Annotated in this window: 118 protein-coding genes, 9 tRNA genes, 1 pseudogene, 1 riboswitch and 1 other annotated feature (2 of these 130 running past the window's edge); of the genes and pseudogenes, 108 read left to right on the top strand and 20 right to left on the bottom strand. The window is 33.4% G+C overall.

The window, feature by feature from the left end; genetic code table 11:
• Positions 1–222, top strand: partial view of a hypothetical protein gene (locus tag WR164_RS02695; RefSeq protein WP_286136031.1) — the final stretch only. The gene continues 354 nt to the left of window position 1, outside the view; the window shows 222 of its 576 coding nt (coding positions 355–576); its start codon lies beyond the left edge, outside the window; the stop codon is at positions 220–222.
• A gap of 49 nt (positions 223–271) precedes the next feature.
• Here WR164_RS02695 and WR164_RS02700 read toward each other — a convergent pair whose 3' ends face one another.
• The 3 genes from WR164_RS02700 to WR164_RS02710 all read right to left on the bottom strand — a co-directional run bounded on the left by WR164_RS02700 (position 272) and on the right by WR164_RS02710 (position 3,081).
• Positions 272–799, bottom strand: a complete 528-nt coding sequence (locus WR164_RS02700; protein ID WP_286136032.1) for a hypothetical protein — start codon at positions 797–799, stop codon at positions 272–274.
• 116 nt (positions 800–915) lie between these two features.
• A complete protein-coding gene (locus tag WR164_RS02705; RefSeq protein ID WP_286136891.1) occupies positions 916–2,511 on the bottom strand; it encodes an APC family permease in 1,596 nt (531 codons plus the stop codon).
• 189 nt (positions 2,512–2,700) lie between these two features.
• Complete coding sequence (locus WR164_RS02710) at positions 2,701–3,081, bottom strand: VOC family protein (protein ID WP_286136033.1); 381 nt, start codon at positions 3,079–3,081, stop codon at positions 2,701–2,703.
• A gap of 122 nt (positions 3,082–3,203) precedes the next feature.
• Here WR164_RS02710 and WR164_RS02715 point away from each other — a divergent pair, with 122 nt between their 5' ends.
• Entirely contained in the window at positions 3,204–4,781 is a 1,578-nt protein-coding gene (locus WR164_RS02715) for an ABC-F family ATP-binding cassette domain-containing protein (protein ID WP_507763358.1), read from the top strand.
• Positions 4,782–4,842: 61 nt separating this feature from the next.
• Here the strand turns inward: WR164_RS02715 and WR164_RS02720 are convergent, their stop codons facing one another.
• On the bottom strand, positions 4,843–5,754 hold the full coding sequence (locus WR164_RS02720) for a proline iminopeptidase-family hydrolase (RefSeq protein WP_286136034.1): 912 nt from the start codon (positions 5,752–5,754) through the stop codon (positions 4,843–4,845).
• A 45-nt stretch (positions 5,755–5,799) separates the two neighbouring features.
• Positions 5,800–8,226 carry a Xaa-Pro dipeptidyl-peptidase gene (locus tag WR164_RS02725; protein WP_286136035.1) on the bottom strand — a complete coding sequence of 809 codons (2,427 nt, stop codon included), beginning with the start codon at positions 8,224–8,226 and terminating at the stop codon, positions 5,800–5,802.
• Between the two features lie 115 nt (positions 8,227–8,341).
• Between WR164_RS02725 and WR164_RS02730 the strand changes: the two genes are divergently transcribed.
• From WR164_RS02730 to WR164_RS02740, 3 genes are all read left to right on the top strand, one after another.
• A complete protein-coding gene (locus tag WR164_RS02730; protein ID WP_286136036.1) occupies positions 8,342–8,893 on the top strand; it encodes an AAA family ATPase in 552 nt (183 codons plus the stop codon).
• Positions 8,894–8,978: 85 nt separating this feature from the next.
• A complete protein-coding gene (locus WR164_RS02735; protein WP_286136037.1) occupies positions 8,979–9,596 on the top strand; it encodes a hypothetical protein in 618 nt (205 codons plus the stop codon).
• Positions 9,597–9,608: 12 nt separating this feature from the next.
• Positions 9,609–10,427 (top strand): DUF6681 family protein, encoded by an 819-nt coding sequence (locus WR164_RS02740; protein ID WP_286136038.1) that lies wholly within the window; start codon positions 9,609–9,611, stop codon positions 10,425–10,427.
• Positions 10,428–10,483: 56 nt separating this feature from the next.
• On the opposite strand, the gene hflX is transcribed toward WR164_RS02740, so the two are convergent.
• Together hflX and WR164_RS02750 are read right to left on the bottom strand one after the other, a co-directional pair.
• Positions 10,484–11,767, bottom strand: coding sequence for a GTPase HflX (gene hflX, locus WR164_RS02745; protein WP_286136039.1), 1,284 nt, complete (start codon positions 11,765–11,767; stop codon positions 10,484–10,486).
• A 118-nt stretch (positions 11,768–11,885) separates the two neighbouring features.
• Positions 11,886–12,545: a histidine phosphatase family protein gene (locus tag WR164_RS02750; RefSeq protein WP_286136040.1), complete on the bottom strand. Its 660-nt coding sequence runs from the start codon at positions 12,543–12,545 to the stop codon at positions 11,886–11,888.
• Positions 12,546–12,695: 150 nt separating this feature from the next.
• Between WR164_RS02750 and helD the strand changes: the two genes are divergently transcribed.
• The 3 genes from helD to guaA all read left to right on the top strand — a co-directional run bounded on the left by helD (position 12,696) and on the right by guaA (position 17,595).
• Entirely contained in the window at positions 12,696–14,993 is a 2,298-nt protein-coding gene (gene helD, locus WR164_RS02755; protein ID WP_286136041.1) for an RNA polymerase recycling motor HelD, read from the top strand.
• A gap of 54 nt (positions 14,994–15,047) precedes the next feature.
• Positions 15,048–15,974, top strand: a complete 927-nt coding sequence (gene coaA / locus WR164_RS02760) for a type I pantothenate kinase (RefSeq protein ID WP_286136042.1) — start codon at positions 15,048–15,050, stop codon at positions 15,972–15,974.
• Positions 15,975–16,041: 67 nt separating this feature from the next.
• Positions 16,042–17,595 (top strand): glutamine-hydrolyzing GMP synthase, encoded by a 1,554-nt coding sequence (guaA, locus tag WR164_RS02765; RefSeq protein ID WP_286136043.1) that lies wholly within the window; start codon positions 16,042–16,044, stop codon positions 17,593–17,595.
• A gap of 67 nt (positions 17,596–17,662) precedes the next feature.
• Here the strand turns inward: guaA and WR164_RS02770 are convergent, their stop codons facing one another.
• Complete coding sequence (locus WR164_RS02770) at positions 17,663–17,962, bottom strand: hypothetical protein (protein ID WP_286136044.1); 300 nt, start codon at positions 17,960–17,962, stop codon at positions 17,663–17,665.
• A gap of 167 nt (positions 17,963–18,129) precedes the next feature.
• Here WR164_RS02770 and WR164_RS02775 point away from each other — a divergent pair, with 167 nt between their 5' ends.
• From WR164_RS02775 to WR164_RS02785, 3 genes are all read left to right on the top strand, one after another.
• Positions 18,130–18,912 (top strand): DUF1003 domain-containing protein, encoded by a 783-nt coding sequence (locus WR164_RS02775; protein ID WP_286136045.1) that lies wholly within the window; start codon positions 18,130–18,132, stop codon positions 18,910–18,912.
• Positions 18,902–19,297 (top strand): hypothetical protein, encoded by a 396-nt coding sequence (locus WR164_RS02780; RefSeq protein ID WP_286136046.1) that lies wholly within the window; start codon positions 18,902–18,904, stop codon positions 19,295–19,297. The genes WR164_RS02775 and WR164_RS02780 overlap by 11 nt, the downstream gene beginning before the upstream one ends.
• A 119-nt stretch (positions 19,298–19,416) precedes the next feature.
• The gene (locus tag WR164_RS02785; RefSeq protein ID WP_286136047.1) at positions 19,417–20,316 is read left to right on the top strand and encodes a cation diffusion facilitator family transporter; all 900 of its coding nucleotides are present in this window, start codon (positions 19,417–19,419) and stop codon (positions 20,314–20,316) included.
• A gap of 73 nt (positions 20,317–20,389) precedes the next feature.
• Here the strand turns inward: WR164_RS02785 and WR164_RS02790 are convergent, their stop codons facing one another.
• On the bottom strand, positions 20,390–20,731 hold the full coding sequence (locus WR164_RS02790; protein ID WP_286136048.1) for a hypothetical protein: 342 nt from the start codon (positions 20,729–20,731) through the stop codon (positions 20,390–20,392).
• Positions 20,732–20,887: 156 nt separating this feature from the next.
• Here WR164_RS02790 and WR164_RS02795 point away from each other — a divergent pair, with 156 nt between their 5' ends.
• The 3 genes from WR164_RS02795 to WR164_RS02805 all read left to right on the top strand — a co-directional run bounded on the left by WR164_RS02795 (position 20,888) and on the right by WR164_RS02805 (position 22,849).
• Positions 20,888–21,544: a metal-dependent transcriptional regulator gene (locus tag WR164_RS02795; protein ID WP_286136049.1), complete on the top strand. Its 657-nt coding sequence runs from the start codon at positions 20,888–20,890 to the stop codon at positions 21,542–21,544.
• Positions 21,545–21,619: 75 nt separating this feature from the next.
• The gene (locus WR164_RS02800; RefSeq protein WP_286136050.1) at positions 21,620–22,375 is read left to right on the top strand and encodes a threonine/serine exporter family protein; all 756 of its coding nucleotides are present in this window, start codon (positions 21,620–21,622) and stop codon (positions 22,373–22,375) included.
• Positions 22,376–22,390: 15 nt separating this feature from the next.
• Positions 22,391–22,849 carry a threonine/serine exporter family protein gene (locus WR164_RS02805; RefSeq protein ID WP_286136051.1) on the top strand — a complete coding sequence of 153 codons (459 nt, stop codon included), beginning with the start codon at positions 22,391–22,393 and terminating at the stop codon, positions 22,847–22,849.
• A gap of 50 nt (positions 22,850–22,899) precedes the next feature.
• Here WR164_RS02805 and WR164_RS02810 read toward each other — a convergent pair whose 3' ends face one another.
• Positions 22,900–23,271 carry a DUF1634 domain-containing protein gene (locus tag WR164_RS02810; protein WP_286136052.1) on the bottom strand — a complete coding sequence of 124 codons (372 nt, stop codon included), beginning with the start codon at positions 23,269–23,271 and terminating at the stop codon, positions 22,900–22,902.
• Complete coding sequence (locus tag WR164_RS02815; RefSeq protein ID WP_286136053.1) at positions 23,272–24,117, bottom strand: sulfite exporter TauE/SafE family protein; 846 nt, start codon at positions 24,115–24,117, stop codon at positions 23,272–23,274. It lies immediately after the preceding gene.
• A 116-nt stretch (positions 24,118–24,233) separates the two neighbouring features.
• On the opposite strand from WR164_RS02815, the gene WR164_RS02820 reads away from it, so the two are divergent.
• The gene (locus WR164_RS02820; protein WP_286136054.1) at positions 24,234–24,899 is read left to right on the top strand and encodes a phosphatase PAP2 family protein; all 666 of its coding nucleotides are present in this window, start codon (positions 24,234–24,236) and stop codon (positions 24,897–24,899) included.
• 38 nt (positions 24,900–24,937) lie between these two features.
• Here the strand turns inward: WR164_RS02820 and WR164_RS02825 are convergent, their stop codons facing one another.
• The gene (locus WR164_RS02825) at positions 24,938–25,735 is read right to left on the bottom strand and encodes a lp_1002 family arylesterase (RefSeq protein WP_286136055.1); all 798 of its coding nucleotides are present in this window, start codon (positions 25,733–25,735) and stop codon (positions 24,938–24,940) included.
• Positions 25,736–25,803: 68 nt separating this feature from the next.
• On the opposite strand from WR164_RS02825, the gene WR164_RS02830 reads away from it, so the two are divergent.
• From WR164_RS02830 to rpoC, 17 genes are all read left to right on the top strand, one after another.
• Positions 25,804–26,337 (top strand): GNAT family N-acetyltransferase, encoded by a 534-nt coding sequence (locus tag WR164_RS02830; protein WP_286136056.1) that lies wholly within the window; start codon positions 25,804–25,806, stop codon positions 26,335–26,337.
• A 41-nt stretch (positions 26,338–26,378) separates the two neighbouring features.
• Positions 26,379–26,551, top strand: a riboswitch (Lysine riboswitch).
• A gap of 97 nt (positions 26,552–26,648) precedes the next feature.
• Positions 26,649–28,100 (top strand): amino acid permease, encoded by a 1,452-nt coding sequence (locus tag WR164_RS02835; protein WP_286136057.1) that lies wholly within the window; start codon positions 26,649–26,651, stop codon positions 28,098–28,100.
• A gap of 88 nt (positions 28,101–28,188) precedes the next feature.
• Positions 28,189–28,824 carry a deoxynucleoside kinase gene (locus tag WR164_RS02840; protein ID WP_286136058.1) on the top strand — a complete coding sequence of 212 codons (636 nt, stop codon included), beginning with the start codon at positions 28,189–28,191 and terminating at the stop codon, positions 28,822–28,824.
• A gap of 302 nt (positions 28,825–29,126) precedes the next feature.
• Entirely contained in the window at positions 29,127–30,425 is a 1,299-nt protein-coding gene (gene serS, locus WR164_RS02845) for a serine--tRNA ligase (RefSeq protein WP_286136059.1), read from the top strand.
• Between the two features lie 148 nt (positions 30,426–30,573).
• Positions 30,574–30,646: transfer RNA gene (locus WR164_RS02850), tRNA-Val, on the top strand.
• Between the two features lie 8 nt (positions 30,647–30,654).
• Positions 30,655–30,727 (top strand) — tRNA-Lys (locus WR164_RS02855).
• Positions 30,728–30,757: 30 nt separating this feature from the next.
• Positions 30,758–30,841, top strand: a tRNA-Leu gene (locus tag WR164_RS02860).
• Positions 30,842–30,858: 17 nt separating this feature from the next.
• Positions 30,859–30,932: transfer RNA gene (locus WR164_RS02865), tRNA-Thr, on the top strand.
• Positions 30,933–30,936: 4 nt separating this feature from the next.
• Positions 30,937–31,008, top strand: a tRNA-Gly gene (locus WR164_RS02870).
• A gap of 23 nt (positions 31,009–31,031) precedes the next feature.
• Positions 31,032–31,117 (top strand) — tRNA-Leu (locus WR164_RS02875).
• A 12-nt stretch (positions 31,118–31,129) separates the two neighbouring features.
• Positions 31,130–31,203: transfer RNA gene (locus WR164_RS02880), tRNA-Arg, on the top strand.
• A gap of 14 nt (positions 31,204–31,217) precedes the next feature.
• Positions 31,218–31,291 (top strand) — tRNA-Pro (locus WR164_RS02885).
• Positions 31,292–31,346: 55 nt separating this feature from the next.
• Positions 31,347–31,420 (top strand) — tRNA-Pro (locus tag WR164_RS02890).
• Positions 31,421–31,542: 122 nt separating this feature from the next.
• Positions 31,543–32,013: a CtsR family transcriptional regulator gene (locus WR164_RS02895; protein ID WP_286136060.1), complete on the top strand. Its 471-nt coding sequence runs from the start codon at positions 31,543–31,545 to the stop codon at positions 32,011–32,013.
• Between the two features lie 21 nt (positions 32,014–32,034).
• Positions 32,035–34,548 carry an ATP-dependent Clp protease ATP-binding subunit gene (locus tag WR164_RS02900; protein ID WP_286136061.1) on the top strand — a complete coding sequence of 838 codons (2,514 nt, stop codon included), beginning with the start codon at positions 32,035–32,037 and terminating at the stop codon, positions 34,546–34,548.
• A 249-nt stretch (positions 34,549–34,797) separates the two neighbouring features.
• A complete protein-coding gene (rpoB, locus tag WR164_RS02905; RefSeq protein ID WP_286136062.1) occupies positions 34,798–38,427 on the top strand; it encodes a DNA-directed RNA polymerase subunit beta in 3,630 nt (1,209 codons plus the stop codon).
• Between the two features lie 14 nt (positions 38,428–38,441).
• On the top strand, positions 38,442–42,089 hold the full coding sequence (gene rpoC / locus WR164_RS02910) for a DNA-directed RNA polymerase subunit beta' (RefSeq protein WP_286136063.1): 3,648 nt from the start codon (positions 38,442–38,444) through the stop codon (positions 42,087–42,089).
• A 73-nt stretch (positions 42,090–42,162) separates the two neighbouring features.
• Here rpoC and WR164_RS02915 read toward each other — a convergent pair whose 3' ends face one another.
• Positions 42,163–42,846 (bottom strand): prepilin peptidase, encoded by a 684-nt coding sequence (locus tag WR164_RS02915; protein WP_286136064.1) that lies wholly within the window; start codon positions 42,844–42,846, stop codon positions 42,163–42,165.
• A 204-nt stretch (positions 42,847–43,050) separates the two neighbouring features.
• On the opposite strand from WR164_RS02915, the gene rpsL reads away from it, so the two are divergent.
• From rpsL to rpsI, 39 genes and pseudogenes are all read left to right on the top strand, one after another.
• The gene (gene rpsL, locus WR164_RS02920; RefSeq protein WP_286136065.1) at positions 43,051–43,464 is read left to right on the top strand and encodes a 30S ribosomal protein S12; all 414 of its coding nucleotides are present in this window, start codon (positions 43,051–43,053) and stop codon (positions 43,462–43,464) included.
• A 37-nt stretch (positions 43,465–43,501) separates the two neighbouring features.
• On the top strand, positions 43,502–43,972 hold the full coding sequence (gene rpsG / locus WR164_RS02925; RefSeq protein ID WP_286136066.1) for a 30S ribosomal protein S7: 471 nt from the start codon (positions 43,502–43,504) through the stop codon (positions 43,970–43,972).
• 179 nt (positions 43,973–44,151) lie between these two features.
• Positions 44,152–46,251, top strand: a complete 2,100-nt coding sequence (gene fusA / locus WR164_RS02930) for an elongation factor G (protein ID WP_286136067.1) — start codon at positions 44,152–44,154, stop codon at positions 46,249–46,251.
• 294 nt (positions 46,252–46,545) lie between these two features.
• Entirely contained in the window at positions 46,546–46,854 is a 309-nt protein-coding gene (gene rpsJ, locus WR164_RS02935; RefSeq protein WP_286136068.1) for a 30S ribosomal protein S10, read from the top strand.
• Positions 46,855–46,886: 32 nt separating this feature from the next.
• Entirely contained in the window at positions 46,887–47,561 is a 675-nt protein-coding gene (rplC, locus tag WR164_RS02940) for a 50S ribosomal protein L3 (RefSeq protein ID WP_286136069.1), read from the top strand.
• A 17-nt stretch (positions 47,562–47,578) separates the two neighbouring features.
• Positions 47,579–48,205 carry a 50S ribosomal protein L4 gene (rplD, locus tag WR164_RS02945; RefSeq protein WP_286136070.1) on the top strand — a complete coding sequence of 209 codons (627 nt, stop codon included), beginning with the start codon at positions 47,579–47,581 and terminating at the stop codon, positions 48,203–48,205.
• Positions 48,205–48,513, top strand: a complete 309-nt coding sequence (gene rplW, locus WR164_RS02950) for a 50S ribosomal protein L23 (RefSeq protein WP_286136071.1) — start codon at positions 48,205–48,207, stop codon at positions 48,511–48,513. Before rplD ends, rplW begins: the two co-directional genes overlap by 1 nt.
• A 26-nt stretch (positions 48,514–48,539) precedes the next feature.
• Positions 48,540–49,379, top strand: coding sequence for a 50S ribosomal protein L2 (gene rplB / locus WR164_RS02955; RefSeq protein ID WP_286136072.1), 840 nt, complete (start codon positions 48,540–48,542; stop codon positions 49,377–49,379).
• Positions 49,380–49,466: 87 nt separating this feature from the next.
• Positions 49,467–49,745, top strand: coding sequence for a 30S ribosomal protein S19 (gene rpsS / locus WR164_RS02960; RefSeq protein ID WP_286136073.1), 279 nt, complete (start codon positions 49,467–49,469; stop codon positions 49,743–49,745).
• Positions 49,746–49,761: 16 nt separating this feature from the next.
• The gene (rplV, locus tag WR164_RS02965; protein WP_286136074.1) at positions 49,762–50,115 is read left to right on the top strand and encodes a 50S ribosomal protein L22; all 354 of its coding nucleotides are present in this window, start codon (positions 49,762–49,764) and stop codon (positions 50,113–50,115) included.
• 12 nt (positions 50,116–50,127) lie between these two features.
• A complete protein-coding gene (rpsC, locus tag WR164_RS02970) occupies positions 50,128–50,799 on the top strand; it encodes a 30S ribosomal protein S3 (RefSeq protein ID WP_286136075.1) in 672 nt (223 codons plus the stop codon).
• A gap of 2 nt (positions 50,800–50,801) precedes the next feature.
• Entirely contained in the window at positions 50,802–51,224 is a 423-nt protein-coding gene (gene rplP, locus WR164_RS02975) for a 50S ribosomal protein L16 (protein WP_286136076.1), read from the top strand.
• A 1-nt stretch (position 51,225) separates the two neighbouring features.
• On the top strand, positions 51,226–51,426 hold the full coding sequence (gene rpmC, locus WR164_RS02980) for a 50S ribosomal protein L29 (protein ID WP_286136077.1): 201 nt from the start codon (positions 51,226–51,228) through the stop codon (positions 51,424–51,426).
• Positions 51,427–51,451: 25 nt separating this feature from the next.
• Complete coding sequence (rpsQ, locus tag WR164_RS02985; protein ID WP_286136078.1) at positions 51,452–51,721, top strand: 30S ribosomal protein S17; 270 nt, start codon at positions 51,452–51,454, stop codon at positions 51,719–51,721.
• A 50-nt stretch (positions 51,722–51,771) separates the two neighbouring features.
• Positions 51,772–52,140 carry a 50S ribosomal protein L14 gene (gene rplN, locus WR164_RS02990; RefSeq protein WP_286136079.1) on the top strand — a complete coding sequence of 123 codons (369 nt, stop codon included), beginning with the start codon at positions 51,772–51,774 and terminating at the stop codon, positions 52,138–52,140.
• A gap of 35 nt (positions 52,141–52,175) precedes the next feature.
• Complete coding sequence (gene rplX / locus WR164_RS02995; RefSeq protein WP_286136080.1) at positions 52,176–52,484, top strand: 50S ribosomal protein L24; 309 nt, start codon at positions 52,176–52,178, stop codon at positions 52,482–52,484.
• A gap of 32 nt (positions 52,485–52,516) precedes the next feature.
• Complete coding sequence (gene rplE, locus WR164_RS03000) at positions 52,517–53,062, top strand: 50S ribosomal protein L5 (protein WP_286136081.1); 546 nt, start codon at positions 52,517–52,519, stop codon at positions 53,060–53,062.
• Positions 53,063–53,082: 20 nt separating this feature from the next.
• Positions 53,083–53,268 carry a type Z 30S ribosomal protein S14 gene (locus tag WR164_RS03005; RefSeq protein WP_286136082.1) on the top strand — a complete coding sequence of 62 codons (186 nt, stop codon included), beginning with the start codon at positions 53,083–53,085 and terminating at the stop codon, positions 53,266–53,268.
• A gap of 38 nt (positions 53,269–53,306) precedes the next feature.
• Positions 53,307–53,699 (top strand): 30S ribosomal protein S8, encoded by a 393-nt coding sequence (rpsH, locus tag WR164_RS03010; RefSeq protein ID WP_286136083.1) that lies wholly within the window; start codon positions 53,307–53,309, stop codon positions 53,697–53,699.
• A gap of 30 nt (positions 53,700–53,729) precedes the next feature.
• On the top strand, positions 53,730–54,269 hold the full coding sequence (gene rplF, locus WR164_RS03015) for a 50S ribosomal protein L6 (protein WP_286136084.1): 540 nt from the start codon (positions 53,730–53,732) through the stop codon (positions 54,267–54,269).
• Positions 54,270–54,314: 45 nt separating this feature from the next.
• Entirely contained in the window at positions 54,315–54,671 is a 357-nt protein-coding gene (gene rplR / locus WR164_RS03020) for a 50S ribosomal protein L18 (RefSeq protein ID WP_286136085.1), read from the top strand.
• Positions 54,672–54,692: 21 nt separating this feature from the next.
• Positions 54,693–55,196 carry a 30S ribosomal protein S5 gene (gene rpsE, locus WR164_RS03025; protein WP_286136086.1) on the top strand — a complete coding sequence of 168 codons (504 nt, stop codon included), beginning with the start codon at positions 54,693–54,695 and terminating at the stop codon, positions 55,194–55,196.
• 14 nt (positions 55,197–55,210) lie between these two features.
• Entirely contained in the window at positions 55,211–55,393 is a 183-nt protein-coding gene (gene rpmD / locus WR164_RS03030) for a 50S ribosomal protein L30 (RefSeq protein WP_286136087.1), read from the top strand.
• A 28-nt stretch (positions 55,394–55,421) separates the two neighbouring features.
• Entirely contained in the window at positions 55,422–55,853 is a 432-nt protein-coding gene (gene rplO, locus WR164_RS03035) for a 50S ribosomal protein L15 (protein WP_286136088.1), read from the top strand.
• Positions 55,853–57,169, top strand: a complete 1,317-nt coding sequence (secY, locus tag WR164_RS03040; protein ID WP_286136089.1) for a preprotein translocase subunit SecY — start codon at positions 55,853–55,855, stop codon at positions 57,167–57,169. The genes rplO and secY overlap by 1 nt, the downstream gene beginning before the upstream one ends.
• Positions 57,170–57,194: 25 nt before the next feature.
• Complete coding sequence (locus WR164_RS03045; protein WP_286136090.1) at positions 57,195–57,869, top strand: adenylate kinase; 675 nt, start codon at positions 57,195–57,197, stop codon at positions 57,867–57,869.
• A gap of 103 nt (positions 57,870–57,972) precedes the next feature.
• On the top strand, positions 57,973–58,191 hold the full coding sequence (infA, locus tag WR164_RS03050) for a translation initiation factor IF-1 (RefSeq protein ID WP_286136091.1): 219 nt from the start codon (positions 57,973–57,975) through the stop codon (positions 58,189–58,191).
• 30 nt (positions 58,192–58,221) lie between these two features.
• Positions 58,222–58,338, top strand: coding sequence for a 50S ribosomal protein L36 (gene rpmJ, locus WR164_RS03055; RefSeq protein WP_286136092.1), 117 nt, complete (start codon positions 58,222–58,224; stop codon positions 58,336–58,338).
• 21 nt (positions 58,339–58,359) lie between these two features.
• Entirely contained in the window at positions 58,360–58,734 is a 375-nt protein-coding gene (gene rpsM, locus WR164_RS03060; protein WP_286136093.1) for a 30S ribosomal protein S13, read from the top strand.
• Between the two features lie 30 nt (positions 58,735–58,764).
• Complete coding sequence (gene rpsK, locus WR164_RS03065; protein WP_286136094.1) at positions 58,765–59,136, top strand: 30S ribosomal protein S11; 372 nt, start codon at positions 58,765–58,767, stop codon at positions 59,134–59,136.
• 80 nt (positions 59,137–59,216) lie between these two features.
• Positions 59,217–60,167, top strand: coding sequence for a DNA-directed RNA polymerase subunit alpha (locus WR164_RS03070; protein ID WP_286136095.1), 951 nt, complete (start codon positions 59,217–59,219; stop codon positions 60,165–60,167).
• A 22-nt stretch (positions 60,168–60,189) separates the two neighbouring features.
• Positions 60,190–60,564, top strand: coding sequence for a 50S ribosomal protein L17 (gene rplQ, locus WR164_RS03075; protein ID WP_286136096.1), 375 nt, complete (start codon positions 60,190–60,192; stop codon positions 60,562–60,564).
• A 179-nt stretch (positions 60,565–60,743) separates the two neighbouring features.
• Positions 60,744–61,496, top strand: a pseudogene (locus WR164_RS03080) (energy-coupling factor transporter ATPase); the annotation flags it as partial.
• On the top strand, positions 61,491–61,580 hold the full coding sequence (locus WR164_RS08435) for a hypothetical protein (RefSeq protein ID WP_507763363.1): 90 nt from the start codon (positions 61,491–61,493) through the stop codon (positions 61,578–61,580). The pseudogene WR164_RS03080 and the gene WR164_RS08435, both read left to right, overlap by 6 nt.
• Positions 61,550–62,407, top strand: a complete 858-nt coding sequence (locus WR164_RS03085; RefSeq protein ID WP_286136098.1) for an energy-coupling factor transporter ATPase — start codon at positions 61,550–61,552, stop codon at positions 62,405–62,407. The genes WR164_RS08435 and WR164_RS03085 overlap by 31 nt, the downstream gene beginning before the upstream one ends.
• A gap of 4 nt (positions 62,408–62,411) precedes the next feature.
• Positions 62,412–63,215: an energy-coupling factor transporter transmembrane component T family protein gene (locus WR164_RS03090; RefSeq protein WP_286136099.1), complete on the top strand. Its 804-nt coding sequence runs from the start codon at positions 62,412–62,414 to the stop codon at positions 63,213–63,215.
• Positions 63,216–63,220: 5 nt separating this feature from the next.
• Complete coding sequence (gene truA / locus WR164_RS03095; RefSeq protein WP_286136895.1) at positions 63,221–64,018, top strand: tRNA pseudouridine(38-40) synthase TruA; 798 nt, start codon at positions 63,221–63,223, stop codon at positions 64,016–64,018.
• 140 nt (positions 64,019–64,158) lie between these two features.
• Entirely contained in the window at positions 64,159–64,602 is a 444-nt protein-coding gene (rplM, locus tag WR164_RS03100; protein WP_286136100.1) for a 50S ribosomal protein L13, read from the top strand.
• 13 nt (positions 64,603–64,615) lie between these two features.
• Positions 64,616–65,008 (top strand): 30S ribosomal protein S9, encoded by a 393-nt coding sequence (gene rpsI / locus WR164_RS03105; protein ID WP_286136101.1) that lies wholly within the window; start codon positions 64,616–64,618, stop codon positions 65,006–65,008.
• Positions 65,009–65,109: 101 nt separating this feature from the next.
• Here the strand turns inward: rpsI and WR164_RS03110 are convergent, their stop codons facing one another.
• Positions 65,110–65,376, bottom strand: coding sequence for a DUF2187 domain-containing protein (locus WR164_RS03110; RefSeq protein ID WP_286136102.1), 267 nt, complete (start codon positions 65,374–65,376; stop codon positions 65,110–65,112).
• Between the two features lie 127 nt (positions 65,377–65,503).
• Here WR164_RS03110 and WR164_RS03115 point away from each other — a divergent pair, with 127 nt between their 5' ends.
• The 11 genes from WR164_RS03115 to WR164_RS03165 all read left to right on the top strand — a co-directional run bounded on the left by WR164_RS03115 (position 65,504) and on the right by WR164_RS03165 (position 80,237).
• Positions 65,504–66,082, top strand: a complete 579-nt coding sequence (locus WR164_RS03115; RefSeq protein WP_286136103.1) for a xanthine phosphoribosyltransferase — start codon at positions 65,504–65,506, stop codon at positions 66,080–66,082.
• A gap of 33 nt (positions 66,083–66,115) precedes the next feature.
• A complete protein-coding gene (locus tag WR164_RS03120; protein WP_286136104.1) occupies positions 66,116–67,240 on the top strand; it encodes an ATP-grasp domain-containing protein in 1,125 nt (374 codons plus the stop codon).
• Between the two features lie 81 nt (positions 67,241–67,321).
• The gene (gene pcrA, locus WR164_RS03125; protein WP_286136105.1) at positions 67,322–69,580 is read left to right on the top strand and encodes a DNA helicase PcrA; all 2,259 of its coding nucleotides are present in this window, start codon (positions 67,322–67,324) and stop codon (positions 69,578–69,580) included.
• 17 nt (positions 69,581–69,597) lie between these two features.
• Entirely contained in the window at positions 69,598–71,628 is a 2,031-nt protein-coding gene (gene ligA, locus WR164_RS03130; RefSeq protein ID WP_507763359.1) for an NAD-dependent DNA ligase LigA, read from the top strand.
• Positions 71,629–71,644: 16 nt separating this feature from the next.
• The gene (locus WR164_RS03135) at positions 71,645–72,760 is read left to right on the top strand and encodes a CamS family sex pheromone protein (protein WP_286136106.1); all 1,116 of its coding nucleotides are present in this window, start codon (positions 71,645–71,647) and stop codon (positions 72,758–72,760) included.
• Positions 72,761–72,800: 40 nt separating this feature from the next.
• Complete coding sequence (gatC, locus tag WR164_RS03140) at positions 72,801–73,130, top strand: Asp-tRNA(Asn)/Glu-tRNA(Gln) amidotransferase subunit GatC (protein ID WP_286136107.1); 330 nt, start codon at positions 72,801–72,803, stop codon at positions 73,128–73,130.
• Between the two features lie 3 nt (positions 73,131–73,133).
• A complete protein-coding gene (gatA, locus tag WR164_RS03145) occupies positions 73,134–74,597 on the top strand; it encodes an Asp-tRNA(Asn)/Glu-tRNA(Gln) amidotransferase subunit GatA (RefSeq protein ID WP_286136108.1) in 1,464 nt (487 codons plus the stop codon).
• A complete protein-coding gene (gatB, locus tag WR164_RS03150) occupies positions 74,598–76,019 on the top strand; it encodes an Asp-tRNA(Asn)/Glu-tRNA(Gln) amidotransferase subunit GatB (protein ID WP_286136109.1) in 1,422 nt (473 codons plus the stop codon). It begins immediately after the preceding gene.
• Between the two features lie 16 nt (positions 76,020–76,035).
• A complete protein-coding gene (locus tag WR164_RS03155; RefSeq protein WP_286136110.1) occupies positions 76,036–77,016 on the top strand; it encodes a diacylglycerol kinase in 981 nt (326 codons plus the stop codon).
• A gap of 69 nt (positions 77,017–77,085) precedes the next feature.
• On the top strand, positions 77,086–78,450 hold the full coding sequence (gene rlmD / locus WR164_RS03160) for a 23S rRNA (uracil(1939)-C(5))-methyltransferase RlmD (protein ID WP_286136111.1): 1,365 nt from the start codon (positions 77,086–77,088) through the stop codon (positions 78,448–78,450).
• Between the two features lie 446 nt (positions 78,451–78,896).
• The gene (locus WR164_RS03165) at positions 78,897–80,237 is read left to right on the top strand and encodes an APC family permease (protein WP_286136112.1); all 1,341 of its coding nucleotides are present in this window, start codon (positions 78,897–78,899) and stop codon (positions 80,235–80,237) included.
• A 61-nt stretch (positions 80,238–80,298) separates the two neighbouring features.
• On the opposite strand, the gene WR164_RS03170 is transcribed toward WR164_RS03165, so the two are convergent.
• The 6 genes from WR164_RS03170 to msrC all read right to left on the bottom strand — a co-directional run bounded on the left by WR164_RS03170 (position 80,299) and on the right by msrC (position 84,271).
• The gene (locus WR164_RS03170) at positions 80,299–80,739 is read right to left on the bottom strand and encodes a universal stress protein (protein ID WP_286136113.1); all 441 of its coding nucleotides are present in this window, start codon (positions 80,737–80,739) and stop codon (positions 80,299–80,301) included.
• Between the two features lie 60 nt (positions 80,740–80,799).
• Positions 80,800–81,090: a hypothetical protein gene (locus tag WR164_RS03175; protein ID WP_286136114.1), complete on the bottom strand. Its 291-nt coding sequence runs from the start codon at positions 81,088–81,090 to the stop codon at positions 80,800–80,802.
• A 10-nt stretch (positions 81,091–81,100) separates the two neighbouring features.
• The gene (locus WR164_RS03180; RefSeq protein ID WP_286136115.1) at positions 81,101–82,375 is read right to left on the bottom strand and encodes a replication-associated recombination protein A; all 1,275 of its coding nucleotides are present in this window, start codon (positions 82,373–82,375) and stop codon (positions 81,101–81,103) included.
• A gap of 21 nt (positions 82,376–82,396) precedes the next feature.
• A complete protein-coding gene (locus WR164_RS03185; RefSeq protein WP_286136116.1) occupies positions 82,397–82,885 on the bottom strand; it encodes a YueI family protein in 489 nt (162 codons plus the stop codon).
• Positions 82,886–82,995: 110 nt separating this feature from the next.
• Complete coding sequence (rpsD, locus tag WR164_RS03190) at positions 82,996–83,607, bottom strand: 30S ribosomal protein S4 (RefSeq protein WP_286136117.1); 612 nt, start codon at positions 83,605–83,607, stop codon at positions 82,996–82,998.
• Positions 83,608–83,803: 196 nt separating this feature from the next.
• Positions 83,804–84,271, bottom strand: a complete 468-nt coding sequence (msrC, locus tag WR164_RS03195) for a free L-methionine (R)-S-oxide reductase MsrC (protein WP_373876894.1) — start codon at positions 84,269–84,271, stop codon at positions 83,804–83,806.
• 150 nt (positions 84,272–84,421) lie between these two features.
• Between msrC and WR164_RS03200 the strand changes: the two genes are divergently transcribed.
• The 26 genes from WR164_RS03200 to alaS all read left to right on the top strand — a co-directional run.
• A complete protein-coding gene (locus WR164_RS03200) occupies positions 84,422–86,143 on the top strand; it encodes a septation ring formation regulator EzrA (RefSeq protein ID WP_286136119.1) in 1,722 nt (573 codons plus the stop codon).
• A 21-nt stretch (positions 86,144–86,164) separates the two neighbouring features.
• Positions 86,165–87,310: a cysteine desulfurase family protein gene (locus WR164_RS03205; RefSeq protein ID WP_286136120.1), complete on the top strand. Its 1,146-nt coding sequence runs from the start codon at positions 86,165–86,167 to the stop codon at positions 87,308–87,310.
• A gap of 18 nt (positions 87,311–87,328) precedes the next feature.
• On the top strand, positions 87,329–88,546 hold the full coding sequence (gene thiI / locus WR164_RS03210) for a tRNA uracil 4-sulfurtransferase ThiI (protein ID WP_286136121.1): 1,218 nt from the start codon (positions 87,329–87,331) through the stop codon (positions 88,544–88,546).
• 61 nt (positions 88,547–88,607) lie between these two features.
• Positions 88,608–88,827: a binding site (T-box leader), on the top strand.
• A 44-nt stretch (positions 88,828–88,871) separates the two neighbouring features.
• Positions 88,872–91,532: a valine--tRNA ligase gene (locus tag WR164_RS03215; protein ID WP_286136122.1), complete on the top strand. Its 2,661-nt coding sequence runs from the start codon at positions 88,872–88,874 to the stop codon at positions 91,530–91,532.
• A 19-nt stretch (positions 91,533–91,551) separates the two neighbouring features.
• Positions 91,552–92,904, top strand: coding sequence for a bifunctional folylpolyglutamate synthase/dihydrofolate synthase (locus WR164_RS03220; protein WP_286136123.1), 1,353 nt, complete (start codon positions 91,552–91,554; stop codon positions 92,902–92,904).
• Positions 92,905–93,019: 115 nt separating this feature from the next.
• Positions 93,020–94,024 carry a rod shape-determining protein gene (locus tag WR164_RS03225; protein ID WP_286136124.1) on the top strand — a complete coding sequence of 335 codons (1,005 nt, stop codon included), beginning with the start codon at positions 93,020–93,022 and terminating at the stop codon, positions 94,022–94,024.
• Between the two features lie 41 nt (positions 94,025–94,065).
• A complete protein-coding gene (gene mreC, locus WR164_RS03230) occupies positions 94,066–94,917 on the top strand; it encodes a rod shape-determining protein MreC (protein ID WP_286136125.1) in 852 nt (283 codons plus the stop codon).
• Between the two features lie 14 nt (positions 94,918–94,931).
• A complete protein-coding gene (mreD, locus tag WR164_RS03235; RefSeq protein WP_286136126.1) occupies positions 94,932–95,465 on the top strand; it encodes a rod shape-determining protein MreD in 534 nt (177 codons plus the stop codon).
• A 15-nt stretch (positions 95,466–95,480) separates the two neighbouring features.
• Positions 95,481–96,152 carry a septum site-determining protein MinC gene (locus WR164_RS03240; RefSeq protein WP_286136127.1) on the top strand — a complete coding sequence of 224 codons (672 nt, stop codon included), beginning with the start codon at positions 95,481–95,483 and terminating at the stop codon, positions 96,150–96,152.
• Entirely contained in the window at positions 96,152–96,973 is an 822-nt protein-coding gene (minD, locus tag WR164_RS03245) for a septum site-determining protein MinD (RefSeq protein WP_286136128.1), read from the top strand. Before WR164_RS03240 ends, minD begins: the two co-directional genes overlap by 1 nt.
• A gap of 76 nt (positions 96,974–97,049) precedes the next feature.
• The gene (gene yfmF, locus WR164_RS03250) at positions 97,050–98,312 is read left to right on the top strand and encodes an EF-P 5-aminopentanol modification-associated protein YfmF (RefSeq protein ID WP_286136129.1); all 1,263 of its coding nucleotides are present in this window, start codon (positions 97,050–97,052) and stop codon (positions 98,310–98,312) included.
• 3 nt (positions 98,313–98,315) lie between these two features.
• Positions 98,316–99,590 (top strand): EF-P 5-aminopentanol modification-associated protein YfmH, encoded by a 1,275-nt coding sequence (gene yfmH, locus WR164_RS03255; protein WP_286136130.1) that lies wholly within the window; start codon positions 98,316–98,318, stop codon positions 99,588–99,590.
• 84 nt (positions 99,591–99,674) lie between these two features.
• A complete protein-coding gene (locus WR164_RS03260; RefSeq protein WP_286136131.1) occupies positions 99,675–100,571 on the top strand; it encodes a helix-turn-helix domain-containing protein in 897 nt (298 codons plus the stop codon).
• 19 nt (positions 100,572–100,590) lie between these two features.
• Positions 100,591–101,142, top strand: a complete 552-nt coding sequence (gene pgsA, locus WR164_RS03265) for a CDP-diacylglycerol--glycerol-3-phosphate 3-phosphatidyltransferase (RefSeq protein ID WP_286136132.1) — start codon at positions 100,591–100,593, stop codon at positions 101,140–101,142.
• Positions 101,143–101,221: 79 nt separating this feature from the next.
• Positions 101,222–101,704, top strand: a complete 483-nt coding sequence (locus WR164_RS03270) for a CinA family protein (protein WP_286136897.1) — start codon at positions 101,222–101,224, stop codon at positions 101,702–101,704.
• 96 nt (positions 101,705–101,800) lie between these two features.
• Positions 101,801–102,898 carry a recombinase RecA gene (recA, locus tag WR164_RS03275; RefSeq protein ID WP_286136133.1) on the top strand — a complete coding sequence of 366 codons (1,098 nt, stop codon included), beginning with the start codon at positions 101,801–101,803 and terminating at the stop codon, positions 102,896–102,898.
• Between the two features lie 178 nt (positions 102,899–103,076).
• Positions 103,077–104,645, top strand: coding sequence for a ribonuclease Y (gene rny / locus WR164_RS03280; protein ID WP_286136134.1), 1,569 nt, complete (start codon positions 103,077–103,079; stop codon positions 104,643–104,645).
• Positions 104,646–104,739: 94 nt separating this feature from the next.
• Complete coding sequence (locus WR164_RS03285) at positions 104,740–105,540, top strand: TIGR00282 family metallophosphoesterase (protein ID WP_286136135.1); 801 nt, start codon at positions 104,740–104,742, stop codon at positions 105,538–105,540.
• A 20-nt stretch (positions 105,541–105,560) separates the two neighbouring features.
• A complete protein-coding gene (mutS, locus tag WR164_RS03290) occupies positions 105,561–108,218 on the top strand; it encodes a DNA mismatch repair protein MutS (protein WP_286136136.1) in 2,658 nt (885 codons plus the stop codon).
• Positions 108,219–108,232: 14 nt separating this feature from the next.
• Positions 108,233–110,203, top strand: a complete 1,971-nt coding sequence (mutL, locus tag WR164_RS03295) for a DNA mismatch repair endonuclease MutL (protein ID WP_286136137.1) — start codon at positions 108,233–108,235, stop codon at positions 110,201–110,203.
• A gap of 51 nt (positions 110,204–110,254) precedes the next feature.
• Entirely contained in the window at positions 110,255–110,869 is a 615-nt protein-coding gene (gene ruvA, locus WR164_RS03300) for a Holliday junction branch migration protein RuvA (protein WP_286136138.1), read from the top strand.
• A gap of 21 nt (positions 110,870–110,890) precedes the next feature.
• On the top strand, positions 110,891–111,904 hold the full coding sequence (gene ruvB / locus WR164_RS03305; protein WP_286136139.1) for a Holliday junction branch migration DNA helicase RuvB: 1,014 nt from the start codon (positions 110,891–110,893) through the stop codon (positions 111,902–111,904).
• 73 nt (positions 111,905–111,977) lie between these two features.
• Positions 111,978–112,349, top strand: a complete 372-nt coding sequence (gene yajC / locus WR164_RS03310; protein WP_286136140.1) for a preprotein translocase subunit YajC — start codon at positions 111,978–111,980, stop codon at positions 112,347–112,349.
• Between the two features lie 110 nt (positions 112,350–112,459).
• A complete protein-coding gene (locus WR164_RS03315; RefSeq protein ID WP_286136141.1) occupies positions 112,460–113,416 on the top strand; it encodes a DHH family phosphoesterase in 957 nt (318 codons plus the stop codon).
• Complete coding sequence (locus WR164_RS03320; RefSeq protein WP_286136142.1) at positions 113,416–114,768, top strand: DEAD/DEAH box helicase; 1,353 nt, start codon at positions 113,416–113,418, stop codon at positions 114,766–114,768. The genes WR164_RS03315 and WR164_RS03320 overlap by 1 nt, the downstream gene beginning before the upstream one ends.
• A gap of 272 nt (positions 114,769–115,040) precedes the next feature.
• Positions 115,041–115,343, top strand: the start of a protein-coding gene (gene alaS / locus WR164_RS03325; protein WP_286136143.1) for an alanine--tRNA ligase. Its footprint extends 2,343 nt past the window's final position; 303 of the gene's 2,646 nt are visible here — the first part of the coding sequence; it begins with the start codon at positions 115,041–115,043; the stop codon falls past the right edge of the window.

Here is a 115,343-nt window from a genome sequence, read left to right on the forward strand (position 1 = left end):
GCATCTATTTATGGCGAAATTAATCAAGGAAATTTAACTAACTGGAAATCAATGGTTTCTAGGTTAAAGGACAAAACGAAGTTGCTAAATCAATACCATCAAAAAGAATTGAATACGCCGGATTATTCACATGTGATTGTCGTCAATCCTAGTAATCCTAAGACAATGTTTTTATACGTTGTCAATGGACAAGTTAAATTTAATGCTATCAAGAAACAATAAAAAAGAAACACCAGATTGAATCTGATGTTTCTTTTTAAATTTGGATTAATTATTTTGTAAATCTCAATACGTAATCATTTTGACCGTCAGAAGTAATTTTAAAATTAGTGTATCCGGCTTGAAGCCATTCTCTTTGTGAAGCCTTTGCCCAATTTAAAGCATCTTGCACTGAATCAAAAGTGTGCGGCGTGCTAAAAATTTCATTTGGTGGTTCACGGTTTGATGGTTCTTCATTGTTATATTGAGCAGTAGCTTGTTGTGAATCATGATTAGATGTTTGATTATTATTGCGATTACGATCTAATGACTGACTGAATTGTTGATTACGTTTACCTTGAGATTGTTTATGAAAATGTCGTTCATAATTAACTGCCGTTTTGTTAGACTGGGAATAACGATTCGTATGAACGGTTGATTTATTAAATAATTTAATTCCACCAACGATAAGGATTGCAATAAATACCAATCCGATAATCCACGGCCAGGTTTTAAACTGGGGATTATGTCTATTTGCATCATATCTGCTACGATTAAATCGATACTTTTTAACGCGGTGTAAATCATCATGATTATCCAAATAAACACCTCCGTTTGTAAAAGAGAGCTACCTAATCACTTATATATTATAACATATTTGTCGGCTAAACCCATTTACAAAAAAAGACACCAAATTAATGGTGTCTTTTTTAATTCCTATTTAATTTTATTATTTAATTCTGCTGCCTTATGGAAGTCTTCCGTTAAAGTATAACTTGATACACCCCAATGGTAGAAGGCTAATGAAACGATAATAATAACAACAAAATCAAGTGGATATGGAATTAAATTAATTCCGCCAAAACTAGAGCTACCAATATATGAAAGAATGGAAATAAAGATTAAGTAACCAATCATCCATAAACTACCTTTGAATTGGGTAGCGGTGTTTTTCCAACCTTTACGCCATTCAAAGAAGAAGTAGAATGGTAATCCAAGTAAAATCACGATGATAACTTTAATGGTTGTTGGCCACATTGCCCAGTAGGTTGCTAAACTAGCAAGAACAAAGGCAGTTGGTGCCATAATCTTAAGCATTCTTAACTTAATTGGACGCTTGAAATTAGGAGCAATATTTCTAAGTGTACTTACAGTAACTGGACCAGTTAAATATGCGATTAAAGTTGAAGTTGAAATTACACTTGCTAATGTTCCCCAACTTCTAAATAAAGCTACTAATAAGACACTAATAATTAGGTTAATTACCATTGCAACTCTTGGAACATTCCACCGTTTATTAATTTTACCAATAAATTTAGGCATATGTTCGTTTCCAACCATGGCAGCTAAAGTACGACTAGTCTGGGCAACAAATGAAACCCCAGTACCGAATGGTGATACAAATGCATCAACATATAAAAGAACGTATAACCAGTATGCACCCAACAATTTAGCAAGATCAGCAAATGGAGATTGAAAATCAATCCCATGCCAACCATACTGAGCTAATTGACCTGTTGGAACGACTCCAATAAATGTAAATTGAAGTAAAATATAAATAATAATACTAATAATTAGAGAAATTGCAATTCCTCTTGAAATATTCTTCTTCGGATTTTGAATTTCTTGTCCCATGTTAATAACCACTTGGAAGGCATTATATGAAAAAATAATTCCTGATGAAGTGGTGGCCGCAAAAATAGCAGCACTTCCGTAAGGCATGAAGCCTTGACTAGTATAATTACCGGCATGAAAGCCAGATAACAATAATGTAACGATTGTTAATAATGGAATTACTAATTTGAATACTGAAATAACACTAGTAAATCTAGCTAGTAAATTAACTGACCAATAGTTTAGTAAAGTGAATACTAAAATAAATAGGAAAACTACGAATAAACCTAAATTTGAAATTTGATCATTTTGCATGAAACCGTGGGTCCAAGTAGCCCAAGACCATGGCCATGAACTCATATATTGAACGGCCGCAACGGCTTCAATTGGAATCAAAGTAACTAACGATACCCAATTGGCCCATGCTGCAATGAACCCTAGTAATGAACCATGGGTATATTGAGCATACTTACTCATTCCACCAGATTCAGGGAACATTGTTCCTAATTCAATGTAGTTAAATGCGATTGCTCCAATGACAAGTGCTCCAATAATCCAAGATAGGATTGCGGCTGGACCTGCAATTCTTGAAGCTTCCCATGATCCAAATAACCATCCTGAACCAATGATGGAACTCAAACCTAACATTACAATCTGAAATAAACCAATTTTTCTATTCTTTGTTTTTGTTTTCGTAATTTACAAACTCCTTTCATGGCCCAATATTTATTTTATCAAAGAAAGAAATTAATGTAAATTAATAAAGAACTACTATGGCGGGATTTATGCGCTTTCAATGGCTTAACAATCGCAAAAAGCAGCAATTCAATTATAAAAAAGAATTACTGCTTCTAAATATTTTATATATTTATGTAAGTTCAATGAATTTTATTTTGATTCACAAATTTCAATCAAATTTTGATCCGGATCATGAATATAAATGGCATTCATCATGCCATTAGCACCACGAATTTTAAGTGGTCCAGCTAAAATGTCAACTCCATAGTTAGCAAAGTGATTGGTTAAGTATTCTAATGGATCTTTAGAAATTAAACTAAAACTTCCACCGCCGGCAATATTTTTACCAGGTTTGGCAGGCATTTCAGCATTGATATTTAAGATAATTAATTTCTGCTTGCCTAATTGTAGCTCTAGTCTGTCATTTTGAAATTTAACAACTGGTAAATCGAGTGCTTCATGATAAAATCGCATTGATTTTTCTAAATCATCTGAAAATAATGTCACGTGATCAATATCTTTAACTTTCATATTTAAATCCTTCTTTCAAAACATTATAATTATAACATACGATTGTAAATAGCTTTTGAAACTATATTATGGTAAGTTATTAGTTGGATAATATTTCGGAAAATATAAAGGGAGGCTTATTTTTGCCACTTTTAAAAGTTAAAAATTTAAGTATGAGTTTTGCTGAAAAAGATCTCTATAAAAATGCCAGCTTTACTTTGAATCCTGGTGAACATATGGGAATTGTCGGCCAAAATGGGGTTGGTAAATCAACTTTGATTAAAATTATTACTGACAAGGAATTACCATTAAAAGGATCGATTAAATGGCAAAATCATACTAGTGTTGGCTATCTAGATCAATATGTCAGTATTCCCAAGGGAATGACATTGATTAAATTTTTGCATACCGCTTATTCACATTTATACAAATTGAATGAACGAATGACAAAATTATATGAAGATTATGCGAATGATATGAATAATAAAACGCTTGAAAAAGCAGGGCGGATTCAAGAAACCTTAGAATCACATGGTTTTTATGAAATTGAAACTAAAATTGAAGAGGTTATTAGTGGTTTAGGTTTAGATGATTTAAAACGGGATCAACAGATTTCTAAAATGTCCGGTGGGCAACGTTCAAAAATCATTTTAGCTAAGTTAATTTTAGAAGATCCAGATGTAATCTTACTTGATGAACCAACTAACTATTTGGATACTGCTCATATCCAATGGTTAATTGATTATTTAAACAATTTCAGGGGATCCTTCATGGTCATTTCACATGATTACGGTTTCTTAGAACAGGTTACTAACTGTATTTTGAACATTGCATTCGGTAAAATTAATAAGTACCGTGGTGATTTCAAGCAGGCAATGCGCCAAAAGACTGAACATGAAAAGACCCAGAAGCGTGAATTTAATAAACAGCAAGTTAAAATTCAGAAAGCTAAAAACTTTATTCGTAAAAATAAAGCCGGTTCTAAATCAACACAGGCCAAGTCACGTGAAAAGATGCTTTCACATATGACAAAGGTTGATCCACCATCTTCCAATATTCATGCATCATTTGAATTCCCTTATTTAGATACTGGCTCTCAAAATGCATTGGTGATTGATAAATTATCCGTTGGATATAATCACAAGCCGTTGTTATCACCAGTTACCTTTTCAGTCACAACGGATCAAAAGGTCGGCTTGAAAGGATTTAATGGTGTTGGTAAATCAACCTTAATTAAAAGTATTTTAGGGATTATTCCAAAACTTGGTGGGGACGTTTCATTCTCGCCATCGGCTAAGGTTAATTACTTTAATCAAGATTTAGTTTGGGATGATTATCAAAATACACCTTTAAATTACATTCAGACGAAGTATCCAAAATTAACCCAGGGTGAAATTAGAAGAAAGTTATCCCAGTGTGGTTTGGATGCCGCAAATGCGATGAAACCAATTGGTGAACTTTCTGGTGGTGAACAAGTGAAGGTTAAGTTGGCTTTAATGGAATTTAAGCGAAGCAACTTCTTAATCATGGATGAACCAACTAACCATTTAGATGCAGAAACTAAGGAATCCTTGAAGCAAGCCATTAAGAATTTTCCTGGAAATGCAATCGTTGTATCACATGAAACTAGTTTTTATAACGGTTTAACTGATAAGACGATTGACGTTGAAAAGTTAAGTTTGCATAAAGCGGACGAGGTTAATCAAAAAGAAGATAAATAGACTGTAATATCAAAAAAGCATCTGCCAATTTCGGCAGATGCTTTTAATTTGCTTAAAATAACTATTTATTAAATGTACCGGCTTCATTTTGTCTGATGAAATCAGCCAAGTGCTTGTAATATACGGGAGCATTATCAATCATGTGATGGTGTCCGGCGTGAGGGGATGAAACAAACTTAGCGTTTGGAATTCGTTCAGCCATCTTTTTACCTTCTTCGACAGGCATTGATTCGTGTTCACCAAAGGTAACTAAAGTTGGCACTTGATCATTCTTTAATTGATCAGTAACATTCCATTCTTTTAGCTTACCAGTAACAACGAATTCATTATCACCCTGGAATGCGTGGTAAATATCGTTATTGGTAGTATCAACTAAATGTGAAATAGCAGGTGGTTGGGTTCTATCAATATAACCAGTGTTCAATTTATTAACTAACTTTTGATAGCGTGGATCTGAAAAGTCATTTTTAGCTTCGCAGCTCTTCATAAATTTAACTTGATCAGTAGTAAATTCATTATCTCTGATTTGATTTAAGTGTTTAGTGTAACTATCAATGTTATCAACCATTGAAGAAATGATGGCACCCTTTAGGTGTTGACCATATCTTAATGAGTATAGTTGAACTAATAAACCACCCCATGATTGGCCAATCAGGTAGAAATTATCCAATCCTAAAATTTGTCTAACTTCATCAACTTCATTGACAAAGTAATCGTAGCTTAAAACCTTCTTAGCAATCTTAGGATCGCTTAAGTCTGGAGTATCAGAATACCATGACCCTAATTGGTCATACATGGTAACTTGAACATCTAATCCTTGTTTTTTTAATTGTTGAGCGGTGTTTTCCCAATATTCATGATTACCACCGGGGCCACCGTGTAAGCATAGTAAATGAATATGACCGGTTCCAGTAGTATGGGTCCAAAGGTGATAGCCATTATGTAAGGTAATAATTTTAGTACCTTGTTTCATAATTAATTCCTCCTAAATGTATAATTAATCATATTTTAACACTTTTCATTTCCAAAGCGGGATATGAATTATTGTCTTTGTTGGATCGATAGAATATTGAATCTTTTGATTGCCCCGAATTGTCATTGCCATGTCTGAAGCGTAGACAATTAAGCCTAATTGTCGGCCCGCTGGTAAATGATAAAAGGTCGGTTGTAAATCTAATTCAACGTTATAAAATTGGTGGGGTTTTAATTCGTCAACCTGATAACTATTATGGCGATTTTGCATATTGATGTGCCCCTCTGTAATTTTCTTGAAGGGGGTAGGATGTTTTTGTAATTTAAATTCTTTTAAATCATCTCGTTTCCATAAGTATCCTGCTTCAATCGCGTTTCTAGATAGTAATTGTGGAGTGTGAGTTAGACGGGTTGCTTCTCCATAATCAACGAGCATAAAACTAAGGAGGCCAACGTTTTGACTCGATGCCGCGTTAATTTTGATATGAACTTTACCATCAATATAGTGATCGTGTTTTAGTGGATTGGTTTTGAAAACAAGGCGATTGTTGCTCATTGGTGAATCATTGTTACCCATTAAATCCTTGTACCATTTATTATAATGTTTAGTATATTTATTAAAGATATCTGGCACTAAGTAATCATTAAATTGCATTGGTTTGATTCCGTTTTGGTGATCAGATAATTTAAACTGATTATCAATTTGAAGTGAAAGGGCATTTTTGGCATTTGACCAATCTTGATAGGTGTGCCATGTCTGTGGTTTAACATTATCCTGAATTGTAACGTCTGGGATTAATTGATTAGCGTCGTTATCAACATCCAATAATTTATTGGTTAACCATAAATTCATCATGTCGGTGAAATCCAATGATTGAAAATTATTGATGTAAATGTGCGGTCCCTGATGCAAGAATAATTTCTTTTGAACTGGAACATTGCGTAAAGCATTCCATAAATGTTCAACATTTCTTGGCTTGACGTTCCAATCGTTTAGGCCATGAACCATCACAATGTCAGCTTTAATGTGTGAAACATCCTTTAGATAGTTTCTAGCATCCCAAAATTGATTATAGTTACCGGTTAATCGATCCTGATGCTTCGTGATTGAATCCAATTGCTTTTTCCATTGATCCTTAACATGTTGGTAATCACCAGCTTTTTGAAACCGGCTGAATGTCTCATCAGCCAAGACATCGCAATCTTCACCCTGGAAACCGCCAGGGGCAACAACAAGTCCATTGTCGCGGTAATAGTCATACCAACTTGAAATGGCTGCTTCTGAAAGACACGTCTTTAAACCATCGACGCCGGTTGTGGCAACTGCCGTTTGAAGGGTTCCTAGGTATGAACGGCCAGTCATTGCAATGTGTTGATTTGACCACCATGCTTTAACTTGGATGTGATCAGTTTTGTTAGTGAAAGCAATGCGTCGATTATCAAGCCATTCTATGATTGATTTAGCAGAAATGGTCTCTAAATCATCGCCGGTGGTTCTTAATCCTTCAGAATCCTTAGTCCCAATTCCGGCAGCATAAACAATCGCAAAACCGCGTGATAAAAAGTAATTATTTAACGTATAACCCATTTCACGGCTAAAAGATTGGGTTGGATATTTGGATTCACCCTTAATTTTTCTAGGCTTTGGAATGTTTTTGCTTTGATTACCATGTGATTCAATATCTTGATATTGATAGTGATTCGGCGTTTTGTGTTTTAATTTGACGTTCACTTGGTGCGTTAATTGATCACTTAGTTGATCATTAACACCCTGGTTATAGGGACTAGCTGTGTATAAAACGGGGACTTTGATTTGATTTGATTCTTTTGGTCTCACAATGTCAGCTTTTAGGAGGTCCCGTTTACCATCATGATCGGTATCCAATGGTGCTTCAATGTAAACAACCTCTCGAATTAACTGATTAGTATCAAATACCGGTTGGGTTTTACCATTAAAAATCAATGGCTTTTTAAGGTCATTAAATTGTTGATAATAGCCATGGGCGGCGATTGTATCTATGTATGTTTGACCAAATTTAGTATGGGTGTTTAATAATAAGTACCATGCCTTAATGACATCTTGATTGGATAAGATGTCACTTGAAGTGTTAACAATTGGCAATCTGCTTTTTTTCATAAAAGTTTGTGATTGGTTAATTTTAAAATCAAAGGTTAATTTAAATCTTAAAAGCTGCAGTGCAATGTTATAAAAAATAATTTTATTAAGGGGACGATTGGATTTAGATAAATATTCCAAAGCGTTTGTATCTTCGGTTGCTAATAGGCTAGCAATATTTTCTTTAATATTACTAGCTGCGTTTTGATGTTCTAAAAATGCACGACTTATTAACTTCAACATTAGTTTTCTGGGTTGCTGGTTTAAATCGTTTGGTTCCAAAAAATGAATCATTTTTAATTCATTAATTTCATCTTTAATGCTTGTTGGTTTAATTGCAAATTGGTGATTTTTCATCATTAAAACCTCCTAATAAATGAATGTGAAATCGTTATTTGTTTTCATAAAATGATATAATAAAAATTACATTGCTCTAAGTGTAACACTACATTCTAAAGTGAAGGTGATTAAAGTGGATAAAAAGATTTTTATAATTACTGGTGCTGCAGGGACAGGCAAGACTACCGTTTGTAATTACCTTTGTGACCATTTTAAAATGGCCCGGGTAATTACCCATACAACCAGGCCACCGCGTAAATATGAAGTTAATGGACGCGATTATTACTTTGAAACTGCCAAAAGCTTTGCTCATCATCATTTCTTAGAATCAGTTCAATACGATCATCACCGTTATGGATCTTCTTATGAAGGATTGGATGCAGCCTTTAGAAAATCTCCCCGGATTTGCATTGTCTTAGATACCAAGGGTGCACTTACATATTTAAATCAAATTCATGATTTAGTCACTATTATCTATTTAACAGCTAGTAAACATAGTTTAGAAAATAGAATGATTGAACGTGGTGACGACATTGATAAAATCAAGAATCGTTTGTGTAGTCACGAAAATCAGCGGGACCAAACTTTACCTAATTCTCTAATTGGAAAAGCTACCAGCATTGATAATGATAATTGGGCTAGAACAAGAAAAGTTTTGAACCGTTTAATGCAGGTAAAATTATAATTTTGATAAAAAATCAACCATGGTTACTAAAATGTGCTAATATTAATTGTCATCATTTTAGAAAAAATTCATTGGAGATGATATTTTGAATCGAATGCCACCATTTATAACACCATTTGCAATTTTATCAATTGCACTAGCATTGAGTGCTACGAACGTTGTTTATAATAAAGTCACTAATACGAATGAAGGTGCTCCTGTTTCTTCTAGACAGGAAAAACCAGTTAGCAGTGACAATAAAAAGCCATCTAAATCAAATCAAAATAATAAAAAGAATAACGATGATAATAATAAAAAAGACAGTAAAAACAAGAACAAGAAAAATTCATCAAATCAAAAGGATGATAATAGTTCTTCAAAAGCTAAATCATCAAAGTCTGACAATGATGTTAATCAGAGTAGTAACGATAATAATGACAATTCTAATAACGATAATGATACTTCAAATGATAATTCTGATACATCTAGTGCCAATAGAGTAAGTAGCAACAACAGCTCTTCTGATTCTGGTACTACCGATGATCAAAATAGTCAAAGTAGTCAGAGCAGTAGTAGCCAGAGTAGCAATAATGATTCAAATGCTAATAGTAATAGTGGCGGATCATCAAAGAGTCGGGATGCAAGCCCAACTTATAGTTATTCTGCTTCTTCTGGTGTTGATTCCAATCAATCTTCAAGTGCCGGAAGTAATTCTAATCAATAAGGGGGGATTTAGATGTTTTCATTTTTAGATTTTATCAATCGAATTCTTAACTATATTGATATTGATACCAAAATTAAAAGCCGGATTTATATTATTGTTGGGTTTTTAGCCAACATTTATTTGTTTTATGTATCGTTTAAATTTATTCACAATGGATTTATGACCCGCGGAATTGTATTTTTCTTAGTGGCACTTTTTCTACTTTATTTTGTATATTTGAATTATTTTTATTACTTTACAGAAAAACAAGCCCCATTTGACCTCTCATCTAAAATAATGCATAAATTAGGGATTAAACCACGTGAACCTAAAAATACATCTCTCCGTGGTCGTCAATCTGGCATTCAAAATGTCCGTGGTGCCATTTCAAACGGTTATTTTAAAGAAAATCGGATGATGCCGGCCATTTTATCTTCTAATCCTTCTGAGGTTGAGCGGATTAATCAAGTTGCTGATGATTTAATTAATGATCATTTAATGACTGCTAATTATTTTGGATCAAGCGATGTTAGAATTAACCGGGCATTAAAAGAAAATGGTGATAAACCGATCTATGCAATTGGAAAGGGATGTTACGTTCCATATTTCCTATTAAAATTTGAATCTGGAAAATACAATGTCTACATTGGAATTAATCAAGCTAATCGACTATTAGTGGGTCATTTAACCCAAATTGGAATGCAAAAAATTAATCAAATTGATCATAATCGTGTTGATATTTTCTTGGCTTCCGTTTTATTAGTTGGTGGTCCATTTAAGACTGAAGGGCGTTTAAATCCCGTTGAACATCATCAAAATTATCAACTTAAATTAAAAATTGCTTTTAATTAATTGAATTTGAAAAAATAAAGCACGTTTGAAATAATTAAATTTCAAACATGCTTCTTTTATTTAATGTCGAATTTTTGAAAACGGCCCATTTCTTCTTTCGGGGCTTCAACTTTAATTTTAGTTCCATTAGCTAAGTAATTCGTTTGGATAACGTTGGCATGCTCATTTAAGTACGCAACCACGCTGCTTTGGTTAAACGGAACTAACAATGTTTTGGTGATGTAATTTTTGAAAATTTTTCGTCTGATTAAATCAACTAATGTATCAATCGAATGACTATCGTTTGCTGACATGATTAAACTATTGCTATCCTCAAATGATGGGTAGCGTTCGGATGTTAAATCGGCTTTATTAAACACATTGATCATTGGAATATTTGTAATACCAATTTCTTCCAGAACTTTTTTAGTGGTATCCATCATTAACTGTCGATGGGGATCAGAAAAATCAACAACCTGGATTAATAGATCAGCGTTTGCTGCTTCATGGAGGGTTGATTTAAAGGCTTGGATTAATTGATGCGGTAATTTACTAACAAAACCAATGGTATCACTTAAAAGCATGGCTTTATTATCACTGAATTGTAGGTGTCTGACCTTAGTATCTAAGGTTGCAAAAAGCATGTTTTTAACCATGACTTGTTTTTCATGTTCACCGAAACGTTGAACAAGTTGATTCATAATCGTCGATTTACCCGCATTGGTGTAACCAACTAATGCAACGTTTGGTAAATTGGTTTCATTTCGACGGGCCCGTTTAGTTTGATCAGACTTAGCGACTGTTTTTAAATCGTGTCTGATATTATTGATCTTTCGGCCAATCGTTCTGCGGTCTAATTCTAATTGAGTTTCACCAGCGCCACGGTTGGTAAAACCGCCGCCACTGCTCGTCCCTGTTTGTTGATCTAAACGCTGGCTTGCACTGGTATGAAGCCTTGGCAATTGATACTGCAACTTAGCCAGTTGAATTTGTAATTTGGCTTCGCGGGTTCTGGCACGGTTAGCAAAAATCTCTAAAATTAACGCCGTTCGATCAATGACGTTGGCTCCAGTAGCTTTGCTTAGATTTCTGATTTGACTAGGGCTTAATTCATCGTTAGCAACAATCGTATTAATTTGATATGCGTGTGCTAATTGACCTAATTCAGTGACTTTACCCTTTCCAAAGTATGTTCCAGCATCTGGGTGGTCTAACTTTTGAACCAGGGTTCTAACAACCTCCATGTTGTTAGCAGTTACTAAATTAGTTAGTTCTTCCATTGAGTAATTAAAACGTGGATTATTTTTTAAATTAAGGCCAATGACAATCACTTGTTGTTTGGTATTTGATTCGATTTCCATATATCATCCTCCTTTGGTTAATTAACGTTATTATACTATGGCTTAATTATAATGGTATCAATAATGAATATGAAAAAAGGGCTGTTTAAATCACAGCCCTCTCATTTTGATTAATTAATTAAAGTTTATCACTGACACGATTATAATATTGAACTTTCGGTTTGCCATCAATAACAGATACTTTAGTAACGCTACCGTTTTTAGGACCTTCGGTAATATCCATTTGCGGGTCAAAATGTTGTGTTAACCAACGAATTATCGTCCCGTGGGCAGCAACTAAGACGTTATCACCATCTTGAGCATTTTTAACGACCCGATTAAAGCCAGGCATAAAACGTTCTAGGATTTCCTGGTTACTTTCAGCATGATGGTATGGATCAAAGTCATGAATCATATCCATGATTTTTCCCATTGAATATTTTTTCAACATTTCATTATAAGTGTCAGCACCGAGTGGGCTACCAATCATGTGCCATAATCCTTCATCATCGTTACCTTCAAAATAACCAAAATTTTCTTCTCTGAAAGCTTTGTCAACTGTTGGTTTAGATAATTCAGATGGGTTTGCAGCTAAAATATATTTAGCGGTTGTAATTGCTCTTGGAGCATCGCTAGAATAAGCTTGATCAAAATGAATTGATTTCAAACGGTTTCCAGCGTCGATTGCATCTTGGATTCCTTTTTTGGTAAGTGGAGCATTCGCAATTCCTTGGATTCGATGGTACAAATTTAAATATGTTTGGCCATGCCTAACAAAATAAATATTAATTTTAGACATTTTGCTCACTTCTTTCGAAAGATTATATTTCAATGTTATTTTAGCATATTTAACCATTCTAATGAAAAATAGACGATATAACTTTATTTTTAATTTTTTGGTAGTTAAAATTATGAATAGGATTTGGTTTAAAAGAATAGGAGGTCAATGATGGCCGATAAAGTAAAACGTGATGAACAAAATCATCTTGACTATATTGAAAATAAAATTAAAGAAGCGGCAAAAAGGGCTGAAGAAGAAGCTCAAAATGCTAGAAAAAATCTAAAAATTATTCAAAAAGATTATTATAATGATGTTCGTTTGAGGGAGACGACCTATAGTGGTTTAATGACAACGTCAGTTGAAATTAGGCAAAAGCAACAGATGATGCAGCAACGCGAACAAACATTGTTCTTTGCCAAAGAATTAAGTCGGCTTCTGAAAGCACTTGCTAAACGTCCTTATTTTGCAAGGGTTGATTTTAAGGATAGTGATGGTGAAAACCATTCAATTTACATTGGTTTAGCATCGTTTACTGATATTAACGATACCGATCATTACTTGATTTACGATTGGCGGGCACCAATTGCCAGTATTTATTATGCTAATAAAATGGGCAAAGTAAGTTATCATGCTCCGGATGGGAATGAAAGCGTTGAAATTGTTTTAAAACGTCAATTTTATATTCAAAATGGCAAAATTCAAACCGTTTTTGATACTGATCAAGTAGTGGGTGATCAAATGTTAATTCAGAATTTAGCCGCCCATTCAACTTCGAAAATGAAAAGTATTGTTACGACCATTCAAAATGAACAAAATAAAGTTATTCGGGATGTTAAGAATGATTTATTATTTGTTCAAGGAGCAGCTGGATCTGGTAAGACTTCGGCTGCACTACAACGGGTTGCCTACTTGCTTTATCATTACCGTAATCAAATTAATTCCAAACAAATTATTTTGTTTTCGCCGAACCAATTGTTTAATGATTACATTAGTAATGTTTTGCCAGAATTAGGTGAACATAACATGGTTCAAATGACTTATGATCAATACAGTAATCACCGGGTTCCACATTTAAGGGTAAATAATTTATCCCAACGGTTTGCTATTGATAATTCTGATCAAGTTCATCCAATCGTTAATTTAAAAAATCAGCTTCAATTCTTCAAAATGGTGACTAATTATGCTGAAAGCTTAAATCACCATGGGATGGCATTTCGAAATTTAATTTTTGCTGGCAAGATTTTTATTAGTAAACAAAAGATTCATGATATCTATTATGGATTTAATGATAACTATAATCTTGAAAATCGTTTAGCAGCCACTAAGCAGGCCCTTATGAAAATCCTTGATCAACGGATTAAAGCGGAAATGAAGAAGGAATGGGTTCAACGGGCCATTAACGATTTGAGCAAACAGCAGTTAGATATGTTGCAAGCTACCCACCCAAGCGAATTTGCTAATCCAGATCATGAATTTAAATTTCTGGCTAAGCATATTGTTGCAGGGGGCTTCCGCGGAATTAAACGCGAAATTGAACACGAATTGTTTTTGAGTATTAATATTCAATATATTCGAATGCTAAAAGCAATCAAACAGCGCGAAAATCTTCATTCGTTTGGTATTTCTGATCATGAATGGGATAAAAATATTCAAAAATTAATGGATCGGATCCAAAATGGTCAAATTCCAATGTGCGATGTTTCACCATACCTATACCTATTTGACAAAATGGTTGGTAAACGCGGGCATAATGATATTAAATACATTTTTATTGATGAAGTCCAGGATTATACCAGTTTTCAAATTGCTTTTCTTAAATTTGAATTTCCAAAGGCTAAGTTCACAATGTTAGGTGACCTTAATCAAGCCATTTTTACCCATCAACACAGCAATCATTTGTTTGACGATGTTAAAACCCTTTTTGATCCTGAAAAAGTCAGAATGATTAGTTTAAACAAAACGTACCGTTCGACCAAGCAAATTTCTGATTTTAGTAAGTATTTATTATCTAAAGATAGCAAAATTGAATCATTTGCTAGAAATGGGCATTTACCGTTAATCCAATCAACTAATTCTGAACATGCAGTTGGTTTATTGAAAAATTGGCTGGATAACGATCAAAATGATCATGAAACTACTGCTATTATTGGAAAAGATTTACCAACGTGCCGAAAAATATATCATGATATGAAACAAAGCAAAATGAATGTAACGTTAATTCAAACTGAAAATCAACGGTTAGTCAGCGGAACTTTAATTGTTCCGGCATACTTTGCCAAGGGATTAGAATTTGATTCTGTCATCATGTGGGATGCTAGCGATAAGAACTACCATAAGGCCTCTGATCGTCAATTAGTATATACAATTTGTACCCGCGCAATGCACAGGCTTAGGGTGTTATCAATTGGCAAAATATCACGATTATTTGATGGTATTCCCAAACAACTTTATGAATTAAAACGCTAAACTAATTTTTTTGTAGTATCGTGGAAAATAAATTCTTTAATGAAGGTGTTTTTAATGGCAGATTTGATTAACTATTATTCGTTTACGAAGGATGAGTGGCGCAATTTTTATCAAAAACATCAATCTGTTCCATTAACACAAGCAAGTTTAAAACAGATTAAAGCGTTTAACGATGAGATTTCATTGCAGGATGTTCGAGATATTTACATTCCACTAGTTCATTTATTGAAATTAAGATTAAAAAATTTTAATCACTGGCAGGATACGAAAGCTAAATTTCTACACAAGCCATCCAGAAGAATTCCTTTCATTATTGGAATTTCTGGTAGTGTTGCCGTTGGTAAATCAACGACAGCACGGTTATTAAAGGTCTTACTTTCGCACTTTATTAAAGATAAAAAGACGCAATTGATTACGACTGATGGGTTTTTATACCCAAATGCAGAATTACATCGCCGTGGAATTGAGCAGTTAAAGGGGTTTCCAGAAAGCTATGATATGAAGTCATTGATTAACTTCTTGAACGCCGTTAAAAATGGTGAACAGGAGGTGAAAGCCCCCGTCTATTCCCACCAAGTTTATGATGTAATTCCTAATCGTTACGACATCGTTAAACAACCGGATATTTTGATTATTGAAGGAATTAATACCCTTCAGTTGCCCAGTAATCAAAGAATTTACATTAGTGATTTTACTGATTTTTCCATTTACATCGATGCGAAAGCACCATTAATCGAGAATTGGTACTTGGACCGTTTTAAAAAATTAATGCAGACTGCTTTCCAAGATCCTTCTAATTTTTATTACAAGTACGCAATTGGTAATCAAGAAAAGGCGATTCAAATGGCGAAAGATGTTTGGCAAGATAATGATTTACCTAATTTATACCGTAATATTTTACCAACCAAAACGAGGGCGGACATGATTATTCACAAAACAAATGGGCACCGGATCAATCAAATTTTGCTTCGGAAATACTAATTTGATTTGAACTCTGGATTAATTATCGGTATGATAGTAACAATAAAACATTTAAGGAGTGGACGATTTGGCAAACATTGATTTATCATCTTTTGATAAAATTCTTGTGCTTGACTTTGGTAGCCAATATAACCAATTAATCACCCGTCGAATTCGTGATATTGGTGTGTATTCTGAATTGAAACCGCACACAATGACTGCTGAAGAAATTAAAGCATGGCACCCCAAGGGAATTATTTTTTCCGGTGGGCCTAATAGTGTCTATGATGCAAATGCTTATAAAGTGGATCCCAAAGTATTTGAATTAGGGATTCCCATTTTAGGAATATGTTATGGAATGCAATTAATGGCTTATACGCTTGGTGGTGGTAAGGTTTCTGGTATCAAAGAACCACAATATGGTCATGCTAAGATTGATGCAGATACCCAATCACCTTTGTTTAAAGACCTACCCAAAAAAGAACCAGTTTGGATGAGTCATGGTGATTTAGTAACAAAAGTACCAACTGGTTTTAAATCAGTGGCAACTAGTCCGGATTGTCCAATTTCTGCAATGCAGGATACAGCAAAGAATTTTTATGGCATTCAATTTCATGCTGAAGTTAGAAACACTAAGTATGGGAATGATGTTTTAAAGCACTTTGCATTTGATATCTGTCATGCTGAAAATAACTGGAAAATGGAAGACTTTATTGATTTACAAATTCAAAATATCAGAAATAAAGTGGGAAATAACAAAGTCATCCTAGCACTTTCTGGCGGTGTTGATTCAAGCGTTGTTGCTGCTTTGCTTCATAAAGCAATTGGTCATCAATTAACTAGTATTTTTGTTGACCACGGGTTGCTTAGAAAGGGCGAAGCTGACCAAGTCATGAAGAGTTTACATGACGATCTTGGCTTGAATATCATTAAAGTCGATGCTAAAAAACGTTTCTTGGATGCTTTAAAGGGTGTTTCTGATCCAGAACAGAAGCGTAAAATTATTGGACATAACTTTATCGACGTCTTTAATTCTGAAGCCAAGAAGATTAAAGATGTGAAATTCTTGGCACAGGGAACCATCTATCCTGATTTAATTGAGAGTGGTGTTGGCGCTGCTCAAAAGATCAAGTCCCATCATAATGTGGGCGGACTCCCGAAAGATATGCACCTTGGCTTAATTGAACCGTTACGCTCATTGTTTAAAGATGAAACAAGGGCATTGGGAACGAAATTAGGTATCCCTGATGAACTTGTTTGGCGTCAACCATTTCCAGGTCCAGGTTTAGGAATTCGTGTGATTGGAGAAGTTACAGAGGAAAAATTACGAATCGTTAGGGATTCTGATTACATCCTCCGCAATGAATTTAAAAAGGCCGGCTTAAATAAGACGGTTTGGCAATACTTTACCGTCTTACCTGGATTTAAGAGCGTTGGTGTCATGGGTGATCAAAGAACTTATGATTACACCATTGCCATTCGTGCCATTAGATCAATTGATGGGATGACTGCTGACTTTGCTAGAATTCCTTGGGATCTTTTATCCAAGATCTCAACCAAAATTTGTAACGAAGTAAACGGAATTAACCGGGTTGTCTATGATGTTACCAGTAAGCCACCGGCAACGATTGAATGGGAATAATTGAATTATTAAAACAAAAAAGGCGGTAGGAGTTAACTCCTACCGTCTTTTATTGTGTTGACTTATTTTATAAAACTTTAGCATCGTAATCGGATGTTAACTTCTTTTTGGCATCTTCAACTTGTTGATTATCCTTTTTAAGATCATTTTCTTCTAAGTAAAATAGAAATGGCTTAATTTTTTCAGTTCCAACTTCTGTTAAATCTTCTTTTAAATCATCAGCGTTAGCTGGACGATAAATCATATAATCTTTCACTGCAAAGGGTGTTGCAGTGCTTAAATAGTGCTCATTATTATTATCTAAAATGATGACACTTTGGCGGTTGCTACCATTTAAAAATGCTTTAATACTTTCTGCTTTAGTCATAATTAAGACCTTCCTCATTATATAAAATTTGCCATTTCAATATAGCTCTTAGAAATGTCATCATTAGTATACGTCAACTGATATAAAATTGTTAATATTTTGTTCGATTAATTGAAGGTTTCTTTTTTTCTGATACAATGAAATTAACTTAATGGGGAGATGGAATCATGGTAAGACATAAAATTGTTCATTGCTTAGTTGACGGGAAAGAGTACCCATGTGATGAAGGAGAATTTGTAAAAGACTTAGATTCGACAATCAAAAATAATATTAAACGTGATCATAAAAATGCTAAAGCAAGTGATTTTATTTGTGAGCAGCATTTACTGGGCTATCATATTGAACGGGTGGACGAATTGATCCAATCGGATTTTAAAGGCAACATGAAAATTGAAAGACGATTGACCAGGGCTTTAAAAAATAATGATTATATTATTACGGATGTTAATAAACAGATGAACCAAAACGAAACATTTGGTGAGAAAGTATCCGATGGTGTCGCTAAATTTGGTGGTAGTTGGAGCTTTATTGGTATCTTTGTTTTTGTTCTATTGGCTTGGATGATTATTAATAGTCTAAGCTTATTTGGATTACATTTTGATAAATATCCTTTTATTCTATTGAATTTATTTTTGAGTTGTGTATCCGCGGTCCAGGCTCCGATTATCATGATGAGTCAAAATCGATCTGCTGATCACGATCGAATGTCAGCTGAAAACGATTACCATGTTAATCAGAAAACGGAACATGAATTAAGAATTTTGCATTCTAAAATTGATCACTTAACGCAAGCTCAAATGCCACATGATTTAGAAATTGAAAAATTAGAATTGGAAATTATGGGCGAGCTAAGACGTGAAATGGTAGAATTAAATCGTCAAAATCGTGAATTAATTGAAAGAAAAATTAATATTGATCAAGTAGAGGGAGATAAGAATAATGGAAGATAATATTAAATTAGGAACGGCGCCGTTTGGTAAAATGATTTTTACTTTAAAACGACCGATTACGAAAAAAAACCATCGGGATTATCGTTTTATGAATGGAATCATGCGTGAAATTGCCGATGATATCTGGGCAATGCCTGCTTATATGAAGGAACATGAAGACTTTAGTATGTTCTTTATTTTTACTAAAATTGATTCTGGAGAAACTGTGATTGCTTTTTCGGAGGGACATTTAGACGGTGATAAATTTAAATTAAGCATGCCAATGACTTCTGGTGAGGGATTGAATCATCTTTATCAACATAATGATAAACGTGCTAAAAGCGTTTTACATTTTATTAATCAGATCTCTAAAGCTAACGAAGGAGATTGGCGAATGGTTGAGTAGTTCTTTTAAAGATTTGTTTAATGCCTAAGATTAATTTACAATTGTGAATTAATCTTTTTTAGGTATGGCAAAAAATATCAATTCATGTCATAATGAAGAAGCGGAAACGGAGTGATTAAATGCATAATAATGAATTAACCGGTCAAAGGTTCTTTTTAGTTACGTTACTTAATGTTCTGATTACAGTTGCAGAATTTTTAGGTGGAGCTTTATCCGGAAGTTTATCACTGGTTTCAGATGCTTTTCATAACTTAGGGGACTCATTTTCGGTGGTTTTAAGTTATTGGACCCATCGGATTAGTTCTAAACCACAGACGGAACATAATACGTTTGGTTTTCGTCGTTCGCAGATTTTATCTGCATTTTTGAATTCAATTTTCTTAGTGGTAGTTTCAATTATTTTATTAGTTGGCGCAATCAAGAAATTATTTCACCCTGAACATATCAATGGTAATTTAATGCTGATTGTTGCCATTATTGGAACCATTGCTAACTTAATTTCGGCATTAATGTTAAATGCCGGCTCAAAGCATAATTTAAATATTAGGGCTACATACTTACACCTCTTGAGTGACACACTTTCTTCAATGGGAATCATTGCTGGCGGGATTTTAATTGATCTTTATAATTGGGTGATTGTTGATCCAATTGTGACACTACTGGTTGCTTTTTATATTATTTATGAAACAATTCCGATTATTAAAAAAACCATTGCAATCTTAATGCAAGGAGCACCAACTAATATTGATTATGCAGATGTTCAAAAGGATCTGCTGAATATTAATGGAATCACTAATGTCCACCACGTCCATGTCTGGATGATTGATGAAAACACGGTTGTTTTTTCTGCACATATTAATATGAAAAATATGATGATTAGTGATGCTGAAAAATTTTATCATCCAATTTATGAGTTATTACACAAAAAATATGGAATTACCCATGTTACAGTCCAAGTCGAGGTTGAACGGGGAATTAAACAAGACTTGTTTTATGATACAGGAAAAGATATCAAATAGTGTTTGATAAAAATAAAAATGGGATGATTATTTTAATCATCCCATTTCTTATTAAAAATATGATTGATATTAATTAGCCTCTACCAAGTTTAACGAATTTTTCGTTGTACCAATCATTCCATGGCTTTTCGGAATTCCCGTTTGCATAGAATTTTTGATCAATTTGGTTAATCAATTCACTAAATTGTGCAAAGCAATCTTTAATTGAAGCCTTGACGATTTCCTTTTGGTCTTCGTTTTGGTGCATTAATAAATAATTGTTGATGTCATTCATTACTTCTTTTTGGTCGAACGATGTGATCAGTTCCAATCCATTTTGTGAATATAAATTAAAATAGAAAGAAGCAAAGTCAGATACGGCTGTATTTTTAGCTTCATCGCTTAATTTTGCAAAATCTAATAATTCTTCGCTCATCTATAAAACCTCCAATTTATCTTACTATGATTGATTACTAATACTATTATTATATATGCTTTAATGCTCTTCGTAAAACAAACTACTTGTATCAACTACAAAAAAGCTGTATAAATAAAGGCAAAAACATTTTTTATAAGGACTGATTAATAAAATATGACTCCAATGAAAGAGGATTATTTAAAAATTATTTTCGAACTGGGTGGAACTAAAGAAAAAGTTTCTAACAAAAGAATTGCTTTAAGTCTTAATATTGCTGCTGGTTCTGTTACTGAAATGATAAATAAACTCCTCTCAGAGGGACTGGTTGAGCATGAACCCTATGCCGGTGTTTCATTAACAGCTGCTGGAATAAAAAAAGCAGAAATTTTGATCCAAAAGCATCGAATTTGGGAAGTCTTCCTAGTTAAAGAATTAAATTATAGCATTGCAGATGTTAATGATGAAGCCGAACTATTGGAACACGTGACTAGTGATCGACTTTTAGATGCTCTGGATAAAAAATTGGGGCATCCATCAAGGTGTCCTCATGGTGGCGTGATTCCAAGAGCTAATGGCAACTATAAAGAAGATAGTCATACACTATTAAGTGATGTTAGCGATGGGGATACCGTTGTTGTTGACCGATTTATTGATAACCATGAACTTTTGACATACTTAGGAGATATTCAACTGGATATTGGTGATAAATTAAAAATCATCAAGCATGCTCCGTTTGAAGGACCAGTCATGGTTAAAAATATAACTGATAAACAAAACATAACCGTTAGCTATAAGGCTTCTCACTATGTTTTTATTAAATATGTAAAATAATTATGATTGGATTTTCTATCCAATCTTTTTTAGATTAATGTTATAATATTTTTATATTTGATAAGGGGGTTGCTGATGAAAGATATAAGTGAAAGGGACCAGCTAGTAATTGAAACTTGTTTATTGGCAGGTAAAATTATGATTGAAAACGGTTCTGAAATGAGTCGTGTCACAGATACAATCGACCGGATTTCAAAAAATGCCCACGTTGAGCAGGCTAGATCTTACGTTACCTTAACCGGAATTATTATGTCAGCAGGCCCTAAAGTTGGTTCGCAGGTCATTGCAATTGAGCGACGGGGCTTTGATTTAGAAAAAATATCAGTTGTGAACGATTATTCTAGAAAGTATGGAGCAGGCTTAATTACACTCCATCAATTTTACAACCGACTAAAACACATTAATGAGCATGTTAAGACGTTTCCTTTTTGGATGCAGGTATTTGGTGCTGCTCTGGTTAGTGGTCCATTAGAAATTGTTTTTAGAGGTAATTTGATTGATTTTTGGATCACATGCTTGATTGGAATTGTTGGATACATTGCATACTATGCCATTGATAAATATTTAAATGTTCAATTTATTAGCGAATTTATTGCAGCCCTTTTAATTGGTATTTTTTCAATTTTATCTGTTTGGTTTAATTTAGGAACCAATATTGATGATATTATTATTGGAAGTATCATGCCGTTAGTTCCCGGGGTGCCGATCACTAATGCTGTTCGGGATGTATTGTCAGGTAATCTTGTTAGTGGCCCTGCAAGGGGAATTGAAGCGTTAATGAGTGCCTGTGCGTTAGGAATTGGTGTCGCGGTTGCAATTAAATTGCTTTAAGGTGGATTTAACCTAATGATGAAATTAATTTTAAATTTAATTTGTGTTTATTTAGGAACCATTGGTTTCGGGATTATTGTGAATGTTCCTAAAAGATCGTTAAATGCTAGTGGAATTGTTGGCTCATTAGCATGGCTAGTTTATTACTTATATTTTATTTCTTTTGGTGGATATGTTGGTGGAAGCTTATTAGGTACTTTTACAATTGGTGTTTTGGGGATGGTCGCTGCCCATAGAGAAAAAATGCCGGTGATTATTTTTAATACTCCAGCGTTAGTTCCATTAGTCCCTGGGGGTCAAGCATACCAAGTTATGCGGAATTTAGCACAGGGAAATAATGAAATGGCTAAATTTTATTTACTTCAAGTTGTTTTTATTGCAGGGGCTATTGCCGCTGGATTCTTAATTGCAGAATTGTTTAATCAATTACTGTATAAATTTATTAAACGAATGGGAAAAATAAAGTCAAATTAAAAGCAGTGAGGATCATAATCCTCACTGCTTTTTTTATAAATTGAATGATTTTATAAAAAGAAACTAAAAATTAAAACAATTAGAACAAATGATGTTATATATACATATAAATAATCGTGTTCTTTGTAAAATGAATAAATCGAAACTACAACTCTTAAAACCGGGGTTAAAATCAAACAAAAAATACCTAACATCATAATTGCATATGGTTTCATTTGTGCAATTCCACTAAAAATTTCACTGAATGAAGTTGGATGATAATTATTAGCATAACCCGATTTTCCAGTAATAATTAATAGTAAGAATCCAATAATCATGATAATTGCTGAAATAATGACACCAATTCTTAAAATTTTACCGATGATTAATTCAATGTCATCCATTTCCTTAGCAACTTTTGGATTTTGTTCTTCTGGTTTCATCTATAATTTCACCCCAAATCCTTGTAAAGCCATATTGATTCCTAAGTATAAGATAATCGGGATAAAGACGATGCGAATCCATTTAGCAGGCAATCTTTGCATAATTCTTGATCCTAAAACAGCACCAACTAAAATCCCAAGTGCTAGTGGAACGGCAATTTGTGGCAAAATTGAACCGTTAAAGAAATAAACCGTTGCACTAGCAGCAGCAGTAACACCCATCATTAAATTACTGGTAGCACTTGATGGTTTTAATGGCATCTTCATGAAAGTATCCATTGCAATCACCTTAAATGCACCGGAACCAATTCCTAATAGTCCACTGGCAAGGCCAGCGCCAAACATAACGGCTAATCCCCCAGGGACATTTTCAACCTGATAATTGACCGTTTTTTTAGATGCTTTATCATAATAAGAACTATTTAATTCTAATTTTTCTGCCATCTTATCGGGATGAACCTTTTGAACGGCTCCCTGATGGTTCCTTAATTTTTTAATCATGTTAAAGCCAGAAAAAATTAATAATAGTCCAAATAAAACATACAAAAATTTAGGATTTAAAATCCCAGTTAATAGTGCTCCCGATACGGCACCAATGGTAGTTGCAATTTCTAAGAACATTGCAACCCGTAAGTTTAATACTTCATCTTTTAAATAGGCAATGGTCGAACCAGAACTCGTTGCGATTACAACGATAATACTAGCTCCAATTGCATACTTAATATTTAAGCCGAATGCAAGGGTTAAAATTGGTGTGACAATTACACCACCGCCAAGTCCTAAGATTGCACCTGCAATTCCAGCAAAAACGCCAATTCCAATCATGATTAACGCAGTCATTAACAAGAATGGAAACCTCCCTTTTTATTTATATTCATATAGTATAACAAAAATAATCAAATTGTATCAGTCACGGTATGTTATAATTAATATTAAATGATTGATTAGGAGGAAATCGGTGAATGCTGATTTATAAAGAGTGGGATTCTAGATTAAGATTCTGGATTGCCTTGATTTTTTCAGTTGCTTTAACAGTTTTTGTAATGTTTAATTCCGGATATTTACAGTTCTTGGATTCAATGTTCACGGCTGACGTACAAAAAAATGAATCTGGATTGAAAGAAGGATTCTATAACCTAATTACGATGATTGCCAATCCGAAGATGGATATTCTTTGGATATTAATTATTGCTTTTATCTTATGGGGTTTTAAATATAAGGTTTACGCGTTGTGGTCGGTATGCACAATCATTGGATCCGATGTATTTGGTGCGATTATTAAAATGATTGTTAGAAGACCAAGACCGCTGCTTCATTTAGCAAAGGATAAAGGATTTAGTTTTCCAAGTATGCACGTTTTTGGGATGATGATTGTCATTTCAGTTATTTGGATTTTAGTTGTTCCATTTATTAAACGGCAGTGGCTACAGTGGGTGGTTAAAATTGCTGGAATCATTATGGTTCTTTTAGTAATGATGTCTAGGATTTATTTAAATGCTCATTTTCCAACCGATACATTAGGTGGAGTTTTACTTGGATATTTATGGCTTCAAATTTGTGAATTTTTATACATTAAATTTGCCCCAAAGATAAATTATTTGTCGGTTTTTAGTCATAATATTATGTAAAAAAGTGGTTTGAATCAATTATTCAAACCACTTTTTAATTAAAATTGTTCAAGCCATTCACAAACAAGCTTAAACCAACTAGCAACGTGCTGGTTATTATGTTCATCATCCTTAGCAGTAATTGAATTAGCGAGTGCTAATCCATGGGGACCATGGTGAAAAATATGAAGTTCATATTGAACCTGACTTTGAAATAATGATTCCGCATATACTAAGCTGTTAATACTTGGAACAAATGGATCGTCAGCAGTTCCCCAAATAAAGGTTGGGGCGTTTTGCTTGTTCACGTGTTGTTCGGCTGCAATTTCTTTTTTGTTATCGACCCATTGCTTGATGGTTGTTTCATTTTTAGGAAAGCCAAGGGTTAGATTGATAACGGGATAACCTAAAATTACGGCAGTGGGTTTTAGATCATTTTCATTGGTATCTGCTGAAATTAATTTTTGAAACCATTTTTGACTATAAAAATCATTGTATAAAGCTGCAACATGTCCGCCAATTGAGAATCCGGCAATTATAATGTGGTTCTTATCAATATGCCATTTGTGAGCGTTTGCTTTGATCGCTTTAATGGTTCTGCTAAGCTCAATTAATGGTGCCGGATAGAGCGGCTGTTTTTCATCTGTGAAGCTATACCGAAGATAAAAACTTTGGTATCCCTTGGATAGGAAATTAATTGCAAAGCTCTCGGCTTGCTGAGGAGGGATGTGCGTAAATGATCCGCCAGGAAGAATGACAATTGCCGGAAATTTATTCCGGTGGGTTTCATGATTGGCATCCCTTAAATATCCCCTAAAAAAAGCATTTTGATTGATATTTTGTTTAATAATTTGCATTTAGATTCCTTCTTCATAATTATTTTAAATTCATTATACTTCATTTTATTTTAAAATCTAAACGGGCGGTGGGAGTTATTTTTTTTAATCAATTAAAAATTAATGATGTTACTCTGAGACATTTAAGACGAAGTGATTTTAAACCCTATTACAGATTAATATCTGATCCTGATATTCAGAAATTAGCTGGGTTGCCAAATATAAATGAATTAAATTTGGCCAAAAAGTTATTTGATGATGCTTTGAAAATGGAATCAACCTATGCAATTTTAGAAAATAATTTTAATAGCTTTATTGGTATTTTTTCGTTTTATGAATGGATCGATAGTGGAATGAACATTCCAAACCCAAATAGCCGTGAATTAGGCTTTGCCCTAACACCTGAAACACAACACCATGGTTATATGACGGAAATTTTGAACGGGGTTTGCGATTTTATGAAACACCATTCAAAAATTAAAAGCTTGTGGTGTGGAATGTTCTTAAATAACGTTGGATGCAGAAAATTGATGGAAAAGGTTCATTTTAATTTTAAATTTCGTTTTAAATCTGACTTACTAGATAAGGAAGAATTATTTTATCAGCGTGTATTAAAAATATAATAGCTGTGATATAATTACAAATAGATTTAATGATTTTTAATATCTAAAGAAGGGGCGCAAAATTCAAAAGTAAGTTTTGTGAATTAAAAAGTAATGTTGATCAGAACTGAAAGGGAATTTTGCCGAAACGAAAGGATGCTTCTTCATCCTTTTTGTTGGGGTCTAGTTAAATAAATTAGACACTGTCGCAGTGATGCGGAGTACTTTTAAGGTGATCTATGATTATATTTTAATTAAAGGTATTGCCGCTTCTATCGATTTAGAAGAGGCTTTTATTTTGCCCTTCTCTAAAAATGTAGGAGGAAATTTTTATGGAGAATAAAGAACAGACACCTGATCATTCATTACGACGTGGCTTGAAACAAAGGTACGTTTCAATGATTGCTCTTGGCGGAAGTATTGGAACTGGATTATTTGTTACCAGTGGAAGTTCGATTAGTCAAGCTGGCCCGGGTGGTGCCATTGTTGCCTACATTATTATGGGCATCATGGTTTACTTCCTAATGACTAGTCTGGGTGAGATGGCAACCAATATGCCAGTAACGGGGTCTTTTGCAACCTATGCTGGTAAATACGTCGATCCGGCATTAGGATTTGCAATGGGCTGGAATTATTGGTTTGATTATGCCATTAACAATGCAGTCGAAATTAGTACGGCTGCCATTATTATGAAATTCTGGTTGCCAGGAGTGCCAGGATGGATTTGGAGCTTAACCGTTTTACTTCTGGTATTTATTTTGAACATCCTAGCAGTTGGTAATTTTGGTGCCGCTGAATTCTGGATTTCAGCAATTAAAGTTGTTACAATTTTAATCTTTCTGGTTGTTGGTGTTTTAGTTATTTTTGGAATTTTAGGTGGTCATGCCACCGGATTAAGTAACTTTACCTATAAGAAAGCACCGTTTGTGGGTGGAATTCCTTCAATTATTGGTGTTTTTGTTGTTGCCGGTTTCTCATTCCAAGGAACTGAAATGATTGGGGTTACTGCTGGTGAATCACAGAATCCGGGTAAGAGTATTCCAAAGGCAATCCATCAAACGTTTTGGCGCATCCTTTTATTCTATATTTTATCAATTGCTGTGATTGCAGCAATTTTGCCATATACCAGCAAGTATTTATTAGGATCAAGTATTACAATTAGTCCGTTTACATTGATTTTTAAACGTGCTGGGCTAGCCTTAGCAGCAAGTGTTATGAACGCTGTAATTTTAACTGCCGTTATTTCTGCTACTAATTCTGGGATGTATTCATCAACCAGAATGTTATATTCAATGGCTAATAATGGTTATGCGCCTAAATTCTTTGGTCGTGTTATTAAAAATGGAATTCCAGTCTATTCTTTAATTGCAACCACTGTAATTGGATTATTGGCATTCTTAACTAGTTTCGTGGGTCCTAAAATTTATATGTGGTTAGTTGATTGTTCCAGTTTAACTGGTTTTATTGCTTGGTGGGGGATTGCTATTTCTCACTACCGGTTTAGAAGGGCATTCGTTAAACAGGGGCATCGCCTTAGTGAATTAAAATATCATGCTGAATTATTTCCACTTGGTCCCATTTTGAGTTTGGTTTTGTGTACGATTGTAATTATTGCCCAAAATCCAAGTGCGTTTACATCATGGAACTGGTATGAAATTGGTATTACCTATATCAGTGTTCCACTAGTCATCATTCTTTATATCGTTTATAAAATTGTTAAACATACTAAATTGATCCCACTTGATAAAGTTGATGTTAAACCAAGTACCAAGGATCATGAATAGTGATTTATAATAATTTGAAAAGGTTCCACAATTGGAGCCTTTTTTGATACAATGAGAGATGATTTAAATTGAGATGGGAAGGTTTTAAATGATCGTATTAGCTGGAACAATTGGTGCTGGAAAAACTTCGTTAACTAGAATATTAGCTGATCATCTTCATACGCCTGCTTACTATGAATCCGTTAAAAAGAATCCGATTCTACCTTTATTTTATCGTGATCCACATAAATATTCTTTTTTACTTCAAATTTATTTTTTAAATCAGCGCTTGGATGAAATTAAACAAGCTCAAAAAAATGATAAAAGTGTTTTGGATCGTTCAATCTATGAAGATTCATTGCTATTTCATCTTAATGCTGATTTAGGCCGTGCCACACAGACAGAAGTTAATACTTATGATTCACTGCTTAAAAATATGATGCAAGAATTACCGGAAGAAAAGTATCATAAGCACCCTGATTTACTAATCCATATTAAGATTTCTTTTAAAACGATGCTTGAAAGAATTAAAATGAGAAATCGACCCTATGAGCAGGTTGATAGTGATCCAAGTTTGTACCAATATTATTTACAACTGAACCAACGGTATGCAAAATGGTATCAAAAATATGATCAATCACCAAAAATGGAAATTGATGGTGATCAGTATGACTTTGTAAAAGATAATGATGCTAAAGAGGATGTCTTAAAACAGATCGATCAAAAATTAGGAATCATTTTTTGATTAAAGATAGTTGTTTATTTGATGCATTTGTAATATAGTTTATGTGTAAACAAAGAAGATATAAATAAAAATTGCGTGTTTTTAAGTAAATCTATAGAGAGGCAGTGGATGGTGAAAACTGCTGATTGAAATTTCCGGCATGCTAATATAGGCAGGTAATGCTGCACGGTTTCATACCCGTTATCATATTATCGAGTGTTCAGTGTTTATCACTGAGAACTTGGGTGGTACCGCGAATCAAAAAGGCTTTCGTCCCAAAGACGATAGCCTTTTTTGTTTTATTTATATAGGAGGTATTTTATATGTTAGATATGAAATTATTTCGTAAACGTCCTGATTTCATCAAAGATAAATTAGGTAAACGTGGGATTCCTGCCAAACAAGTTGATGAACTATTGGATCTTGATAAGGAGCGTCGTGATTTACTGGCTAAGGGTGAATCACTAAAAGCTGAACGTAATACTGTTTCTGGTAAAATTGCTGAAATGAAACGCAACAAGCAAGATGCTTCCGATCCAATTAATCGAATGAAGAAAGTATCCCAAGAAATTAAGTCAATTGATCCAAGGGTTGATCAAATTAAAGCAAAAGAACATGATTTAGCAGCACACTTACCTAATTTACCTGCTGATGGGGTTCCCGTTAATTTAAATCATGATGATGAAGGATCAGTCGAATTAAGAAAAGTTGGTCAAATTCCTCATTTTGATTTCAAACCCAGACATCACTGGGACATTGGTTCTAAATTAGGCATTTTAAATTGGGAACGTGCAAGTAAGGTATCTGGAAGCCGTTTTGTATATGACATTGGTCAGGGTGCATTACTAGAACGTGCAATTTATAATTTCTTCTTGGATCAAAATACAAAACATGGTTATACAGAAGTTTTGCCACCATACATGGTTAATTCAGCCTCTATGTATGGAACTGGTCAATTTCCTAAGTTTTTAGAAAAGAAGGCTGGTTATGAAACTGGTGAAAATAATGAATATACTATGATTCCAACCGCTGAAGTTCCTTTAGTTAACTATTACCGTGGTGAGGAAATTCCAGCAGAAAAATTACCAGTTAAATTTACAGCATTAACACCTGCTTTCCGTTCAGAAGCTGGAAGTGCAGGTCGTGATACCCGTGGCTTAATTAGAATGCATCAATTTAATAAAGTTGAAATGGTTCAATTTACTAAGCCAGAGGATTCATGGGATGCCTTAGAAGAGATTACCCATCAGGGTGAATCACTATTGAAGTTATTAAAGATTCCATACCATGTAATTACGTTATCAACAACCGGGATGAGTTTTACTGCTGCAATGACACATGATATTGAAGTTTGGATGCCAGCACAAAATCGTTATCGAGAAATTTCAAGCTGTTCCAATACAACTGATTTTCAAGCTAGAAGATCCCATATTCAATATCGTGATAAAAATGGGAAATTACGATATGTTCATACTTTAAATGGATCTGGATTAGCTGTTGGTAGAACGATGGCTGCTATTATTGAAAATTACCAAAATGAAGATGGGACTGTTGATATCCCCGAAGTTTTACAACCATACATGCACGGTTTAAAGAAATTAACAAAGCAAGATACTTTTTAAATTAAAATCATAATTGAATGAATAAATCAGGATAACTAATTAGTTATCCTGATTTTTAATTATTTTTTAAAAATATGTTGACAGAATTATTTTATAATGATATTATTAATATCGTTGTCTGATAGGGACGACATGTTATATTATTTATGGAGGATTAGCTCAGCTGGGAGAGCATCTGCCTTACAAGCAGGAGGTCACAGGTTCGAGCCCTGTATCCTCCATTTAAATTGAGCCGTTAGCTCAGTTGGTAGAGCATCTGACTTTTAATCAGAGGGTCGGCGGTTCGAACCCGCCACGGCTCATTGCCAGTTTAAATGGAAAAATAAAATGTTGCGGGCGTGGCGGAACTGGCAGACGCGCTAGATTTAGGTTCTAGTGTCTTTATTGACGTGGGGGTTCGAATCCCTTCGCCCGCATCTATGATTTTTATTTTGCCGACTTAGCTCAGTTGGCTAGAGCGCATCACTAGTAATGATGAGGTCGGAAGTTCGAGTCTTCTAGTCGGCATTATGCGGAAGTAGTTCAGTGGTAGAACATCACCTTGCCATGGTGGGGGTCGCGAGTTCGAATCTCGTCTTCCGCTTTTTTCAATTAAACATTTATTTTGCCGGGGTGGCGGAATTGGCAGACGCACGGGACTTAAAATCCCGCGGTTAGTGATAACCGTATCGGTTCGAGCCCGATCCTCGGCATATTAATTTTTTGCACCCATAGCGCAACTGGATAGAGTGTCTGACTACGAATCAGAAGGTTGTAGGTTCGAGCCCTACTGGGTGCATTTTTATTAAATATCGGGAAGTAGCTCAGCTTGGTAGAGCGCCTGGTTTGGGACCAGGAGGTCGCAGGTTCGAATCCTGTCTTCCCGATTTAATTATATTGTGTTATATTGAAATTACATATTTTATACGTTATCAAATATATCGGGAAATAGCTCAGCTTGGTAGAGCGCTGCGTTCGGGACGCAGAGGTCGCAAGTTCGAATCTTGTTTTCCCGATTTTTTTGTGCATATTTTTAATAATTACCATTAAATTTGAACAAATTCTTTGCTTTTATTTGATATTCTTTTATAATAATAGTCAATATTGGTCAAAGTTGAGATGATTGAGATGAAAATTAATGCATGAAAAAAATATTTCTGATATTATTGAAAAATACTTGAAGCAAATTCTATCAAATGATGAACATATTGAAATTAGACGTTCAGAAATTGCTAATCATTTTCATGTCGTCCCATCCCAAATTAACTATGTTATTAAAACTAGGTTTACAATTCCGAATGGATACTTAGTTGAAAGTAAACGTGGTGGTGGTGGCTACATTAAAATTGCTAAAGTCAAATTACTTGATAATATTGATATATTAGATACACTAATTGAGGCAGTGGGAAATCACATCTCTAATAAAGATGGCAAGACAATTGTTCAGACACTGTTTAATAATCATCTAGTTAACCGTAAAGAAGCTAACATTATTTTGTCCGCAATTGATAAAAGAAGCTTATGTATTATGAATAATAAACAACTTGAAGATCAATGTCGGTCAAGAATATTAATCTCGATTTTGAATCATCTTAGATTTGCAGATTAACATCAGGAAGTGAGGCACGTTATGAATAATTTATTTACTCCAAGCGCAAGAAATGTATTAGTAATCGCACAAAATCAAGCTAAAAAATTTAAGCGCCAAGCTGTTGGCACCGAACATTTACTTTTAGCTTTAGCAATTGAACCGAATGGGATTGCATATCAAACATTAACCCAGTCCTCTTTAAGTGCTGCTGATATTCGTGGCGAGATTGAACATTTTACTGGCTATGGTACATTAGGCTCAGTTGATAATATGACCTATTTGCCTTACTCTCCAAAATTAAAAGAAGTTTTAGCAACTGCTGGAAAATTTTCAAAAGAGTATGGAGCAGTTAAGGTTGGCACCGAACACTTACTACTAGCTCTAGTTAATGATCCTGCAATCTTATCATCCCGAATTGTACTTTCTTTAGGAGTTAATCCAAATAAACTAAAACAAATTCTCTTAAGAAAAATGGGTGTTAGTGAAGCATCTGCTAGAAGAATAAACTACCGTAACCACCGGAATCATAATACTGGTAAGAGTACAACACCAACTTTAGATTCTCTAGCCAGAGACCTCACTCAATCTGCTCGTGATGGAAAATTAGATCCAGTTATTGGTAGGGACAAAGAAGTTAGACGGGTAATCCAAATTTTAAGCCGTCGAACTAAGAATAATCCAGTCTTGATTGGTAACCCTGGTGTTGGTAAAACAGCAATTGCAGAAGGCCTAGCTGAAAAAATCGTTAATGATGAAGTTCCTTCTGACATGGCTGATAAACGTTTAATGATGCTTGATATGGGTTCACTTGTTGCTGGAACAAAATATCGTGGTGAATTTGAAAACCGTCTTAAAAATATCATTAAAGAAATTTACCAAGATGGAAAAGTAATTCTATTTATTGATGAATTGCATACATTAGTTGGTGCTGGTGGTGCTGAAGGCGCAATTGATGCTTCTAATATTTTAAAACCATCACTAGCTCGTGGTGAACTACAATTAATTGGTGCAACTACGTTAGATGAGTATCAAAAACACATTGAATCTGATTCAGCTTTAGAACGCCGTTTTGCAACCGTTCAAGTTGGAGAACCCACCGTTAATCAATCAATTGCAATTCTAGAAGGATTAAAGCCAAAATATGAAGAACATCATCATGTTGAAATAACTGATGAAGCAGTTAAAAAGGCAGTCACATTGTCTAAAAGGTACATTACAGAACGTTTCTTGCCGGATAAAGCCATTGATCTAATGGATGAAGCTGCTTCTAAAGTTAGAATTGATGATATGGATAAACCAACAAAATTATCTAAAGAAAAGAATCGTTTAAATCAATTAGAACATAATAAAGAAGCTGCCATTGATAACCAAAATTTTGAAAAAGCTGCTTTAATTAGAAAAGAAGAACAACAAATTCAACATGTGGTTGATCATTTGAAATCTGTTAAGGATCAAAAAATTCAAGCAATGAAGGCCAGTCATCATTATAATAAGAAAGAAACTGCTGAAGATGTTACCCAGGTAGTTTCTGAGTGGACTGGCATTCCTTTAACTCAATTGAACAAGACTACTTCAGAGCGACTCCTTAATCTTGAAAGTTTGCTTCATAAACACATTATTGGTCAAGATGAAGCTGTTTCTGCAGTTGCAAGGGCAATTCGTCGTGCTCGAAGTGGAATTAAGGATCCTAATCGACCAATTGGATCATTTATGTTCTTAGGGCCTACTGGTGTTGGTAAGACTGAATTAGCTAAGGATCTTGCTCAATCAATGTTTGGCTCTAAGAATGATATGATTAGAATTGATATGGGTGAATACATGGAAAAGTATTCCACTAGTCGTTTAATTGGATCAGCCCCTGGCTATGTTGGATATAGTGAAGGTGGCCAATTAACTGAAAAGGTAAGACAGCATCCATATTCGGTTGTATTGTTTGATGAAGTTGAAAAAGCTAATCCAGATGTTTTCAATGTTTTGCTCCAACTTCTTGATGATGGTTATTTAACTGATTCAAAGGGGCGAAAAGTTGACTTTAGAAATACAGTCATTATCATGACTTCTAATATTGGTGCCACTGCACTTCGTGATAATAAGACCGTTGGCTTTGGTGCTGAAAAACAGGGCGACAATAGCTATGAAAAAATTTCTAATACAATGAAGAGTGAATTGAAACGTCATTTCAAACCAGAATTTATTAATCGAATTGATGATATCGTTGTCTTTAGATCATTGAACCGTGCCCAGTTACGTGAAATTGTTAAATTAATGGCTCAATCATTATTGAAACGGGTTCAAAATAAGGGCATTCATATTAAAATGACACCTGCAGCCGTCGACATTATTGCAAAGGATGGTTATAATCCTGAATATGGTGCTAGACCAATTAGAAGGGCATTACAGAACAAGGTTGAAGATCAATTAAGTGATGTTTTGCTAGCTAATAAAGCAGCAGCAGGTGATACCATTGATGTGGGTGCAAGCCACGGTAAGATTAAATTAAGTGTTAAGAAAAAGCATGGTAAAAAATTAATTACAGTTAGTAATGAAAACTAGAAAAAAGAGGAAATTTTTCCTCTTTTTTATTGTATAATGGTTGACTTACTATCCTTTTAATATTATTATATTAATTGTGTAACTATGAATTGAAATGTTCGTTTGCAATCTATTGTCTGTAAACGTACTTATATTACCAAAAGTAAGATTGTAATGATCTTATTTTTGGCTTTTTTTATCTAAAAGCATCTTTATATATGCGATTGTAATCAAACTGTAACATTTCAATTAATAGAATTTTTAAGAGAGGTGAACAACTTGGCAGGACATTTAGTTAAGTATGGAAAACACCGTATTCGAAGAAGTTATGCTAATATCAAGGAAGTTCTTGATTTACCTAACTTAATTGAAATTCAAACCAACTCATATAAGTGGTTCTTGAATGAGGGTTTACGGGAAACATTTGATGACATTATGCCAATCAAGGATTTTCAGGGTAAGTTATCCTTGGAATTCGTTGATTATAAATTGTTAGAACCTAAATATACGGTTAGTGAAGCTAGAGCTCATGAAGCTAATTACTCTGCTCCACTTCATATCACACTTAGATTAGTAAACCATGAAACTGGTGAAATTAAGACCCAAGATGTCTTCTTTGGTGATTTTCCATTGATGACTAAACAAGGTACCTTCATCATTAATGGTGCTGAGCGTGTTATCGTATCACAGTTAGTTCGTTCTCCTGGTATCTTCTACCATAAGACTCAGGATAAAAATGGAAGAATTAACTATGGAACGACTGTAATTCCTAATCGTGGAGCTTGGATGGAATTCTTGACTGATGCTAAGAATTTGTCATACGTTCGAATTGATCGAACTAGAAAGCTTCCAATTACAGAATTAATTCGTGCTTTAGGTTTCGGATCTGATAAAGAAATTACTGACATTTTTGGCAGCAATGATAGTTTATCATTGACTTTAGAAAAAGATGTTCATAAGAATAGTGATGATTCAAGAGTTGAAGAATCATTAAAGGATATTTATGAAAGATTACGTCCGGGTGAACCTAAGACAGCTGACTCAGCACGTAACTTACTAACATCTAGATTCTTTGATCCTAAGCGTTATAACACAGCTCCTGTAGGTCGTTATAAGATCAACCAGAAGTTAGATATGGCTACTCGTTTACAAGGAATGACCCTAGCTGAAACATTAGCTGATCCAGATACTGGAGAAATTATTGCTAAAAAGGGCACTGTTCTTGATAAACATGTTATGCAGACTTTGAAGCCTTACTTGAAAAAGAAAGACTTCAAAGCATATACATTTAACCCATCTGAACAGGCAGTCGTAACTAAACCTGCTACCGTTCAAATTATTAAAGTTCAAAAGCCATCCGATCCAACTCAAGAAGTTAGAATTATTGGTAATGACAATATTCCATTGAGTTACCATCACTTATCCACTGCTGATTTATTAGCAGGAATCAACTACTTCTTTAACTTACAACAGGGAATTGGTGAACGTGACGATATTGATCATTTAGGTAATCGTCGTGTTCGTTCAGTTGGTGAATTATTACAAAATCAATTTAGAATTGGCTTAGCACGAATGGAAAGAGTCGTTCGTGAAAGAATGTCAATTCAAGATACTGCTACTGTTACTCCTCAACAGTTAATTAACATTAGACCAGTAGTTGCATCTGTTAAAGAATTCTTTGGTTCATCTCAATTGTCTCAATTTATGGATCAAACTAATCCATTAGGTGAATTAACTCATAAACGTCGTCTTTCAGCATTAGGACCTGGTGGTTTAACTAGGGATCGTGCCGGATATGAAGTTCGTGATGTTCATTACACCCACTATGGTCGAATTTGTCCAATTGAAACCCCTGAAGGACCTAATATTGGTTTAATTAATAGTCTATCTAGTTACGCTAAAGTTAATAAGTATGGATTTATCGAAACACCATACCGTCGTGTTGACTGGAAGACCCACAAGGTAACTGATAAAATTGATTACTTATCTGCTGATAAAGAAGATCATTTTGTTGTTGCCCAAGCTAATACGCCATTAAATGATGATGGTTCATTTAAAAATGATACCGCCATGGTTAGACACCGTTCTAAGAACGAAGTTATTTCGATTAAAGATATTGATTACATGGATGTATCACCAAAACAAGTTGTTTCCGTTGCGAGTGCATGTATTCCGTTCTTAGAAAATGATGATTCGAACCGTGCTTTAATGGGTGCCAATATGCAACGTCAGGCTGTTCCATTAATTAATCCACATTCACCATTAGTAAGTACTGGGATGGATTATCGTGCTGCTCATGATTCAGGCGCTGCAATGATTTGCAGACATTCTGGAAAAGTTGAATATGTTGATGCCAGAGAAGTTCGTGTTCGTCGTGATAATGGTACCTTGGATGATTATCATTTAATTAAATTTATGCGTTCTAATAATGGGATGAACTATAATCAACGCCCAATCGTAAAAGTTGGCGAAAAAGTTGATGAAAATGACATTTTAGCTGATGGTCCTTCAATGGAAAAAGGTGAAATGGCATTAGGTCAAAACCCATTGATTGCATTTATGACATGGCAAGGTTATAACTTTGAAGATGCCATTGCAATTAGTGATCGTTTAGATAAAGATGATCTTTATACATCAATTCAACTTGACTCTTATGAATCTGAAGCTCGTGATACCAAATTAGGACCTGAAGAAATGACACGTGAAATTCCTAATGTTGGTGAAGATGCATTGAAGAATTTAGATGACAATGGTGTTGTTCGTGTTGGTGCTGAAGTTCATGATGGTGACATTTTAGTTGGTAAGGTTACTCCAAAGGGTGTAACAGAATTATCAGCTGAAGAAAGATTACTTCATGCTATTTTTGGTGAAAAAACACGTGAAGTTAGAGATACATCATTGAAAGTACCGCATGGTGCTGGTGGAATTGTTCAGGATGTTAAAGTCTTTACCCGTGCTAATGGGGATGAATTATCACCCGGTGTTAACCAAATGGTTAGAGTCTTCATTGCCCAAAAACGTAAGATTCAAGTTGGAGATAAGATGTCCGGTCGACATGGAAATAAGGGTACCGTTTCAGTAGTTATTCCTGAAGCTGATATGCCTTACTTACCTGATGGTACTCCAATTGATATTATGTTGAGTCCAATGGGTGTTCCATCACGTATGAATATCGGTCAAATCTTAGAATTGCATCTTGGAATGGCCGCTAGAAAATTAGGAATTCATGTTACAACTCCAGTTTTCGATGGTGCTACCGATAAAGATATTGCGGATACTGCTAAAGAAGCTGGGATGGCATCTGATTATAAGACTGTTTTATATGATGGCCGTACAGGTGAACCATTTGATAAACGAATTGCTGTTGGTGTAATGCACTTCTTGAAACTTGATCACATGGTTGATGATAAGATTCATGCAAGAGCAATTGGACCTTACTCATTAGTTACTCAACAACCATTAGGTGGTAAAGCACAATTTGGTGGTCAAAGATTTGGTGAAATGGAAGTTTGGGCATTAGAAGCATATGGTGCTGCTTACACTTTGCAAGAAATCTTGACTTACAAATCTGATGATGTTGTCGGTCGTGTTAAGACATACGAAGCAATCGTTAAGGGTGAACCAATTCCACATCCTGGTGTTCCAGAATCATTCCGTGTTCTTGTTAAGGAACTTCAAGCACTTGGTCTTAATATGAGAGTTCTAGATAAGAGTGGACAAGAAGTCCAATTAAGTGATAATGAAGAAGATAGTCAAGGCGTTTTAAATGTTGATGCTTTAAGTAAATTTGCTGAAAAACAAGAACAGAATAAACAAGAATCTAAACAGCAAAAGGATAATCAAAACAATCAACAAACCGCCGATGAACAAAATTCTGATAAAACAAATAAGAATAAATAAGGAGGCCCACTCAATTGGTCGATGTCAATAAATTCGATAGTATGCAAATTGGCTTAGCCTCTCCTGATAAGATTCGTAGTTGGTCTTATGGTCAAGTTAAGAAGCCAGAAACCATTAATTACCGAACATTAAAACCCGAAAAAGATGGTTTATTTGACGAACGTATTTTCGGTCCTACTAAGGATTGGGAATGTGCCTGTGGAAAATACAAGCGAATTCGATACCGCGGAATCGTTTGTGATCGTTGTGGTGTTGAAGTTACACGTTCTAACGTTCGTCGTGAACGAATGGGAGTAATTGAGTTAGCCGCTCCAGTTACCCATATTTGGTACTTTAAAGGCATTCCTAGCCGAATGGGATTAGTATTAAATATGAGTCCAAGGGCTTTAGAAGAAATTATTTACTTTGCATCATACGTTGTTGTTGATGCTGGAGATACTTCTTTAGAGTATAAACAATTACTTTCTGAACACGATTATAGAGAAAATAAAGAACAGTATGGTAATCGTTTTAAGGCACAAATTGGTGCTGAAGCCGTTAGGACTTTATTAGAACAAGTTGATTTAGACAAAGAAATCAGCGAGTTAAAATCTGATTTAACAAGTTCAAGTGGCCAAAAGCGAACCAGAGCTGTTCGTCGTTTAGATATTTTGGAAGCATTTAAGAAATCTGGAAATGAATTATCATGGATGGTCATGGATGTCATTCCAGTTATTCCACCTGATTTAAGACCAATGGTTCAATTAGATGGTGGGAGATTTGCTACTTCTGATTTAAATGATTTATACCGTCGTGTTATTAACAGAAACAATCGTTTGAAGCGGTTGTTGGCATTACGTGCTCCTGGTATCATCGTTCAAAATGAAAAACGAATGTTGCAAGAAGCAGTCGATGCTTTGATTGATAATGGCCGTCGTGGTCGTCCAGTTGCCGGTCCTGGTAATCGTCCTTTGAAATCTCTTTCACATATGTTAAAGGGTAAACAAGGAAGATTTAGACAAAACTTACTAGGAAAACGTGTTGATTATTCTGGACGTTCTGTTATTGATGTTGGACCTCATTTGAAATTTAATCAGATGGGATTGCCAGTTCCAATGGCTTTGGAATTATTTAAACCATTCTTAATGAGAGAATTAGTAAAACGTGGAATTGCATCTAACATTAAAAACGCCAAGCGTGAAATTGAACGTCAAGATGATGCTGTTTTTGGCCCATTAGAAGATGTAATTAAAGGGCATCCAATCTTAATTAACCGTGCACCTACTTTACATCGTTTAAGTATTCAAGCATTCGAACCTAAATTGGTTAGTGGTAAATCAATTCGATTCCATCCATTAGCATGTACTGCTTACAATGCCGATTTTGATGGTGATCAAGTTGCTATTCATTTACCATTATCCCCTGAAGCTCAAGCTGAAGCTCGTGTTTTAATGCTTGCTGCTGGTCATATTCTTGCACCTCGTGATGGTAGTCCAATTGTTACTCCTTCTCAAGATATGGTTATTGGTAACTATTACTTGAGTTTAGAAGAAAAGGGCCATGAAGGTGAAGGAATGATCTTCAATGATATTAATGAAGCCTTCTTATCTTATCAAAATGGCTTGACTCAATTCCATACTAGAATTGGAATTAAGGCTGCATCAATGCCTGAAAAACCATTCACTGCTCAACAAAAGAAAGAAATCCTTGTTACTACCATTGGTAAACTTATGATTAATAATATTTTGCCAAAGGATTTCCCATATTTGAACGAACCAACTGAAACTAATTTAAATGGCAAATTAAGTGATAAGTATTTCTTGAAGCCTGGTGAAGATATTCATGAACACTTGAAGAATGCTAAATTAGTTAAACCATTTAAGAAGGGTGATTTAGGTAACATTATTGCCGCCGTTTATGATCACTACAGTATTTCAGAAACATCTCATCTTTTAGATCGAATTAAGGACTTAGGATACAATATTTCTACCAAATCTGGTTTAACTGTTGGGATTACTGATGTTACTGATTTGAAAGAAAAGCCTAAGATTTTAGAAGCTTCTCACCATAAAGTTGATGTTGTTACTAAACAATTTAGGCATGGTTTGATTACTGATAATGAACGTTACCAACGTGTTGTTGGAATTTGGACCGATGCTAAGGATCAAATTCAAAATGCTTTAATGAATAACTTTGATCCAGAAAATTCAATTTTCATGATGAGTAATTCTGGTGCCCGTGGTAATATTTCTAACTTTACTCAATTAGCTGGTATGCGTGGTTTAATGGCTGAACCTAATGGTCGTGTTATGGAACTACCAATTACCTCTAACTTTAGAGAAGGCTTATCAGTCTTAGAAATGTTCATTTCAACCCATGGTGCCAGAAAAGGTATGACTGATACCGCATTGAAGACTGCTAACTCTGGTTACTTAACCCGTCGTTTAGTTGATGTTGCTCAAGATGTTGTTATTAGAGAACATGATTGTGGAACTGATCGTGGCCTTAAAGTTCATGCTTTAACCGAAGGTGGCCAAATGATCGAACCGTTGTATGATCGTATTCTTGGTCGTAATGCAATGAAGACGGTTAAAGATCCTAAGACTGGTAAAGTCATTGTTAAGCACAATCAAATGATTGATGAAGCAAAGGCAAAAGAAATTACCGATGCGGGGATTAAAGAAGTTGAAATTCGTTCAGCATTTACTTGTAATACTTCCCATGGTATTTGTGCTATGTGTTATGGGCGAAACTTAACAACTGGCCATCAAGTTGAAATTGGTGAAGCTGTTGGTACCGTTGCTGCCCAAGCAATTGGTGAACCTGGTACTCAATTAACCATGCGAAACTTCCATACCGGTGGTGTTGCTGGTAATAACGATATTACCCAAGGACTTCCTCGTGTACAAGAAATTGTTGAAGCAAGACACCCTAAAGGACGTGCAACCATTACCCAAGTTAGTGGTACCGTTCAATTAATTGAAGAAAATCCTGCTGAACAAACTAAGGAAGTTACAATTAAGGGTCAATCGGATACTAGAAAGTATTCAGTTCCAATTAATTCTAGAATGAAAGTATCAGAAGGTGATTATATTCACCGTGGTGCTCCATTAGACGTTGGTTCAATTGATCCTAAGGAATTAATTCAAGTTCGTGATTCATTATCAACTGAAGTTTACATGCTTTCTGAAATTCAAAAAGTTTACCGAATGCAAGGTGTTGATCTAAATGATAAACATGCTGAAATTATGGTAAGACAAATGCTTCAGAAGGTAAGAATCATGGATCCTGGTGATACTAGCTTACTTCCTGGTACGCTAATGGATATTGATAAATTTAGAGAACGAAATGCTAAAACTGTTATTAGTGGTAAGATTCCTGCAACTGCACGTCCAGTTCTATTAGGAATTACTAAGGCTGCATTAGAAACTAATAGTTTCTTATCTGCTGCATCATTCCAAGAAACTACCCGTGTATTAACTGATGCTGCTATTCGTGGTAAGAATGATCCATTAATTGGTTTGAAAGAAAATGTCATCATTGGTAAATTAATTCCAGCCGGAACTGGTTTACGTCACTATCGAGACATTCGTCCAAAACAAATGAGTCATACTAGCGATAATGGTGTTTATTCAATTAGTCAATTGGAAAAACAAATGCATCCCGTTGATTCTAAAAAATAAAATTTGATTGAAATCAAATTATAAAAAGAAAGATAGTTGTCATTTTGTAAATGATGGCTATCTTTTTTGTAATTTAAATTTTCACGAATGTATTGGTAATAATAAATGCAGCAAATAAAAATGGAGCGTATGGGATTGGTCTTTTTTTATCATACTTACTGGCTATTTGAAAAATAATTACTAAGCATGAAGAAATAAAAAGTGAAATAATACTCATATTGAGATTAGTTTTTAATAATATGATCCATATAATATCAATATCTCCATTTCCAATCCAACTATATCGTTGATTAATGCCAGATATAATGGTATAACTCAATAGAACTAATGAAAACTTTATTAAATTAAAATCAAAATTAATTAATTGCTGAATGACTACAATGATTAACAATAGATGAATTAATTTAGTCGGAATAATCATTTTTTGAACATCAAATAATGAAATTAATAGTAAAATCCATTCAAAAAGAATTGTAAAGATGGAATTAACATTTAGGCTAAATTGTAAACAGATGCATCCCATTATTATTTCCGAAATTAAATTTAAATAACCAATTGGCTGTTTACAATCGTGGCATTTACCCTTTAAAATAATAAAACTAATAATTGGAATCATTTCTAATGGGGTGAGTCTTCGATTGCAATTATCACAATGAGAGCGAGGGCTAATAATTGATTCATTCCTCAACGTCCTAATGCTTACTAATGATGAAAACGATCCAATAATTGTCCCAATAATAAATTTAATAATGATCATGCTCATCTCCTTATTATTATTTCCGAAAATTTGATAAAAAAATTTCAAAAGAAGTTGACATGTTCTTGATATTGGAGTTAGAATTAAAAGGTACTTTAAGTGTTCATTAACTATACACAAAAATAATTTTCCACAGGGTTGTTTCGTTTTAAAAAGAACCGCCTGGATGTGTGGACTAAAATTTAAGGAAGGAGGAATTTTTAGATGCCTACTATTAATCAATTAGTACGTAAAGGTCGTAAATCTAGAAGTTCTAAGTCAAAGTCCCCAGCTTTAAATCATGGGTACAATAGTTATAAGAAAATTCAAACAGATTATCCTGCACCACAAAAGCGTGGAGTTGCTACCCGTGTTGGTACCATGACTCCTAAGAAGCCTAACTCTGCATTACGTAAGTATGCTCGTGTAAGATTATCAAACTTAATCGAAGTTACTGCATATATTCCCGGAATTGGACATAACCTCCAAGAACATAGTGTTGTTTTAATTCGTGGTGGTCGTGTTAAGGATTTACCTGGAGTTAGATATCATATTATCCGTGGTGCTTTAGATACTGCAGGTGTAGATGACCGTAAACAAGGTCGTTCTAAATACGGTACTAAAAAGCCTAAGAAATAAATATTAAAATCGATTTTAAATCAAGGAGGATATTCTAATGCCAAGAAAAGGAAATGTACAACCGCGTGAGGTACTTCCTGATCCAATTTATAATTCAAAGCTAGTAACCCGTTTAATTAACCATTTAATGTTAGATGGTAAGAGGGGAACTGCTTCTAAGATCTTATACGGTGCATTCAATATGATTAAAAAAGAAACTGGTAATGATCCAGTTGAAGTATTTAGAGAAGCAATGAAGAACGTTATGCCAGTTCTAGAAGTTCGTGCTCGTCGTGTTGGTGGTGCTAACTACCAAGTTCCAATCGAAGTTAGACCTGACCGTCGTTCTACTTTAGGTCTCAGATGGATTGTTAGCTATTCACGTTTACGTGGTGAACATACTATGACTGAACGTTTAGCACATGAAATCATGGATGCTTCTAACAATACTGGTGCTTCTGTTAAGAAGCGTGAAGATACACATAGAATGGCTGAAGCCAACCGTGCATTTGCTCACTACCGCTGGTAAAATTTAGTGGTTTTAATTTAAATTGTAATTTTCAATTGATTAATGTATTCTTAATTAAGAATTTGCATTTTAAATTATTCACTATTTACTTAGATAATATTAAAGTGGCTAATTTAATTAGTAATTAGCCACTTTTTTGAAGAAAGTTTTGGATAACTTGAGAGGAGAAAATTTTTAACATGGCTAATACCCGAGAATTCCCACTTTCAAAAACTCGTAACATTGGAATTACCGCACATATTGATGCTGGTAAAACTACTGCTACTGAACGTATTTTGTATTATACTGGTAGAATTCATAAGATTGGTGAAACTCATGATGGAGCTTCACAAATGGATTGGATGTCAGAAGAAAAAGAACGTGGAATTACCATTACTTCTGCAGCCACCACTGCTCAATGGAAAGACCACAGAATTAACATTATTGATACCCCAGGACACGTTGATTTCACTGCTGAAGTTGAACGTTCATTACGTGTTTTAGATGGTTCCATTACCATCTTAGATGGTGCTGCTGGTGTTGAACCTCAAACTGAAACGGTTTGGCGTCAAGCATCAGATTATAATGTTCCTAGAATCGTTTTTGTTAATAAGATGGATAAACTTGGTGCTGATTTCGATATGTCAGTTAAATCATTACATGAACGTTTGGGTGCAAATGCTCATGCAATTCAAATGCCAATTGGAGCTGAAGATAACTTCAAAGGTGTTATTGATTTAATCGAAATGAAAGCATACGTTTATGATGACGATAAATTAGGTGCTAAATGGGATACTGTTGATATTCCTGATGATTATAAGGAAGAAGCCCAAAAGCGTCATGATGCATTAATTGAATCTGTTGCCGATGTTGATGATGACATTATGGCTAAGTTACTTAATGGAGAAGACATCAGCAAGGCTGAAATCAAAGCTGCAATTAGAAAAGCTACTTTAAATCTTACTTACTTCCCAGTATTAGCAGGTTCTGCATTTAAGAATAAGGGTATTCAAATGCTAATGGATGCTGTTTTAGATTACTTACCATCACCATTAGATGTTAGACCTTATAGTGCAATCGATCCTAAGACTGGTGACAATGTTGAATTAAAGGCTAATGATAAGAAGCCATTTGCTGCTTTAGCATTTAAAGTTGCAACTGATCCTTATGTTGGTCGTCTAACTTACATCCGTGTCTACCAAGGTAGTTTACCATCAGGTTCTTACATTTTGAATGCTACTAAGGATAAACGTGAACGTGTTGGTCGTCTATTACAGATGCATTCTAATCATCGTAAAGAAATTCCTGAAGTATTTGCGGGTGATATTGCAGCAGCAATTGGTTTAAAGAATACCACAACTGGTGATTCATTAACTTCAGAAGATCATCCATTACACTTAGAATCTATGAACTTCCCTGACCCAGTTATTAGTGTTTCCGTTGAACCTAAGACTAAAGCTGATCAAGATAAAATGGATAATGCTTTACAAAAATTATCTGAAGAAGATCCTACTTTCCAAGCCAAAACTAATTCAGAAACTGGTGAAACCATTATTTCTGGAATGGGTGAACTTCATTTGAACATTATTGTTGAACGTATGAAGCGTGAATTCCATGTTGAAGCTAAAATTGGTAAACCAGAAGTTGCTTACCGTGAAGCATTTACTAAATCAACTAAGGTTCAAGGTAAATTCATCAGACAGTCTGGTGGTAAAGGTCAATATGGTGATGTTTGGATTGAATTTTCACCAAATGAAAAAGGTAAGGGATTTGAATTCGAAAATAACATCGTTGGTGGTGTTGTTCCTCGTGAATTTATTCCTGCCGTTGAAAATGGATTAAAAGAATCAATGAGCAATGGTGTTCTTGCCGGATATCCATTAGTTGATGTAAAAGCTAACTTATATGATGGTAGTTATCATCCAGTTGATTCTAGTGAAGCTGCATTTAAAGTTGCTGCTTCAATCGCATTGCGTAATGCTGCTAAAACTGCTGGTCCAGTAATTTTAGAACCAATTATGAAAGTTGATATTGTTATTCCGGAAGAATACATGGGGGATGTAATGGGAGAAATTACTTCTCGTCGTGGTCGTATTGATGGAATGGAAAATAGAAACAAGGCCCAAGTTCTTCATGCCTATGTTCCATTATCTGAAATGTTTGGATATGCAACTACATTACGTTCATCATCACAAGGACGTGGTACATTCTCAATGACATTTGATCATTATGCACCGGTTCCAAAGTCAATTCAGGCAGATATTATTAAGAAAAATGGTGGCAAAACTGAAAAAAACTAATTTAATAAACTAGTTATTTGTCATTATTAAAAGTGTTAAATCAAATTGATGATTTAACACTTTTTTTGTTTTTTTAAATTCATCGTCTCAAACCCTTGATTGATAAGCTAAAATTTAGTATTATGTAATAGTACTTGTTTAAGAGGAGGGCCTAGTGACCCTACTTTTAGATGGATAAAATTAAGCATTGATGTGGAAGGTTGCGACACACCCGGCCGCTTTGCCATGAGGGTGTGGCGGTAATTTCCACGGAGTTAGTCTTATTTTAAAAATAGACGAAGGAGGGAAAAGACAATGGCAAAACAAAAGATTCGTATTCGTTTAAAAGCATATGAACACCGTATTTTAGATCAATCTGCTGATAAGATTGTTGCTACTGCACAAAGAACTGGTGCCAACATTTCTGGCCCAATTCCATTACCAACAGATAGAACTGTTTATACACTTTTAGCTTCACCACATAAATTTAGTAAATCTCGTGAACAATTTGAAATGTTAACACATAAACGTTTAATTGATATTTTGAATCCAACACCCAAGACAGTTGATTCATTAATGAAGCTTGACTTACCAAGTGGTGTCGATATCGAAATTAAATTATAAAAATAAATTACATTAATATTGGAGGTGTACTCATGACCAGAAAAGGAATCTTAGGTAAAAAAGTTGGAATGACACAAGTATTCGACCAAAACGGTGAATTAGTTCCCGTTACAGTTGTTGACGTTACTCCTAATGTTGTTTTGCAAAAGAAGACTGAGGAAAACGATGGTTACAATGCAATTCAATTAGGTTTTGATGACAAACGTGCCGTTTTAAGTAATAAACCAGAAAAGGGTCATGTAGCAAAAGCTAAAACAACTCCTAAGCGCTTCGTTAAAGAAATTAAAAATGCCGACTTGGGAGATATTAAAGTATCAGATAAGGTTAGTGCAGATGTTTTCCAAGCAGGAGACGTTGTTGACGTAACCGGTATTAGTAAAGGACACGGATATCAAGGTAATGTCCATAAGGATAATCAATCTAGAGGTCCAGAAACACATGGATCTAGATATCATCGTCGTCCAGGTTCATTAGGTGTTATTATTAACCGTGTTGTAAAAGGAATGAAATTACCTGGTAGAATGGGTAATAACCGTGTTACAATGCAAAATCTTGAAGTTATTAAGACTGACACTGATGATAATGTTATCTTAATTAAAGGTAACGTCCCTGGTACTAGAAAATCATTACTTTTAGTTAGATCTGCTGCTCGTAGTTCTGCAAAACGAATTGCAAAACAAATCGAAAAAAGAAATTCTAATAAATAAGAAAGGAGGAACCGAAAATGACAAGTGTTGCATTATATAAACAAAATGGTAATAAAAATGGTAATTTGAATCTAAATGATGCCATTTTTAGTGTAAAGCCAAATAATAATGTTGAATTTGAAGCTGTTGTAATGCAAAGAGCTTCACAACGCCAAGGTACTAGTGCCGTTAAAAACCGTAGTGCCGTTAGAGGTGGTGGTAAAAAGCCATGGCGTCAAAAGGGAACTGGTCGTGCTCGTCAAGGTTCTATTCGTGCACCACAATGGCGTGGTGGTGGAATCGTATTTGGACCAACCCCACGTTCATATGGTTACCATCTTCCTAAGAAAGTTAGTCGTTTAGCTGTTAAATCCGCTTTATCTGAAAAGGTTGCCAATGGTGATTTAGTTGTTGTTGATGCTTTGGATTTTAAAGCTCCTAAGACAAAAGATTTTGAAGCTGTATTAGATGGCTTGAAGATTGCATCCGAAAAAACATTAGTTGTTTTAGAAGATGGCAATCAAAACGCAGCTCTTTCAGCACGTAATCTTACAAATGTAAATGTTATTAGTGCTAAAGGGGTAAATACCTTAGATGTATTACTTAATAATAAAGTTGTCATCACTAAGGCTGCTCTTTCTCAAGTAGAGGAGGTGCTCGCATAATGGAATCACGCGATGTTATTTTACGTCCGGTAATTACTGAATCATCAACTGCTTTGATGGATGATAAGAAATATACTTTTGATGTTGATCTACGGGCTACTAAAACTCAAGTAAAGAGTGCTGTTGAAGATATTTTTAATGTTAACGTTGTAAAAGTTAATATTATGAATGTTAGAGGTAAGTTAAAGCGTCAGGGACGTTACGTTGGTTATACCAAGAAGCGTCGTAAGGCAGTTGTTACTTTATCTTCTGATTCTAATAGTATCGATATCTTTAACGATAAAAATAAGAATAAGAATAACAAATAAATTTTACTAATTAGGAGGGAAATAACTTGGCGATTAAGAATTATAAGCCAACCACGAATGGTCGTCGTAATATGACTAGTTTAGACCATAGTGTTATTACTACTAGCAAGCCAGAAAAATCATTGTTAGCTGCTAATAAACATAAAGCTGGTCGAAACAATTATGGTCATATGACTGTCAGACATCATGGTGGCGGAAACAAACATTTATATCGTCTTATTGACTTCAAACGTAATAAGGATGGTATCCCAGCTACAGTTAAGTCAATTGAATACGATCCAAACCGTACTGCCAATATTGCATTAATCTTTTATGAAGATGGTGTTAAATCATACATTTTAGCTCCTAAGGGATTAAAAGTTGGCGACAAGGTTGAATCTGGTAAGGATGCAGATATCAAAATTGGAAATGCTTTACCATTAGTAAACATTCCAGTTGGTACCGTTGTTCATAATATCGAATTAAAGCCTGGTAAAGGTGGCCAATTAGTACGTTCTGCCGGTACTTCTGCCCAAGTTTTAGGTAAAGAAGGAAAGTATGTTCTTGTTAAATTGGCTTCAGGTGAAGTTAGAATGATTCTTGCTGTTAATCGTGCTACTATTGGTAGTATTGGTAATGAAAGTCATTCATTAGTTAACGTTGGTAAAGCAGGTATTAAGCGTTACTTAGGCCAACGTCCTCATGTTCGTGGTTCTGTAATGAATCCTAACGATCATCCACATGGTGGTGGTGAAGGTAAAGAACCAATTGGTTACCCATCTCCATTATCACCATGGCATAAGAAGACAGTTGGTAAGAAGACACGTTCTAAGAAAGCTCGTTCTAATAAGTTTATTGTTCGTCGTCGTAAACAATCTAAGATGTAATTTATGTTGCGGTTTAGATTAAATTGAAATAATTATAATTATAAAATTACTAAACAGTTTAAATTTTATATTTAAGGAGGCTGAATAATGGGTCGTAGTCTAAAAAAGGGACCTTTTGCCGACAAGCATTTATTGAAAAAAATTGATGCACAAAAAAATAGCGACAAAAAATCAGTAATTAAAACCTGGTCTAGAAGATCAACTATTTTTCCTAGCTTCATTGGTTACACAATTGCTGTCTATAATGGAAGAAAACATGTTCCAGTTTACATTCAAGATGACATGGTAGGACACAAGCTTGGCGAATTCGTACCAACTCGTACTTTCCATGGACATGCTAAGAGTGCTGATAAGAAAACTGTCTAAACAAGGAGGATAAATCATGGCTGAACAAGTTACATCAGCGAAAGCTACTGCAAGAACTGTTCGTATTGCCGCTCGTAAGGTTCGCCTTGTTGTTGATCTTATTAGAGGTAAAGGCGTGGGTGAAGCCAATGCAATTTTGAAGTTTACTCCAAGAAGTGCTTCTCCAGTTGTATCAAAGGTTTTAATGTCTGCTGTAGCAAACGCGGAAAACAATTTTGATTTAGATCGTGAAGATCTATATGTAAGTAAAGCAATTGTAAACGAAGGACCAACTTTAAAACGTTTCCGTCCTCGTGCTAAGGGTTCCGCTTCCCCAATTAATAAACGGACAAGTCATATCACTATCGTGGTATCTGAAAATAATAAATAGGAGGTATAACACGTGGGTCAAAAAGTAAATCCAACCGGATTACGTATTGGAATCACTCGTGATTGGGATGCAAAATGGTATGCTGATAAGGATTTTGCTGCTAATTTACGAGAAGATTTAAGAATCCGTAAATATATTAATAAACGACTTGCTGACGCTTCCGTATCAAGAGTAGAAATTGAACGTGCTGCAAAGCGTGTAAATATTTCTATCCATACTGCTAAACCTGGTATGGTTATTGGTAAAGGTGGATCAGAAGTTGAAAGTCTTCGTAAAGAAATCGATGCATTAACTGGTAAACGTGTTCACGTTAATATCATCGAAATTAAGAAACCTGATCTAGATGCTAAATTAGTTGCATCTAATGTTGCTAGACAATTAGAAGCTCGAATTGCATTTCGTCGTGCTATGAGACAAAGCATGCAAAGAGTTATGCGTTCAGGTGCTAAAGGTGTTAAAATTCAAGTTGCTGGACGTTTAAATGGAGCGGATATGTGTAGAACAGAATCTTACTCTAATGGAACAGTTCCTTTGCATACTTTACGTGCCGATATTGACTATTCAATTGTTGAAGCACATACTACTTATGGTACATTAGGTGTTAAAACATGGATTTATCGTGGTGAAGTATTGCCAAATAAGCCTAATAGTCCAAAGAATGATCGTAGAAGAGGAGGGAAATAAACATGCTAGTACCAAAACGTGTAAAATTCCGTCGTCAGCATCGTGGTAAGTTACGTGGTCATTCAAAGGGTGGTAACACAGTTGCTTTTGGAACCTATGGTTTACAAGCTTTAGATTCTCACTGGATTACTAACCGTCAAATCGAAGCTTGCCGTATTGCAATTACCCGTTATATGAAACGTGGGGGTAAAGTTTGGATTAAGATTTTCCCTCATAAATCTTACACTCAAAAAGGTGTTGGAGTTCGTATGGGTAGTGGAAAAGGTGCTCCTGCTGGATGGGTTGCACCAGTTAAACGTGATAAAGTTTTATTTGAAGTTGGTGAAGTTTCAGAAGAAACTGCTTTAAAAGCATTACGTCTAGCTTCAAATAAACTTCCAATTAGAACTAAGATTATTAAACGTAAGGAAGTAGGTGGCGAATAAAATGAAGGCTAAAGAGATTAGAGATTTAACTGCTTCTCAAATGCAAGAAAAAGAAGCCGATTTTAAGAAAGAATTGTTTAACCTTCGTTTTCAATTAGCTACTGGTCAATTGGAAAATACTGCAAGGTTAAAGCAAGTTCGTAAAAACATTGCACGTATTAAAACTATCGTACGTGAACGTCAATTAGAAAATAATAAGTAGAATACGATAAAAGGGAGGTTTAAGAATGAACAATAAGCGAAATAATCGTAAAGTTTATCGTGGTCGTGTAGTTTCAGATAAAATGGAAAAAACCATTGCTGTTGTTGTTGAAACTTATAAGACTGATCCTACTTACGGTAAAAGAGTTAAATACTCAAAGAAATATAAGGCAAATGATAAAGACAATTCCGCTAAAAAGGGCGATATTGTTGATATTATGGAAACTCGTCCATTATCAGCAACTAAACATTTCCGTTTAGTTAAAATTGTTAAAAAATCAATTGCTAACGCTTAATATTTAACTTTTGTCGTATTCCAATCAAATAGCGAAAGGGGGATATACCTTTGATTCAACAAGAAAGTCGTTTAAAGGTTGCTGATAATTCCGGTGCTAAAAACCTATTAACTATTAAAGTCTTAGGCGGTTCTAAAAGACGTTATGCCGGCATTGGCGATGTAATTGTTTGTACTGTAAAACAAGCAACACCAGGTGGTGTTGTCAAAGAAGGCGATGTTGTTAAAGCTGTTATTGTTAGAACTAAATCTGCTACTCGTAGAAAAGATGGTTCATACATTCGCTTTGATGAAAACGCTGCTGTTTTAATTAACAGTGATAAGAGTCCACGTGGAACCCGTATTTTTGGACCTGTTGCTCGTGAATTAAGAAATAACAACTTCATGAAGATCGTTTCCTTGGCTCCTGAAGTATTATAATAACTACTTTAAATTTTAAGGAGGTGCCAATATTAATGTTTATTAAAACTGGTGACAAAGTTCGAGTTATTAGCGGTAAAGATAAAGGTAAAGAAGGAACCGTTACTGGTACTAATGCCTCACAAAATCGTGTAGTTGTTAAGGGAATTAACATCGTTAAAAAGCATGAAAAAGCTTCACAATCTAACCCTAAGGGTGGTATTAAGAGTGTTGAAGCAGCAATTAACGCTTCTAATGTTATGTTGATTGATCCTTCAACTAAGAAACCAACAAGAGTTGGATACAAATTAGAAAATGGCAAAAAAATTAGAATTTCTAAAAAATCTAAAAAAGCCATCGATTAACTTTATTTATTAGGAAAGGGGGATTTCCTTCAATGGCAACTCGTTTACAAGAAGAATATAAAAATAAAATTGTTGGATCATTAGTTAAAAAATTTAACTACTCATCTGTTATGCAAACACCCAAAATTGATAAAATTGTTTTAAATATGGGTGTTGGTGATGCGGTTTCTAATGCTAAGAATTTAGATGAAGCCGTTTCAGAATTAACTCAAATTTCTGGACAAAAGCCTTTAATTACTCATGCTAAAAAATCTATTGCCGGATTCAGATTACGTGAAGGCATGGCAATTGGTGCTAAGGTTACATTACGTGGTAGCCGTATGTATGAATTCTTAGATAAGTTAATTAATGTTTCATTACCTCGTGTTCGTGATTTTCATGGTGTAAGTAATAAATCATTTGATGGTCGTGGAAATTATACATTAGGTGTTCGTGAACAATTAATTTTCCCGGAAATTAATTATGATAACGTTAACCGCGTTCGTGGCTTAGACGTAGTAATTGTTACAACAGCTGATACTGATGAAGAATCTCATGAATTATTGAGTGACTTCGGAATGCCATTTGCTAGAAATTAGTATTAAAGGAGGTTTTATACTTGGCTAGAAAAGCTTTAATTGAAAAAAGTAAACGTCCTGCAAAATTTTCTACTCAAAATTATACACGTTGTGAACGTTGTGGACGTCCACATTCTGTATATAGAAAGTTTCACTTATGCAGATTATGCATGAGACAATTAGCTCATAAAGGACAAATTCCTGGTATGAAAAAGGCTAGTTGGTAGAATTAAATTTTTTAATTAATAAGGAGGGTTCAAATTAAATGACAGATCCAATTGCAGATTTCTTAACTCGCATTAGAAATGCTAACATGGTACGCCATGATTCTTTAGAAGTTCCTTCTTCAAAAATCAAGCGTAATATTGCTGACATTTTAAAGCGTGAAGGATTTATTCGCGATTACGAATATATTGATGATGATAAGCAAGGCGTTCTTCGCTTATTCTTAAAATATGGTAAAAATAATGAACGTGTAATTTCTGGTTTAAAACGTATTTCTAAACCTGGATTACGATCATATGTTAAAGCTGATAGTGTTCCAAAGGTTCTAAATGGTTTGGGTATTGCAGTTATTTCAACTTCAAATGGTGTTATGACTGATAAAGATGCTCGTGCTAAGAAGATCGGTGGAGAAGTATTAGCTTACATCTGGTAAAAATTTTTAATAGAATTGGAGGTGTATTAAATGAGTCGTATTGGTTATAGAAAAGTTGTCTTGCCTGATGGTGTTGATGTTAAATCAAACGGTAATAATGTTACTGTTAAAGGTGCTAAGGGTTCATTGACACGTAGTATTTCGCCAGTTATTAAAATGAACATTAATGATAACGTTGTAACATTTGAACCAACTGTTAAATATGATTACAAGGTTCGTGCTTTACATGGTACCACTCGTGCTAATTTTAACAATATGGTACAAGGTGTTACTAAGGGATTCAATAAAACATTGAAATTAGTTGGTGTTGGATACAGGGCTCAATTAAAGGGTAAAACCTTAGTATTAAGCGTTGGATATTCACATCCAGTTAATATTGATGTAAATGATGATCTTGAAGTTAAAGTTCCTGACAATAGAACTATTCAAATTAGTGGCATTAATAAGCAAACTGTTGGTGATTTTGCTGCTTCGGTTCGTTCAGTTCGTTCTCCTGAACCTTATAAGGGTAAGGGTATTCGTTACGAAAATGAAGTTGTACGTCGTAAAGAAGGTAAAACTGGTAAGTAGATTTATATTTACTTACAAAATATTAATAATATAGAGGTGACTATTTTGATTTCAAAACCAGATAAAAATAAGATTCGTCAACGTCGCCATTTACGTGTTCGTAGAAAAGTTTCTGGTACAGCTGAATGTCCTCGTTTAGACGTATACCGTTCTAACAAAAACATTTATGCTCAAGTAATTAATGATGACAATGGTTCAACATTAGTTAGTGCCTCTACTCTTGATAAAGATGTAAGTGGTAATACAAAAGTTGAACAATCACAGAGCGTTGGTAAGTTAGTTGCTAAACGTGCTAACGACAAAAATATTTCAAAAGTTGTTTTTGATCGTGGTGGATACATTTACCATGGGCGTGTTGAAGCATTAGCTGATGCTGCTCGTGAAAATGGACTACAATTCTAAAAAAGGAGGAATTAACTGCGCATGGCTGAATTTATTAATCCGGACAAGTTAAATCTTGAAGATAATGTTGTATCAATTAACCGAATTACTAAAGTTGTTAAAGGTGGACGTCGTCTTAGATTCGCTGCTTTAGTTATTGTCGGTGATAATAATGGACATGTTGGTTTTGGTACTGGTAAAGCTCAAGAAGTACCAGCTGCTATCCGTAAAGCTGTTGATGATGGTCGTAAGAATTTAATTTCCGTACCAGTTGTTGGTACTACCATCCCTCATAAAGTTATTGGAGATTACAGTGGCGGAAAGATCCTATTAAAACCTGCTGAAGAAGGTTCTGGAGTAACTGCTGGTGGGGCTGTTCGTTCTATTATGGAACTTGCAGGTATCAGTGATGTTACTAGTAAACGTTTAGGATCAAATACCGCAATTAACGTTGTTCGTGCTACTTTTGAAGGTTTAGCTTCATTAAGGAATGCTGACGAAGTATCCGCATTACGTGGAGTTTCAACTCAACATTTAGCAGAATAAGGAGGAGTTAAAATATGGCTCAATTAAAGATTACTTTAACTCATAGTGTAACTCATCGTCTTCCTAAGCAACGTAAGATTGTTAAAGCCATTGGTTTGCACCGTATCAATAGTACTGTTGTTAAGCCTGATAATGAAGCTACTCGTGGTGCTTTACTTAAAATCGCACATTTGATTAAAGTAGAACAAGTTAAATAGTAGAATTAATTAAGGAGGTGTGTTTTTAATGAAGTTAAATGAATTAAAAGCTGCCGAAGGTTCTCGTTCATCCAAGGTTAGAAAAGGCCGAGGTCGTTCAAGTAAAGGTAAAACTGCTGGACGTGGACAAAAAGGACAAAAGGCACGTAGTAAGACACGTTTAGGTTTTGAAGGTGGACAAATGCCTTTATACCGTAGAATGCCAAAACGTGGTTTTACTAATATTAACCGTAAGGAAAATGAAGTTGTTAATTTAAATGCATTAAATCAATTTGATGATAATGCTGAAGTAACCCCAGAATCATTAAGAAAAGCTGGTTTAGTTAAAAACAATAAGGATGGCATTAAGATTCTTGGAACAGGTAAGCTTAATAAAAAATTATCTGTTAAAGCTAATCAATTTTCAAAGACTGCTAAGTCAGCAATTGAAAATGCCGGTGGCAAAACTGAGGTGATCTAATGCTATCAACCATAATAAACGCGTTTAAAGTAAAGAACATTAGACAAAAAATTCTCTTTACTTTAGGTGTCTTGATTATATTTAGAATCGGTGCATTTATTACCGTTCCTGGAATAAATGCTAAGGCACTTCAAAGCGTTTCTTCTTCTGGATTGGTTAGCATTTTAAACACCTTTAGTGGTGGTGGATTAACTAATTATTCACTATTCGCTATGGGTGTTTCCCCGTATATTACCGCACAAATTGTAGTACAGCTTCTCCAAATGGATATTGTCCCTCGATTCGTTGAATGGAGTAAACAAGGAGAGGTTGGACGAAGAAAGTTGAATAATGTTACGAGAATATTATCTGTTATTCTTGCTTTCTTTCAGTCGATCGGGATTACAGCAGGTTTTAATACTTTAAGTAGTTTAAACTTGGTTCAACATCCAAGCATATCTACTTATGTTAGTATTGGTTTAATTTTAACTGCTGGATCAATGTTAACCACATGGATGGGTGATATGATTACCGATCGTGGTATTGGACAAGGTGTTTCAATGATTATCTTTGCTGGTATCATTGCACGAACCCCTGTTGGAATTGAACAATTATATAAAGAATATATTGTTGGCCAAAGTGGCTCAGCATTATGGGAAGCAATTTTATTTGTAATTGCTTTGATTATTGTTGTTATTTTGATTGTTACTTTTGTAACTTGGGTTCAACAAGCTGAACGTCGTATTCCTATTCAATATACTAGAAGGGCTTCTAGTGCTTCCGATAATAGTTACTTACCATTACGTGTAAATGTAGCCGGTGTTATTCCAGTTATTTTTGCAAGTTCATTTATATCCACTCCACAGACAATATTAATGTACTTTGCAAGTAACCATTCTGGTGATACTTGGTATAAAATTATGTCGAATTTGTTTAATATGCAAACGCCAGCTGGAGCAACATTCTATACAATTTTGATCATTTTATTTACATTCTTCTATGCTTTTGTTCAAGTTAATCCAGAAAAATTAGCTAAAAATTTACAAAAACAAGGAAGTTATATTCCTGACGTTTGGCCAGGACATGAAACTCAAACTTATATTTCTAAATTATTAATGAGATTAAGTGTTGTTGGTTCATTGTTCTTAGGAATTGTTTCATTGATTCCTTTAATTGCTCAAAACGTATGGAATTTAGATGAATCAATTGGACTTGGCGGAACTAGTTTATTAATCGTTGTGGGTGTTGCAATTGACACGATTAGACAAATTCGTGGATTGATGATGAAACGTGAATATGTTGGTTTTATTAGATCACCACGACCAAGTAATTTATAAGATTGGTTATTAGGAGGTACTATTAATGGCAATTAATTTAATTTTATTAGGATTGCCTGGTGCTGGTAAAGGAACTCAAGCACAAGTTATTAAGGATAAATATAATATTCCACATATTTCAACTGGAGATATTTTCCGTGCTGCAATTCAAAATAAAACTGAAATGGGATTAAAAGCTAAGAAATATATTGATGATGGACAACTTGTTCCAGATGAAGTTGTATGTGGAATTGTTAAAGAACGTCTTTCTAAAGATGATACTAAAAATGGTTTTATGTTAGACGGTTTTCCAAGAACTCTTGATCAAGCTAAGGCTTTAGAGAAGATGGGTCCTGAATTAAATCGTTCAATTAATGTAGTAATTAATATTAATGTTAAACCAGATATTTTAGTAAAACGTTTGTCAGGAAGATTTATTTGCAAAACCTGCGGAGCAAGTTATCATAAAATTTATAAACGACCTAAGGTTGCTGGAACATGTGATGTGTGTGGAGGACATGAATTCTTTCAACGTGAAGATGATAAGCCTGAAACGGTTAAAAAGCGTTTGAAGGTTAATAAAAAAATGAATGCTCCTTTAATTGATTTTTATAAACAAAGACATTTGCTTCATGATATTGATGGTCATCAATTTGTTTCTGCTGATAAAAATATTCCCGCAGTTGCAAAAGACATTGATAATGTTTTAGATAAATTATAAAATATTGATATAATTTGTAGTAATCAACTTTATATGCTAAACTTCATGTTGATTATGTCTTTGATTAACGTATTTAAAAATCATTTTTTGAGGAGGTATTATTTTGGCTAAGGATGATGCAATTAAAGTTGAGGGTAAAGTTACTGAAACTCTGCCCAATGCTATGTTTCGTGTCGAATTAGAAAATGGTCATCAAGTATTAGCCCATATCTCTGGTAAAATTAGAATGCATTATATTCGTATTTTACCTGGAGATCGTGTAACTGTTGAATTATCACCTTATGATTTAACAAAGGGTAGAATTACTTATCGTTATAAGTAATTTGTTTTGATTTTTAGGAGGTTTATAGTTATGAAAGTACGTCCATCAGTAAAACGTTTGTGCTCAAACTGCAAGATTGTTAAGAGAAAGGGCCGCGTTTGTGTTATTTGCTCTAACCCTAAACATAAACAACGTCAAGGTAAATAAATTTATAGGAGGTGTAAATAAATGGCTCGTATAGCTGGAATCGATTTACCACGTGACAAACGTGTTGTAATCGGATTAACTTATATTTTTGGTATTGGTCAATCTAGATCTAAGGAAATTTTAAAGAAAGCTAAAGTTTCTGAAGATGTTCGTGTTCGTGATTTAACACCTGACCAACAAGATAAAATTCGTACGGTTGTTGATAACTATGAAATTGAAGGGGATTTACGTCGTCGTATCAAGATGAATATTAAAAACCTTCAAGAAATTGGTTCATACCGTGGTATGCGTCATCGTCGTGGTTTACCTGTAAGAGGACAACATACTAAAAATAATGCTCGTACTCGTAAGGGTAAAAAGGTAACTGTTGCTGGTAGCAAGAAAGTTACTCAATAAAATAAATAAATAAGGGAGGTTTTACTGCTTATGGCAAGAAAAAAAGCTAAAAAGAATGTTCAATCCGGAGTTGCACATATCCATTCAACATTTAATAATACTTTAGTTATGATTACAGATATGCAAGGTAATGCTATTTCATGGTCATCAGCTGGTGCATTAGGATTCAGAGGTAGTCGTAAATCAACACCTTTTGCAGCACAGATGGCTGCTGAAGCTGCTGCTAAAGCTTCAATGGAACATGGAATGAAAACTGTTCAAGTTGCTGTTAAGGGACCCGGTTCTGGTCGTGAATCTGCTATTCGTGCTCTTCAATCAACTGGTTTAGAAGTGGCTGCTATTCGCGATGTTACTCCTGTTCCTCATAACGGATCACGTCCTCCAAAGCGTCGTCGAGTTTAATAGTTTATTGTTGGAATTATTTTTCGGTGATAAATTATTTATTTTTGGAACTCAATGCGTTTTGAAAGGGGTAGAATAACATGCTCGAATTTGAAAAACCAAATATTCATAAAATTGACGAAACCGACAATTATGGGGAAGTTATTGTTGAACCATTAGAACGTGGATATGGTACAACACTTGGAAATTCGTTAAGACGAATTTTACTTTCATCAATGCCAGGTGCTGCAGTAACAAGTATTCAAATTGATGGTGTATTACATGAATTTACAACTATTAAAGGAGTTGTAGAAGATGTAACTCAAATCATTTTGAATGTTAAAAAGATTGCTTTAAAGTTAGATAGTGCAGAGGACGAAAAGAAGTCATTAGAAATTAATGTTAATGGACCAGCTAATGTCACTGCTGGAGACATTAAAGCTGATGGTGATGTTACTGTTCTTAATCCTGATCTACACATTGCAACCGTTGCTAAGGGAACTAACTTTCATATGCGTATGACCGCTCAACGTGGGCGTGGATATGTTTCTGCAGATGAAAATAAAGAATTAAATGATGGAATGCCCATTGGTGTTTTACCAATTGATTCTCTATATACCCCAATCAAGCGTGTTAATTACCAAGTTGAAGATACACGTGTCGGACATAGAGCTGATTATGATAAACTTACTTTAGATGTTTGGACTGATGGTTCAATTACTCCAAGTAAAGCTATTAGTCTTGCTGCTAAGGTTTTAACTGAACATTTGAAAATGTTTGTTGATCTTACTAAAGAAGCTAAAAATGCTAAAGTAATGGTTGAAAAAGAAGAAACCCATAAAGAAAAAGTGTTAGAAATGACGATTGAAGAATTAGACTTATCTGTCCGTTCTTACAATAGTTTGAAGCGTGCTGGAATCAACACTGTTCAGGAATTAACTAATAAATCCGAAAGTGACATGATGAATGTGCGTAATTTAGGCCGTAAATCTCTTGATGAAGTTAAGGATAAATTGAAGGCCCTTCACTTATCTTTACGTAAAGATGATTAACTAAAAAAGGAGGATATCTGTTATGCGTAAATTACAACGTCTTAGCGGTCACCGTCGAGCAACATTGCGTAATCTTACAACTGATTTACTTGTTAATGGTAAGATTAAAACCACTGAAGCACGTGCTAAAGATGTACGTTCAACTGCAGAACATATGATTACTCTCGGTAAACGTGGCGATTTAAGTGCTCGTCGTCAAGCTGCTGCATTTTTACAAAATGTTGTTGCTGATGTTAAAGAAGAAGATAATAAAGTAAAAGTTACTTCTGCTTTACAAAAATTATTTAATGAAGTTGCACCTAAATACTCTGACCGTAAGGGTGGTTATACCCATATGTTTAAGACCATGCCTCGTCGTGGAGACGGCGCTCAAATGGTTATTTTAGAACTTGTTTAATCACTTGTAATTTTATTATTTAAATAATATAAAATCACTAAGATTATTAGTATAAAGCGTTACGATGATGGAATATTCCAAGTCTAGCTTGAATGTGAATCTTTTTATTCACGCGCTAATAATCTGTTAGTGATTTTTTTATACATAAATTAATTTTTTTGAAGGGAATAAGAAAATCATTGAGTTTAATTAGTGTGAGCCACCTAATTTATAAATATAATCATCAGGATACACAAAATGCTTTAGATAACATTACTTTTAATGTTGATGAAGGGGAATGGTTATCAATCATTGGACCTAATGGTAGTGGTAAAAGTACGTTAGTAAAGGCCATTGATGGACTTATTCATATTAATAATGAAAATTCTGTTTTAATTAATGGTCAATCATATAATAAAAATGCAAATCAAATTAGATCTCAAATTGGAATGGTTTTTCAAAATCCGGATAATCAGTTTATTGCTTCAACGGTTGAGGACGATGTTGCATTTGGGTTAGAAAATCGTAATATTGATTTTAATAAAATGAAAACGATTGTTGAACAATCATTAAAATTAGTTGGAATGTATGAATATAGAGATTCTAAGCCAGAAAATTTATCTGGTGGACAGAAGCAAAGAGTTGCTTTGGCAGGAATTATATCATTAAAGCCCAGGATTATACTTTTAGATGAGGCAACTAGTATGTTGGATCCAAACGGTAAAATTAGCATGCTGAATTTAATTCGTAAAATTAAACAAAAATTTCATTTGACAATTATATCCGTTACTCATGATGTGAATGAGGTTGAATATTCTAACCAAACATTGATTTTAAAACATGGTAAAATAATTAATAAAGCACCTTCTAAAAGAATTTTGTTGGATGCTAATTTACTATGGAAGAATGGATTAGACATTCCATTTTATCGGAAATTAATTTATCAATTGAAGCAAAAAAAAATTCATGTTCCATCTAGCATTGTGAGTGAAAAGGAGCTTTTAAAATGGGTGATTCAATCGTCTTTAATGACGTAAATTTTAGTTACCATAGCAATGATCTATCACACCAAGCATTGAAAGATATAAATTTAAAAATCCCATATCATTCATTTACAGCAATTGTGGGTAAAACTGGGAGTGGTAAATCAACATTAGTTCAACAAATTAATGGTTTGTTAAAACCAACTTCAGGAACGGTAATGGTTGGTAATTCAATCATCTCAAATAAAACCCCTGATAAAAAATTATTTAAATTAAGAAAAAAAGTTGGAATCGTATTCCAATTTCCAGAACATCAATTATTTGAAGATACAGTTTTAAAAGATGTTTGTTTTGGTCCTAAAAATATTGGTTATAATGATAACGATGTAATGACTTTAGCTGAAAAGAGTTTACAAGTAGTTGACTTTCCTAAACGCTTATATGACCAATCTCCATTTAATCTATCAGGCGGACAAATGAGAAGGGTAGCTATTGCCGGTGTATTAGCTATGAATCCTAAAATCCTTATTTTAGATGAACCAACTGCTGGATTAGATCAAATCGGTAAAAGAAGCATTATGAACCTTATTTATAACTTATATTGCAAAAGAAATTTAACAATTATTATGGTTACTCATCAAATGAGTGATGTTTCTGACTATGCTGATCATGTTATTGTAATGAATAATGGTAAAATGGTTAAAATGACTACTCCTAGACTCTTATTTGAAAATTATAACCTTGTCTTACATAATAATTTAAGGATGCCTGAGGTGGTAAATTTTGCTTATCATTTAAAGCAAAATGGAGTGTCATTTTCTAAAATACCATTAAATATCAAAGAACTAACAACGTTAATTGTAAATAAATTACATCGATAAATGGGTGATTAGTACGAATAATTTTATTTTTGGTCGTTATATTCCTGGAAATGCGTGGATTTACAAAATGAATCCGATCATGAAAATTATTTTAACATTTTATTTTACGTTAATTGTTTTTTTAGCTAATAATTGGATTAGCTATGCTATATTATGGTTATTGGCAATTATATCAATTTACTTTTCTGGAATTAATATCAAAACATTTTTTAATGGCATTAAAGCAATTTTATTCATCATATTAATTACAGTCATAATTCAAATTTTATTTAGTGTTAATGGTAATGTGATTTTTAATTATGGTCCGATAAAAATCACTAATTTAGGAATTAAATATGGAATTTTCATTTTTTTTAGATTTACTTTAATTGTAATTGCATCAACTATCTTGACTTTGTCGACAAAACCATTGGCCATTGCGTATGGAATTGAGAAAATAATGAGTCCATTAAATAAGCTTCACTTTCCCGTTGAAGTTTTATCTTTAATGATTTCAATTGCATTAAGATTTGTACCGACTTTAATTGATGAAATTTCGAGTATTATAAAGGCTCAAAAAGCTCGCGGAGCTAATTTTAATAATGGTAATTTAATTAAAAGGGCAAATGCAATTGCTTCTATTTTTATTCCCTTGTTTTTAGTTGCGATGAATCACGCTTCTGACTTAGGAGATGCGATGGTTTCCAGGGGTTATAAAAGTAATGTCAAAAGAAGTCAATATCATCATTATCATATTAATCATATTGATTGGATAAGTTGTTTTACATATTTATTGTTTGGCGTATTAATTGTATTTATTAGGAAGTGATTCTAATATCAATTAGATATAAAATTATATTTAGTTATGATGGAACTAATTTTTGTGGCTTTCAAGTTCAACCGAACCAAAGAACAGTTCAGGGAGAAATAACTAAAGTCGTTAACCAAATTGCTAAAAATCCGTCTAAGCCAATAAAAATTTGTGGTTCTGGAAGGACAGATTCTGGAGTTCATGCATTAGCTCAGGTGGCACACTTCGATTTTCCATTTAAAATTGCATCAAATCATATGTTCAAAGCATTGAATAGTATGTTACCATTAGATATTGTAGTAAAAAAAGTTAATATTGTTTCAAAAGATTTTCATGCTCGTTTTGATGTTTCCGGGAAACGTTATATGTACCGAATTGATTTAGGACAGTTTCGCGATCCATTTAAACGGTTTTATACTGGTCATTGGCGTGGCAAACTTGACCTCAATAAAATTCAAGTTGCTTTAAATGATTTGATTGGAACTCATGATTTTACAAGCTTCGTTGCATCTGGATCAGAAGCTAGAAGCAACATTAGAACAATCTATGAAGCGACTTATCATTTAGATTCATCCAACAATGAATTAAGATTTGAATTCTATGGAAATGGTTTTTTATATAATATGGTAAGAATTATTGTGGGGGTTTTAGTTGAAATTGGATCTGGATATCGAGATGTTCATGATATTTTAAGACTATACCGGATTAAAGACAGGACACAAGCGAGAAGAACAGCGTCTCCCCAAGGATTATACTTAAAACATGTTTATTATGAATACGAAGATCCTAAGCATCCTACGAAATCATCATATAAAATATAAGAAAGTTAATCATGATTTTATCAATATTTTATTGACTTTAAGATAAATTATCGGTATTATGTAATTGGTATTGTTTGCCCCACGATAAGCCCCGGAAACTTATTTGGTATCGAACATACACAGAATATGGAGGAATTAAATTGCGTACAACATATATGGCTAAGCCAGGTGAAGTAGAACGTAAATGGTATGTTATTGACGCGGCTGATATTGAATTAGGTCGTTTATCAACAGTTGTTGCTTCTATTTTACGTGGTAAAAATAAACCTACTTTTACACCAAATGTAGATACTGGTGATAACGTTATTGTTATTAATGCAGCTAAGGTTGCATTATCTGGACGTAAAGCTTCTAGAAAGATTTACTATCACCATACCGGTTATCTTGGTGGTATTAAACAAATTAGCGCTGGCAAATTACGTGAAGTTAACCCACAAAGATTAGTTGAAACTTCAGTTAAAGGTATGCTTCCTCATGGAACATTAGGTCATAAAATTTTCTTAAAATTGCATGTTTATGCTGGTGCTGATCACAAGCATGAAGCACAAAAGCCTGAAAAACTAGATATTAAAAACCTAATTTAAGGAGGAAACTGAATTGGCTCAAGTACAATATAACGGCACAGGCCGTCGTAAAGATTCAGTAGCCAGAGTACGTTTAGTACCTGGTACTGGAAAAGTTATTATGAATAAAAAATCAATTGATGACTACATTCCATTCCCTAATTTAAGGGAAGTTGTTATGCAACCATTTAACGTTACAGAAACATTAGGAAATTATGATGTTTTAGTTAACGTTGATGGTGGTGGATATTCTGGTCAAGCCGGCGCCACCCGTCATGGAATTGCACGTGCTTTACTAAAAGTTGATCCTGATTTTCGTTCACCTTTAAAGAAAGCCGGATTATTAACCCGTGATGCTCGAATGAAGGAACGTAAGAAGCCAGGTCACAAGAAAGCTCGTAAATCTCCACAATTTTCAAAACGTTAATTTATTTGAATATAAATTTAAACTCCACTTTTATTTAAGTGGAGTTTTTTGTTTATTATAAAATAAAAAGATCCAATGCTTATTTTCAGCATTTGGATCTTTTACTTATTGTCATTATCCTTAGTTGTTTTTTTACTTTTACTACTTTTGGCGGCTTTAACAACCCTTAATTTTTTAGAACTAATAACAACTTTATTATGATATTTATCAATTACAGCTGGACTAGTTGATTTAAATGAAATAAGGAATGAGTGTGTGTATCCCTTTAAAATTGTGCCATTGTAATTTGTTTTTCCTAATTTAAAAGCAACTTTATCTCCAACATTAAATTTTGCTTGAAGAGGACTAACTTTTTTACTTCTTGTCAATTTTATTCATCTCCCGAAGTGTTCCTCTTGCAATATAACTAAATATTAATATTTTGTCAATTGAATACTCCAATTATTATTTAAAATGTTATGATATGATTAATGTTATAAAGGAGCGTTGTAATTCATGAATTTTTTAGAAAAACGAATTCAAAAGGATGGAAGAATTTTATCAGATAATACTTTAAAGGTTGATCAATTTTTTAATCATCAAATTGATCCTCAATTAATGAAGAAGGTTGGACAATCATTTGCTGATTATTTTAAAAATGATCAAATTACTAAAATTTTAACAATTGAATCATCTGGGATTGCACCGGCTTTAATGACTGGATTATACTTAAATGTTCCGGTGATTTTTGCTCGTAAACATAAAAGCGTTATTCAAAAAAATAATATCTACACTGCTAATGTCTATTCATTTACTAAAAAAACTAATAATACAATTAGTGTTAATAAGGATTTTATTAATTCAAATGACCGTATCCTTATGATTGATGATTTTTTAGCCAATGGATCTGCCATTAGCGGAATGATTGATATTATATCAAAAGCTAATGCAAACATTGGTGGTGCTGGGGTCGCAATTGAAAAGAAATTCCAAAAGGGACATCAGTATATTCAAAAAAACGGAATTAAATTCTTAGCACTTGCCAGTATTGCATCTTTAGATAATGGTAAGATAGCTTTTGCCCACTCAAAATAAAATTTTTATCAAAATAAAGGGTAGTGTTTGAATTTGATTAATAAAGCTTTACAACCTGGAGATACAATTGGAATAATTGGTGAAAGCATTGGGAATATTCATTTGATTATGGAAGCTAAACAATTGGGATTTTATGTTGGCATTTATACGCCAATTAAAATTTATCATAATCAATTAGCTGATTTTTGTATTATTGGTGATTTGGGTGACAAACAAAAATTAAAAGTATTTGCTAAAAAATGCGATATTGTTACCTATTCTTCAGCTAATATATCATCAAATACAATTAAATATATGGAACAGTATACAAATGTTCCACAACATTCAACAATGTTAGACATGATTCAAGATCGATTGATAAAACAATCATTTTTTGATCAAATTAATGTAAATACGGCCCCTTACGAAACAGTAGTTAATTTGAATGATTTATATCATGCTATTAATTCAATTGGATATCCAGCAATTTTAAGGCCAATTCAACGCGATTTTAATCATGGTAAGCAACTATTGATAAAAAATCAATTGGACATTGCTAAGGCTGATATTTTACTGAATTATGGTACATATGTTTTAGAATCTTATATTCCCCATAACAAAACATTTTCTGTTATTTCAGCAAATAATAGTTCTAATCATCAGTCTGTATCGTTTCCGATTATTCAAAATGAAATTGTCAATGGTAAAATTCAAACAGCATTTTCACCAACCACTGTTGATCCCTTAATCACTGATGAATTAAAGCGGATTGCACGAAAAATAACCAATAACATTCAATATGATGGAATTATAGAAATATCATTAATTTTGGGATCCAACGATAATATCTATGTTCATAATGTTAATCCCTTCCTTTCAACTTCTAGTTTTATTTTTGATCATGCTAACATTAATGAATTTCAAATGTACTTGCGTGCTATTTCAGGGATGCCATTAACAAAAATTAAATTATCTAAACCAACGATTTTACAATCTTTTAATCAAAATCAATGGAGAATTTTAAAAAAACAATGGCCATTTCCAAACAATTGGCAGTTTATTTTTTACAATCGGATTGATCAAAACCTAAAAAATGTTCAAGGCCATATTTTGATTGAGTCAAATTCTTCCGTTAAAAATGTTTTAAAGGATATCAAAAATACTAAAGCATGGGATTAATCGCTTGAATTTTATATTTGTCATTTTAATTTATGACTTTATTATATGATATAATTACAATGTATAATTATTTAGAGAGGAATGGAGTTTTACATGCCCAATATTCTAACCGGACTTAATAGTAAACAAAAAGAAGCCGTTCTATGCACTGAAGGTCCATTGCTAATAATGGCTGGTGCAGGAAGTGGTAAAACGCGTGTTTTAACTCATCGGATTGCATATTTGATTAAAGAAAAAAATGTAATGCCTTGGCATGTATTAGCAATTACTTTTACTAATAAAGCTGCTAATGAAATGCGAAGTAGAATTAATCAATTGCTGGGTAGTAGTGGTGATGATGCCTGGGTTTCAACATTTCATGCTCTAGGTGCAAGAATTTTAAGACGTTATATTGATAAATTAGGATATAGTCGCTCATTTACGATTTCAGGGGTAAGTGAACAAAGAACGTTAGTTAAGCACATTATGTCTGAATTAAATCTCGATCCTAAACAAAATAATCCTAAATCAATCTTAGCTGAAATTTCTAATGCTAAAAACAATTTAGATGATGCTGAACATTATAATAATAAGTTTGGCGATTCTAATAATCCAAATAAAAAAGTTACTGCACAAGTATATTTAAAATATCAAAAGGAATTAAAACAGAATCAATCAATTGATTTTGATGATTTAATTATGCTGCCAATTAAAATATTAAAACAATTCCCTGATATTTTAAGTTATTATCAGGATAAATTTAGATATATTAATGTTGATGAATATCAAGATACTAACGAAGCTCAATACCGTTTAGTTAACCTGTTGGCTAAAAAGTATCAAAATATATGTGTTGTTGGGGATGCTGACCAAAGTATTTATGGTTGGCGTGGCGCCAATATGAATAATATTCTTGATTTTCAAGACGACTATCCAAAAGCTCATGTCACTCTGATGGAGCAAAATTACCGTTCTACTAAAACAATTTTGGATGCTGCTAACTCAGTTATTAAAAATAATGAAGGTAGAAAACCCAAAAAATTATGGACCGAAAATGATAGTGGTAAGAAAATTTCATACTACCGTGGACAAAATGAACACGATGAAAGTTATTATGTTGTATCTCAAATTAAAAATCTAAAAAACAAACAACATTTATCATATAATGATTTTGCAGTTTTGTATCGAACTAATGCTCAATCACGGGTAATTGAAGAAACACTTTTAAAATCTAATATTCCATATAACATTGTTGGTGGAAACCGTTTCTATGATCGTAAAGAAATTCAAGATATTTTAGCTTATTTAACAGTTTTATCTAATCCTGATGATTCAATGAGTTTAACCCGAATTATTAACGTGCCTAAAAGAAAGATTGGACCATCAAGTGTTGAAAAATTAAGAATTTTTGCAGAAGATAACCATTGGAATATGTTAAAAGCTGCCCAGAATATGGATATTAATAACGATGTTTCTAACCGAATTAAAAATTCAATTGGCAGTTTTGGAGCAATTATTTCAAAATTACAATCTGAAGTCGACAATCTTTCTGTTACCGATCTAACAAGGAAAGTATTAAAACAAACTGGTTATTTAGATTCACTTAAATTATCTAAGTCATTAGAATCAAAAGCTAGAATTGAAAATATCGAAGAATTTCTTTCGGTAACTCAACAGTATGATACTAAGCATCAAGATGATGACTTATCTGGACGCTTATCTGATTTCTTATCTGATTTGTCATTAGTATCAGCTCAAGATGATGTCGATGAAAAATCTCCTCAGGTTACATTAATGACTTTACATGCTGCTAAGGGACTAGAATTTCCGGTTGTCTTTATGATTGGAATGGAAGAAGGCATTTTCCCATTGGCAAGTGCTAATGATGATCCATCCGAATTAGAAGAAGAAAGACGTTTAGCATATGTTGGAATCACTCGTGCTCAAAGAAAATTGTACTTAACTAATTCATATTCAAGGATGCTATATGGAAGGATGCAAACTAACCCTGAATCTAGATTTATTAAGGAAATTGATCCTAGTTTAATCCATTCTGATAATAAACAATCTGAATTAAATCATAAAATCCCATTTGCTAATTCAATCCAGCGGAATCGATATCAACGCGCTAACCAATCAATATATCATCGTCCTGATCAAGTGGTTGAGAAGCCCAAAGAAACCGGGGCTAATCATAAAGATTGGCAAATTGGTACCAAAGTACGTCATAAAGCATGGGGTGTTGGTACCGTTGTTAAAATTGAAGGAACAGGGGATGATATGGAATTAGACATTGCTTTTCCTTCAAAGGGAATTAAAAGGTTGCTTGCTGCTTTTGCACCAATTAATAAAATTAAGTAGATAAAGGAGGAATACCTTTGTCAAATAATAATCAAAAGGCAATTCAAACTTTGAACCATTCTGATGCTTCAAAGACGATGGCTAAATTACGTCATCAATTAAAACAATGGAGTAATCAATACTATGTTCATGATAAACCGAGTGTTGATGATTTTATTTATGATCGTGCCTATGAAAATTTAGTTACACTTGAAAAAAAGTATCCTGATTTAATCACGCCAGATTCACCTACTCAAAGGGTCGGCGGAAAAACCTTGCCTGGTTTTCAAAAAGTTAGACATCAGATTCCACTCCTTTCTCTGGGAGACGTATTTTCCAAACAGGAATTATCCGATTTCGTTACTAACTTAAGACAAGAATATCCTGATGATACTGAATTTAATTGTGAACATAAAATTGATGGTTTATCAATTTCTTTAAGGTATGAAAATGGACGATTAGTTCAAGGATCAACAAGGGGAAATGGGCACGTTGGTGAGGATATTACCCAAAATTTGCTTACCATCCCATCAATTCCTAGAAAGTTAACAAGGCCAATTAATATTGAAGCACGTGGCGAATGTTATATGCCTAAAAAATCTTTTTTGACATTAAATCAATACCGTGATCAAAATGGTGAATCTGTTTTTGCTAATCCCAGGAATGCCGCTGCTGGAAGTTTGAGGCAGCTAAATCCTGCAGTCACTGCTAGGCGTCATTTAAGCACTTTCATGTATAATGTTGCTGATTACAATGATTTAAAGACTAATACTCAAAGTGGCCTGTTAGAAGAACTAAGGGAACTAGGCTTTACAATCAATCCTAACTATGAAGTTGCCCATAACATGGATGATATTGATCGATATGTTACTAAATGCACCGAGCAACGATCTAAATTACCATATGGAATTGATGGCATTGTAATTAAAACCAATCGACTTGATCTACAAATGAAAATTGGCCATACCGTTAAGGATCCAAAATGGGCGATTGCGTATAAATTCCCGCCGGAAGTAGTTCAATCAAAAGTGTTAGGAATTGATTGGACTGTAGGAAGAACGGGAATTGTAACCCCAACCGCTAAAATGAATCAAGTTGTCTTAGCTGGTAGTCGGGTCTCAAGAGCTTCATTACATAATCCTGATTACTTGAAGGAAAAGGATATCCGAATTGGTGATACAGTTAATTTGCATAAAGCTGGAGATATTATTCCGGAAATATCAGAATATGTTCCTGAAAAAAGGCCATCAAATAGTAAACCTTATCCAATTCCAGTAAAATGTCCTTCATGTGGAGCTAAGCTAGTTCATTTGGATGGGGAAGTTGCATTAAGGTGTATTAATCCAAAATGTCCCGCCCAATTAATTGAACAAATGAATCATTTTGCATCTAGAAATGCGATGGATATTGATGGTTTAGGACCTAAAATTGTTCACCAATTGTTTGATAAAAATATGGTTGAAGATGTTGCTAGTTTATATCACTTAACTCATGACCAATTAATGCAATTAGATAAATTTGGTGAAAAATCAACTTCTAATTTATTGACTGCAATTAAAAATAGCAAAAGTAATTCATTAGAGCGATTATTATATGGTTTAGGAATTAGACATGTTGGTTCTAAGGCGGCACGCTTAATTTCAGAACATTTTAAGACGATGGATAAAATTATGAATGCTGATTCTCAATCTATCGCTCAAATTAATTCAATGGGGGATATTATTGCTGACAGTGTTGTCACATACTTTAGGAATCCGTATGCAAAACAGTTGGTTAGCGAATTGAAATCGTCCGGTCTTAATATGAAATATGTAGGGCGTCATCGTGTTGCTAATTCATATTTTAATGGAAAACGAATTGTTCTAACTGGAACCCTTTCTAAAATGACAAGGAGTGAGGCGAGTCGCTGGTTAGAAAATCGTGGTGCACATGTTACCAGTAGTGTTTCTAAAAAGACTGATATTGTTATTGCTGGAACTGATCCTGGTAGTAAATATGGAAAAGCACAGTCACTTAATATTTCAATATGGAATGAAGATTATTTCCTAAAACAAATTAATAATCAATAGTGGGAGGAACGATCCTTTGAAAAAGCTAAAATTAATTTTAGCAGTAGCATTTAGTTCATTACTATTAGCTGCTTGTGGAAATTTGAATGGAATGTTATCAGGCGGTAGTAAATCTTCAAGTGCTACTACCCAATTAACTGGTCAAGCTAATCATGGCGATTACCAAAGTGTTATCAAAAATGGTCGCTATTTAACTAGTAAGTCACGTGGCGTTAATATTCAACAAAATGATAATCAATTTAATTTGAAAAGTTTTGAAAATGGACTTTTAGATGTATCTAAAAAGCAATTCCCAACTAATAAATATATTTTCCAAGAAGGACAATATATTTCGACTAATGAAGCTTATAAGTGGTTGGGACGAAAGAGTAAGAGTAATCCCCAAGGATTAAACCCATCTGGGAAAGATACGAAAGTTCCATTATATTTACAACAATTAGATGAACAAGATTTCTTAGTTCAAAATGGTAATTCTCTTAAATTAAAAGGGATGACCGTTGGATTAGGAATTAATTCTGTTTATTATTACACTAAAGAAAAATATGGTTCCACTTATCAGATGAATTTGAATGATGAAAAAATTAAACAAATTGGCAAAGCAATGGCTAGCCAAATTTTAAAACGGTTAAGGTCTAATTCTAAATTAAAGAATATTCCAATTGTAATTGCGTTATATAAACAAGCTCCAGATGATAGCTTAGTTGGTGGTAATTTCTTTGCTTATTCTTCTAATAATGGTTCGAATATCAATAGCTGGAATTCAATTAATGAAAAGAACTACGTCTTTCCAATTCAATCCGGCTCTAAGGGTCCTAATAATAATGACCAAAGTGAATTTACCAACTTCAAAAATGATGTCCAATCATTCTTTCCAAATTTAAATGGTGTAACTGCTCAAGCACATTATGTTGATGGATCACTTAGTGGGATGCACATTTCAATTACGACTCAGTTTTATAGTCAAACCGAAATTACTAGCTTTACTCAATATTTGAAGACTGCGGCTCAGAAATACTTACCTAAAAATATTCCAATTGATATCAGTGTTAATTCAAGTGAAGGAACCGAAAGTTTCTTGTCAAGAAGTTCCAGTAGTAATAGTTTTACTTATCATGTTTTCAATAGTTATTAAAATGTAGTATTTTATTTATAAGGGAAGAAGGAATTTAACCATGCCAAAGAATGAAATTAGCGAAGATCAAGTTAAGCATGTTGCTTCATTAGCAAATTTATCATTATCTAAAGACCAATTGCCTTATTTTACTAAACAATTAGGTAGTGTTATGGATCTATTTGAAACTTTAAATAGTGTTAACACTGATGATGTTAAACCAACTTACAGTATTACTGATCAGGTTAATGCAATGAGAGATGACATTCCACAAAATTGGAATGAAAAACAGGCCCTATTAAGAAATGCTCCTGATGTTAAAGACGGTTTGATTCGTGTTCCAGAAATTATGCAGAATAGAAAAAATAGAGACCGAGAAAGTGAGGATTAGTCAATGAATTATTTGAATAAAAATATGACTGGCGTTCATAAACAGTTAATGAATGGAGACATTACTTCAGAAGAATTAACTAAACAAACGTTAGATAATATTAAAAAGACTGATACTAAACTAAATGCATTTATCGATTTAAATGACTCAAAGGCACTCGATGATTCAAAAGCTGTTGATCAAAAGGGAATTGATGCTAGTAGTTTACTATCTGGGATGCCAATTGCGATTAAGGATAATATTCTTACGAAAGACCTTAAAACAACGGCTGCATCAAAAATGCTTAGTAATTTTACACCAATTTTTGATGCTACCGTTGTAAAGAAATTAGCTGCTGCCGGTGCTATTAATGTTGGTAAAACTAATATGGATGAGTTTGCAATGGGAAGTTCTACTGAACATTCTGTTTTTGGACCAACTCATAATCCATGGAATCTTAATAAAGTTCCTGGTGGTTCTTCAGGTGGTTCAGCAGCTGCCGTTGCATCTGGCGAAATCATTGCGGCATTAGGTTCTGATACTGGTGGTTCAATTAGACAACCAGCAGCATTTAACGGAATTGTTGGAATGAAACCAACTTATGGTCGTGTATCACGTTGGGGCTTGATTGCTTTTGGATCCAGTTTTGACCAAATTGGGTCTTTGACACGTAATGTTTATGATAATGCTAGTATTTTAAATGTCATTGCTGGGCATGATAAACATGATTTAACTAGTTCTGATAAAGCAGTTCCTGATTATACTCAAAACATCAAAAAAGGTGTTAAGGGTCTTAAGATTGCTTTGCCAGAAGAATATTTATCAGATGGTACTGACAAGAATGTTAAAGATGCAATTTTAAAAGCTGCTGAAACTTATAAGAAATTAGGAGCAACGGTTGAAAAAGTTTCATTGCCACATACTAAGTATGGAGTTGCTGCTTATTATATTTTAGCTTCTTCTGAAGCATCTTCTAATCTTCAACGATATGATGGCATTAGATATGGCTATCGTTCTAAGGATGCTAATAATTTAGCAGAATTATATGTTAAAAGTAGATCAGAAGGATTTGGGGATGAAGTTAAACGCCGAATTATGCTAGGAACATTTTCACTTTCAGCTGGTGCTTTTGATGCATACTTCAAGAAAGCAGCTAAGGTAAGAACTCTAATCTTAGATGACTTCAAGAAAGTCTTTGATCATTATGATATGATTATGGCACCAACGACTTCTACTCCAGCATTCGATTTGGGTTCTAAGACATCTGATCCGGTTTCTATGTACATGAATGATGTTTTAACAATTCCCGTTAACATGGCTGGATTGCCCGGAATGTCGATTCCAGCTGGCTTTAGTGATGGGATGCCAATTGGAATGCAATTAATTGGCCGTCCATTTGATGAAGGTACAATGTATCAAGCCGGCTATGCTTTTGAACAAAATACTGATTTCCATAAACATTTTCCAAAGATTGGAGGAGCAAAGTAAATGAATTTTATTACTACGATTGGTTTAGAAGTTCATATCGAACTAAATACTAAATCCAAGATTTTTAGTCCTTCACCTGATGAATATGGTGATGAAGCTAATAATAATACTAACGTCATTGATTGGGGATATCCTGGAGTTTTACCAACTACCAATAAACAAGTGGTTGCTGATGGAATTACTGCTGCTTTAGCTTTACATTCTAAAGTTAACCGTCATCCTCATTTTGATCGTAAAAATTACTTCTACCCTGATAATCCGAAAGCATATCAAATTACTCAACATGATATTCCTGATGCTCAAGGCGGATATGTTACCATTCATACCGGTGGTAAAACCAAGAAAATCACCCTTACCGAAATGCATATTGAAGAAGATGCTGGTAAAAATACCCATGGAATTAAATATTCTTATGTTGATTTAAACAGACAGGGTGCTCCATTAATTGAAATTGTTTCTGATCCGGTTATTTCTTCTCCTCAAGAAGCTTATGACTATTTAGAAACTTTAAGACAAATTATTCTATTTTCAGGAATTTCTGATGTGAAAATGGAAGAAGGTTCCATGCGTGCTGATGTTAATATTTCAGTTCGTCCGATTGGCCAAAAGAAATTAAATAACCGAATTGAAATGAAGAACGTTAACTCATTTAATTATGTTAAACGTGGGTTAGAGTATGAAGAAAAACGCCAACGTCAAATTTTAATGGCCGGTGGTACAATTCAAGCCCAAACAAGACGTTTTAATGAAAATACAGGGAAAACCACATTAATGCGTACTAAAGAAAATGCTGATGATTATCGTTACTTCCCAGAACCTGATTTACCTTCATTAGACATTTCGGATGAATGGATTAATGAACTACGTGATGAGTTGCCTGAAATGCCAAGCAAACGTAAACATCATTATGTTGATGATTTAGGTTTGAGTTCATATGATGCAAATGTATTAACTCAGACAAAACAAATGTCCGATTTCTTTGATCAAATGATTAAAGATGGTGCAGATGCAAAAATGGCATCTAATTATCTTCAAGGTAACGTTAGCGCATACCTAAACTCCAACCAGATTGAATTAAAAGATACTAAAATAACACCTAAAAATTTAACGACCTTAATTAATTTGGTTAAAAAGGGAACCATTTCAACTAAAATGGCTAAAAAAGTATTTAAAGCTGTCACTAATGGGGTTGAACCTAACCAATTCGTTAAAAAACATGGGATGGTTCAGTTATCAGATCCATCTCAATTAAAACCAATTGTTGATAATGTTTTAACTAGTAACCCACAATCTGTTGATGATTTTCATAATGGTAAAGATCGTGCTAAGGGATTCTTAGTTGGTCAAGTTATGAAAAAAACACGTGGTAAAGCTAATCCACAAATGGTAAGTAAATTATTATCTGAAGCTTTAAATAAGTAAGAAGGTTGTGAAACACTTGCGAAAAAGGGCACGGGTAATTTATAATCCCACCTCTGGCCGTGAAATTTTAAAATCTAAAATGATTGATATTTTAAATGTTTTTGAGCAAGCTGGGTATGAAACAAGTGCCTATGCAACAACCCCTAAGCCTCATTCTGCTCGTGATGAGGCAAAACGGGCTGTTGAAGAAGGTTTTGATTTGATTGTTGCAGCAGGTGGGGATGGAACCATTAACGAAGTTGTTAATGGGATTGCTCCTCAAAAGAAACGTCCCAAGTTTGCCATCATCCCTGCTGGAACAACTAATGATTTTGCAAGGGCGCTTCATATTCCAAGGAATGATCCAATTGCTGCTGCAAAGATTGTTTTAAAGAAACAAACATTTAAAATGGATGTCGGCCAGGCTGGTAAAAAGTATTTTATCAACATTGCCGGTGGTGGATTATTAACAGAATTAACTTATGATGTTCCTTCTGATTTAAAAACTGTTTTTGGATACTTGGCTTATTTAGTTCGGGGTGCGGAATTACTTCCGCAAATTCATCCCATCAAGATGGATTTAGAATATGATGGTGGTAAATTTGATGGGAAAGCATCAATGTTTTTACTTGCAATGACTAATTCAATTGGCGGCTTAGAACGCATTGTACCCGATGCATCATTGAATGATGGTGAATTTACAATGATTATTGTTAAAACCAGTAATTTAGTTCAAATTTTACAATTATTGACTAAGGTTATTAATGGTAAGCATATCAATGATTCTAGAATTATTTATAAAAAAACAAAGCATTTAATTGCTAAACCAGTTGATGATGAAATGCAAATTAATCTTGATGGTGAATATGGTGGCAATGCACCCATGGAGTTTAAAAATTTAAAGCAGCATATTGAAATTTATGCTAATTTAGATAAAATGCCATTACACAGTTATAGTTCTAAATATGAGCAAAATATTAAAAAACAGTTGATAAATAAAGTTGATAAATTGTCATAGTTTTAAAGCTAAAAATTTTGCTGATTTTAATCAATAACAGCAAAATTTTTTGTTTTATTAGGGAGATATATGAAAATTAAAATTCCAGTAGAAAAAAATCAAAATTATAATGTTAAGGTCATTGATTTAACCTATCAAGGCTTAGGAGTCGCAAAAATTAATGATTTTCCAATTTTTATTAGTAATACTTTACCAGGCGAAGAAGCGTTAATTAAAGTCACTAAGGTAAAGAAAAATTTTAGTTTTGGAAAGTTAATTCAATTAAAGAATAAGAGTCCCGAAAGAGAAGATAATGTGGATCAAAAGTATCTTCAAACGGGAATTGCTCCATTGCAACATTTAAAATATAAGTACCAATTAAAATTTAAACAGGATCAAATTGAAAATTTATTTAATAAAGCTAAATTGAATGTTGATGTTTTGAAAACAATCGGGATGGATAATCCTACTCATTATCGAAATAAAGCGGAAATACCAGTTAGAATTATTAATGGTCAATTGGAAACTGGGTTTTATAAACGTCAATCACATGATTTAATTCCAATTGAAGATTTTTATATTCAAGATCCTAAAATTGATCAAGTAATTTTAATTGTTAGAAATATTTTACGTCAGTATCATATCAAGCCTTATGATGAAGTTAATCATAAGGGAGTAATTAGAAATATTATGGTTAGAAGGGGCCATTATACTGGTGAAATTATGATTGGTTTAATTACCAGAACTAAGGAAATTCCCCATATTGATTCCATTATTTCCAAAATTGTTGATCAAACCCAAGACGTTAAAAGTATTATTCAAAATATTAATCCTAAGAATTCAAACGTTATTTTAGGTCGAAAAAATAAACTTCTTTTTGGACGTAAATATATTAATGATCAATTATTAGGATTAACATTTGAAATTTCACTTCAATCATTTTATCAAGTTAATCCAGTTCAAACTGAAAAACTATATTCATTAGCAATTAAAAAGGCGCAGTTAAATCAAAATGATACTGCAATTGATGCATATTGTGGAATTGGGACAATTTCATTATCATTAGCTAAACATATTAAACGTGTTTATGGTGTTGAAATTGTCAACCAAGCAATTGAAAATGCGAAGAGTAATGCCAAAATTAATCATATTAAAAACGTTAAATTTGTTGCTAATAAAGCTGAAAAACAGATCGTTAAATGGCAAGAAAAGGGCTTAAAACCGAGTGCCATTTTTGTTGATCCACCTAGAAAAGGTTTGGCCTCATCTTTTATTGATACGGCGGGTAAAATGGCTCCGCATAAGATTGTTTATATTTCTTGTAATCCATCAACGTTAGTTAGGGATGCAAGATGTTTAATGAAGTATGGATATCATATTAATCAACCCATCCAGCCGGTTGACCAATTTCCACAAACTGTGCACGTTGAATCAATTACTGTATTTGAAAAATAATTAAGGATTAATTTAATCTTGACAATTAAAATTAGTCATTTATAATAAATACAAGTTAATATTTAATTCGTTCGTAGTAAACTGATAATGTGGTAGTTAGGATTATTGAGCGCACTTAGAGAGCTACTCATGGTGGAAATGTAGCTGTATGCAGGTAATCTCATGGACCACGGAGGGCCAATTTGAAAACTGATTTAGTGATTATGATTGGACGTTAAGACATACGTAAGTTGTCGGGAATGTGAATGCGCATTCTGCTAAGCGTAACGGTTTATTTATTTTTAATTATTAATATTTTAATTAAAGTTAAAATTTAAATTAATCGTTAAAATAAGGTGGCACCGCGGGAATTAGAATCCGTCCTTAGTTTTTACATGTACTATTTAGTCATGTTTGCTATGGACGGATTTTTTATTTTCTAATTTAAAGAATAGGTGGCATGCTCAATGAATTTAAATTCTAGGAAATTATCATTAATTGGAACCCTATCGATTTCAATTACTTCAATTGCCCCAACTGGTGCAATGGCTTTTAACACACCACTAGTTGCTCGTTTTGCCAAAACCAATACGCCGTTATCGTTTATTTTTGGAGCTTTCGCTATTTTACTAATCGGTGGCTGTTTTGCAATGATGGCACATCAAACATCACAGTCTGGATCAGTTTATGCTTATAATCGAAAAGCACTGGGTGAACGGGCTGGTTTCGTTACTGGCTGGATTTTAATGTTGGTTTATATATGTGGAGGCGCTGGTTTTGCAGGCGAATCAGCAAATTTTGTTAACGTCTTTTTAAACCAATTTAATGTTCATATTCCGGTTAATTATTTAGCAATTTTCTTAATTATTTTTATGTGGATTATTTCGTTGGTCGGAATAAAAGTTACAAGTATTATTTCCTTAGTCGTTGAAAGTATCTCTATTTTAATTGTTTTAGTTTTATGCTCAATTATTATTATCCATGGTGGCCAAAATGGGCTAACTACCCAACCAATTACACATATTCATAGTATTTCGGGAATTAGTCAGGGAATTGTCTATGTTATTATTTGTTTTGCCGGATTTGAAGAATCAACGACATTAACTGCTCGGATTCAACATCCTAAAAAAATCGTGCCACTTACAATCATTATTTCGATTATTTCGGTTGCTTTATTCTTTATTCTTGTTAGTTACACCGAAGTAATGGGATTTGGTTTGAACGGAATGAACGCCTTTATGAATTCTGCTTCGCCATTAAATGATTTAGCAACAGCTTATGCTGGTAAAAATATGGCAACGATTATTGATCTTGCAACCATGATTAGTGCGGTTGCATCTTTCCTAGGAATTATGAATGCTTGCTCTTATATGTTTTATGCATTAGCAAAACAACATTACTTACCTAAAAAATTGAGTTACTTCCCAAATCAATATAATAGTCCCCACCGGGCAGTTAATTTAACGGCAATTATATATTTGATTCTATATTTATTGATTGGAATTCCGTTTGGTTCACAGGCAATTTATTCTAATTTAATGGATATTGCAGGAATTGGTTTTATGCTTGTTTATATTTTAGTTTGTGTGGGTGTAATTGCTTATTTCAAAAAGCAACATCGCTTTAACATTTTTAAACATGGGTTAGTGCCAATTTTAAGTATTGTCATTTTGTTATTTCCACTTTTTAGTAGCTTAGCTGCTAGTTCTAATTTCCCGATGAATTTGTATCCAATTTTTATAATCGTATGGGTAATCGTTGGGACATTGATTTCTAAACGAATTAGTTCAATCTATAATCAAGAATAAAATAATATAAAAAAGTGATTCCATAATTTTTATGGAATCACTTTTAATTTTAGTCATTACTTTACTTTTTAACAATTAAAACATCACAACTAGCATTTTTAGAAACATAGGCAGTAGTCGAACCAATTAGTAATTTTTCAATTGGATTTAATCCGGTTGCACCAATAATGATAAGCGGGTTTTGATAGAGCTTCGGTAATTCTTGGGCGATAATTTCCTTTGGTGCACCGTATTTGATTGCGTAGTCAATGTTTGTAATTTTTTGTTTCTTAGCATCTTTAAGATATTGGTCTAATATTTTTTTAGCGTCATCGGTAATTTTGTCAACAACTGAATCATCAATGCTAGAAAAATTGTTAATGTAGTTGGTATCAACGATGTAAAACAAATGGATTGCAACTTTATTATCATGATCTTGACTTAACTTTAAAGCTCTTATAAAAGCTAATTTAGCATTCTTAGATCCATCGGTTGGAACAATAATTTCTTTATAATTTTCCATTGTAAGCGCTTCCTCTCTTATTAAATTTATCATAACCCATTTATTTAAATTTAGTAAGGATTAACCCTTCGGAAAAAATCTTACAATAATCATTTGAAAAGCAAAAATAGCGATACACCCAATAAATAAATCAATACAGATAATTAAAACATTTTTAAAAATTAAAATTAAAATTGAAATAACAGCAATTGCAATGAAAATAAAAGCAAATTTTTGAAAAATTGATTTTAATAGGGGATCATTTTCTGGATGAAATACCAGAAATGGTTTAGTTTGATGAGAATGTAAAAAAATGCCCATTCCAGCCATTAAAATAGCAAATATAATCATTAAAATGTTAATTGCTAGCATATTTTAAACCTCACTTATTTTGTTGCGCATTTTTTAATTTACGATATTGAATGCCAAAGGCAGTTTCAAATTTTCCATTACTTTTGGGATGATAGTACTCAGCATTTTGTATTTTATCAGGTAGATACTGCTGTTTAACCCAATCATTTTTAAAATGATGGGGGTATTTATATCCAACTCCACGGTTTAATTTCTTAGCACCACTATAATGATTATCCCTTAAATAATTTGGAATGCTACCATAATTACCAGTTTTAACATCATCTAAAGCAGCATCAATTGCTAATAATCCTGAATTAGATTTAGGTGATAAACATAATTCGATGATGACATCAGATAGGGGAATTCTTCCTTCTGGTAATCCTAAATGATTAGCTGCTTGAATTGCATTTACTGTTCTAGCACAAACTGATGGGTTGGCCATCCCAACATCTTCATAAGCAATTACCATTAATCTTCTTGTTAATGAATTTAAATCACCAGATTCAATTAGACGAGCCGCATAATGAAGGGCTGCATCTACATCAGAACCACGAATTGATTTTTGAAATGCAGATATGACATCATAATGAGCATCTCCATTTTTATCTTGAGTTAATGCTTTTTTTTGAAGGCATTCTTCAACATCGGATAATTTAATATGGATTACATTTTGTTCCTTAGGCGTTGATTTAGCAGCTAATTCTAATGCATTTAGTGAACTTCTTAAGTCACCATTTGTTGCAGTTGATAAAAAATTTAGTGCATTTGGATCAATTTTAATGTTATATTTTCCTAATCCGTTTGTTTTATCCTTTAATGCTCTATGAATTGCTTCTTTGATGTCAGATTTTTTTAATGGATGGACTTCAAAAATTTCAGTTCGACTTCTAATGGCAGGACTAATATTGATATATGGATTTTCAGTTGTCGCACCAATTAAAATGATCCTACCACTTTCTAATAATGGCAATAAAAAATCTTGTTTAGTCTTATCCAAACGATGAATTTCATCCAATAAAAGAACGACGGTACCACTTATTTTGCTTTCTTCCGATACGATTTTAAGATCTTTTTTTGTATCAGTGGCAGCATTGAAAATATGGAAACCATATTTGGTGGAACCAGCAATTGCACTTGCAATGCTGGTCTTACCAGTGCCTGGTGGACCATACAAGATCATTGAAGATAGTGTTTTAGCTTTGACCATTCGACTGATAATTTTGCCAGGACCCACCAATTGCTGTTGACCAACAATATCTTCAATTTTTTTTGGACGCATACGATATGCTAATGGTCTTTGCAAAACGACCATCCTTTCATGAAACTAAAATAATTTTTTAATTCGATCTAAAAGTGATGGTTTAGATTTAGATTGATTATTTTGATTTGATTTATGATCATCATTATTATTAATAGGGTATTTTTGACTCATTTCAACCGGATTAACGTTAATGGAACTATTTTTGTTAGCGTAAACTAATCCATAACTATCCGGATCTGTTTTATAAAAAGAATCGGTTCTAATATCAAACTCAATATTATTATCAGCAGCAATTTTTAAATAAGGGCCAATTTGATCTTGACCAACATTACCATTTAAAAAGACAACGTAATTAGGATTGGCCTTAATTTCCTTCTTAAAATTATTTTCAGCAGTATCCTTACTCATATCTTTTATTTTAATTGCAAGTGAAACTCTTTCCCTAAAAGTTCCTAAATATTTTCTTTGTTCATCTGGATTAATTTTCGGTGTATTACCACTTGATGATTGTTCTAGACGATTATTAACTGAATCATTACTATTATTTGCCATATTATCATCTCCAATATCAATTATCATCTTAATTATATCATGGCAATAGGGCAAACAAAAAACACTCCGTAATAAACGAAGTGTTTTTATATTTATTGATAATGTTTATATTATCCAAGACGGTTGTAGTATTCAACAATAAGTGATGGATCAATATCAGCATTAAGTTCATCGCTTTGTGGGAGACGATTTAATGAACCTTCAAGCTTCTTAGAATTAAATGATACATATTGTGGACGACCCACAACAGCATCAACAGCATCTTTGATAACTTGCATATCGCGTGATTTTTCACGAACAGCGATTACTTGGCCAATCTTAACTTCATAAGATGGAATGTCAACGCGTTTACCATCAACAGTAATGTGTCCATGATTAACTAATTGACGAGCTTGACGACGAGTAGTTGCTAAGCCTAAACGGTAGACAATATTATCTAAACGTCTTTCAAGTAAAATCATGAAGTTATTACCATGGGTACCTTCGTTAATTTTACCGGCACGATCAAATAGATTTCTAAATTGACGTTCGTTTAAACCATACATGTAACGAACCTTTTGCTTTTCCTTAAGTTGGGTTCCATATTCAGATAATTTTTGACGACGACCTTGACCATGATCACCTGGTGCATAAGGACGACGAGATAATTCTTTACCAGTACCTGATAATGAAATACCAAGACGACGTGAAACTCTCCAACTTGGGCCTGTATATCTAGACATAATAAAATTCCTCCAATTATTTTTTTGGAGTAAAATAATTCACATACATTTAGTATTCGTGCATATTGCTTTGCAATGTTCGCCAATGCAGCCGATTGGTTACTAATCTGACCAAAAAGCGGCATCAATATGTTGACGAGCTTACCATGTATTGCTGCATTATTTTACACATTTATTAATAATAATATTAATGAATTTATTTGTCAATTACTTGCGTGATAATCTGAACCGCTTTTTTTATTTTTAATTGATCCACATCGGAAAATCGATTTGTAATTGGTGAATCAATATCCAAGACACCTAAAACTTTTGAGTCCTTAATAAGTGGTGTTACCAATTCTGATTTACTATTTTCATCACATGCAATATGTCCATGAAATTTTTTAACATCAGAAATATTTTGAATTTCTTTCTTTGCAGTTGCTGTTCCACAAACACCCTCACCATTTTTGATATGAACACAAGCAACTTTACCCTGAAATGGTCCTAAATCTAATTGATTAGTCTGATAATTAAAACTATAAAAACCAATCCAGTTAATATTCGATAAGTTTTGATTCAAAAATGCAACAGCATTTGATAGGTTAGAAACTGTGCTGTCATGTTCACTAAGAAGAGCTTTAAGTTGTTCCAATGTAATTGAGTCAATGCTCATATAAATCATCCTAACTGGTATAAAACTAAAATTTGATTAGTAGCAACAGATTTACTATGATATAATATTATTGTTATACATTAATTTACATTATACATAAAATTAAAAAGTATTGAAGAAAAAATATTTAATCAAAAAATTAAGGGACGATGTTAAAGTATGGCTATCATGTTTTTTGTAATTATGATCTTGGTAATTATTTCGGTGTACTTAATAATTATCGCATATCAACGTTATATGCTAAACAAAATAAAAATATTGGAAAATAATTTCACTAAAATTAAAGCATTGCCACTTGAACAACATTTTAATCAGATTGCTAAATTGAATTTGAACGGTGAATCATTAAAACAATTTAATAATTATCAGAATATTTACAAAAAAATTGAGAAAGATCATTTTGATGATATTGACAATAAGATAAGCAGTATTAAACAGGATACTAAAAATCTTAATTTCATGAAAACCAATCGTGAATATCAAAATTGCTTTAATGATGTTGCTAATGTTAATAATCAATTTAAGGGAATTCAAAAGGGATTAGATGAATTTAAACATTTAAATAAACAACATCAAAAGGTAATTGTTAATTTGAATGATAAATTTAAGCAAATTAACAAAAAGCTATTAAATGATAACTATGCCTATGGTAACAGTATTCATAAGTTAAATGATGTTTTGAATGAAATTAAAAAAGATTTTGATCATTTTGTTAGTTTAACTGATTCTGGTGACTACAAGACATCTGAAGAATTACTTAAAAAACTAAGCTTTCGTGTTAAGAACCTAGAAAAATGGGTTGCTAAAATTCCATCATTATATCGAAGCATCTCAACCGAATATCCTGAACAAATTGATGAAATTTCAAGGGGATATGATGAGATGGTTAAAGCTGGTTACCAGTTCCCTGAAAAGGGGATGGGAAGCGCTATTGATTATGTTAACAAACAAATCAAAAAATCCTCTAGTAGCTTAACTAATTTAAAAATTGAACAAACACAAAATATGAACAAAGAAATTGAAACATTAATTAATCAATTATATGATTCAATGGAACAAGAAATTAAAGCTAAACGTTCTGTTAAAAAAGACGTTGATATCGTTTCTTCATTTATCATTCACGCACAGCATCAAAATTATTCTTTAATGTCTGAACTTAAGAACTTATCCAAGAATTATGATTTAGAACATCAAGAAATTTCAACGACAAGACAACTGAGTGAACAATTAAAAAGGATTGATGAGATTAATCAAAAGGATCTTCAAGATATGGCAAGCAATGATGCAATCTACTCTGAAGTTTTAAGTCATCAATCAAGTGCTAAGCATGATTTGAGTCAGATTGAAACTCAGCAGCGGCAAATCCATAAATCAGTTTCTGGATTAAATCATGCTGAAAATAAAGCAAGGAATCAAGTTGAACAATTTGATTTAGAAATGCACAATATTAAAAGGCAAATTGAAAGATTAAATTTGCCAGGTGTCAAAAAAGATTACATCGATAGTTATAATGTTGTGAATAATGAAATTAAAAAATTAGCTCAAGTTATGAATCAATCTAAAATTAGTATGGATGACATTAATAAGCGACTCGTAATTGTTAAAAAACACTTGAATGCATTAGAAGATACAACGGAACAATTGATTGATAGCGCGATGCTTGCTGAACGTGTTATTCAATATACTAATCGCTTTCATGCTGCCCGTAATAATAAGAAAGATGAAGCCGTTTCAAAGGCAAATTTTGAAGCTCAAAAGTTATTTGAAGATTACGAATATGAACAGAGTTTAGACCGTATCGTTACGGCTTTAGATCGGGCGGAACCAAATAAATTTAAAGAAATTGAAAATTATTATTACGCAAATAAAGATAATCAATAAAATATGGAGGTAAAAGAAAAAATGATTTACTTTGATAATAGTGCTACTACTAAGATTAATTCTGGCGTTTTAGACACTTATAACAAAGTTAGTCAAAACATTTGGGGTAATCCATCAAGCTTACATCAATTTGGTAGCGAGGCTCATAATCTATTGACTCAATCCAGAATGCAAATTGCTAAATTATTAAATGTTTCACCTGGAGAAATATTATTTACAAGTGGTGGAACTGAAGGAGATAATTGGGCAATTAAGGGAACTGCTATGATTAAACGAAAATTTGGTAATCATATTATTACAACATCCGTTGAACATGCAGCAGTTCATAATCCAGTCGAGCAACTTAAAAAATTGGGCTTTGAAATCACATATTTACCGGTTGACAAAAATGGTCGCGTATCTGTTGAAGACTTAAAAAAAGCAATTCGTCCAACTACAATTTTGGTTTCAATTATGGCTGTAAATAATGAAATTGGGACAATTGAACCAGTTAAAGCAATCGGAGAATTACTGAAAAAATACCCTAAAATTACTTATCATATTGATGCAATTCAAGGTGTTGCTAAGGGATTAGAAAATATTATTTTTAATGACAGGGTTGATTTAGTAAGTTTTTCCGGTCATAAATTTCATGCTCCTAGAGGAACTGGCTTTAATTACAAACGTGATGGTAAAAAAATAGCACCATTAATGGCCGGTGGTGGTCAAGAACGTGGATTAAGGAGCGGAACTGAAAATCTTCCTGGAATTGCTGCAATGGCAAAGGCATTTAGACTGGTTATGACCAACGAAGATGAAAAGGTTAGACATCAAAGACAAATTAAGAGTGAAATATTTAATCATATTAAAAAATTTCCCAATGTCATTATTTTTTCAAAAAATGATGATACATTTGCTCCTCACATTTTATGTTTTGCAATTAAGGGTGTTAGAGGTGAAACGGTTGTTCATGCTTTTGAAAAATATGGGATTTACATTTCAACTACTAGTGCTTGCTCTTCAAGGGATCAGAGTGTAACATCAACATTATCTTCAATGCACGTTGATAGTAGTATTGCTGAAGATGCGGTTAGAATCTCATTGGATGAAAATAATACGATTGAAGAAGCTAAGAAATTTAATCAAGTTTTTGATCAACTGTATCAGCAATTTAGTAAACTAAGTTAATTACGAAGGGAGGATGTTATGCAATATTCTGAAATAATGGTTAGATATGGTGAATTGTCTACTAAGGGTAAAAATAAAAAACAATTTATTAGGCAATTAGGGCACAATGTTAGGCATGTTTTACATGATTTTCCAAAGGTTGAAACTTTCCCGAGGCATGATCGACTCCATGTTGTATTAAATGGCGAAAATTCTGATAAGGTTATCGATAGGTTAAAACAGGTATTTGGAATTGAAAATTTTTCACCATCAATTAAAGTTGATAAGGATATTAATCAAGCTAAACAAGTTGCTTTAAAATTATTGAATCAGCAGTATCACGCTGGAATGACTTTTAAAATCGATGCAAGGCGTCAGGACAAGCATTTTCCGCTTGATACCTATGGTGTTGATAATGCTTTGGGAAGTTATTTAATCGATCATATTCCTGGATTAAAAGCTAAAATGAAGAATCCGGATATAACCATTCGAACGGAAGTCCGTTTGAACGGAATTTTTATATCTAGTAAAACCATTGATGGAGCAGGCGGATTGCCAGTTGGGACCGGTGGACGTGCTACGATGATGTTATCAGGAGGAATTGATTCACCGGTTGCAACTTATCTTGGGATGAAGCGTGGCGTTAGGATTGATATGGTTCATTTTTATAGTCCGCCATATACTAGTCAACAAGCTTTAAACAAAGCTAAGGAATTGACTGCTAAACTTTCTGTTTATAGTGGGAAGATTAACTTTATTCAAGTTCCTTTTACTAAGATTCAAGAAACAATTAAAGAAAAGGTTCCTGAAGGTTACCTAATGACAATTCAGCGGCGCTTAATGTTAAGATTAACTGCTGCAATTACGCTTAAACGTCATTGTAAAGGCATTTTTACTGGTGAATCCTTAGGACAAGTTGCATCTCAAACATTAGAAAGCATGGTTGCAATTAATGATGTTACTAACTTACCGGTTCTTAGACCACTACTCTCAATGGATAAAACTGAAATCATTAAAATTGCCCGAAAAATTGGCACTTATAAACTTTCAATTTTACCATACGAAGATTGTTGTACGATTTTTACGCCACCAGCTCCTAAGACAAAGCCACGGTTAGATAATTCAAGAAAATTTGAAAAATTTATTGACGTTGATGGTTTAATGAAGGATGCTCTTGATAATATGAAGGTTACAACCATTAGACCTGGAGATGAATTTTTAAATAGTAATCAAGATGTATTTTCTGAATTACTTTAATTAATTTTTATTTTAAACTTGACGAAAATTAATATTTTGATTATGATTAAAAGTAATTAAATTAAAAACTTAGACCAAGATAGTAGATTTAATATTTAGTTCAGAGAGAAGACCATTCGATGGGAGATCTTCCTAGATTTAAATTGAATGTAACTTGTGAGTTGTTGGATTGAATTTAAGTAGATCCATCCGGTTATTGCCGTTATTTATTTTGAGTTGAGACTGTTATTTTTAAATTACAATCTAAATTAGGTGGTACCGCGAAGCACTTCGTCCTATATTGGATGGAGTGCTTTTTTATTTTAATTAATTTGAGGTGGTTAAAATGACAAAAAAGATTAATATGTCAACTAAGTATGATTCGACTGCTGTTGAAGCAGGGCAATACCAGAATTGGTTAGACGAAAAAGTATTTAAACCAAGTGGAAATAAAAAAGCAAAACCGTATTCAATTGTTTTGCCACCACCAAATGTTACTGGAAAGCTGCATTTAGGTCATGCATGGGATACAACCCTGCAAGATATGCTGATCAGACAAAAGAGAATGCAAGGATACGATACATTATGGGTTCCTGGAATGGATCATGCTGGGATTGCCACCCAAGCTAAAGTTGAAGCTAAACTACAAGAACAAGGGATTTCAAGATATGATCTTGGACGTAAAAAATTTGTTCAAAAAGTATGGGAATGGAAAGATGACTATGCTGCAACCATTAAGAAACAATGGGCAAAATTAGGATTATCATTGGACTATGGTCATGAACGTTTTACATTGGATAAGGGATTTTCAAAGGCCGTCCGTAAAGTTTTTGTTGATTTATATAATAAGGGTTTAATTTATCGTGGTAAGTATATTATTAACTGGGATCCCAAAGCTAGAACCGCTTTATCAGATATAGAAGTTAACTATAAAAATGATAAAGGTGCTTTTTACCACGTTAAATATCCGTTTGCAGATGGAACAACTTTTAATGGTAAAAATTATATTGAGGTTGCAACTACCCGTCCTGAAACCATGATGGGTGATTCAGGAATTGCAGTTAATCCGGATGATGAACGTTATAAAGATATTGTCGGCAAGAAAGTCATCGTTCCATTAATTAACCGTGAAGTTCCAATTGTCGCTGATTATTATGTTGATAAAGACTTCGGAACCGGAATTGTTAAAATGACGCCTGCACATGATCCAAACGATTTTCAAGTTGGAAAACGTCATCATCTAGCTCAAATTAATACGATGAATCAAGACGCAACTATGAATGAAAATGCTGGAAAATATGAAGGAATGGATCGATTTAAGGCCAGGAAAGCGATGGTTAGTGACCTTAAGAAAAAAGGTTTAATCATTAAAATTGACCCAATTGTTCATGCGGTAGGACATTCTCAAAGGACTGGTGTTCAGGTTGAAGCCAGATTATCAACCCAATGGTTTGTTAAAATGAAGCCATTAGCTAAAATGGCAATTGATAATCAAAAGGGTGATGATGCCGTTCATTTCCATCCAGAACGTTTTGAACATACATTCTTGCAATGGATGGAAAATGCCCATGATTGGGTTATTTCCAGACAATTATGGTGGGGTCATCAAATTCCAGCATGGTATAATAAAAAAACAGGCAAAGTATACGTTGGTGAACATGCTCCTAGCGATATTGAAAATTGGAAGCAAGATCCTGATGTTTTAGATACTTGGTTTTCATCTGGTTTATGGCCATTTGCAACCCTTGGCTGGCCAGATACAAATTCAGAAGATTATAAACGATATTTCCCTACTAGCACATTAATCACTGGCTATGATATCATTTTCTTCTGGGTTGCCAGAATGATTTTTCAAAGTCTTGATTTTACTGGGAAACGTCCATTTAAAGATGTTTTACTTCATGGATTGATTCGTGATGAACAAGGACGAAAGATGAGTAAATCACTTGGTAATGGGATTGATCCAATGGATGTTATCAAAAATTATGGTGCTGATGCCCTGCGTTGGTTCCTATCTAATGGAACGACTGCTGGACAAGACGTTCGATTTAGTTATGATAAGATTAAATCAGCATGGAATTTCATCAATAAAATTTGGAATGCTAGCCGTTACGTCATTATGAATTTAGGTGACATGGACAAACCAGAACTACCCGATAAAAGTGAATGGGATTTATCTGATCGTTGGATTTTGAGCCGTTTGAATTGGGTTGTTAATCATGTTACTAAAAAATATGATGAATATGACTTTGGTGAAGCTGGCAGAGCATTATATGATTTCATTTGGAATGATTTCTGTGATTGGTACATTGAAATGAGTAAAGCTAAATTAAATGGCGATGACGAAAGAAACAAGCGTAACACACAGAACGTATTGGCATACGTTTTAGATCAAATTCTTAGATTATTACAACCGGTTATGCCATTTGTTACTAATAAAATTTGGCATATTATGCCACATGAAGGTAAGGAATTAGCACTAGCTAAATACCCCGTTGATCATCCTGAATTTAATGATCCTAAAGCAGAATCAGACGCTAATAGTTTAATTGAATTAATTAAAGCTGTTAGAAACATTAGATCAGAAGCTAATGCTAAAATGGCTAGTGCAGTGGACATCTTAATTAAGACTAAGGATGATAAAATTAAGGAAATCTTCGAAAATAATAAGGATTATATTCAAAGATTTTGCCATCCCCAAAAGTTAGAAATTGGTTCAAATGTTAAAGCACCTAAATTAGCAATGACAAGTGTTATTACTGGTGCTGAAATTAATATTCCATTAGCAGAATTAGTTAATATTGATGATGAAATCAAACGATTGAATAAAGAAGTTGATAAATTTACTTTTGAAGTTCAACGTGCTGAAAAGAAATTAGCTAATAAGGGATTTGTTGCCCATGCACCAGAAAATTTAGTTAAAGAAGAAAAGCAAAAACAAACTGATAATCAGACAAAATTAAATGCTGCTAAACAGCGTTTAGATGCAATTAAAAAGCAAAAATAATTAATAATATATAAATTAAATGCCGGGTATTGATACCCGGCATTTTTTGAGAAGGGGAAGTAATTCTTTGGATAATTATAATGAAGCATTAAATTTTATCAGTAGCAGGGGAAAGTTCAAAAAATCACCGACTTTAAATCGAATGAAATTGTTTCTAAAAATGCTTGGTAATCCTCAAAACCACATTAAAGCAATTCATATTGCGGGTACGAATGGAAAGGGATCCACTTTAACTTTTTTAAGGAACATGTTGGAAGCACAGGGATTAACAGTGGGAACCTTTACTTCACCATATCTAATTAAATTTAATGAGCGAATTAGTGTTGATGGAAAACCGGTTAGTGACAATGAAATTTTAAACTTAGCACAAACGGTTGAACCAATCGTTAAAGAGCTTGATCGGTCATTAAAAGAAGGCGGACCGACTGAGTTTGAAGTTGATACCGCAATGATGTTTAAATATTTTGCTAAACATCAGGTTGATATTGTTTTAGTTGAAGTTGGGATTGGCGGACTTTATGATTCAACCAATGTCTTTACCCCGGAATGTTCTGTCATCACAACGATTGGGTATGATCATATGAAATTGTTAGGGAATACTTTGCCTAAAATTGCGTTTCAAAAAGCGGGGATTATTAAAACAGACATTCCAGTTGTTGTTGGAAAAATTAATTTAGCACCATTAAATGTAATTAAAAAAGTTGCAAAGCAACACCATAGCAAAATAATTATTAGAGGATTTGATTATAAGGTACAACCTAAACATTCTTCTGATTGGCAGGAACGCTTTAGTTTTATATCAAAATCATTAAAATTAGATAGCGCTAAAATTAATATGCTAGGACAGTTTCAAATTGATAATGCAGCAACGGCAATTGCAGCATTTATCCAATTTTTAAAAATCAATCATTATCACATCGAGCCAAATGTCATTCTAAAAGGATTAAAAAATACATTTTGGGCCGGTCGATTTGAAAGAATCAATAATTCGCCTTTGATTGTTATTGATGGTGCTCATAACGTCCCTGCTATTAATGAATTAGATATTTTGTTTAAAAAACGATTTAATAAACGTGAAATTTATATTATACTTGCTATATTGGCTGATAAACAATTTCAATTGATGATAAAGAATTTATTAAAAATAAAAAATGTTCATTTGATTTTAACTGAATTTAATGGACCGGGGAAACGGCCCGTTGCTAATTTAGATCAACTTTATGAACATTCCAATCATAAATCTAGAATTGATTATGTTAGTAATTGGCACCGAGCATTTGCTGAAACGATTACTAAAATTTCTGATGATGATCTACTATTATTCACAGGATCATTATATTTTATCTCTGATGTTAGAAAATTTTTTAATTAGCCAAACTTATATAAATTAATAAAGTAAAATTATGATATAATTTAGTTTGGGTATCATAAATATACAATAAATAAAAAATATTTAATAATAAAGATGTATGAAGGGATGAAAAATATTGTTTGGATTTGGAACAAAGAATATTGGAATTGACTTAGGAACTGCTAATACGATTGTATATGTTGAAGGTAAGGGAATTGTTTTGCGTGAGCCTTCAGTTGTCGCTAAGAATACTAAAACTGGTGCAATTGTAGCAGTTGGTACTGAAGCACGTAATATGATTGGAAGAACGCCTGCTAGTATTAAGGCCATTCGCCCAATGAAAGATGGTGTAATTGCTGATTACGATACCACCGTTGCAATGTTAAAATATTATATTAGTAAAACATTGGGTCGTTCAAGTGGTAAACCATACGTTATGGTTTGTGTTCCAAGTGGTGTGACTGCAGTTGAGAAGCGTGCTGTGATTGATGCAACCAGGATTGCCGGTGCAAGAAATGCATACGTAATTGAAGAACCATTTGCAGCCGCCATTGGAGCTGGATTACCTGTAATGGATCCAACCGGTAGCATGGTCGTTGATATTGGTGGTGGAACAACTGATGTTGCTACGATTTCATTAGGCGGAATTGTATCAAGTAGTTCAATTCGAGTTGCTGGTGATCAATTGAATAGTTCTATCTCTTCATACCTCAGACAAAATTATAATTTATTAATTGGTGAAAGAACAGCCGAAAAAATTAAATGGGAAATTGGTTCAGCATCATTAGAAAAAGCTAAGCAAATGAGTAGTATTACGATTCGTGGACGCTACCTTCTAAACGGATTACCAAAATCTGTTGAAGTTTCTGCTGAAGATGTTGCTAAAGCAATTCACAAATCAATTCAAGAAATTATTGCCATTATTAAAAAAACACTTGAAGAAACATCCCCAGAAATTTCTGCCGATGTGATTGATCATGGAATTGTTCTAACAGGTGGTGGTGCATTATTGCACGATATTGCTTCGGTTGTTTCTGATGCCACTAAAGTTCCGGCTTCAGTTGCTAAAAATCCATTAGATTGTGTTGCAATCGGTACTGGAAAGTCATTAAAGAATATTAACGTGATGAGGAAGAAATAATAATTTGTTATTATCTCTGATATAATGGAGGCTAATTATTTATGCATAAATTCTTTTCTAATCGGCGATTGGTAATTATTATTGTATGTATAATTATCAGTTTAGGATTGATGACGCTTTCAGTTGAAATTAGTAAGAAGAAAACAACACCACCATTGTTACAACAATTTAGTAATGATGTAACTGGGTTTGCCGGTAGGATTGTTGATGGACCTGTTAATGGTGTTCATCATTTATTTAGTAATACTCATCAACTACTGAATACTTATCAGGAAAATCAAATTTTGAAGAAACAAGTTGGTAATGTTGCAGCTGTTCAAGTTAGAAATCAAGCATTACAAGGTGAAAATCAACAGTTAAAACGTCAGTTAAAAATTGGAAATACACCGACTGACACCCGTTCTATTAATGCTTCTGTTATCGATCGAACTCCTTCATCATGGCAAGACCAAATCATTATCAATAAAGGTGAGAATGATGGAGTTGTAAAAAACATGTCAGTATTAGTTGGATCCGGATTAGCGGGACGTGTTGTTGAAGTTAACCGCAGTAACAGTAAGATTGAGTTGATTACTAACAGTAACTCTTCATCTGATCGTTTTCCAATTCAAGTAACAACTAAGGATGGTAAAGTTTTAAATGGAATCGTAACCGGGTATGATCGCAATAATAACGAAATTGAAATGGGCAATTTGACGTCATCTGCTAAACTAAAATCGGGCGCTAAAGTGTTAACTAGTGGCTTAGGTGGTATTACACCAAAAGGCATTTATGTTGGTAAAATTGTCAACGTTAGTTCTGATGATTATGGTTTATCATCTAAGGTTAGTATTAAACCGTCAGCAGATATGAATGATATTCAAGTTGTTACAGTGATTGGCAAAAATAATTAAGGGTGGCGAATATTATGCTTAGAGATTCCCCATTACGGTTTATTTTCCCGATTGGGATGTTTATTGCCTTCTTTTTAGATGGAGCTATTACTAGTAACTTAGCAGGCATTTTATTTAGGTCATATTCAATGGTTCCATATTTTACCGTATTATGGTTGGTTCTTTCACTTTTTTTTGAGGGAAATATAAATTTACATTTAGAAATATGGTCTGCCATCGTTGGATTCCTTTTTGATCTTTTTTATTTTAGATATCTAGGAATATGTTTATTTATTTTCCCATTAATTATTTATATTAGTAAGTGGTTATATCGTTACCTTAATCTAAATTTCATTTCTGCTTTTTTGATTTATTTTATTGATATAACAGTTATGTTAGTTCTTAGTTTTATGGATTATCGTATTTTTGATATTACTGATTTCTCATATACTAATTTTTTAGTTAATATGTTGGGGCCAACTTTAGCATTAAATTTATTTATTTTTGCAATTTTATACTTTCCAATTCAATTTTTGTTTAATCGTTATCGGGTTCGACAAAAAAATTAAAGGAGAAAATGTTAAATGCAATCTGTTATCTTAAAGGGTACACAGGATGGATACAAACTATTTTTCCGTCAATCAGCAGGAATTAATGATATTTTAGTTGATTTAAAACGGTTCTTAGATAAATATAAGGTGCAAAACTCATCAACTCCACAGGTAATTCACTTTAATATTTTAACCGGTGATCGTCTTTTGACCGAAGAAGATAAAAACAAAGTCATAAGTATTTTTAAGACTTATCCTAACTTTCAGATAGATGGGTTTATTTCTAATGTAATCACACGCTCAAAGGCTAAAATCATTCGTGAACGTAATACCGTTAAAACAATTAGTAGAACTATTCGAAACGGACAAGTAATTCGTTTAAATGGTGATGTATTATTTTTTGGTGATATTCATGAAGGTGGTAAATTAGTTACAACCGGGAATGTTTATATTTTAGGAAATGTTTACGGAATTGTTCATGCTGGAGTTCCAAATTCTGAAGATAAATTAGTCATTGGAAATTTACATAATGCTCAACAAGTAAGAATTGGTGAGCAATTTGATATTGTAGCTGATAAAAATATTTCTAATACTTCCAGAACTGTAGCCTATATTAATGATTTACATGTTTTAGATTATGGTGATGTTAAGAATTTAAAACAAATTAATCCTAGATTTTATAATCGAATTGGGGGCATTATTTAATGGGAAAGTCCATTGTTATTACTTCAGGTAAAGGTGGCGTTGGTAAAACGACAACGACAGCTAACCTTGGGGTCTCATTAGCGTTAATGGGAAAACGTGTTTGCTTAGTAGATTTGGATATTGGATTACGTAATTTGGATGTCATTTTAGGATTAGATAATCGAATTATGTACGATATTGTTGATGTTGCTGAAAATCGAGTTAAATTACCACAGGCTTTAATTAAAGATAAACGTTTTCAAGATTTATTATATTTATTGCCGGCAGCTCAAACAACGGATAAAAATGCTTTAGATGAAAAACAAGTAAAAACAATTATTGATGAATTAAAGCCTGATTTTGATTACGTGTTCATTGATTGTCCAGCAGGAATTGAACAAGGATTCGTTAATTCGATTGCTGGAGCAGATGGCGCAATTGTTGTTACAACTCCGGAAATATCGGCTGTTAGAGACGCTGATCGTGTCATTGGATTACTTGATCAGCATCCACTAAAAGAAGCTCCTAAGTTATTAATTAATCGAATTCGTCGCAATATGATGCAAGAGGGAGATACAATGGATGTTGATGAAATTACTGACCATTTAGGAATCGACTTATTAGGAATTATTTTTGATGATGATGATGTTATTAGTACGTCGAATCATGGTGAACCAGTGGTTTTGAATCCTAATAATCCTGCTTCTCAAGGTTATCGAAATGTTGCCAGAAGAATGGAAGGGCAGACGGTTCCATTAATGCGAATTGATCAGCCAAAAGAAAGTTTTTGGAGTAAACTCGTTCACTTATTTAAAGGTAAAAACAATCAATCGACAAAATAATTTTTAAAATTATATGTAATTAATACCTTACAATTATTTCAGATTGTAGGGTATTTTTAATGAAGGGGTTTTATATTTGCATTATCAAATTACAGACGGGGTTGATCTGAACGTTTTCCCAACAAAGCAATTTAAGAACGTTAATATTACAGTTGATTTTATTACGCCCATTAATTGTAATAATTTTGGACTAAGAACAATGTTAGCTGAAATGATGGAAACTAGTAATGCTGATTTTCCCAATCCATCTCTTTTATCAAAGAAATTGTCTTCAATGTATGGAGCTATTTTTGGTACAAATGTATTGAAATACGGGAATCAACACGTTTTAAGAATCATTTTAAGTGTTGTTAATGAAAAGTATTTGCCGAGTTATAAATCCGTTTTGCATGCGGGAATTAAATTCTTACATTCTGTTATTTTTAACCCACAAATTGTTGCAAACCGCTGTTTCAATCAGGATATTTTTAAACGTCAACAAAATAATATGATTAGTTATCTAAATTCTTTAAATGATGATAAACAATTTTATTCAACCATGCAATTAAGAAAAATATACTATACCAATGAAAAAAATCATCGTGGATTTTTATTGGGAACGCCCAACCAAATCCAAACGGTTAATTCTGAAGAATTGTATCATTATTATTTAAATACAATTAATCAAAATAATATTAAAATTAATGTTTTAGGTGATGTTGATGCTGAAGAAATTTTAAATCAATTTAAGCAATTTCATTTTAAACCACGTCGTACAAATTCTGGTGAAATTGTTTTTCATCCAAAATTAAATCATCATATTCAGAATCGATCACAAATTTTGAATATTAATCAAGGTAAATTATCTATTGGCTATCATTTGCCGGTGTATTTAAATGATAAGTATTATTATGCTGCATTGATGTTTAATGCACTTTTTGGCGGTACGCCACAATCAAAATTGTTTTTAAATATTAGAGAAAAACATAGCTTGGCATATTATGCAGACAGTATTTACAATGCATTAACTGGAACGTTGCTAGTGGAATCCGGGATTGATGCTAAAAATGAAAAGAGAGTTATAAAATTAATTGATCAACAATTGTTGGATATTCAGCGGGGTAATTTCTCTGATAAAATGATAAGGAATGCAAAAGCGGATCTCATTAACGAAAAAATATCTTCTTTAGACGATCCAAAATATTTATTAGAACAATATGCAATTTTATCAAATATTGGTAAAATTCCTAATATTGACCGCTGGTGCAATCAAATTAATAGAATTACTAAATTTGATATCATGAAAATTGCTCAATCATTAAATTTAAAAGCTACTTTTTTCTTAGGAAAGGAGGATTAACTAGTGAAGCGTTATGATTATCGTGATTTAGGTGACACTGTTTTTTCTGAAACTTTGTCTAATGGTTTAAAGATTCTTGTTATCCCCAAATTGGGATTTCATAAAACATATGCAAACCTAACTGTAAACTATGGTTCAATTGATAATCAATTCTATTTAGATGGCAATTTAATTACAATGCCCAAGGGGATTGCACATTTTCTTGAACATAAAATGTTTGATAAAAAGGATTATGATGCCTTTGACTTGTTTTCTAAATATGGGACTGACGCTAATGCATTCACTGATTATACGCAGACCAGCTACCTTTTTTCTACCACTAATCACATTAAAGAAAATTTGAATATTTTATTAAATTTTGTTCAAAAGCCTTATTTTAATAAGGATAAAGTACAAAAAGAAAAGGGAATTATTGGTCAAGAGATTAAAATGTATAATGATGATCCAAATTCAAAATTATATACGGATACGGTTATGAATATGTACCAAGATACACCCTTAAATTCAGATATTGCAGGAACAATTAATTCAATTGAAAAAATAACCGTTGACGATTTATATTTAGCACACCGAATATTTTATAAACCTTCTAACATGGTATTAACTATTTCAGGAAACGTTAATCCAACGGATGTTATTAAAACTGTTAAATTAAATCAAAGTGAAAAACAATTTTCAAATCAAGTGATCAATCGTTATTATCATTCTGGAGATCTAATTGTTCACAAAAGCAAGAGTGAAATGAATATTTCAATGCCTAAAGTTGCAATTGGAATAAAAGGGACGGACCAAATTCCAACCGGTTCTGAATCTATTAAATATGAAATTGCAATTTCAATGTTTTTTGAAATTATGTTTTCTGAAAATTCAACTGAATATTTAAATTTATATAACGATGGAATTATTGATGATTCGTTTACGTTTGAATTTGATAATGAACGTGGTTTTCATTTTGGAATTTTAATTGGTAATACGATTCATATTAATGAATTCATTAAACGGATCTCTAAATTATTGTTGTCTAATCAAACCATTTTAAATCGAAAAATTGATGATTTTAAATTAATTAAACGAGAAGAACTTGGCCGCCATATTTTTATGATGAATTATCCTGAAGTGATTGCTAATCAAATGGGTAATAAAATAGATCATTTTACCAATCTATACGATGAATTTAATATTATTAATAATATGAACCTTTCTGATGTTCAAAAAGCCGTTAACCAATTTATTGATCCAGATAATTTATCTGTAAAAATCATTGAACCGAAGAAATAATTTTATTGTTTATTACCAAGAGCCCTCTATCAAGTGATATAATATAAATATTGACAAGTTTAAATAATTAGGTGGAATTAAATTATGAGCAAACAAGAAAATGGTAATAAAGAAGAAGTAACAATTGGTAGAAAATTAGCTAATGCCAGGATTAAAAAGGGTTATTCGATTGATGACCTTCAAAAAATGACTAAGATTCAAAAGAAATATTTAATTGCGATTGAAGGTAATCATTTTGATCAGTTACCCGGTGATTTTTATGTTCGAGCATTTGTTAAACAGTATGCTGATAGTGTTGGTTTAGATGGACGAGAACTTTTAAATGATTATGATGCTAAGTTACCTAATACCAAAAGTGACGACTATGTGAACAAAGTAAGTGAAGACAAGCTGGAAACAAGAACGGCTCAAAATAAATCTAATGATCGATTTACAGCTATTAAAAAATATATTCCAATTGCCTCAATTGTGATCGTAGTTGTTTTAATTATTGTAATTATTTGGGTTGCTGCTGCTAAAAGCTCTCATAATTCTTCACAGGTTCATATTAGTAGTAATAGTTCTGTATCTGTTTCTAGTTCTAAAGAAAGCAGTGCTAGTCAATCTAGTAGTTCAAGTAAATCTAAAGCTAAGGCTAAAAACAAACGTACTAATAAATCTAAAAAGAACTCTAATGATAATGGAGAAACTAAAGTAACTAAAGAAAATGACACAACATTTAAAGTTGCAAGTTCTAGCAAACATAATCAACTTGAAATTAGTAGTGGTGAACGTAATTGGGTTTCAGTAATGGCTAATGGTTCTTCTGTATGGCAATCAGCACAACAAGCCGGTAGTAGTCATACAATTAAATTACCAAGTGACACTAAAACTGCTACGATTAACTTAGGGAATGCCTTAAAAGCTAATATCAAAGTTAATGGTAAAAAAGTTGATATTAATTCCAATAATCAAGTTCAACAAGTTACAATAAAATTTTAATGTTTTGGGAGGATAAAAATTGAATTTACCGAACAAATTGACTGTAATGAGAATCATTTTAATTCCCATTTTTATGATTGTTTTACTGTTACCAACATTGATTTTCGGACAAGCATTTGGGATTCCATGGACTAGAATCATTGCAACGCTGATTTTCATTACTGCATCGCTTACTGATTTTTTAGACGGTCAAATTGCTAGGCGGGACCATTTAGTAACTAATTTTGGTAAATTTGCTGATCCATTAGCAGATAAAATGTTAGTGATGACCGCTTTTATCTTTTTAGTTTCTTTTCTCATCGTTCCCGCATGGATAGCCGCGATTATTGTTTGTCGTGAGCTGGCAGTTACAGGATTAAGATTAATTGCAGTTGAAAATAATGGGAAGGTAATTGCTGCAGCATGGCCTGGTAAAATTAAAACCGCAACTCAAATGTTTTCAATTATTTTGTTGCTATTAGGCTTTAATCTAATTGGTAATGTTTTATTGTATATTTGTTTATTCTTTACCATTTATTCTGGTGTTGAATATTTTGTTAAAAGTAAGGATATTTTTTCTGATTCATTTTAATCAAATGGGAGGACTAAATAAAAAGTCTTCCTGTTTTTAAATTGAAGGACCCTTATTTACGTATATTTATTTGTTGAAGGTGATTATTTTGGATGATGAAATTATATCTAATGTTGGTAAAAAATTAATTCAAAAAAAGATTTCAATTACTGCTGCTGAAAGTTTAACCGCTGGTATGTTTCAAAGTACTTTAGGAGATGTCCCGGGAATTTCTAACGTGTTTTATGGTGGTTTTGTTACATATTCTAACCATGCTAAACACCAATTATTAGGAATTCCTAATGATGTTATTCAAAATAATGGGGTTGTATCAGAGGAAGTTGCCATCCAGATGGCACAAAGATCCAAGAGAATCATGAATGTTGATGCTGGCATTTCGTTTACCGGAGTTGCTGGTCCTGATTCATTAGAACACCATCCGGCCGGAACCGTTTGGATTGGAATAGCTTTTAAGGATCATCATACTTTTGCAAAAGAATATCATTTAACTGGTAATCGAAATCAAATTAGAGAACAGTGTGTTATATCAGCATTTAAATTAATCCAACAATTTATTTTATAATTATAATTGATATTCAATTTACTTGCTTTTTAAATCACATCTATCTTATGATGTTATGTGCTGTGAATTAAGTTTGAATTTGTTAGGAGGAAAAGAATGGCCGACGAACGCAAAAATGCACTAGACGGTGCATTAAAGAAAATTGAAAAAGAATTCGGTAAGGGATCCATTATGCGAATGGGTGACCGTGGTGATACCCGAATTGAAACGATTCCAACTGGATCTTTAGCATTGGATAATGCTTTAGGTGTCGGTGGATATCCTCGAGGTCGAATCGTTGAAATTTATGGACCTGAAAGTTCTGGTAAAACGACATTAGCATTACATGCTGTGGCTGAAGTTCAAAAGCAGGGTGGAACTGCTGCTTATATTGATGCTGAAAATGCATTGGATCCGGAGTATGCTTCACATTTGGGCGTTAATATTGATGATCTATTGTTATCACAGCCTGATACTGGTGAGCAAGGATTACAAATTGCTGATGCTTTGGTATCTAGTGGTGCAATTGATTTAGTTGTAGTTGATTCCGTTGCCGCTTTAGTTCCGCGAGCTGAAATTGAAGGTGAAATGGGAGATTCCCACGTTGGTCTTCAAGCCCGTTTAATGTCACAGGCATTAAGAAAATTATCTGGTACCATTAGCAGAACTAAAACAATTGCCATTTTTATTAACCAAATTAGAGAAAAAGTTGGTGTCATGTTTGGTAACCCTGAAACCACTCCAGGTGGACGAGCACTTAAATTCTACTCTACGATTAGATTAGAAATTAGAAGGGGACAACAAATTAAAGAAGGAACTGACATTGTTGGTAGTAAAGCTAAAATTAAAGTTGCCAAGAATAAAGTTGCTCCGCCATTTAAACGGGTAGAAGTTGATATTATGTATGGCCATGGAATTTCACAAACTGGTGAATTAATTGATATGGCTACTGATAAAGATATTATTAATAAAGCCGGTTCATGGTATTCTTATGGTGATCAAAGAATTGGTCAAGGACGAGAAAATGCTAAGAAATATTTGTCTGATCATCCTGATCAAATGCAAGAAATTAAGAATAAAGTTAGAAAAGCTTATGATATGGGGAATGGATCAGAATATAAAGAAGACGATTCACAAAAAGAATCTGAGAAAAAATCAGCTAGTGATTCTAAAAAATCAAGTTCTAAAACCGTTTCCACATCTAGAAATAAATAGCTAATGATTGAGACAAGTTTATACTTGTCTCTTTTTTTATTTAAAATTAAACTATGTTTTATTGACACCTTTACAAGTAGAATTTAAAATAAATAGTGTATCAATAATAAATCAAAAGTTTGTTTAGATACCGTTAAGATTTTAATTAAATATTATTCAAAGTTGCGGAGGTGAAAAAATGGGAATCTCCGGTTTGATCTTCGCAATGATTGTAATTTTATCTATTGTGGTTGGTTTCTTAGTGGGATTGTACGTTTACAAAATAATTTCACAAAAGAAACTTGACCGCGCACATAAAAATGCTAAGGATATTTTATCTGATGCTAAAAAGCAAATTAAAACCACTAATAAAGAAATTATCTTAGAAGCCAAAGAAAAAAGTAATCAATATCGTGCTAAAATTGAACGTGAATTAAAGAAACGCCGTTCTGATATTCAGCATCAAGAGAATCGATTACTTAAACGTGAAGAGGCTTTAGATAAAAAAGACAATTCTTTTGAAAAATGGGATGATTTGCTTAGCAAAAAGGAAGCTAATTTAAAAAATCAGAAAGAGCAATTATCTAAGCGTCAACAAAGTGCTGAAGAATTAATTAATAAACGTCAAGCTGAAGTTGAACGGGTTGCTTCATTATCTCAAGCTGATGCAAAGCAGTTAATTATCGACCAAATGAAAAAGAAACTTTCTAATGAACGAGCTAAGATGATTAAAGATAGTTATGAAACAACTCAAAAGACGGTTAAGCAAAATGCCAAAGAATTAATTGTTAGAGCAATTCAACAAAGTTCTGCTGATATTGTATCTGAAACAACTGTTTCAGTTGTTAACCTTCCTAATGATGATATGAAGGGAAGAATCATTGGTAGAGAAGGTCGCAATATTAGAACATTTGAGACGTTAACTGGAATTGATTTAGTGATTGATGATACTCCAGAGGCCGTTGTATTAAGTGGATTTAATCCAATCAGACGAGAAATCGCCAAGATGGCTTTGGAAAAACTGATCAAAGATGGCCGAATTCATCCAGCTCGAATTGAAGAAATGATCAACAAGAGCCGTGAGGAATTATCTCAACATATTCAAGAAGTTGGTGAGAACACCATCTTCGATTTAGGTATCCATTCCATGAATCCTGAATTGATTAAATTAATCGGCAATTTGAAATTCAAGTCCTATCGTGGACAGAATGTTTTAGCTCATTCCGTTGAAGTGGCAAAATTAGCTGGAGCACTTGCTTCTGAATTAGGCGAAGATATTAATCTTTCTAAACGTGCTGGATTATTACATGCTATTGGCTTAGCGGTTAATGAAGATGTTGAAGGTTCACACGTCAATATTGGTGTTAATTTAGCCAAGAAGTATAAAGAGGGACCAGTTATTTTAGATTCAATTCGTGCTTACCACGATGATTATCAACCTAAATATATCGTTTCCGAACTAGTTGCTGTCGCTAATAAAATTTCAATGTCTAGGCCAGGGGCTCGAAGCAAATCCTTTGAAAGTTTTGTTCATCGCTTAAGCAGTTTAGAAAAAATTAGTAATAGCTTTGAACAGGTTAAAAAAAGTTACGCAATCGAAGCTGGTCGTGAAATTCGTGTCATTGTAAAATCTGATAAAATATCTGATACACAATCAATTGTTTTAGCTCATGATATTAAGAATAAAATTGAACATGAGATGGAATATCCTGGTCATATTAAAGTTACAATTATTCGCGAGGTTAGATCAATTAAATATGCAAAATAATAAAAGGTCATTGATTGACCTTTTTTTATTTTATAAAATTGAATTGAATGTTAAAATTAGTAAGATTATAAATAAAAATAGATAAGAGGAAACTATGAGAATATTATTTCTAGGTGATACAGTCGGAGATATGGGAGTTAAATTATTACAGACTTATCTACCCAAATTGAAGCAAAGCTTAAAACCTCAAATTACTATTATTAATGGTGAAAATGCAACATCATACGGACGTGGTATTAATGAAAGGGTCTACAAACAGATTATGAATGCCGGTGCGGATGTAATTACATTGGGTAACCATGCATGGAACAATGATGATATTTTTAATTTCATTGATCAAAAAAATAATTTAATCCGTCCAGCTAATTTTCCTGGTAAAAACGTCCCAGGACGTGGCTTTACAATTGTGAACGTTAATAATGTTAAAGTCGCAGTTATTAATTTACAGGGGCGCGTTTTTATGGATACATTAGATGATCCATTTCAAACAATTGATAAGGTATTAAAACAATTACCTTCGAAAATTAATCATATTTTTGTTGATTTTCATGCTGAAACGACAAGTGAAAAACAAGCGATGGTGATGTATTTAGATGGGCGAATTTCAGCTTTAGTTGGAACTCACACCCATGTTCAAACCAATGATGCTAGAATCCTTTCTCGTGGCACAGCCTATTTGACTGATGCGGGTATGACAGGCCCATATGATGGCGTTTTAGGCATGAAATATTCTGGAGTCATTAAACATTTCCTAACTCAACGACCGAGTCGATTTGAAGTTGAAGAAAGTGGCCGCGGAATTGTGTCTGGGTGTGTAATTGATATAAATAATGATGGAATTGCTAAAAAAATTAAATTAATTCAATTAAATCCTAATAATTCTTATCAAGTTTAAACTGAAAGGCAGGATTTGAAATGGCGAATACTAAAACAACGCCGATGATGAAACAGTATCAAAAAATTAAAGATCAGTATCCGGATGCTTTTTTATTTTACCGGATTGGTGATTTTTATGAACTATTTAATGATGATGCTGTAAAGGGCGCTCAATTGCTTGAATTGACTTTAACAAGTAGAAGCCATAGTGCTAAACACCCAATTCCAATGTGTGGTGTTCCTCACCGGGCAATTAAAAATTATATTGATATTATTATTGATCATGGTTATAAGGCTGCTATTTGTGAACAAATGGAGGATCCAAGACTAGCCAAAGGGATGGTTAAACGGGGCGTTATTCAATTAATTACGCCTGGTACCAGAACTGAATCTGGAATTGAAAATGCCAAATCAAATAATTACATTACGGCTTTGAATTATAATCATAAAAATGATCGTTATGGCTTTGCATATGCTGATTTATCGACTGGTGAATTAAAAACGAGCCTTTTGAATAATTATAACGATATTTTAAATGAAATCGTTAGTTTACAAAGTAAAGAAATTGTTATTAACGATTCAATTCCTGATAGTATGATTCAAAAATTTAAGCAAATTGGTGTAATGGTATCGCATCAAAACGATATTAATATTCAATCCGAAATGAGTTATTTAACCCAAGACTTAAAGTCTTCAACTGAAAAAGCAGTTGTTAATCGTTTATTGACTTATATTATTGACACACAAAAGCGCAGTTTGTCTCATCTAAAACGTGCTGTTGCCTATGAACCAACCCATTTTTTAAAATTAGACCATAATTCTAGATATAATTTAGAATTAATTAATAATATCAGAACCGGTAAAAAAGCTGGAACACTATTGTGGTTATTGGATAAAACTAAAACTGCAATGGGTGGTCGGAAGTTAAAAAATTGGCTTGAGCGACCCTTAATTAATAAAAATCAAATTAAGGCTCGTCAAAATGCAGTTGGCGAATTATTAGATCATTACTATGAACGAAGTCAAATTCAAGATTATTTAGTTAAAGTATATGATTTGGAACGTTTGGCTGGAAAAGTATCATTTGGTAGTGTAAATGGCCGTGATTTGATCCAATTAAAATCTTCATTAAATCAAATTCCTAAAATTAGATATGTTCTAAATCAATTGCAACCGAAAGCGCTTGGCAGTATTTATAAGTCACTGGATCCAGTTAGTGAAGTATCTGATTTAATTCAGCAATCAATCATTGAAGAACCACCAATTTCAATTACTGACGGTGGTGTAATTAAAGATGGTTATAATAAACAATTAGACCAATACCGGGATGCAATGAAGAACGGTAAGCATTGGATGGCTAATCTTGAAACTAAGGAGCGAAAAGCTACTGGAATTAATAATTTAAAAATTGGCTATAATCATGTTTTTGGTTATTATATTCAAGTTACTAAGGTTAATTTAAATAAAGTACCACGAGGAAGGTACCAGAGGAAACAAACTTTAACCAATGCTGAACGTTTTTCAACGCCAGAACTAAAAGAAAAAGAAGCTTTAATCGTCGAGGCACAAGAAAAATCAAAGACGTTAGAATATGAAATTTTTACTAAAATTAGGAATCAAATTAAGACCCAAATTCAACGTCTTCAAAAATTAGCCGATGCAATTTCATCATTAGATGTTATTCAGAGTTTTGCTAATATTAGTGAAGAATATCATTTTAACAAACCTACCCTTACTAATAAACATGATTTGAAAATTGTTGATGGTAGGCATCCAGTCGTTGAAAAAGTATTAGGATATCAAAAATATGTTCCGAATGATGTCATTATGCCAGAAAATAATGATATTCTTTTAATTACTGGTCCCAATATGTCAGGTAAAAGTACTTATATGCGTCAATTAGCATTGATTGTTATTCTAACTCAAATGGGATGCTTTGTTCCTGCTAAATCAGCTCAAATGCCCATTTTTGATCAAATCTTTACAAGAATTGGAGCTGCTGATAATTTAATTGCTGGTCAAAGTACATTTATGGTGGAAATGCAGGAATCAAACGATGCACTGCAGAATGCAACTCCGAATAGTTTGATTTTATTTGACGAAATTGGGCGTGGAACTGCTACTTATGATGGGATGGCATTAGCTCAAGCAATCATTGAGTATGTTCATAATAAAATTCATGCTAAGACGTTATTTTCAACTCATTATCATGAATTGACGTCACTACAAGATAAGCTACCACGTCTTAAAAATGTACATGTTGGAGCGACTGAAAAAAATGGTAAGTTGGTCTTTCTACATAAAGTAGAACCTGGCTCAGTTGATAAATCGTACGGGATTCACGTTGCTAAATTAGCAGGATTGCCTGATTCATTATTAAAACGTGCTGACCAAATTTTAAAGCATTTAGAAGTTAAGGGTAAGAATGAAGCAAACAATCGTCAAGGACAACGTTCATCTGAAAAATCAGATGCTAAACCACGTGTAAAAAATCTTCCTGAATCAAATCGTCAATCGGAATCTGGTGAGCAACAATTAGCGCTTTTTCCGGATGGTAACAAGCAAAAATCAATTTCTAAATCAAATCAGAATCAAAATAATAAAATTATAAATGACATCAAAAAACTTGATTTAATGTCTAAAACCCCATTAGATGTTATTAATATTGTCTACAAATGGCAAAGGCAAATTAAATAAAACGAGGTGATTATATGCCTAAAATTCACGCATTATCCTCTGTTTTGGCTGACCAAATTGCAGCTGGTGAAGTTGTTGAACGGCCAGCATCGGTTGTAAAAGAATTAGTTGAAAATTCAATTGATGCTAAAAGTAGTGAAATTGATATTACAATTCAGGAATCTGGTTTGCAAAGCATCCAAGTAATTGATAATGGGATTGGAATTGAACATGATGATGTAAAAAATGCTTTTAAGCGGCACGCAACCAGTAAAATAACTGATCGTGAAGATTTGTTTCAAGTTCGATCCCTTGGCTTTCGTGGAGAAGCATTGCCAAGTATTGCCTCCGTTGCTGATGTCGATATTAAAACTTCGACTGGCGGTGAGGGTACTAATCTTCATATTAAAGGCGGGAAATTAACTGATGAGGAACCATCGGAAGCAAGGCGCGGAACGGATATTACCGTTAAGGACCTATTTTTCAATACCCCTGCTAGATTAAAATATATGAAATCACCTTCGACCGAATTATCTAAAATTACTGACATTGTTTATCGATTAGCAATTGGCCATCCTAAAATATCATTTTCATTAATCCATAATCGAAGGGAACTTTTGAGAACTTCTGGCCGTGGTGATGTCCAGCAAGTAATTGGAGCAATTTATGGAATTCAATGTGTTCGCAAAATGATTCCCTTTAAGGGTCAAAATGATGATTTTAAAATTAGTGGTTACGTTAGTTTACCTGAGTTAACAAGAGCTAGTCGAAATTATATTTCGGTGATTTTAAACGGCCGTGCAATTAATAATCAGGCAATTTCACAAGCTATTCTTCATGGATATGGCTCTAAACTAATGGTTGGCAGGTATCCAATCGCTGTGATTAATATTCATGCTGATCCACTTCTAATCGATGCCAATGTCCACCCAACTAAGCAAGATGTTCGAATTAGTAAAGAGACCGAGTTGAGTAATTTAATTTCTGATAATATTTATCAGGTATTATCTAAACAGAATTTGATTCCAGACGCGTTGCACAGAAATCATGCAGTGAAACCACGATATAATAATATTAGCCAATTAAATATGAATTTAAACCAAGTTTCTGATCATTATTCTAGAAAAACGTCTTCATCTGATTACCATAATGATTCAAGCAGTGTCCAACTGAATTCGGATCAAGCAATTGCTAATGATACTAATTTGAAGCAAAGTCCCATTTCTGAGAATTATCATTTACCTAAAACAGTTATTATTCATTCGAAATCTGACTTAAAACAACCTGATTTAAATCGATTTCAAAGTTATTTTCAAAATGAACATGATGTTTTACCATTTGATAATGAAAAAAGTAATCAACAAAATGAATTAAATCATAATCATGCAAATCAAAGTGGACGCTTTCCTGATTTGAATTATGTTGGTCAAATTAGAAACACCTATTTAATTGCTGAAGGATCAGATGGAATGTACATCTTGGATCAACATGCTGCTCAGGAAAGGGTAAATTACGAATATTATCGTCAACAAATTGGTCAGGTTTCAAATGATGAACAAAAACTACTGGTTCCCATTATTTTAGATTATTCTGCTGCTGATACATTTAAAATTAATGATCGAATGGAAATCTTGAATAGCGTTGGAATTAATTTAGAGCCATTTGGCAAAAATAGTTTTATTGTTAGACAACACCCGACTTGGTTTGCTTCCGGTCAAGAAGAAGACACCATTAAAGAAATGATTGATTGGGTTTTAACGCGTGGTAAAATTTCGGTTGCCGATTTTAGAGCTAAAACGGCGATTATGATGAGTTGTAAACGGGCAATTAAAGCCCACCAACATTTAGATTCGAGGCAAGCACGTTCTTTGATTCAGCATTTAAAAACTTGTGAAGATCCGTTTAATTGTCCCCATGGGCGCCCAGTTTTAGTTCATTTCACTACCAATGATTTACAGCGGATGTTTAAACGCATTCAAGATCCGCATCATTCCAATTCCTATTAAAAGAATGCATGATATAATGAATTTTTAGCTAAAAGAAATGGGATGACAAATGTGTTTGAATATTTAAAGGGTTACATCGTTAAAATCAAATCAACTTATGTCGTTTTAGACGTTAATGGGGTTGGCTATTTAATCTACGTTGCCGACCCTTATTATTATCAAAATGATGATAAACTGACTAAAATTTATGTTCATCAAGTAGTTACTGATTCTTTTCAGTTACTTTATGGATTTAAAAATGAAAGTGAAAAGGCAATTTTTGAAAAATTAATTGACGTTTCAGGAATCGGTCCAAAAAGTGCTTTGGCAATTTTAACTGGGAATCGAAATAATGATCTTTTAAATGCAATTAAGACTGAAAATGTTAGTTACTTAAAGAAATTTCCTGGTGTTGGTAATAAGACTGCCAAGCAAATCATATTAGATCTGCAGGGTAAAATTAATGATTTAATGCCTAATCAAAATTTAGGTAGTGATTTTAATCAATCCAATGAAATTCATGAGGATAATCAAGCCTTAGCAGATGCGATTGCCGCACTGAAATCGTTAGGATATAATCAACATAATATTAATCAAATTCAAACTAAATTGGAAAAGGTACCAGGTCTGAATACTAATCAATATCTAAGTCGAGGCCTTAATCTTTTAAACCCGAACCGTTTTTAGTCGATAGAAAGGTTGAATTGAATGGCAGATAAAAAAGATAAGCGCTTAGTTTCAGGGACTAAAGATGATGAAGATAAAACAGAACAAAGTTTGCGCCCCCAACGATTGAGCCAATATATTGGGCAAGCACAGTTAAAACATAAACTTTCAGTGTATATTAAAGCCGCTAAACAGCGTCAAGAATCGCTTGATCATGTGTTGCTTTATGGACCACCAGGTTTAGGTAAAACAACGCTTGCAATGGTAATTGGTAATGAAATGGGCGTTAGTATCAAGACAACTAGTGGACCTGCAATCGAAAAAACGGGTGATTTAGTTGCCCTTTTAAATGAATTACAGCCCGGCGATATTTTGTTCATTGATGAAATTCACCGGCTTCCAAAAGCAGTTGAAGAAATGTTATATTCTGCAATGGAAGATTTTTATGTCGATATTGTAGTTGGGCAGGGTCCAACTGCTCATCCAATTCATTTTCCATTACCACCGTTTACATTAATTGGTGCAACCACGAGAGCTGGATTATTAGCACCGCCATTAAGAGAACGGTTTGGCATTGTTGAACATATGAAATATTATGATACTGATGACTTAGAACAGATTATTAAACGTTCTTCTAAAATTTTTAAAATTAAAATTAAGGCAAACGGTGCGCATGAAATTGCAAGACGTTCAAGAGGGACGCCTCGAATTGCTAACCGTCTTTTGAAACGAATCCGTGATTTTGCCCAAGTTTCAGGACAAAAAGCAATTGAATCTGATATTGTTGATCGAGCACTTCATTTATTAGGAATTGATGATGCTGGATTGGATAGCGTTGATTTGAAAATCTTAAATACAATGATCAAATTTTATAGTGGCGGACCGGTTGGATTAAATACGTTGGCTGCTAACATTGGGGAAGAAACTGACACAATTGCTGAAATGTATGAACCATATCTTTTACAAATTGGTTTTATTAAAAGGACGGCTCGCGGTCGTGTTGTTACTAAGGCTGGGTATGATCATCTGAAAATTCCCTATAATAAAATCAGTTAATTATCCTTAAAACTAGACGTTTGGTTATAATTTTGATAAAATTATATGTATAGAATGTTTGAGGTGAAAATTAATGCAAAGTGGCATTGGAAGTTTTGTTTTAATTATTATCTTTATCGCTGTAATGTGGTTCTTAATGATTAGGCCACAAAAGAAACAACAACAAAAGCACAGAGATATGGTTAATAAGTTACAAAAGGGTGATCATGTAGTTACAATTGGTCGATTACATGGTGTTATCCAAAATATTGATAAAGAAGAAAAGACAGTTACTCTAGATTGTGACGGTATTTACTTGGTTTTTGATATCAATGCAATTGCAAATGTTAAACAACAATCAACAAGTGCTGTCAAGCCATCAAATGATAATCATAAGAATGATCAAACAAATGATGATTCAAAGTCTGATGGAAAAGAAAGTAAAGATCAACAACATAATAAATAATATGTTTATAAAAGAACCTGGGTTTGTCTCAGGTTCTTTTTTATAATAAAATAAAACATGTCAGTTTAATAATCGAAATTAAAATGAATTAAATGATTGAAGGAATTAAAATGAACGTGCAACAACAAATTATTAAAGCAATTAAGAAATATAATCCAATTATTATCCATCGTCATAAAAGACCAGATCCGGATGCGTATGGTTCACAAATGGGGTTAGCTAGTATTATTAAAACATCTTTTCCAAATAAAGAAGTTTATTGTGTTGGAAAGCAATATCCTGGATTTGATTGGCTGGGAAGAACTGATCAAATTGATGATGATAAGTATAAAAACGCACTAGTTATTACCGTTGATACTGCTAATCAACCGCGAGTTGACGATCAAAGATACAAGGATGGTCAAATGTTGATTAAAATTGATCATCATCCAAATGATGATCCTTATGGTGATCTAAAATGGGTTGTTCCGGAAGCTTCTAGTGCTTCAGAAATGATTTATGATCTGTACCATATGTCGGCTGACTTAAAAATTAATGATGAAGCAGGTCGCTTATTATATGCCGGTATCGTTGGTGATACCGGCCGATTTAAATATCCATCGACTTCTGCGCATACATTTGAAGTTGCCGCCCAGCTAGCAAAACTTAATTTTTCCACTAGTGACGTTAATCAAATTGAAAGTGAGATTGATAAACCATTAGCAAGATTGTCCGCATATGTTTATCAGAATGTTACTTTTTTAGACAGTGGCGCAGCTTATATTGTTTTAGATAACGATACTTTAAATCAATTTAAACTGGGAGATGATGGAACTTCTGCCGTCGTTCCGCTTCCTGGATTGATTAAATCAGTTAAAGCCTGGGCAATTTTTGTTCAACAGAAGGATCAAACTTATCGAATCCGTTTACGTTCCAAAGGACCATCAATTAATGAACTTGCCAAAAATTTTGGTGGTGGCGGCCATGCTTTAGCTAGTGGCGCAACTGTTAAAGATCAGGATGGAATTAAACAGGTCATCAAGCAATTAGATCAAATCGCAAATAATTATAAAGGGGAAATTGTATAATGAATAATTTTAATCAATTTCATTTAAAGCCTTATTTAATGAAGGCACTTAATGGAATTCATTTTAAAACACCAACTCCCATTCAAACCCGTTTAATCCCATTGATTGAACATGGCAAGGATGTGATTGGTCAATCAGCAACCGGTAGTGGTAAAACCCATGCATTTCTATTACCAATTTTTAATCAAGTTAATCCGGATCAACATGAAGTTCAGGCTGTGATTACTTCACCAAGTCGAGAATTGGCCTACCAAACCTATCACAGTGCTAAACAATTGGCAAAGTACAGCTCAAAGCCAATTAAAGTTGTTAATTATGTTGGTGGAACCGATAAAAATCGTCAATTGAAGAAATTAGAAAATCAACAGCCGCAAATTGTGATTGGAACACCCGGAAGATTAGTTGATTTAATTCAAACCCAAAAGTTGGATCTTCATACTGCAACACAACTAGTAATTGATGAAGCAGATATGACAATGGATTTAGGATTCTTACCACAAGTTGATAAAATTGCTGCTCATTTTGGGGACGAAATTCAAATGATGGTATTTTCAGCCACTATTCCCCAAAAATTACAACCATTTTTAAGAAAATATATGGATCATCCTGAATATGAAAAAGTGGGAGAACAACGTGTCATTAACTCTAATATTGATAACTGGTTAATCTCCACTAAGGGTAAAGATAAGAATAGTTTAATTTATAATTTAATTACAATTGGTGAACCATACCTGGTTTTAATTTTTGCTAACACTAGAAAACGTGTTATCGAATTAACTAACTATTTAAAAGAACAGGGGCTAAAAGTTGCATCGATTGAAGGTGGTATGAAACCACGTGAACGAAAACGGATCATGAAAGAAATCAAGCATCTTAAATTTCAGTATGTCGTTGCTACTGATTTAGCTGCTCGTGGAATCGATATTGATGGTGTATCACAGGTTATTAATGATGATATTCCAGAAGATTTAGAATACTTTGTTCACCGTGTTGGTAGAACTGGTCGAAATGGCCTTCATGGAACCGCAATGACCCTTTATACACCTGATGAGAATAAGGAAGTCGATGAATTAGAAAAAATGGGAATTTCATTTAAACCGAAGGAATTAAGGAATGGTGAAATTGTAGATACCCATAGCCGTCATAGAAGACAACAACACAGAAAGGGTCATGGAAAATTAGATCCAACTATGATTGGCATGATTAAGAAAAAGAAGCGTCATGTGAAACCAGGTTATAAGCACAAGATTAAGATTGAACTTCATAAAGATGATGAAATGAAACGTAAAATTTATAACCGAAATGCAATTAGACATCAGAGAAAAATTCGCAGGGAAAATAATAATTATTAATATTACGAATTAAATATGTTATTATAATAATGTGATTAAAAGAAAACGAGTTAAATTCATAGGAATATATTTTAATTGATATTAATTTTAGAGACGTTTTGTTTGGTGAAAAAAACGATTAGTCAATTGAAATGCTATCTTATAGTTGAATTTACGCATCCCAGCGTTATTGGGATTAAGAGGTATACGATCAAACATCGTTGCAAGTAAAGTGGCACCGCGTTATGGACGTCTTTACTAGCAACGATGTTTTTTATTTTGGAGGTTATAGAATGAAGAATTTAAGTAGCGGTCAAGTTAGAAGCATGTTCTTAAATTTCTTTAAGCAACATGGACATACAATCGAACCCAGTGCATCGTTAATTCCACAACATGATCCATCATTATTGTGGATTAATTCTGGTGTTGCAACGATGAAAAAATATTTTGATGGTAGTGTCGTTCCAAGTAATCGCCGTTTAACAAGTTCACAGAAGAGTATTCGAACGAACGATATTGAAAATGTTGGTAAAACTGCTAGGCATCAAACGCTTTTTGAAATGCTAGGTAATTTTTCTGTTGGTGATTATTTTAAA

This window comes from Philodulcilactobacillus myokonensis (assembly GCF_027923585.1).
GTDB classification, from domain to species: domain Bacteria; phylum Bacillota; class Bacilli; order Lactobacillales; family Lactobacillaceae; genus Philodulcilactobacillus; species Philodulcilactobacillus myokonensis.

Excerpts from the sequence above, each read along its gene's own strand:
- serS (WP_286136059.1), top strand. The coding sequence starts at position 29,127 with ATGTTAGATATGAAATTATTTCGTAAACGTCCTGATTTCATCAAAGAT.
- rny (WP_286136134.1), top strand. The coding sequence starts at position 103,077 with ATGGGAATCTCCGGTTTGATCTTCGCAATGATTGTAATTTTATCTATT.
- rpsH (WP_286136083.1), top strand. The coding sequence starts at position 53,307 with ATGACAGATCCAATTGCAGATTTCTTAACTCGCATTAGAAATGCTAAC.
- WR164_RS03220 (WP_286136123.1), top strand. The coding sequence starts at position 91,552 with ATGCCGGGTATTGATACCCGGCATTTTTTGAGAAGGGGAAGTAATTCT.
- fusA (WP_286136067.1), top strand. The coding sequence starts at position 44,152 with ATGGCTAATACCCGAGAATTCCCACTTTCAAAAACTCGTAACATTGGA.
- rpsG (WP_286136066.1), top strand. The coding sequence starts at position 43,502 with ATGCCAAGAAAAGGAAATGTACAACCGCGTGAGGTACTTCCTGATCCA.
- WR164_RS02835 (WP_286136057.1), top strand. The coding sequence starts at position 26,649 with ATGGAGAATAAAGAACAGACACCTGATCATTCATTACGACGTGGCTTG.
- WR164_RS02720 (WP_286136034.1), bottom strand. The coding sequence starts at position 5,754 with ATGAAACAAGGTACTAAAATTATTACCTTACATAATGGCTATCACCTT.
- WR164_RS02800 (WP_286136050.1), top strand. The coding sequence starts at position 21,620 with ATGAAAGATATAAGTGAAAGGGACCAGCTAGTAATTGAAACTTGTTTA.
- rplQ (WP_286136096.1), top strand. The coding sequence starts at position 60,190 with ATGCGTAAATTACAACGTCTTAGCGGTCACCGTCGAGCAACATTGCGT.
- rpsL (WP_286136065.1), top strand. The coding sequence starts at position 43,051 with ATGCCTACTATTAATCAATTAGTACGTAAAGGTCGTAAATCTAGAAGT.
- WR164_RS02725 (WP_286136035.1), bottom strand. The coding sequence starts at position 8,226 with ATGAAAAATCACCAATTTGCAATTAAACCAACAAGCATTAAAGATGAA.
- minD (WP_286136128.1), top strand. The coding sequence starts at position 96,152 with ATGGGAAAGTCCATTGTTATTACTTCAGGTAAAGGTGGCGTTGGTAAA.
- rplV (WP_286136074.1), top strand. The coding sequence starts at position 49,762 with ATGGCTGAACAAGTTACATCAGCGAAAGCTACTGCAAGAACTGTTCGT.
- WR164_RS03170 (WP_286136113.1), bottom strand. The coding sequence starts at position 80,739 with ATGGAAAATTATAAAGAAATTATTGTTCCAACCGATGGATCTAAGAAT.
- hflX (WP_286136039.1), bottom strand. The coding sequence starts at position 11,767 with ATGGAAATCGAATCAAATACCAAACAACAAGTGATTGTCATTGGCCTT.
- WR164_RS03085 (WP_286136098.1), top strand. The coding sequence starts at position 61,550 with ATGGGTGATTCAATCGTCTTTAATGACGTAAATTTTAGTTACCATAGC.
- msrC (WP_373876894.1), bottom strand. The coding sequence starts at position 84,271 with ATGATTTATATGAGCATTGACTCAATTACATTGGAACAACTTAAAGCT.
- WR164_RS03185 (WP_286136116.1), bottom strand. The coding sequence starts at position 82,885 with ATGGCAAATAATAGTAATGATTCAGTTAATAATCGTCTAGAACAATCA.
- gatC (WP_286136107.1), top strand. The coding sequence starts at position 72,801 with ATGCCAAAGAATGAAATTAGCGAAGATCAAGTTAAGCATGTTGCTTCA.
- WR164_RS03285 (WP_286136135.1), top strand. The coding sequence starts at position 104,740 with ATGAGAATATTATTTCTAGGTGATACAGTCGGAGATATGGGAGTTAAA.
- WR164_RS03320 (WP_286136142.1), top strand. The coding sequence starts at position 113,416 with ATGAATAATTTTAATCAATTTCATTTAAAGCCTTATTTAATGAAGGCA.
- WR164_RS03315 (WP_286136141.1), top strand. The coding sequence starts at position 112,460 with ATGAACGTGCAACAACAAATTATTAAAGCAATTAAGAAATATAATCCA.
- secY (WP_286136089.1), top strand. The coding sequence starts at position 55,853 with ATGCTATCAACCATAATAAACGCGTTTAAAGTAAAGAACATTAGACAA.
- WR164_RS03045 (WP_286136090.1), top strand. The coding sequence starts at position 57,195 with ATGGCAATTAATTTAATTTTATTAGGATTGCCTGGTGCTGGTAAAGGA.
- rpmD (WP_286136087.1), top strand. The coding sequence starts at position 55,211 with ATGGCTCAATTAAAGATTACTTTAACTCATAGTGTAACTCATCGTCTT.
- thiI (WP_286136121.1), top strand. The coding sequence starts at position 87,329 with ATGCAATATTCTGAAATAATGGTTAGATATGGTGAATTGTCTACTAAG.
- WR164_RS02805 (WP_286136051.1), top strand. The coding sequence starts at position 22,391 with ATGATGAAATTAATTTTAAATTTAATTTGTGTTTATTTAGGAACCATT.
- rpsS (WP_286136073.1), top strand. The coding sequence starts at position 49,467 with ATGGGTCGTAGTCTAAAAAAGGGACCTTTTGCCGACAAGCATTTATTG.
- WR164_RS03215 (WP_286136122.1), top strand. The coding sequence starts at position 88,872 with ATGACAAAAAAGATTAATATGTCAACTAAGTATGATTCGACTGCTGTT.
- WR164_RS02775 (WP_286136045.1), top strand. The coding sequence starts at position 18,130 with ATGGTAAGACATAAAATTGTTCATTGCTTAGTTGACGGGAAAGAGTAC.
- rpsM (WP_286136093.1), top strand. The coding sequence starts at position 58,360 with ATGGCTCGTATAGCTGGAATCGATTTACCACGTGACAAACGTGTTGTA.
- mreD (WP_286136126.1), top strand. The coding sequence starts at position 94,932 with ATGCTTAGAGATTCCCCATTACGGTTTATTTTCCCGATTGGGATGTTT.
- WR164_RS02785 (WP_286136047.1), top strand. The coding sequence starts at position 19,417 with ATGCATAATAATGAATTAACCGGTCAAAGGTTCTTTTTAGTTACGTTA.
- rplW (WP_286136071.1), top strand. The coding sequence starts at position 48,205 with ATGGAATCACGCGATGTTATTTTACGTCCGGTAATTACTGAATCATCA.
- mreC (WP_286136125.1), top strand. The coding sequence starts at position 94,066 with ATGCATAAATTCTTTTCTAATCGGCGATTGGTAATTATTATTGTATGT.
- WR164_RS03205 (WP_286136120.1), top strand. The coding sequence starts at position 86,165 with ATGATTTACTTTGATAATAGTGCTACTACTAAGATTAATTCTGGCGTT.
- rpsQ (WP_286136078.1), top strand. The coding sequence starts at position 51,452 with ATGAACAATAAGCGAAATAATCGTAAAGTTTATCGTGGTCGTGTAGTT.
- mutS (WP_286136136.1), top strand. The coding sequence starts at position 105,561 with ATGGCGAATACTAAAACAACGCCGATGATGAAACAGTATCAAAAAATT.
- coaA (WP_286136042.1), top strand. The coding sequence starts at position 15,048 with ATGGCAGATTTGATTAACTATTATTCGTTTACGAAGGATGAGTGGCGC.
- rpmC (WP_286136077.1), top strand. The coding sequence starts at position 51,226 with ATGAAGGCTAAAGAGATTAGAGATTTAACTGCTTCTCAAATGCAAGAA.
- rplO (WP_286136088.1), top strand. The coding sequence starts at position 55,422 with ATGAAGTTAAATGAATTAAAAGCTGCCGAAGGTTCTCGTTCATCCAAG.
- WR164_RS02825 (WP_286136055.1), bottom strand. The coding sequence starts at position 25,735 with ATGCAAATTATTAAACAAAATATCAATCAAAATGCTTTTTTTAGGGGA.
- rplE (WP_286136081.1), top strand. The coding sequence starts at position 52,517 with ATGGCAACTCGTTTACAAGAAGAATATAAAAATAAAATTGTTGGATCA.
- ruvB (WP_286136139.1), top strand. The coding sequence starts at position 110,891 with ATGGCAGATAAAAAAGATAAGCGCTTAGTTTCAGGGACTAAAGATGAT.
- rlmD (WP_286136111.1), top strand. The coding sequence starts at position 77,086 with ATGAAAATTAAAATTCCAGTAGAAAAAAATCAAAATTATAATGTTAAG.
- WR164_RS03240 (WP_286136127.1), top strand. The coding sequence starts at position 95,481 with ATGCAATCTGTTATCTTAAAGGGTACACAGGATGGATACAAACTATTT.
- rplX (WP_286136080.1), top strand. The coding sequence starts at position 52,176 with ATGTTTATTAAAACTGGTGACAAAGTTCGAGTTATTAGCGGTAAAGAT.
- WR164_RS03260 (WP_286136131.1), top strand. The coding sequence starts at position 99,675 with ATGAGCAAACAAGAAAATGGTAATAAAGAAGAAGTAACAATTGGTAGA.
- gatB (WP_286136109.1), top strand. The coding sequence starts at position 74,598 with ATGAATTTTATTACTACGATTGGTTTAGAAGTTCATATCGAACTAAAT.
- WR164_RS02795 (WP_286136049.1), top strand. The coding sequence starts at position 20,888 with ATGACTCCAATGAAAGAGGATTATTTAAAAATTATTTTCGAACTGGGT.
- helD (WP_286136041.1), top strand. The coding sequence starts at position 12,696 with ATGGCCGATAAAGTAAAACGTGATGAACAAAATCATCTTGACTATATT.
- rpsJ (WP_286136068.1), top strand. The coding sequence starts at position 46,546 with ATGGCAAAACAAAAGATTCGTATTCGTTTAAAAGCATATGAACACCGT.
- WR164_RS03115 (WP_286136103.1), top strand. The coding sequence starts at position 65,504 with ATGAATTTTTTAGAAAAACGAATTCAAAAGGATGGAAGAATTTTATCA.
- recA (WP_286136133.1), top strand. The coding sequence starts at position 101,801 with ATGGCCGACGAACGCAAAAATGCACTAGACGGTGCATTAAAGAAAATT.
- WR164_RS02810 (WP_286136052.1), bottom strand. The coding sequence starts at position 23,271 with ATGAAACCAGAAGAACAAAATCCAAAAGTTGCTAAGGAAATGGATGAC.
- rpsE (WP_286136086.1), top strand. The coding sequence starts at position 54,693 with ATGGCTGAATTTATTAATCCGGACAAGTTAAATCTTGAAGATAATGTT.
- WR164_RS02790 (WP_286136048.1), bottom strand. The coding sequence starts at position 20,731 with ATGAGCGAAGAATTATTAGATTTTGCAAAATTAAGCGATGAAGCTAAA.
- rpmJ (WP_286136092.1), top strand. The coding sequence starts at position 58,222 with ATGAAAGTACGTCCATCAGTAAAACGTTTGTGCTCAAACTGCAAGATT.
- pcrA (WP_286136105.1), top strand. The coding sequence starts at position 67,322 with ATGGAGTTTTACATGCCCAATATTCTAACCGGACTTAATAGTAAACAA.
- mutL (WP_286136137.1), top strand. The coding sequence starts at position 108,233 with ATGCCTAAAATTCACGCATTATCCTCTGTTTTGGCTGACCAAATTGCA.
- WR164_RS02710 (WP_286136033.1), bottom strand. The coding sequence starts at position 3,081 with ATGAAAGTTAAAGATATTGATCACGTGACATTATTTTCAGATGATTTA.
- WR164_RS03165 (WP_286136112.1), top strand. The coding sequence starts at position 78,897 with ATGAATTTAAATTCTAGGAAATTATCATTAATTGGAACCCTATCGATT.
- rplC (WP_286136069.1), top strand. The coding sequence starts at position 46,887 with ATGACCAGAAAAGGAATCTTAGGTAAAAAAGTTGGAATGACACAAGTA.
- WR164_RS03175 (WP_286136114.1), bottom strand. The coding sequence starts at position 81,090 with ATGCTAGCAATTAACATTTTAATGATTATATTTGCTATTTTAATGGCT.
- gatA (WP_286136108.1), top strand. The coding sequence starts at position 73,134 with ATGAATTATTTGAATAAAAATATGACTGGCGTTCATAAACAGTTAATG.
- WR164_RS02740 (WP_286136038.1), top strand. The coding sequence starts at position 9,609 with ATGTTTTCATTTTTAGATTTTATCAATCGAATTCTTAACTATATTGAT.
- WR164_RS02895 (WP_286136060.1), top strand. The coding sequence starts at position 31,543 with ATGCATGAAAAAAATATTTCTGATATTATTGAAAAATACTTGAAGCAA.
- WR164_RS02780 (WP_286136046.1), top strand. The coding sequence starts at position 18,902 with ATGGAAGATAATATTAAATTAGGAACGGCGCCGTTTGGTAAAATGATT.
- WR164_RS02770 (WP_286136044.1), bottom strand. The coding sequence starts at position 17,962 with ATGACTAAAGCAGAAAGTATTAAAGCATTTTTAAATGGTAGCAACCGC.
- WR164_RS02915 (WP_286136064.1), bottom strand. The coding sequence starts at position 42,846 with ATGATCATTATTAAATTTATTATTGGGACAATTATTGGATCGTTTTCA.
- rplP (WP_286136076.1), top strand. The coding sequence starts at position 50,802 with ATGCTAGTACCAAAACGTGTAAAATTCCGTCGTCAGCATCGTGGTAAG.
- rplD (WP_286136070.1), top strand. The coding sequence starts at position 47,579 with ATGACAAGTGTTGCATTATATAAACAAAATGGTAATAAAAATGGTAAT.
- rpsK (WP_286136094.1), top strand. The coding sequence starts at position 58,765 with ATGGCAAGAAAAAAAGCTAAAAAGAATGTTCAATCCGGAGTTGCACAT.
- WR164_RS02820 (WP_286136054.1), top strand. The coding sequence starts at position 24,234 with ATGCTGATTTATAAAGAGTGGGATTCTAGATTAAGATTCTGGATTGCC.
- rplF (WP_286136084.1), top strand. The coding sequence starts at position 53,730 with ATGAGTCGTATTGGTTATAGAAAAGTTGTCTTGCCTGATGGTGTTGAT.
- yajC (WP_286136140.1), top strand. The coding sequence starts at position 111,978 with ATGCAAAGTGGCATTGGAAGTTTTGTTTTAATTATTATCTTTATCGCT.
- WR164_RS02750 (WP_286136040.1), bottom strand. The coding sequence starts at position 12,545 with ATGTCTAAAATTAATATTTATTTTGTTAGGCATGGCCAAACATATTTA.
- WR164_RS03200 (WP_286136119.1), top strand. The coding sequence starts at position 84,422 with ATGGCTATCATGTTTTTTGTAATTATGATCTTGGTAATTATTTCGGTG.
- WR164_RS03070 (WP_286136095.1), top strand. The coding sequence starts at position 59,217 with ATGCTCGAATTTGAAAAACCAAATATTCATAAAATTGACGAAACCGAC.
- WR164_RS02900 (WP_286136061.1), top strand. The coding sequence starts at position 32,035 with ATGAATAATTTATTTACTCCAAGCGCAAGAAATGTATTAGTAATCGCA.
- rpsD (WP_286136117.1), bottom strand. The coding sequence starts at position 83,607 with ATGTCTAGATATACAGGCCCAAGTTGGAGAGTTTCACGTCGTCTTGGT.
- WR164_RS02840 (WP_286136058.1), top strand. The coding sequence starts at position 28,189 with ATGATCGTATTAGCTGGAACAATTGGTGCTGGAAAAACTTCGTTAACT.